This window comes from Ornithinibacillus salinisoli, assembly GCF_042684965.1.
Lineage (GTDB): Bacteria > Bacillota > Bacilli > Bacillales > Amphibacillaceae > Ornithinibacillus > Ornithinibacillus salinisoli.
Window position 1 is genome coordinate 115343 of the sequence record NZ_JBHUMI010000017.1, and the last position, 115343, is coordinate 230685.

Genomic DNA, 115343 nt, shown 5'->3' on the forward strand with positions numbered 1-115343 from the left:
AAAGCTGGTTGGGATGTAACTTTTCTACACTTAACAGCTGGTGAAAAGGGGAATCCCCCTCATATTTCAGTAGAAGATTATACGAAGCAGAAAATAGAAGAAGCAGAAAAAGTAGCTGAAATATTAGGTGGGAAAAGTATCACATTGGATTATAAAGATGCAGAACTTACATTTAGTGATGAGATAATAACACATATTGCTACATTAATGCGCAAATTAAAACCAACTGTAGTTATTACACATTGGGAAAACAGTATTCATCCAGATCATGCGTTATGCCCAAGACTTCTACAAGCAGCTCAACTAAAAGCAGGTCTTCCTGGATTTGATTTAGATGGTTTGGCACCACATTATTATCCGTTCTATCACAGTGAAAACTGGGAGGACATGGAAGGCTATGAGCCAGATATTTTTGTAGATGTATCGGATGAATTTGATACATATTTAGAAGCTTTATCAAACTACTGGTTTATTATGAACTCTTCCTCTTTCCGTTATTATGATTATTACAAAGCACTTGGAACAGTAAGGGGTTGTGTGAATCGTACAAAATACGCTCAAACTCTTAAGTTCCCTACTGGTGGAAACGTTCGCAAAGGCGGATTTATTCCAGGATTTGAAATATAAAGGATTACCGACTAGAAAGAAGGTATAACTTTGAAAAATAATAATCTAGCAAAAAAAGTTGGAAAGTTATTAGTGGTTGGATTTGATGGGCTAGAAGTTCCAAAGCACATTAGAGAACTGATCCATGACTATCATATTGGTGGCATTATATTATTCGGTCGTAACATTGGAACACCTAGAGAGATCCTTGCTTTAACAACAGATCTTCAGCAAGAGGCTAAAAATGCAGGTTACACTTATCCTTTATTGATTTGTGTGGATCAAGAAAATGGTGTTGTTCGACGTCTGGGTAAGGGGACTACTATTTTTCCGGGTGCAATGACATTAGGTGCAACAGAAGATCCGAATCAAGCATATGATATTGGATTTGCTTCTGGGAAAGAGTTAAGAGCACTAGGTATTAACTGGAATCTAGCACCAGTACTCGATGTAAATAATAATCCTGATAATCCAGTAATAGGTGTCCGATCTTTTGGTGAGTCACCTGACAAGGTAGCTCAGTTTGGACAAGCGGCAATGAAAGGGATGCAGGATGCTGGGGTTATTACGACATTAAAGCACTTTCCAGGTCATGGTGATACGGATGTTGATTCCCATTTGGATCTTCCAGTGATATCGCATGATAGAAACAGGTTAGATAAGGTTGAATTATATCCGTTTCAAAAAAGTATCGAAGCTGGAGCTGATACCGTGATGTCAGCACATGTGTATTTTCCTTCCATTGAAACGGATCCCGGTGTACCAGCTACTTTATCCGAAAAAGTAATTACGGGACTACTTAGAGAAGAACTTGGATTTAATGGTGTCGTTACAACGGACTGTATGGAAATGAATGCAATTTCACAGGGTGTTGGTACAGAAAAGGGTGGCGTTCTAGCTGTTAAAGCAGGTGTAGACTTTGTTATGGTATCTCATACTTTTGAAAGACAAGTCGGTACAATTAAAGAGATTATCGCTGCAGTAGAACGTGGAGAAATTAACGAGAACATGATTAATCAAGCAAATGAGCGAATTAATACACTTCAAGCAAAATACGTGAAGTGGGATGATATATCACTTGATAATAATTCTCCTATTCCTACACTTGTTGGAAGTAAGGAACACGAAGAACTTGCTTTTGAGGTGTATAAAAAGGGTGTAACGATTGTAAAAAACGAAAATATATTGCCTATTCATGTAAAGAATGATGATCGCATTCTTGTAATCTACCCTGATAATGGAACAACGATGCAAGTAGAGGATAAGCGGTATGCGAACCTAGCGTTAGGAGAAGCTGTAAAGGAATATCACCAAAATGTTGATGTCTATCAGATCTCACAGAAATTAAGCCAAGAGGAACTAGAATCGATTGGGAAGAAAGCGCAGGATTATGGTGTGATAATCCTAGGCACACTGACAATTACTGCTGGCAGTAAACAAATTCAACTTGCAGAAAAACTAGTTGAAAGCGGTAAAACATTTATTGTTATTGCCATGAGAAGTCCATATGATCTCGCTTATTTACCAAATGTTCATGCATACCTCAACACATATGAATTTTCTTATCCGGCTTTAAAGGTTGCTGCAGGTGCAATTTTTGGTAAGGAACAGGTAAGTGGAAAACTACCAGTTACGATTAGTTCTATCAAATAGTTACTAGATTCTAAACTAGAAAATTAATTAGTAATCTTTTATTCCGTATGTAACGGGCAATAAGTCAGCTCCGCTTCAGTCTAAAAAAAGTGGAGGCACAGCTAGCTGACTGTGAAAGTCCGATTCGTAGAGTGAGAAACCCTACTGATTGAAGAGGCACTTTAAAGAAAGGGGTTGAATCCCAAGTGGCAGAAAACACCATGTCTGGCAATCTTCCAAAGAAGAAGAAACGGCGTTATAACTGGAGAAAGATGAAAATAAATTGGCAGTTATATGTTTTACTCGCACCCGCCTTAATTTACTTCCTAGTTTTTAAATATTATCCCATGTATGGCCTGCAAATAGCATTTAAAAATTTTCGCGCTGTAGATGGCATATTTGGAAGCGAATGGATTGGGTTTGATCATTTTGTCAGATTTTTTGAATCCTATTACTTTTGGGATCTAATTAAAAATACCTTAGGAATTAATCTATACGCATTAGCTCTATTTCCCATTTCAATAATTGTTGCCTTAGCACTTAATGAGTTAAGAGATGGTAAATTCAAGAAAACAGCGCAAACGATAACGTATGCTCCACACTTTATCTCTATTGTAGTTTTTGTTGGGATGGTTATAGCATTTCTTAATCCTGTAACAGGGATAATTAATAATTTTATTCAATTTTTAGGATTTCAGCCCATTAGTTTTATGACAGAACCTGGATGGTTTAAGACCATATTTGTTTGGTCTAATGAATGGCAAAACCTTGGGTGGGGAGCCATTATCTACTTGGCTGCATTAGCTGGAGTAGATCCCCAGCTTCATGAATCAGCTAAAGTGGATGGGGCGTCTAGGCTGCAACGCATATGGCATATAAATTTGCCTAGCATTATGCCCACTATAATTATTTTACTAATTTTAAACATGGGCAACATGATGTCTATTGGTTTTGAAAAAATTCTATTAATGCAAAATGAATTAAACCTAGAATCCTCACAAGTTATACAAACTTATGTTTATGAAGCAGGTTTATTACATGGGCAATATAGTTATTCAACTGCTGTAGGATTATTTAACTCGGTAATTAATTTCCTAATTTTAATCTTCTTCAACCGCATGGCTAGAAGAACGGGTACAAGCTTATGGTAAAGGGGTATCCAAAATGAGTATAAAAGAATCTAAAAACGATAAGGTATTCGATATATGTAATAAATTTTTAGTTTGGTTTTTCATTGTTATTATATCGTATCCATTAGTATATATCATCAGTGCGTCTATTAGTGACCCACAATATGTGAATTCAGGTGAAATGTGGTTGTTTCCAAAGGGGATAACGTTTGAAGGTTTTGAACGTGTTTTTCAAAGTAGCGAAATATGGTTGGGATATCGAAATACCATTTTCTATACTTTGTTAGGTACATTTATCAATTTAGCTGTCACGTTACCATGTGCCTACGCATTGTCTAGACAAGAATTAATTGGAAGAAATGTGATTATGGCTTTACTAGTTTTCACCATGTTCTTTGAAGGAGGATTAATCCCAACATACTTACTTGTTCGTGACCTAGGCATGATCAATACCGTATGGGCTATGGTATTACCTAGTGCTGCTGCAATGTGGAATATCATTGTTACCATGACATTCTTTAAAGTGAGTATACCAAGAGGATTGGAAGAAGCAGCTGAAATTGATGGTGCTTCTCAAATAAGAACTTTCTTTCAAATAGTATTACCACTATCAGCACCTATTATCGCTGTAATGGCTTTATTTTACGGAGTGGGACATTGGAATCAGTATTTCGGTGCATTAATTTACTTGCAAGATAGGGAACTATTTCCATTACAGCTTTTCTTAAGGGAAATACTTGTTCAACAACAGATAACTGCTGAATTGATGCAACAAAGCGGGACAGCAGAAGCTTTAAGTGAACATGCAAGAATTGCAGACATAATTAAATATGCAGTAATGATTGTATCCGCAGCACCATTACTAATTGTTTATCCATTCTTACAACGCTTCTTCCTTAAGGGCGTTATGATTGGATCGATTAAAGGCTAATGTAAGCCAAGGAGGTGAGGTGAGCAACTAGTAATAGAAAGTTAGATTTATTATTGTTGTAAAATTATTGAGATAAAAGGGGAGAATTCGAAGTGAAATTAAAAAACAGGTTATTATTAGCAATGGTACTTTTGATTTCGGCAATAGTTTTTGTTGGATGTTCAAATGATGATGAGACTTCCTCAACGGAAGAAACACCAGATAACTTTAATGAATCTGGTTATCCGATTGTTGATGAATCTATCACGTTGGAATTGATGGGTAAAAGCTCACCAATTCAACCGGAATGGGGAGAGATGGGCTTCTACCAAGAGATGGAAGAAAAGACAAATATTCAATTTGATTTCAGAACAGCTGCTGCAGATGATTTTACACAAAATAAACAACTTGCTTTTGCTAGTCTAGACTTACCTGATTTATTTTATGGTGCGGAATTAACAGCAAGTGAAGAATCAGACTATGGTTCACAAGGTCTACTTATTCCATTAGAAGATCTAATTGATAAATATGCACCAAACTTCAAAAAAATAATGGAAGAAAATCCAAATCTTGAGGCTTCTATTACAACACCTGATGGACATATTTATGCACTACCAGGAATTGATAAATCCATTACTTCAAAAACACCTATTATGTGGATGAATGGACCATGGCTAGAAGAATTAGGTGTGGACAAGCCAGAAACGATGGATGAATTTTATGAGATATTGAAGAGATTTAAAGAGGAAGACCCTGGTAATGTAGGAGAGGTTATTCCATTAACAGCAAACTCTCCAGCTGACTTACGAGTTGGTTTATTACCAAACTTCGGTATTGTTCAAGATGATGGTATCTATGAAGAAGATGGAGTAGTAAAATATGCTTGGGTTCAAGACGAATACAAGGAATATTTGAAGTTTCTTAACCGCTTATATGAAGAGCAGTTATTAGATAACGAAATGTTTTCTCATACATGGGAGCAGTTTGTAGCAAAAGGTAACCGTACTGGAATATTCTCAACTTGGCCAATTGTTCAAGTAGGTTTTGAAGATCCAGCCGAAGCTTTAAACTACCCTGTATTACCTCCTATGACAAGTGTGACTAACGATGAAAAACTAGCTATTCTAATGAGCGAAATTAGAAGAGGTAGAGCAGCGATTACGAAAGAAAATGAACATCCTGAAGCTACGATGCGTTGGATTGACCACGCATACTCGGAAGAAGGTACGATCCTTTCTCGTTTAGGAATTGAAGGCGAGACTTATGAGTGGAATGAAGATGATCAATGGGTTTTACTTGCTGAAGAAGGACTTAGTACAACGGAAACAAATGCTAAACATGCACCAGGTGTTGGTACAAACGTGCCTATGAACTTAACAGAAGAATTCTTCGAAAAAGAAGGTGGAAACCCAACTATTCTTGAAATTTATAAATGGGTTTCAGAAGAATTAGTTCCATATGCAAAATCACCATATCCACAAGTTTACTTTACGGAAGAAGAGCAAAATGAAATCAATATAAATAAACCAGATATCGACAGTTACTTCGAACAAATGGAAGCTAAATTTATCACAGGTGCAGAAGATATTGACGCAAAATGGGATGAGTATGTTAGTACGTTAGAAAAACAAGGTATTGACAAATTAGTTGAAGTACATCAATCCGCGTATGATCGTTGGGCTGAATCACAATAATAATTTGAACATATACTTGAACAGCCTGGTTTATCCAGGCTGTCTTCCTAAAAGACTTAATCAACTAGAATGATAAAGAGGCGATAAAAATGGGATTTGAAGGAATTGTTTGGAAGCTATATGATCTATCAAATTGGATAATGAAAATGATTCTTTTAAATATATTATGGATTGTTTTTTCCATAATTGGATTAGTCATTTTCGGTTTTTTTCCAGCAACCGCTGCCATGTTCGCAGTTACACGTAAATGGGTACTAGGTGAAACAGATATTCCTGTATATAAAACATTTGTGAAGACTTATAAATCAAGTTTTACACAAATGAATTTGATTGGAGGTATATTGTCAATCCTTGGGCTTTTTCTGTATATCGATTTACGTTTCTTCCAAACAACAGAATATATTCTACTATCCTTTTTATCATTCTTTATCATTTTTGCTATGTTTATATACTTTGCTGTTGTGTTATACATTTTTCCAATGTATGTTCATTTTGAATGTAAGACGTTGGAATATCTGAAACGATCAATAATTATTGTGCTTGGAAAACCAATCCATACAATCATGATGATTGTTGGGAGTTATCTCGTATATGTAGTCATAAGTATGATCCCAGTTTTAGTGGTATTCATTAGTGGCAGTTTATTAAGCCTAGTTTTAATGTGGATAGCTATGAAATCTTTTCCAAGATATGAAATTAAAGTAGGTGAAATCGAATGAGACTAGGATTAGATGTATTCTTGCAAAAAGAATTTGCTTCATTTAAAGGTAAGCGAATTGGTTTAGTGACAAATATGACAGGAGTTAATGAAAAACTAATCCCTTCAATAGATTTATTTTACAAACACCCCGATATCCAATTAACAGCGTTATATGCTCCTGAGCATGGTATTCGAGGGGATGCAAAAGAAGGAGAAAAAGTTGAATCAACTATTGATCCCTATACTAGTTTACCTGTTTACAGTTTATATGGTGCTAGTAGAAAACCAAGCAGGGAAATGTTGGAACAAGTTGATGTTGTTGTCTTCGACCTACAAGATATAGGATCTCGGTATTATACCTTTATTTACACGATGGCATATGTAATGGAGGCTTGTGCAGAAAATCATAAACATTTTGTTGTGTTAGATCGGCCAAATCCTATATCAGGAGATAAAATGGAAGGTAATCTTGTAGAAGAAGATGTTCGGTCTTTTGTTGGTTTGTTGCCTATACCAAATAGGCATGCTATGACCGTGGCAGAGCTCGCCTTATTATTCAAACATGAATTTGGTTATCATTGTGAATTAACCGTAGTTCCGATGGAGGGATGGAATCGGAGTAATTATTTTGATGATACAGGTTTGTTTTGGGTACCACCATCTCCAAATACAACAAATATTGATATGAATATATTATATCCAGGAACTTGTTTAGTAGAAGGAACAAATTTATCCGAGGGAAGAGGTACTACTAGACCGTTTGAGTTAGTAGGTGCACCATTTATTGATGGTCAAGATCTCGCGAAATCCTTTAATCAGAAAAATATAACTGGTGTCTTAGCAAGACCAACATCGTTTATTCCTACTTATCAAAAACATAAAGACAAGATATGTGGAGGAATACAATTACATGTGGTAAATCGAGATGAATTAAATTCTTTGGAAGCAGGAATCATTTTATTGGAAACAATTGCTGAGTTATATCCAGAGGATTTTAGCTTTTTAAAAAATGAACATGAAAAATATTTCTTTGATCTTTTGGCTGGGACAAAAGCATTGAGAAATCATATATGGAAGGGTACCTCGCATACATTTTTAGAAAATTGTACGGAGCAGTTAGAATCCTTTCGGAAGAAAAAAGAACCATATCTCTTATACAAATAGGATGGATAATAGATGAATAAATTATCAACTTTGACAACTGAAATGAGAAATAAAAATTCTACTAACATAGATAACATGTCAACATTAGCTATATTAGAAACAATCAATAAAGAAGATATGACTGTTGCCAAAAGTGTACAGCAGGTATTACCAGAAATTGAAACAACGGTTAATACCGTATACAACTCGTTGAAAAATGGTGGTAAGTTGTTTTATGTAGGTGCAGGCACTAGTGGCCGTATTGGCATATTAGATGCTGTTGAATGCCCACCTACATTTAGCACGCCATCGAATTTAGTTCAAGCAGTAATGGCTGGTGGAACGAAGGCTATAGAAAACGCTGTAGAAGGTGCAGAAGATAGTGAAGAATTAGGTGCTAAAGACTTGCAAGTTAGAAACCTAACAGAACTAGATGTGGTTATTGGTATTGCAGCAAGTGGAAGAACACCATATGTTTCAGGTGCATTAAAGTATGCTAATAAAATTGGTGCAAGTACGGTTAGTCTATCAAGTAATAAAGATTCCGTAATTAGCCAACATGCGGATGTTAATATTGAAGTACTAACTGGTCCGGAGGTACTAACAGGTTCAACACGTATGAAAGCTGCTACTGCTCATAAAATGATCTTAAATATGATTACAACAACTTCGATGATTAAAATAGGTAAAGTATATGAAAATTTAATGGTAGACTTAAAGGTTAGTAATCATAAATTAAGAGAACGAGCTAAAAATATTGTATCAACCATCACCAAGGTTTCGTATGAACAAGCGGAACAAGTCCTAGAGATGACTAAATACGAAGTAAAACCTGCAATAGTGATTATCAAGACAGGTGTTACACTTCAGGAAGCAGAAAGATATATCGATCAAGCTAATGGATTCGTTCGACAAGCTATCGAAATAGCAACCAAGGGAAAGGGAGGAGATGAATCATGATGACATTTAGACATTATCAATCTGGAGATGAGATACAAATTGTTGACTTATGGAATAAATCGTTATGGAAAGACCCTATAACATCGAAACGTTTTCGGAATTTAGTGTTATTGGATGCAAACTTTGATCCAGAAGGCTTACGTGTGGCATTTGATGGCGAAAAATTAATCGGATGTGTATATGCAGTTCGAAGATTATTGCCAATGTTTCAAACCGATTTAGAACCGGATAATGGCTGGATACCATTCTTTTTTGTAGACGAGAATCATCGTGAATCAAATGTTGGAGCTCAACTTATGAAGGATGCAACGGAATTTCTTAAAGAAAATGGGAGAAAGCATGTGTTCTTTTCATCATATGCACCGAATTATATTATGCCTGGTATTGATGAAGAAGCATATCCAGAAGCGTATCGGTTTCTATTAAACCAAGGTTTTGCTAAACTATATTCACCTATAGCAATGGATCGAAATTTAGTTGATTTCAAACTTTCGGATGAAATAAAAGAACTGGTAGAGCAAAGAGAAGCGGAAGGATATACATTTTCATTAGCTGAAGATAAGGATCTATATGAGGTAATTCAGTTTGCTAACATTAAGTTTAACCCAGATTGGGGTAGAGCTATTAGAGAAGGAGTACTTCAAGGATTACCGATGGAACGTATTCTAGTTGCTAGACAGGAAAGCAAAGTGGTTGGTTTCTGTATCTTTGGTGGATATGAAGGTGTCCCAGATCGATTTGGGCCATTTGGAGTTGACCCAGAACAACAAGGTAAAAAGTTAGGGAAAATATTGTTAAACCTATGCTTACAACAAATGAAGGCGGAGAGTTTACACGGAGCTTGGTTCCTATGGACTGGTGAAAAAACTGCTGCTGGTTATTTATATAAAAAAACAGGGTTTGAGATCACCCGAACTTTCCATGTTATGAAAAAGGATATTTAATATAGAAATGAGCTGATAACATGTCAACAACTGGTGGAATTGTAATACTTACCGAAATGCTACCATTTCTTCCTCCTTCTGAGAAAAAAATTGCCTCCTATATTATTGAGAATCCACAGGAGTCAATCTCACTTACAGCTAATGAGTTAGGAAGAAGGAGCTCCACTAGTGGAGCCGCAGTAATTAGGCTGTGTAAATCTTTGAATTTAAAGGGGTTTCAAGATCTAAAGTTACGCATAGCCGGTGATCTCCAAAAATCAAATGATGCGGGGTTCCGGGATATTGAACCAAATGAACCTTTACTATCTGTTATTGATAAAATGACCAATAACAGTATCCAAACTATCCGTGAAACGGCTGAACTATTAAATGTAGATGAACTGGAGAAAGCTGTCGAAGTGGTGAAAAACGCAAGAAGCATTCATTTTATTGGTGTAGGAGCTTCCAGTATCATTGCACAGGATGCCCAGCAAAAATTTCTTCGGATTAATAAATCGGCATATGCATTTACGGATATGCACATGGCAGCAACACAAGTTGCTAATTCAGAAGCTGAAGATGTTGTTGTAGGAATATCTTTTTCTGGTGAAACGGTTGAAGTTGCTAAGGTACTAGAGTTAGCACGAAAGCATCAGGCGACTACGATAAGTTTAACAAAGTACGGAAATTCGGTCGTAACGGATCAAGCAGATATTAAATTATATACTTCTGCAACGAAAGAACCTACGTTTAGAAGTGGTGCAACCTCTTCTCGAATTGCTCAGCTTCAAGTAATTGATATTCTATTTATGTGTGTAGCTTCCTTACAATATGATGAAACGGTTATGCATCTGAATGCTACTAGAGAAGCTGTAGAGTTTTTATCTAACAGTGGAAAGAAAATATATAAGTGACGGAACAGCTAACTCTGAAATGAGTTGGCTTCTTTCATCTCTAAGGAGGTTTATGTGATGTATGTTCTAGGAATTGATGGCGGTGGAACAAAAACAAAGGGAGTAATTTCTAATTCAAAAGGAGAAATATTGGCTGAAGCTACAGTTGGTGCAACCAATCCGAATAGTGTTGCTAAACCAGATCTTGAGTTAGAGTTAGCAAAATTAATTGAAACATTATATTTACATAATAGAGAATTGTTTCCACAAATAAAGCGAGTATTTGCTGGTATGTCTGGAGTAGACCATATTACGGCTAGAAAAGGAATGGAACAAGTAATTAGCAAAGTACTCCCTAACTCCATTCCGGTTACGGTTCATAATGATGCTATTACGGCGTTATATTCAGGAACTTTTGGAAAACCTGGAATCGTTCAAATTGGTGGGACTGGCTCAATTACATTTGGTCTAAATAAGGATGGTAACCTGGAACGAGTAGGGGGATGGGGTTACTTATTAGGCGAAAAAGGAAGTGGCTATGCGCTTGGTAGTCAGGGGTTAGAAGCTGCTTTTTCAGCATACGATGGCCTTGGTTCTAGAACGGAGTTAACAAGATTATTTCAAGATCATTTTAATGTGGAAAAACTCCCGGATATAATCCATTCAATTTATCAAGCTAAAAATCAAAAGGAAAGGATTGCTTCACTAAGCAAGTTAGTTGTAGAAGCAGCAGATACAGGGGATTCCGTATCGCAGAAGATTATTGAGAACAATGCATCTTATATTGGGAAAGCAATTGTATGTTTGATAAATAGATTGTTTTCTAGTATGGAGGAAGTAGTACCTGTCGTTTTAACTGGCGGTTTGTTTAATCGATTGGATTTATTTCAGGGTGGTATGGAGCAGGAATTTCAACTACATGGTCGGAAGGTGAAGTTAATTAAACCTAAAATAGAACCTGTAGGTGGAGCAGTAGTTGCAGCCTTACTAGAAGAAAATATGGCTATAAATGAAGAATTTATGAGAAGTAAGTAATATTACTGTAAAGGAGACGCATAGTAATTAACTATCCGTCTCCTTGATTATTTGTAAGGCAATTTTTTATATCGACTCTTCACTCTTTACGGGTCTGGGACTGTTTTGCTGTCCCGAAAGAGTCTTTGTGAAATTCTTCTGTTAGTAATATGCTTGCAACCTTTACTGCGTTAATTGTTGCTTGGGAGCGAATATTTCAATTTAAGAACGAATCGCTGCTGGTAAAGAAAAGTGGATTCAGCTTCCGAGGAAGCTGAATCGTTGCCCGCGAAAAGCGACTACACATAGCGGAAATCACGTTGCTGTATTGTCACAGTATAAAAATTAATACTCCCATTAGTTAAGGGTTCACTTTATTTAATCACGTGTCTATATCGTACAAATGCAATTATTAATCCAGCACCTACCAACATGAGACCAATTAGTAATGTGTTATACATAGGGCTGGCAGTGTTAGGCAATTCTTTTCCAGATTCTTTTTCCTTATTTTTATCACTATTTTTGTTAGTATCAATAGTGTTATTATTTTCATCTTTGGAGTCATCATCGGAATTAGAGTTTTTACCATTTGAATTATCATCAGAATCATCATTTTCGGAATCATCATTATTACCATCATTTGGTGTTTTATCTTCATCCGTTCCTTCATCTGTATCAGGTTCATCCGGATCTTCATCAGATCGATCAATTGGATCTTTCAGAACAGTGTATAGAGAATCCAGTAGAGCGATACCATTATCTTGGCTAATTTCCCATATCATTGCTCCGCCAAGATCTTTTTCACGAATGTATGCAGCTTTAATTGCCATAGACTCTTCATCATCATAAGAGATGAAGATGGATTCTTCTTCATGGAATAAATATGGTACTTGTGTTCCTTCATCCCAATAACGAACATAACCGTTACTTAAGTAATCATCTCTAATAATTCTGTTAAAAGTGACAGAGCCACTTCCAGCGAATTCTTGGCGTAATCCGTTATTTTCATTGGATAACACATTGTATGTGTACCCATAGAAAGGGACACCCATAACAACTTTTTCTGCTGGCACACCAGCATTCAAATATGCATCAACAGCTTTATCTACACTCCAAGTTTTACCGTCATCATCATAAAGTGGAGCATTGAAATCAGCTAAGCTTTCCCATGTTCCGTGAATGTCATACGTCATAATTTGAACATAATCAAGATATTCTTGGGATAAACCTAATTGCGTATTTTCTACAAATCCAGTATTTGCAGCACCGGCAATGGAAAGGGTATAATGAACGCCGTCTTTTTCACCCTGTTCATCTAATTTCTCGCGTAACGTTTCTAATAGCAGTGGGTAATTGTCTCGGTCATCTGGATTTGGATATGTTCCTGGTCCGCCACCGGTAACAGGATATTCCCAATCTAAATCTACACCGTCAAATCCATGTTCGATTATAAATTCAACAACACTGTCAGCAAATATTTCTCTGGATTCCTCCGTGGCAGCTGCTTCCGAAAAGTTTGCCGAACCGCCCCATCCACCGATTGCGATTGTCGTTTTTAAGTGAGGGTATTTTTCTTTTAATTTTCCTAACTCTACAAAATTAATTGGATCATGAACAGGATCACTCATTTTTATCTTTAAGTCATCCCCGATTAGTCCAAATGCATAGTTTACATGTGTTAGACGTGATGCATCTAAATCACGCATAATATCAAATCCACTAAGTGTAGCCCAACCAGCCAAATAGGCAATGATATAATTCGATGGAGGTGTATCTGCTGGCTCCCAGGTTGGAGGGACATATCCTTCTATCTCATTGTCTACTAAAAACACACTCGTTACAGTTGTAGATTGCCCATTTTGATCGGAAGCGACGGCTTTGATAATAACGTTGCCCTCAGGAGCACTTGTCGTATTCCAAGAAATGGAGTACGTGTCACCGTCTTTTGTTGTACTTGGGAACTTCCAATAATCTAATTCTGGAGCCTCATAAGTTTTAACAAAAAAATCTACATTGTCTACTGAGTCATCTTCAACAGAAACGGATAAATCAATAGATCCTGAATACCCCTCACTTCCAGGTGTAACCCCATTCGGCTCGGGTGCTTGTATTTCACTAATGAATGGCAATGAATCGACACCACCACTCTCTCCATGGGTAAGTACCTTAATTGTGTTGTCATCTATGGACAGATTATTGTAGATATCCTTTGCCTTCACTCTAAATTCATAAGTATTATCAGAAGTAAGTCCATCAATTACATAGGAAGTATCTGTCGTTTCAGCTATTTTTTCCCCATCTTGATATAGTTCATAGTTAAATAGTTTTGAAGAGGTTGATGAATTCCATGCCAATTCGACACTATTACTCGTTCTCGTACTCACTATTAAATCCTTAGGTGAGTCTGGTGCATTTGACTCTGCGTAGTTATCAACATGTATATTTCTAGTAATCGTTTCTAGCTCCCCTGAAGAATACGTTATATCCATTTTCAACGTATACTCACCGTCTGGAACCCAAGGATCTCCAGTCGGCCAGCTCCATGAATAAGGTTCGCCTGTGATCGGTGTATAAGGATAGTATAATTCCTCTGCTTCATTTAATGCCTTTGCAGAAAATACAATATTATCTATTGCTTTTCCTGGAGTTGGTACAGCAGTAATTACAGGGCTACCAGTTACTGTATTACCACCTTCCTCTGTGGTTGTAACTTCAATGTATGATTCAGAATCATTTTCTTCCGCTTTCGTTTGAGCGGATTCAGACAAAAAGAAAATACTACTAAAAAATAATACAGCTACGATAATCTTGTGCAAATGTCTTTTCAAATTATTCTCTCCCTTTTCGAGTAATTAAAAGAATTGGACTTAATACGTTGGATTCTATGAGGAAAACTAATAACTGTTATGTACTAACAAGTAAGTAAGCGCATACATTTTATCTATTAAAACCACCACCCTTTGCTTCCACTTCTAAAATTACAAAAGTATAAGTAGATTTATAGTTTAGAAGTAGAAATATTCACAAAACTAGTCTATCATCAATGAATTTATATTTCAATATAATTATCATAATTTTAAATTATTATTTCGAAATTTTTTATCGATAATTGTGTAAATTATTGAAATTGTATTTTACAATGTAGTTGATTTACGATAAAGTAACTATAAATAGTAATTAAAGGAGTAAATCTATGAAATTTATAGAATGGAATTTTGATAGAATAGAAGACTTAGTAAACCTGTGGAATAAAGAGATAGGAAAAGATTTTCCCCTTCGTAAGGAATTGTTCAAGCAAAACAGTTTCAATGATGTAAATGTCTTCCACGATGGTTCACTAATTGCAATTGATCATGAAAATAATGTGAGCGGTTTCATTGTGACGAAGAAATGGCAGGATAACATAGAGGTTGGAATCAGTAAGGAAACGGGTTGGATTCAAGTATTACTTGTAGATCAAAAATATCGGAATCAAGGTATTGGAAAGAGGTTGTTACAGCATGCAGAGTCTAAATTAATGGAAAGTGGAATTGAACGTATATGGTTAGGGAAGGATACGTGGCATTACTTCCCCGGAATTCCCATACAGTATAAGGAAACTGCTACGTGGTTTGAAAAGCAAGGGTATAACATATGTGGGGAAGAATTTGATTTGGATTGTCATTATGAAATGGAAAAATCACTTTCAATCCCAACTAAAAATGATGTGATAGTCTCTTTATTAGATGAAGATGAAAAGGAGGAATTCTTAGACTTTATGCATCGTTGTTTTCCAGGTAGATGGGAATATGAAGCTATTCAGTACTTTCAATTGGGAGGGAATGGCCGTGAATTTGTCGTCCTGAAAAAGAATGAACGAATTATTGGTTTTTGTAGGATAAATGATTCGAATTCTCCTGTTATCGCACAAAATGTTTACTGGGATCCTTTATATGATGGTGAACTTGGGGGTATCGGTCCATTAGGTATAGATGCAAAGGAGCGTAAGTATGGATATGGTATTTTTATTGTCGAATCAGCAATTGCTTACCTAAGGAAACGAAATATTAATTCGATACTTATTGATTGGACAGGTTTAATAGCGTTTTATAACAAACTTGGATATGAAGTCTGTAAAAGCTATTACTCATATCAAAAAAATCTAGTTAAAGGGTGTAATACATGAGAGAAAAAGTACTTGATTTTTTGAAAAAAGAAATTGAATTAAAGCATATCCCTGGGGCTGTGTTGAGTGTTTCTCATAAAGGGGATGTTATATTACAAGAGGCACTTGGGAATCGGGTAGTTCTTCCCGAAAAGGCTCCGATGCAAATGGATACAGTCTTTGATCTTGCTTCTTTGACCAAGGTAGTTGCCACATTACCAGCGATGTTAAAGCTGATTGATGAAGGTGAAATTAGGCTGGATGATACAGTTGGTCATTTCTTACCCGACTTTGCGAAGGTTGGAAAAGAAGAAATTACCTTAAAACAGTTGCTAACACATACTTCTGGGCTACCCGCACACAAGCAATATTACGCGGATAACTTATCTACGACTGCAATTTTTAATAGAATATATGAGCAGCCCCTTGAATATGCTAGCGGAAGCAAAGTAGTTTACAGTGATCTTGGTTTGATTACTTTGTTTAATGTCATACAGCAAGTAACCCAACAACCATTTTCTGACTTTGTTCGGGATCAATTTTATAAACCGCTAGAAATGACCAATACAATGTTTAATCCTTCTTTTGAAAGAGATAGATATGCTGCAACAGAGTACAGTAAGAGTTTGAACGAATACAAGAGTGGGATTGTACATGATGACAATACGGAATCAATGGGAGGAATAAGTGGTCATGCTGGCTTATTTTCCACTATATACGATTTGCAAAAATTCGCATCAATGATAGAAAATAACGGTGTTTATAAGGGGAAACAGCTTTTGTCGGAAACATCGCTAAATTTATCTAGAAAAAATTTCACACCATTTTCTACTGAGCACAGAGGGCTAGGTTGGATTTTGCAAAGCCCAGAAAAGTCCTCTTGTGGAGATTTATTTTCGGAAAATTCATATGGCCATACAGGTTTTACTGGTACTAGTATTTGGTTCGATCCAACAGTGGAATTACATGTAATACTATTAACAAACCGTGTTCATTTTGGTCGACAACCACATATTTTACGGCTGAGACCCAGATTGCATAATATTATTCGATCTTATTTTTAGGTTCTTTTTGTATGGATTGTTGTTATTTTTATTTCAAAATGCGAAGTAACTTAGTGTGAAAAACGTGGTGAAACTTGATTTACTGCACCAAACCTCGCTCTAGAAATACACTTCGCTTTCACTTCCAGCACAAGTGCGACATCTGTTCAAGCTCCTTTAGGTCGCTTTTACAGTGTCTACTTTGCCGCGGGCGGCTGGTGAGCCTCCTCGAACTCCGTTCTGCGGGGTCTCACCGATGCCTTTCCTCCCGCCGGAGTCTACGTGTATTTCTTCCGCTAGAATAGTGCATGGAGACTTCATAATATGTATTCCCTTAAAAAATAACTTTCTGTACCATTGGGAAGAGATCCACTAAGTTTTGAAATCATTGGCTAACACCATTCCATAACTAGACAATCACCACTAGCGAAGTATTCTGCTGAAGCGGGGTTTGTAGCACTCTCGATTCAATAAGATTAAGGGAGAACAACGTTTCAAAGTTACTGCACATTTTACTTCAACTTCGAATAATAATCATTACTTGGAAAAAGCAATACTCTTTAAGAAAACAGCCTATTTTTAATATAGTTTTAAATGAGAAAGGATTTTGTACATGAGTCGACACGAAGAAAGTCATTATATAGTGGGGCTAATGTCGGGAACTTCATTGGATGGAATAGACGTTTCAGTGATTGAAATAAAAGAACAAGAACCATCTATAGATATTAAACCAATCCACTTTAAAACATACTCATATACCGAAAATGTAAAAGAAATGATTCTTGCCTTATGTGACCCGATACATGCTAGGATAGAAGAAATTTCGGCTATGAATATGTATTTAGGGGAGTTATTCGCAGAGGCTGCAAGGAGTGCTATACAGGAAGCAGGGTTGGAGGAAAGTGATATTCTACTAATAAGTTCTCATGGACAAACGATATTCCATCAACCAGAACCAATTACGATCGATGGAAATCAAGTAACTTCTACATTTCAGATAGGAGATATTGGAGTTATTGCTGAACGCACAGGAATCAAGACTGTCGGTGATTTTCGAACAAGGGATATGGCTGCTGGTGGTCAGGGTGCACCCTTAGTTCCATATGTCGATTACATGTTTTTTAGAAAGAAAGAGTATGGGAGTGCTTTATTAAACATTGGTGGCATTTCTAATATGACTATACTTCCTAGAAACTGTAGTGAGTCAGAAGCGATTGCTTATGATACGGGACCTGGAAATATGATCATCGATGCCTTTACTGGTTGGGCAACAGGAGGAAAGCAAAGCTTTGATAAAGACGGTGAATTGGCTGCTAAAGGAAAGGTTCATGAACGTTGGCTGTCAGAACTTCTTGATCATTCTTATTTCCACATGCCCGCTCCTAAAAGTACAGGGAGGGAATCGTTTGGTATAGAATTCGCAAAAAAGGCATGGCTTCAAGCGGAAGAATACCAGATTAATAATGTAGATCGCATTGCAACGGTAACTGCCTTGACTGCAAAAACGATTGCCTTGGAAATAAGCAAGTTTACTAGTTCAGCTCATTTACAGGAGGTTCTAGTTAGTGGAGGTGGTAGATTCAATAATACGTTGATGTATCTAATAGCTACCTATTTACCAAGCCAACTAATAATAAAGGGAACAGATGAGTATGGTATGCCTGCCGAAGCAAAAGAAGCTATCTCCTTTGCTATATTAGGTTATCAATGCTATAAACAACGAACGAACAATCTACCTTCCGCAACAGGTGCTCAAAAAAATGTCGTCATGGGAAAGATCGCCTGGTAGTGGAATGAGTCAGACTGGGACGGAGGGACTGACCCCCCCGTCCCTCTTTTTGTTTTTTTAAACATTAATTTGGGGGAGCTTACATATATTTGATTACGAGAGTACGGAAGTGTGGTTGTGAAAGCGTTATCAATATGATGGAGGGGGTTATTTAAAATGAGTGGTCGTTTTCTGAAGCTTGGTTTTGTACTGGCTTTGGTATTTATGTTGTTTTTAATTGGATGTTCTTCAGACAATGAATCCGAGGGAGAAAAGGAAGATCCAGAAACAACAGAACCAGAAACAAATGAAGAAGAACCTGATGAAACAGAGGATTCTGACGAGGCTGTATCAGATGAATCAGCGGAACTTACCGTATGGATTATGGAGACAGGATCTCCGGAAGAAGCAGAAGCTTACTTTGATGGGGTGACGGAACAGTTTAATGAGACGTATCCGAATGTCGAGGTAAATGTTCAGTTCATTCCATGGCTATCTGCCCACCAAAATTTGATTACTGCCATGGCTAGTGGTAATGCTCCGGACATCTCAGAATTAGGTACTACGTGGAATCCAGAATTTGCAGCAATGGGAGCATTGATGAATTTAGATGATGTTGTTGCCGAATGGGGCATGGGTGATGGTTGGGTACCAGCTTTAGAAGAGGTTGGTACATATGACAATAGCTTATATGGTGTCCCATGGTATGCAGGTTTAAGACAACTAGTTTATAATAAAGAAATTTTGGACGAAGCAGGAGTAGAGGTACCTACCACATATGACGAGTTGCTTACAGCTGGGGAAGCAATTATTAATAACACTGATGCATTCGCATACCCTGCGATTGGTATTAATCAGCATGCTGTATTACCAACGATTTGGCATTTTGGTGGAGAGCTTGCTGTCCAAGAAGAAAATGACGATGGTGACATGCAGTGGGTTTCTAAAGTGAATGAACCAGAAGCGGTTGAAGCGATCGAGCATTATACAAATATGTACAAAAATGGCTTCGTTCCAGAAGGTGCATTAAACTGGTCCGTGCTAGATACACGTCAAGCATTTGCCCAAGAGGATTTAGCAATGGCCATTGATGTTGCACCAGGTGTGAATGCAATGATTAATGAGAATCCAGATATCAAGGATAAGATTGGTATTGCTCCATTACCAATGAAAGATAATAATGCTAGTTTTGTTGGAGGCTCTAATTTAGCAATCTTTGAACAATCTCCAAATAAGGAATTGGCTGCTGAATATTTGAAACTAATGGTTTCAGAAGAAAATATTAGTGAATGGGCTCAATTTACTGGTTTCTTCCCAGGTACATTAGAAGGATTGGATAATCCAATATTTACGGAAGATCCACTACTAGCCGTCTTTGCAGAGGCAATGATAGATGGAAGATCTTATCCAGCAAGTCCATCCTGGGGTCGATTTGAAGGAGAAAATTTATTCGTATCACCAATCCAAGAAATTATGACTGGTGATAAAACTGTTCAAGAAGCTTTAGATGAGATAGCAGAAACGATGAATAAAATTTTTGCTACGGAATAAAGAATGTTCAATAGCTTATGGGGAGCCGATGTTAGCTAGCGCAGCATCGGCTTATTCATAGGTAGATTGGGGTTGAGAATATGAAATCAAAATGGCTTCCTTGGCTACTACTTTTGCCTGCTATCATTTTAATTATGGGATTAACGATATATCCTTTGCTCTATACTTTCTTTTTATCCTTCCAGCATTATGATATGTATTCCATTATTACCGGGGAAGCAGAGTGGGCAGGGTTTAGCAATTATCGTGAAACGTTATCAGATCCTTTCTTTTGGACAGTGACAAGAAATACAGTACTGTTTGGGCTGTCCTGTGTGGGAGGTACGTTACTAGTTGGGTTATCTGTTGCTTTACTTTTAAATACGAGATTTAAAGGTAGTAAAATCCTAGGTGTTGTGATCCTGATACCATGGGTGTTTCCGGCAGTAGCTGGGGGGATTGTTTGGAAATGGATGTTTAATGATCAGTATGGTGTTATCAACTACTTCCTAACATCAATCGGGCTGAATACATTCGATGGATATGCCTGGTTTAATACGAGCTTAACAGCGTTTTTTGTTATTTTTCTCATGATTGTGTGGCAGAGCTTTCCTTTTATTGCAGTATCCTTATTAGCAGGGTTCCAGACGATACCTCATACATTGTATGAAGCGGCTGAAATTGACGGGGCAAATGGTTGGCAGAAATTAACGAGAATTACGTTACCGATGTTGAAACCTTTGCTACTCATTCTATTTATTTTATCTACCATCTGGGACTTTAAAATATTTGACCAAATATATGTCATGACAGAGGGTGGACCTGCTAAGAGTACGTTTGTATTAGCGTTGTATTCCTGGAATGAAGCGATCAATGCATTGAATTTTGGAATGGCATCTGCAATAGCTATGTTGATGTTTATATTATTAATGATCTTTATTGTTATCTATGTTTACTTCTTACGTGAAGATAAGGCGGTGAAAGCATGAAAAATAAGACAACAACCCAAAAAGTATTCATCTATGTTTTAGCGGTCATCGTTTTTATCGGGTCGATCTTCCCATTTTGGTGGATGGTTATTAGTTCGTTGAAGCCTTCGGGGGAAATTTTTAGTAAAATACCTACCTTATGGCCACATGAATTTACTTTTGAGCATTATCGAGACATTTTTGTCAGAGCTAATTTTTGGAACTACTTTAAAAATAGTTTAATAGTAGCTGGCACAGTAACGATTGTTGGAACTACAATTGCATCACTTGCTGGATATGCTTTAGGTCGATTCCCTATTAAAGGGAAGGGCATTATTTTGTTAACAATTCTGTTCGTCCAAATGTTTCCATTAGTAGTGTTGATTATTCCTTTATTTATTGTCATGAGTAATCTAGAGTTAACCAATTCATTAATAGGGTTAATGATAACGTATCTAACATTCGCATTACCATTTTGTATATGGATGTTACGAAGTTATTTCAGTTCCATTCCAACAGAAATAGAGGAAGCCGCATTGATTGATGGATGTACACGCATGCAAGCTTTTCGAAAAGTGATCTTCCCGTTAGCATGGCCAGGGATTTCGGCAACGAGTATTTTTGCGTTTATTACAGCTTGGAATGAATTTGTATTTGCCGTTACTTTTATTCAAGATGACAGGTTACGAACGCTACCGCTTGCCTTACAACAATTTTTCAGCCGGTTTACTGCTGATTATGGTGGATTAATGGCCGCATCGACAGTAGCCACCATCCCGGTTTTGTTGTTCTTTATTTTCTTCCAGCGAAGAATGACAGAGGGATTAGTACAGGGTTCTGTGAAGAGCTGATTACTTAAAATTTTTCCACTCCCCAAAATGGTAGCAGAGATAATAGGGAAATCTTCTTAGCGGAGAGATGCTTTCGTCCTATGTTATTCGGAATATAAAATGCCACTTTTGTCACTTATATCCATTCCAAAATAAAAGTAGAATGATAGTAACTAGAATAGTAGTAATCCACATAATGCACTTTATATCCACATTCTTAGGCGATGTTTTTCTCGCTACCTCCTACTTTGATGCATCACAACTTTATCTGTGAAGCGAGTTAATCATATATTTTTTGAAAAAGGTAGGTGACAACGAAAGTAGTAGATTTACAAAACCTAGGGGAGGAATGGAAATGGTAAAAAAATTGCTTATGGTTGTTGCTATGTTCGCTTTGGTAATGACTTCTCTACATGTAGACAGCTACCAAGTTGCAGCGGAAGAAAATGGGGAGGACGGATTTATTCGAGCATTTTGGGTACAAGCCTTCGAACCGGGGGTGAAGACTCCAGAGGAAATTGATCAATTAGTACGTGATGTAAAGGCTGCTAATATGAATACGATTGTTGCACAGGTTAGTAGGCGTCATGATGCATATTACCACAGTGATGTATTACCTTTTACGCAGGATCCGGCCGTGCCAGAAGGTTTTGATCCACTCGGTTATTTAGTAGAAAAAGCTAAAGAAAATGGGATTGAAGTTCACGCTTGGGTAATCGTAGGACCAATGTGGCATAGCATTTATGGTGGGGAACCAGAGGATCCGAATCATATTTGGAATACTAATGGCCCAGATGCACCAGAAGAAGAAACTTGGGTTACACAGGATTATAATGGTACTGTCCCTTATTGGCAGCCATATCTTGATTTAGGACATCCAGATGCGAGAGATCATGTGGTCAATATGGTTACAGATATTGTGAAAAATTATGATGTCGATGGCGTGCATCTTGACTATATTCGTTATCCGGAAGATGGAAAAGGGTATAATCCAACTTCATTAGCCAGGTTTCAAGCAGAAACAGGTAGAGACGATCGACCACTTCCATCTGATGAAGAATGGATTGCCTGGAAAGTAAATCAAGTCGATACGTTAATTCAACGTATTTATGCCGCGTTAATGGCTGCAGATCCTGCTGCGGAACTATCTGCTGCTGTATTGTCTTGGGGATTTGATGACCCGAGAAACACAGATTGGTGGGATATGGATCCGGTGCAACGTGCCCATCAAAACTGGAAAAAGTGGGTGCAGGAAGGCTATCTAGACTATGCATATGTCATGAACTATGATAGTGATGCAGATCCAGCTCGTGAGGAACGATTTAATCAATGGATTGAATGGCAAAAGGACTTACCGAGAAATAGAGGAATTGTGATCGGCCCCGCGCTATACTTGAATAGTGTTGCGGATAGTATCAATCAAATAAAACGATCGTTAGCACCATCTCCGGCTGGAAATACAGTTGAAGGTATTAGTCCATATGTGTATAACGTATGGAGTAATGATGGACTACCTCAAGAAGAGCTTATTCGCTCATTATATGAACCAACGGAGCATAATAATGGGGAAGCTCCATTTACCGAGCCAGTACCTACTCCAGTAGCAGAATGGAGAACAAGTGCAACTGGACATGTACTTGGAACAGTTGCCGATCAGCAATCTAATCAGGAAGTTACCATTCGCAGAGGGAAAAATGGGCAAGTGATTGGTACGACCGTTACGGATGCAACCGGTCATTTTGTGTTTACGGACTTACAACCTGGAAATTACTTTGTTGAAGTAGATGGAAACGATGATGCACAAAAAGTTAAAGTGAATATTCAAGAAGTAACAAGAACAACCATTTCACATGACTAGATTAATAGAATGATTGCTTATAACATGTTAGTCTTGAAGAAAAGGGAAACGCCATATAGTTTCCCTTTTCATTTTGTAAAAAAGAAGGTAATTCTTATGTATAAACAAGCAAATGTCATTATTTGGATGCTCATCCTTATTATTACTAGCATCTGGGGGTATAGCTGGGTCATGATGAAAGCTTCCCTCTCCTTTATGGGTCCGTTTACTTTTAGTGCCTTTCGATTTGGAATTGGTGCAGTAACGCTTTTACTTATTGTATTAATCTGGAAAGTGAAGCTTCCGCCAAAGGAACAATGGAAACATCTCATCGTCGTAGGAGTCTTGCAAACGACGATCGTTTTTTTACTCGTCATGTACGGGTTGCGATTTGTCGATGCAGGAAAATCATCCATCATATTATACACGATGCCGATATGGAGTAGTATATTGGCTGCTAAATTTCTTGGCGAAACATTAACGAAGAAAAAATGGGTAGGACTGTTGATAGGAATGCTTGGTTTGTTCATGGTAATTGGTTGGGATTTCTTTAGCGAACAACGCATGAACGTCATCTTTGGTGAAATCTTGATCGTAATATCTGCTGTTTCCTGGGCTGCATCTAATGTATATTACAGAAAAAAACTAGAAGGTTTATCAAAATTACAAGTATCTGCCTTTCAAATGCTGTTTGGTACAGTAGGAATTACTGTAGCTGCTTCAATCATGGAGTGGGGCGAACCAATCCATTGGAATGGGGAATTGATTAGCTACATATTATTTACAGGTGTACTAGCATCCGCCCTATGCTTCACCGCCTGGTTTATTATCCTTAGTAGAATTGATATGGTAACTGCAACCTTATCAACCCTACTCGTACCAGTATTCGGACTATTCTTCAGCTTGCTACTACTAGACGAAATCATCACAACAAACATCATCTACGGCTCCATACTAATAATAGTAGGAATCATTATTTGTGTAGGGACAGGTCCCATGTCTAAGGGGTCAGTCCCCTCGTCCCATTAGGTAAAAAATGGGTTGACGGGAGTGGGATGAGGGGTCTGACCCCTCATCCCGGAAGCAAAACCACTATTTGTGGTTTTGTTTTTTTATTGTCAGCATTTAATAGTAAAAAAATTACTCTGTGGTGAAATTAAGTGTTGCATTACAGAGTAATTTTATTTACTATATAAAGTAAAGGGAGGTTTATTAATGAGTGAAAACATTCGTTTAAATGTTGCATTGTTAAAAAGACGTGTTCCAAACCTTACGATTGCTGCTAAGTCAGTGGGATTACGACCAGCAACTGTATCTAACTTAACTACAGGAAAGATCTCTATCGCAAAATCTGAGGTTAAAACGTTAGTTGCCTTAGCATCTATTGCTGATTGTACACTTGATGAATTAATCATTAGGGACAATGATACGGAAAAAATTGAAACCGGTATCAAAGTATTGGACTTGTTTGCACCATTAGTACGTGGAGGGACTGCGGGATTAGTTGCTAGACCAGGAATGGGGCAATTAGTACTTATGGCAGAGATCTTTTTACGATTGAAAAAACGCCATTTTTCTACCATATTTCTCATGCCTAGTGAAGAGACAGTGGGAGTAAATGATGTCATCGAGCAAGCTGATTTTAGCAGCTCTTACCCAGACGATATTTACAACCGAGTGCAAGAAAGTAACGAAGAATCAGACTTCGTTATTGGGGTAGATCGTTCGATGGTAGTTACAGGTGATCTTATTGATCTTCAGGAAAAACTACAAGAGGCTACGGTAAGACCGATAACGTTAGTGTTAGTTGATACGTTAGGAGAAGTAGTTGATGAAGATTTACCATATGGTCCTTTGGAAACGTTTTGGCGATTCGATATGGATCTAGCCACAAGAAAAATGTTCCCAGCGGTAGATCCAGTTATTTCAACTTCAACCATACTTGAAGGTACGTTTTTAGACTCATCCCAATTTACCGTCCAACAACGTGCAAGAAAGCTTTTACGTCGTTATAAGGAATTAACTTTTATCGTTAATCAATGGGGAACGGAAAAACTATCTGAATCTGATTTATTGGTTTATCGTAGGGGACAACGATTAGAAGCTTTTCTTACTCAACCTTTCTATGTCACAGAACCAGTGACAAAGAAAAAAGGGGAGTGGGTGAGCCTTCAAGATACGATTGAGCAGGTGCGGAAAGTATTAGATGGTATCGTTGATCATATAGATGTTGAAGAGCTCTTGTATGTAGGTGGTATGGATGTCTAACATGTACAATGTATACCCATCAAGAGAGACGCTACATGGATTTTTTAGTAGGGATCTTGATCCAATTTTGAAGATTCTATCAGGAGATACTGTTGTTTTTCAAACACTTGATGCGGCATGGGGGCTAGATAAACGATCCAGTACTGGTAGTCCGAGAAAGAAATTTTCGGATATTGCTCCAGATCGCAAAAGTAAAACCTTTGGCCATTCGTTAGTTGGTCCGATATTTATAGAAGGTGCAATGCCGTATCAGACGTTAGAAATTAAGATAAATGAAGTCATTCCAGGGTCATGGGGATGGGCTACTGCTGGAGGTTTTAAAAGCTATTGGAATGAAAAGATGGGCATGGTAGACGAAAAAGAGGTAAATTTAGATTTTGAACTTGATCATAATAAAATGATTGGTCGAAGTCAGTTTGGGAATTTTAATTATTCGGTCAAGCTGAGTCCATTTATGGGGATTATGGGAATGCCACCGGCGGAATTTGGGCAACACACGACGATTTCCCCAAGACGGTGGGGTGGAAATATAGATTGTAAAGAATTACAGGCGGGAAGTATTCTCTACCTACCCATTCCAGTTGAAGGTGGCCTGTTTTCGGTTGGAGATGGGCATGCAGCACAGGGAGATGGTGAGGTTAGTGGTCCCGCGTTAGAGTGTCCGATGGATAGAGTCAGTTTAACATTTAACGTACTAGATGATACGCCCATCAAAATGCCTCGAGCTAGAACCAAAGACGGTTGGATAACGATGGGATTTCATGAAAACCTTGAAGAAGCTATGTGGATAGCTTTAAGTGAAATGTTAGATTTGATGTCAACCAACTATCAAATCTCACGGACAGAAGCTTATGCATTTGCATCCCTTGTTGTCGATTTACGTATTACCCAAGTTGTTAATCATGTTAAAGGAGTTCATGCTTTTCTATCTTTTGATGCATTACGTTAATTCAAAATTGGAGGGGATTGTATAATGAGCAACATTGAAAAGGGTTTTGCAGCTGTAAATGGAGGTAACATATATTATGAAGTAGCAGGTGAAGGAGAAGCGATTTTATTTTTACATGGACTTTTTCTAGATTCTAGATTGTGGGAGGATCAATTTCAAGAATTCGCTAAAACCCATAAGGTTATTCGCCTTGACCTCCGTGGCTTTGGCCAAACAGAGATTACTGAGGAACCGTTTACTAACTATGAGGATTTAAAAGGTGTATTGGATTATCTAAATATAGATAATGTGCATGTAGTTGGACTTTCATTCGGTTCATTACTTGGTCTAGAATTGACTATCGTTTATCCCAACCTAGTTGAAAGTTTAACCCTGTGTTCGTTTAAATTTACTAGTGGAGAAGAATCGGTAGAATTACTACAAGCAAGAAAGGAATTTCTTGAGGCTTACCAATCTATGGATGTCGAAAAGTGTATACAGTTACAAGCGGATATGTCTTTATTTGGAGGAAGCTCAGAGATTGAAGTTTCCAAGCAAAATGAAAGATTATATCGATCCATGCTAAAAGAAAACTTTCAAAAGCCAGCAATAAACAGGAAGCCGATCTTTCTTGGAAATACTCAAGAGAGATTAGGGGAGGTTCAGGCAAAAACTTTAATATTATATGGAGAAAAAGATTTTCAGGATTATGCTACTGGGGCAGAATTTCTACATTCCAACATAAACCATAGTGAAACAGATTCCTTTAAGCACTCTGCCCATATGATCAATCTAAGTGAACCAGACTTATTTAATAATAGATTACGAAACTTCATTAAGGGGTCAGTCCCCTCGTTCCATTAAGTAAAAAAATGGGACGAGGGGACTGACCCTTCAACCCAGGGAGTGATGAAGTAATGACAAAACGATGGATTACGTTTGATTTAGATGGAACATTAATGCAGAATCCTTTTGTTGATTGGGTTTTTCCAGAGATAATCTCTATTATTCAGCAACAATTAAATCAAGATATTGACATTAAGAAAATAATAGTAGAAGAACACGAGAAAAGAATGAAAGAAAATAGAATCGTTGAAGCATATGATTGGGACGATATTGTAAAACAAGTAATAGAAGAATTAAATTTATCAACAAAAATTGAAGTTACACAGTTGGTGGAAAAACATACTGAGACACCCAAAGTTTACCTTTTAGAAAACAATATTTTAAACACCCTGAATGAACTAAAGATAAGGAATTATTCCTTAGCTGTCGTAACAAATGGATATTCCATCTATCAAGTACCGGTGATGAAAGAATTAGGTTTAGATAAATTATTTGATACGGTAATTACACCAGACCTATGTGGCTATGCAAAACCAAATGAAAGTATATTAAATAGTTTATTATATGTTGGGGAAATCGTGGCCCATATTGGTGATCGAATTGATCATGATATCATTCTTGCAAATATGTTGGGAATTACTTCCATATTGATAAATAAAAATCTACCAAACAATCTCATAGAAATGCCATTGGAAAAAAGGCATGAAGATGAAACGTTTTTAAAAATTTGTGAGGAAAAATGGAGAGCAGAAAATAAAATGAAATCTGTCCCGTTCTTAAACGAAGCCGTCCCCGATTACGTTATAACTTCAATAGAAGAACTGACAGATATTTTTTGAGAAGGAGAGAGACGAGGGGTCAGTCCCCTCGTCTCAATGAAACCAAAAATTAAGTGGGACGGTGGACCTGACCCTCCGTCCCACTCAACACCTAAAAGAATAATAGTCCAATCGAAATGGGGATGAAGCTCCAGAATAGGACCATAACACAGAATCCCATGATGTCTTTTACTTTTAATCCTGCGATTGCGAGTAGTGGTAGTGCCCAAAATGGTTGGATCATATTGGTCCACGCATCTCCCCAGGCTACTGCCATTGCTGTTTTTGCTGAATCTACGCCAAGGTCCAATGCTGCTGGGATCATGATAGGTCCTTGGATCGCCCATTGTCCACCACCGGATGGAACGAAGAAGTTCACGATACCTGCACTGATAAATGTAAATAGTGGTAGCGTGAACTCTGTAGAAATATCTACAAACCACATCGACATTTGCTTTGACAAGCCGGAAGTAACCATCATACCCATAATCCCTGCATAAAACGGAAATTGAATGATAATTCCACCGGCATTTTTTACTGCACCGGTAACACTATTTAAGAATCGGCGTGGTGTACGGTGGAAAAGGATTCCTAAGAATAGGAAGATAAAATTGACGATGTTTATGTTTAGGTCAAGTCCATTTTGAACGAAATGATAGATGATAAATACAAGACCTAACGCCCCAACGATAATAGAGATAATCTGGCTGTTTTCTAACCGTTCTGCTGGTGTCATATCTTCTTTCGGTGCATCCTCTTCTTCTGGTTCTTCGATAGAATTTGCTTGAAGATTTAGAAGTTCAGGATCAATTTTCCCTAAACTATGGGTCGATCTCATTAACATACGATTTAACAAAGGTAGTGTAATGAGTAATGACCCGACAATAAATAAGTTAAAGCTACTTAGTAGTGTTTCTGTAACTGGAACAACCCCAATCATGTCTGCTAAAAAGTGATCCTCTGTTGCAATTTTCAGTGGAACAGAACCAGATAATCCACCATGCCACAGCAAAAATGCACTATAGGCACTCGCCATAAGTAAACGATAATCGACAGACGGAACTCGCTTAGCCACATGAATCGCAAGTAGTGCACCTACCACTAAACCAAATCCATAATTGATCAAACAGGCGATTGCTGCAACAAAAGTTACAAGGAAGATAGCTTGTCCAGGTGTGTTTGCCAGTCTACTAATTTTATTTATTAACTTTTTAATAACCGGACTGTTCGCTAGGATATAGCCAGTCACAACAATTAAGGACATCTGCATAGCAAATTCTAACAGATCCCAAAAACCGCCACCCCAATATTCCACCATTTGTACAGGCGAACTGCCAGTGAAAAATATCCCGAGAAGAAATACAATAAATGTTAAAATGATAGCAAATAGAAATGCATCTGGTAAGTATCTCCGTACCATTCGGTCGAAGAAAGCAGTGATCGAACCAAACATAGAAAAAACCTCCTTATTAATTTATAAAATTACTACATCCTATTCTCGATGATCGAGATTATTCGAATAACTAAATGCGATTTTTACACACATGAGAATATTTTATCTTTAATCGAAGATTGGTTCAATGAGGAAGTGGTAATTTTATTGTTGGTGATTTATGGATGGGCGTTTAGGTAGTTAAGGGCATGCGGAATTGCGGTTGTGCGCGAATTTTTCATTTTAAGAGTGAATCGCTATCCTCGTCCGATATTCGAATATATCAGTTACATTTCGAATAGTAGTAGGATAAGTGACTTTTATGAAATGAAGGGTGTTTTAATAATGGCAAATGATAAAATCCAATTATTAGAAAGTCGTTTTAGAACTATGGTACAAAAGGATAGCAAGATACATAACGCTTACTTATTAGTCCATTCGGAAAAGGGGATTCATGTGAATTTGGCCGAAGGAATGACAGGTGAGATGAAGGCAAGCGCCAATCAACCTTATTATGTAGCGAGTGTGGGCAAGCTATTTACTTCGGTAGTAATTTCCATTTTAGTAGACCAAGGAAAATTATCCTATGAAGATCATATTATAAACTACTTAGACGCAACCCTTTTAGAAAAATTACATGTATATGAAGGAAAAGATTATACGGATCAAATTCAAGTGAGGCATCTATTAAACCATACATCTGGTGTGCACGACTATTTTGAAGATAAACCAAAACAGGGGAAAGCGATGCTTGATCTATTGCTGGAAGAACCAAATCGATTTTGGACACCGCAAGAAACAATAGCATGGTCGAAGGAACATTTAACATCACACTTTCCTCCAGGTGAAGACTTTCATTATTCCGATACCGGGTATCATATATTGGGGTTAATAATTGAACAGGTTACATCCAGACCATATCATGAAGTCTTGAAAAAACATATCTTTCAACCTCTACGAATGGACCATACATATTTACTCCAACATTCCAAACCGATTGAAGAAACGAAAGAACCAATTGCGGATATAAATATTCGTAACAACAATGTTACAAATTACCGTAGTTTAAGCATTGATTATGCTGGAGGTGGGATAGTAGCACCTGCAAGAGATTTGTTGAAATTTATGAAGGCAGTAGTAAACAATGAAATAATTACACAAGAATCACTTGAGCGCATGCATGATTGGGCAAAGTTTGCGCCAGGTATAGACTATGGATATGGAATTATGAAATTTAAACCGACTCCCATTGTTTTACCAAAAAAATATGGCATGTGGGGAAATGCGGGGATAACAGGTAGCTTTATGTTTTATCATCCGGAGCTTGAGACATATATTATTGGTAGTTTAAATCACTTTCTATACCATCGGAAAGGGGTTAAATTGGCTTTTAAAGTGATTGATTCTCTTTCAAAGTAATCTTTCAAAGTAATCTTTCGAAAGTATGTTATAGAGGAATCTGGCTTAACTAAGAGGTAAATATTGAACACTCCTGACACATAGCAAGATAGGGTTAAAAAACTAGTATCATATACTAGTAGGACTTCCTACATGGACGGTAATAATATGATTGAATATCGTGAAGATGACCTTACAGTGAATGGGCAAAAAATCGCAAATGAAACTCATTGAGACCTAGATAGGTATCAGCGAGTTTTTTTGTTTATAACAGCTTGTTTTGTGGTATCTACATATTGAAGGCTTTCGGAATCATTCATATTCTGACAAGGCCATTCATAAGCCTTATTAAGGACAGGTTTAAGGTCCTAAATAATAACTAGGAGGATATTGGTATGGAATATGCCTTAACAGGCTGGACATGGTTTTGGTTCTTCATCCCGATGCCACTACTCGTGGTATGGGCGACAATTACATTTTTCACGGAAAGGAGGAATGATGAAGAATGAATGCAACATTAGTAACCTTTGTTTTATATTTATTGATTATGATCACGATCGGAATTATAACCTACCGTATGACGAATACATTATCGGATTATGTGCTCGGTGGTAGAAAATTAAACAGCTGGGTGAGTGCGTTTTCGGCTTCAGCGAGTGATTTTAGTGGTTGGTTATTAATTGGATTACCTGGAGCGGCGTATGCGGCTGGTCTTGGTACATGGAGCTTGTGGATTGCTGTAGGTTTAGCAATTGGAGCAATGATTAACTGGCAATTTGTTGCCAAACGTCTACGTATTTACACAGAATACACGAATGATTCGATTACATTGCCACAGTTTTTTGAAAATCGTTTCCACGATAACTCCCACTTGCTTCGAGTAGTTTCTGCTGCTTTTATATTAGCGTTTTTCCTTTTCTATACGGCATCAGGTCTCGTTGCTGGCGCTAAATTATTCCAAGGTACGTTTGAGATTGACTATCATATGGCATTAGTTGTTGGTGCAATTATTATTGTGGCGTATACCTTTTTAGGTGGATTTTTAGCAGTAAGTTATACCGATTTTATTCAAGGGGCACTAATGTCTGCAGCTTTATTGTTTACTTCGATTTACGGATTGTTTAAAGTTGGCGGCTTTGGGGAACTGTTTAATAAGTTAGGTTCTATTGACGGCAGTTTAATTAATGCATTTGCGGACACTTCTTATGATCAAGCTGCAGGAGTTCTTTGGGAATCCGCTGGTGCAATTGGTGCTGTTGGAATTATTTCCGCACTAGCTTGGGGACTTGGCTATTTTGGACAGCCTCATATTTTAGCACGTTTCATGGCGATTCGTTCACATAAAGAAGTACGAAAAGCTCGTTTGATAAGTGTAACGCTTGGACTTGTTATTCCACTATATGGCGCATTGATTGTCGGAATGCTCGGGATTACGACGTTTGATCAAGCCTTAGCGGATCCGGAACAAGTATTTATTCAGTTGGTACAATTTATTTATGATCCTTGGGTGGCAGGGTTTTTATTAGCGGCAGTTTTGGCTGCGATAATGAGTACGGTCGACTCACAGTTGCTTGTCTCGTCAAGTGCATTAACAGAGGACTTTTATAGAAGATATCTGCGAAAAGAAGCGAGTCAGCGAGAATTAGTATGGTTTGGCCGTATATCTGTGCTGATAATAGCTATAATTGCCTTAATTCTAGCTTGGAACGAAAGTAGTTCTGTGTTAGATTTGGTGTCGTACGCATGGGCTGGTTTTGGTGCAACATTTGGACCGGCAATATTGTTCTCGTTATTTTGGCGTAGAACAAGTAGAAATGGTGCAGTAGCAGGGATACTTGTCGGTGGTCTAACAGTTTTCCTATGGCCATTAACAGGTTCTGCTCTATATGAAATGGTTCCTGGATTTATTTTATCCAGTCTAGCGATTGTAATTTTTAGTTTAATAGGAAGCAGTCCTTCGAAGGAAATCTTAGAAGGATATGATAAGGTTTCGAGTGTGAAGTAGACAAGAGGGACAGTGGATACTTCTGCTGTCCCTTCTTTATGATTAGGAAAGGAGACATAGATGTGAGTCAGGAAAAAATTTATGGTAACACACCTTGTTTTTTAGGTGGCAAGAAAGTTAGTTTGGCCGATGATAGTTTTCAAGATAGTGATGTGTTGATTTATGGGGTACCGTGGGAAGGCTCTGTTACTTGGGGAGATTATACAGGTTGTGAGTTAGGTCCAAAAGCGATACGGCTGAATTCTGCTCGTTATTCTGGGTATCTACCAGAATTGAATCATATCGATGTGCTTCGTCATTATGCTATTGGGGATTTAGGGGACGTAGATGTTGTCCCAGCAGATACGAAAGAGACGATGAATCGTATCGAAAATTTTGCTAGTGAGGTCTGGAAAACAGAGAAATTTCCTATTGCATTTGGAGGAGATCATGGGATTACATATCCGATTGTGAAAGCATTAAGTGAAGAGATTGACGGAAAAGTAGGTATTATTCACTTAGACGCTCACTATGATAACCACCCAGATTATGAAGGGGAACTGTATGCACGCAATACCCCATTTCATCGAATCTATGAAAGTGATAGTGTCCGAAATGAAAGTATTGTGCATATGGGAATTCATGGCCCGAGAAACATGCCAGAGACTGGGAAGTATGCGAAACAAGTTGGTGCAACAACGATTACTTCGAGGGATATTCGGTTAGCTGGTGATCTTGTTGATATGGCCAGACAAGCATATGAAATAGCTTCGGAAGGAACAGAAGCGGTTTATTTAAGCATTTGTAGTGATGTACTAGATTTTGCGTTTAATCCAGGTGGACCTGTTGATGGAAATGGATTGACTTCATTTGAATTGGTCGAATTGGTACATGAGTTTGCGAAGTTAGGTATTCGTGGAATGGATTATGTAGAGGTATACCCGCAGCAGGATGTGAATGATAATTCTTCGCATTTTGTGAGTACAGTGGTGTTGTATGCGTTGGCGGGGAAGATTTTTGGAGAATAAATATTTTAGTGAAAAGTGTGCTTCTAGCATGCTTTTTTTGATGAAAAATATTTTATAAATTTTTATCAAAAAGTGTTAAACATTATCTAATCGTGCCGATATAAGTAATACATCATCATGATGTAAAATGTTATGGCCGTAACATTAACTACTTTGGTAATAACTCTAAAAGAGTTGTTATAGATGCGAGACATAAGGATGTGACTCGCAAAAAAAAATACACTTACATGGAGGTAAGGAAATTATGATTATTAATCACAATATTTCAGCACTAAACACTCATCGTCAAATGGGCGCAAACAACAACGCAGTACAAGGATCTTTAGAAAAACTTTCTTCAGGTCTACAAATTAACAAAGCCGGAGATGACGCTGCAGGATTAGCAATTTCCGAAAAAATGCGTGGTCAAATCCGTGGATTAGAAATGGCATCTAAAAATGCTCAAGATGGAATTTCATTAATTCAAACTGCTGAGGGAGCTTTGAATGAAACTCATTCTATTTTACAACGTATGCGTGAATTGACTGTACAAGCAGGAAACACTGGTACACAAGAAAGTGAAGATTTACAAGCAATACAAGATGAACTTGATGCTTTAGTTGAAGAAATTGATGGAATTTCAGAACGTACACAATTCAATGGTAAAGATTTATTGACTGGTGATTTTTCTGGAGCTGGTAATGAATTAACATTCCAAATTGGAGCAAATGCAGGACAACAATTAGAACTTAACATTGGAGATATGTCAGCTTCTGCTTTAGGAAGTGGTGTAGACGACATTGATGTTACAGCTTCTGGTTTTGATTTTGATGCAGAAATTGCTAAAATTGATTCTGCTATCGGAGCGGTATCTTCACAACGTTCTGAACTTGGTGCAACGCAAAATCGTTTAGACCATACTATTAATAACTTAGGTGCATCTCAAGAAAACTTGACTGCTGCTGAGTCACGTATTCGCGATGTAGACATGGCTAAAGAAATGATGGAATTCACTAAAAATAATATTCTTACTCAAGCTTCACAATCAATGTTAGCTCAAGCTAACCAACAACCACAAGGAGTTTTACAACTTCTACGTTAATAGTTAAAAGAAAAGGCTCTCTTTGGAGAGTCTTTTCTATTTTTACTTAACCGTGAAAAGAATTAGTTATATCCCCCTCCTTCATATAAATCCCACGATAGTTCAATCATTATAACTTTATAATCTACGTTTTTAACCGATAATAATAATAGAAGATTATATTTTAACAGGAGGTCACTATGCAACTTATATATAATAATCAACAATATCATATAGATGAGAATAACAATTTTATAGCTAACATATTAAAAAAAATTAATGAAATAAGTAATGATAAAGATGTAGTATTTAGTCACCTGATAATTAATGATGTAGAAGTTTTTGAGAATTATGAAGTATTTTTAAAGGAAAATATAAATAGATTATTTAAAGTTGAGATTGTTACAAAGAAAATGAATGAAATGTTATGGGATACAATGATATCAATTAATGAATATTTACAAAGAGCTATTCCTGCGTTAAAAACGTTAGTCAATGAGAGCTATGAAAAATTTAATGATGAAACATGGATGGGAATTAATCAATTAGCTGAAGGTATGCAATGGATCCTGCAGTTCTCTACATTCACTAGAGAAGTCCCGCGGCTACCAATGAATTGGGACAAAGTACAAGACAGTGTACAAGCTTGTGAAGATAGTTTTGCTAAATTAATGGAAGGTGTTGAAGTGCAAGATACTGTATCAATATCAGATATTCTAACCTATGAAGTAACTCCAGCTTATGAGCAATTACAAGAAAACTTAGCTATCGCCTCGAAAGATGAGGAGTTTTTAAAAAATGTTAATTGATAATACTTTACTTCTAAAAGAACGATTTCCGAATGTTAGCAAATACTATTTAAATCATGAGAATGAGTTACAAACACATAAAATAGATGTATTAGATTCGAAATCCGGACATAAAACTATTCGCTTTATTAACGATAATAAGGGTCTCATGGTTCATAGTGGCTATAATCCTCTTCGTGAAGCTGAGCGTATTATATCTTCCCATCAAGATAAGGTAAAAGAACATACACATGTTTTCTTTTATGGGATTGGTATGGGGTATCATATTGAGAAATTCATCGAAATGTTTCCAAATAATAGCTTCTCCATTTATGAACCCATCCCAGAAATTTTTAGCTCTATGTCTCAGCATAGATTGTTATCTTCCATCATTACTAATCATACGAGGAATTTATATATTGATTCACCATTCAATAACACAACTGAGTATTTAGAGGAATTTAATATCAATAATAGTATTCATTTAATTATTCTACCGAGTTATGAGAATCTTATCAGTGATAAGATAAGTAAATTTCGCTACGATATAAAAAAGGTTATTCAGAACCGTCGTAGAAGTTTGGCAACCAGTGCAAAATTTCAAAAACGTTGGGTTCTAAATAGCTTGCATAACTTTTCCGAAGTTTTAGATACTCCAAATATATTAACAGATATAGAACGGAACAATTTTAAAGGGAAACCTGTTGTAATCGTATCTGCTGGACCCTCTCTAGAGATGGATTTGGAGCATATAAGGCATATTAAAGAGAAGAAATTAGCGTATATATTTTCAGTAGGATCGGCTATAAATAGTTTAATTGCTCACGATATTATACCAGATGCTATTTGTACCTATGATCCTAGTGAACTAAACTATGAAGTATTTAAGAAACTGATTGACAGTAATATCGACCATATACCTATGTTATTTGGATCAAGTGTAGGGTATGAAACGCTAACAACATATAAAGGTCCAAAGGTGCATTTTATAACATCACAAGATCGAACTTCTATTTATTTCCTAGAAGATCAATTAAATATAAATAAAGATCTGATCTTAGATTCACCATCCATTGCCATTATGACTTTTCAAATATTAAATAAACTTGGTGCGGACCCAATTATATTTGCAGGACAGAACTTAGGATATATGAATGGGCGCTTATATTCTAAAGGGATTGAATATGAACATGTTGATTCAACCCTTGATGAAGAAAAGTTAGGAAATGCTATTATAATTCAGGATGTATATGGTAATGCTATTAAAACTAGCAAATCATTCAGTAGAATGCGAATTATTTTAGAAAAGTATGCTGAATATTATAATGGGGAAAGTACATTCATTAATACGACAAAAGGTGGAGCAGCCATCAAGGGCATTCCATTTCAACCTATTGAAGAAGTTATTGAGAAATATTTGACAGCTCCATTATCAAAGGAATTGTGGTGGAAAAAGCAGAATGGATATAACAAAAGGGGTATTGAAAAACACTATCTTAATTTAAAAAGTAGTAGAGAAGAATACTACGATGTAATTAATAATATCACGAGAATTATGAAATCTATTTCTATAAATATCAAGGTAAAAAATAAGCAAAATCTAAACATTAATTTAAGTCAATTCGATTTACTCTATAATAGATTAATGAAAAATGTCTATTATAAAAATTTCTTATCGTTTTATATCCGAGTGCATGTAGAAATTGTCACTAATGAAATAAAACGATTAAATCATAAGAAAGATCAATTTATTATTGGAAAAGAATTATTAAATGTTTTCTCCGGCTTTTTAAAGAAATGCAAACATGGTGATTCGGAGTTAGAAAAAATATTAAATGAAATTAAACTTTTCAGTGATAATTAAGTAGCAAAAAAGTGCAAAATAGCTTATATTTTGCACTTTTTTAATAGAACATTTATAAATCATTATTATTTAATAAAATTTTAACTAATTCGAAGTCTATTTCTGAATCTACATCAATTGATTTATTTTTGTCCATAATATATGCAAAACTTTGAATCCCGTAAAATGTTTTCTTTTGCAGGAAAAGCTTTACCTTACTTAAGTAAATTGCACCATTCAACCTGTAATAAGGAGTGAGATCCTGACGTCTTCTATGGTTTGTTAAATGAATAAAATTATCCATCGATAACGTTTCATCTAAAGTATTCATTAGCAATGGAGAATGTTCAGCCTCACATACACTTACGATAGAATTGGCTTTTAGTTCAAATAATATTTTCACTGCATTCTGTATGTCATTGACATTTCTTAATGGGGAAGTAGGCTGTAACAACATAAAATAATCATAAGTATATCCCATTTTTTCCATTTCTATTAACGTGTATTCAATTACATCAATTGTAGTTGAAGTGTCAGAAGCTAGCTCTTTCGGTCTAAGAAAAGGAACTCTTGCGCCATGTTCTTCAGCTATAGATGCGTATTTCTCTGAGTCAGTTGAAACAACTACATCATCAAAAATATTTGATTTTAGAGCAGCTTCAATTGTATATGCAATCATAGGCTTTCCATTTAGACTTTTGATATTTTTATCTTTTATTCCTTTGGATCCACTACGTGCAGGAATAATTGCTATAAAGCTATTACCTTCATACATGTTGTTACCTACCTTTAATATCATAAAATTTCTTTTTAATATCAATTTGTTTACTTAAAGCTAACTTTATTTCATCTATTACTTTATTAGAAACATTCCCGTTTCCATAGGGGTTCTCTAATGTCCTAATACTTTTTCTAAATTCTTGTTTTAAAGCATTATTAATAGCTTTTACTATCTCTTCTTTCTCGGCAGGACAATTTAAGATTGATTTAGCTTGAATTCGGCCTCTTTGTCTGTCTCCAATATTTACTGTAGGAACATTAAAAGATGGTGCTTCTATTATCCCACTAGAAGAATTACCAATAACCACATCTACATATTTCATTGCACTTAAGTACCTCAATTGTCCCATTGAAGTAAAAGAGATGTATTTGTCCCTATTAATATTGACATATTCATCGATCATAGTATTTATGATTCTTCCATCCATATCCGAGTTTGCTTTTGTAAAAATTACTTTAAGACCTTCTATTTGATCTAAAGCATTTAGAAGGATTTTAAACTGATCCTCTGATGAATAATTGTTTTCTAATGTGACTGGATGGAATGTTACTAGTGCAGTATATTGACCAAATCTAAAGTTTATATCACGTTCCAGCACATCTTTAGGGAGAGGGTTTATATTTTTGATATTCTCTATTCCTATTGCTCCAACATTAAATACTCTAGAAGGATCCTCGCCTAGTTGGATAATTCTATTTTTATAAGTACTTGTACTAGTAAAGTGTAAATAACTCATTTTAGTTATAGAATGACGCATAGCCTCATCAATAGCCCCTTCAGTTGTTTCTCCACCATGTAAATGAGCTACCGGTATTCTAGCAACAGTGGCAGCGCTAACTGCGGAAAATATTTCATAGCGATCTCCTAACACTAGAATAATATCAGGTTGCAACCTTTGGTAACATTCAGAAAAGCTAATCATTGCTAATCCCATTGCTTTATTTATCCCGATGGAAGAATCCGAACTCATTAGGATTTCTATTTTTTCATCTATTATAAAATCATCGTGTTCTATTTCTTTGTAAGTTAATCCAAATTCAGGGGACAGGTGCATACCAGTAACTATAAGTTTTAATTCTAATTGATTATCATTTTTAATTTTGCTTATTAATGGTTTTAATAGACCATATTCAGCTCTTGTTCCCGTAATAACACATATCTTTTTCATAATTCTATCAACTCATCTTCATAAAAGTTTCTCTTTGCAGTTTTTCCTAGTACTTCGTCCCAACTAATTGGAGATATACCGTTTCCAGGTCGCTTTATATCTAGATTAGCTTCAGAGAATAATTGCCCTTTTTTAATTTCACACCCAGCTACTATGCTTTTTCTAACAATATCTTTATTTTTTATTTCAGATTCAGATGGTTTTTTCATACCATCGCCAAGCGCTTTTTCAATATTTCTTATTCCTGTAATCATTGCCTTTAATTCCTTGGGTTCTAGGCTTGCTCGATGATCGGGACCATCCATTTCTTTATCAAGGGTAAAATGTTTTTCGATTACAGTTGCCCCCAATGCCACGGCCGCTATTGGTACTTCTATACCAAGTGTATGATCTGAGTAACCTACATTCACCTTAAGCCCATGTTTAATTGTGTTCATGGCTGTTAAATTAACATCCTTCATCGGTGTAGGGTATTCGGTATTACAGTGAAGCACAGTTATGTCTGTAGTTCCATAATTCTTAAGGATATTAATAGCGTTTTCTATTTCTCCTAATGTTGCCATACCGGTTGAGATAATGACTTTTCTTTTGGTCTGTCCAACCTTTCGCAAATAAGGAACATTGTTAATTTCACCTGAAGGAATTTTGAAAATTTCGATCCCGAGGTTATAAAGTAGTTCAATGCTTTCTAAATCAAATGGGGATGATAAAAACATAATTCCTTTAGAATTACTGTGTTCTAACAACTCATTATGCTTTTCATAATCTAATTCCAGTTTTTTTATCATGTCATATTGACTCTCACTAGAACCAGTTGTTTCATTTTGATATTTAGCTTTTTGCGCACTTTTTGTAACTAGCTTTTCTGCCTTAAAACTTTGAAATTTTACTGCATCTGCACCAGCATTACTTGCTTCATCAATTAATCTTTTTGCTAAATCAATACTTCCGTTATGATTAACTCCTGCTTCTGCTATAACAAATACGTTGTTCATTGCTGCACCACCTTGCATGGATTTCCATAAGCTTTTTGATTATTTCCTATATCTTGTACAACAACACTACCGGCACCAATTATTGTTTCCCTACCAATATTAATATTTTGAATGACCGTTGTATTAGTCCCAATATGTGTGAAATCTCCTACGTGAACTGAACCACTAAGTGTCGTTCCAGGTGCGATATGACAAAATTCCCCTACACTACAATCATGTTCAATAATGGCACCAGTATTTATGATAGAGTTACTACTTATAATTACGTTAGTGTTTATAATAGCGGCTTTACCAATAAAAGTTCCGTTTGATATATTGACATTTTCTGAGATGATAGCCGTATGATCGATGATGATTGGAAATTTATATCCAATCTTAACTGCCAATTGATACAGTTTTTGTCTAAGTGCCATATCCCCTATACTCCCAACTGATAGGAAGGCGTATTCTATTCCTTGTTGAAAATAATAAGGTAAATCATCATCTACACCTATTATTTCGTAATTATTGACTGTTGACCCAACTTTATCAATCGTATCGATAATTCCTATAATTTTATAATTTTCTTGACTTGCAAGTGTATCAATAACACTACTACAATGCCCGCCACCGCCAAGTAATAAAATATCTTTCATTTAGTTAACACCAAGCTTCTCTAACATATTCTCCATCTCTTTAAACTGCCCCATATCGAGCCAATCATTTTCATTAATGGGATAAACGCCTATTTTTTCGTTTTTTTCAATATATTGATTAATTAACTCTGTTATATGGTAAAAGGTATTTTCAGGAATGTCATTTATGCATTCAGGCTCTAGAATATACATACCTGTATTTACTAAATAGGCATACTCTGGTTTTTCTATCATCTCTTTCACACTACTAGCTTCATTAAGTTTAATGACACCATAGGGAATTGTATAATGTTTTAAAGAAGTAATTAGTGTAATTTTATTTTTGTTATCATAATGATATTTCAACATATCAGAGTAGTTACCATCAATTAATATATCGCAATTACTGACAAAGAAGGTTTTTTGCAATTTATCTTTCATTAGGTATAGACTCCCAGCTGTACCTAGTGGTTTCTCTTCATCAATATAATCTATAGTATAATTTTTATCCAGATCATTAAAGTAGGCCTTAATCATATTCTTTTTATAATTTGTTGTCATATAGTAATTGGTACATCCATATTCTACAAAGCGGTTGATAATTCTCTCGACAATAGGAGTATCACCAATAGGTATTAAAGGCTTAGGAAGAATTTTCGTATATGGTTCTAATCTAGTACCTTTTCCACCAGCCATTATAACAACAGGATTATTTAGTATATGATAGTGGTTCAGCTTTGTTTTGATTCTGTCATTCCAAAATATTATATCTATTACATCATTATTAAAGTTAAGAACTGGAATTGCTTCAATCATCTCTCTTTGTAAAATGTCTCTAGCCTTAGCTTTTTCATGATCATATATATAGATAGGGGATTTATTCATGATTAAACGAACTGTCTTATTTAAATCTCCATTTTTAAGCAGCCACCTTCTTATATCACCATCTGTTATTATACCTATTAACTTAGATTCTTCCGTAACAAGTAGAATTTTTTTTGCTGTTATATCAAGTTTTTTTATTGCTTCACTTATTGTAAATTCTTCATCTATAAAAAGGTCCTGTAAGATCATAAGTAATCTCCTCTTTCATTTTGTTACTTCATTTTAGTTAAAAGGTCTATAACACTATTAACTTCTTCGAGCTCTAGGTTTGAACTACATGGTATATTTAATATTTCGCTGATTAACATAGGTGCGTTTTCTATTTTATATGTTTGGTTTTGTAAATAAGGTTTTTGTTCATGAATTAATCCCCAAATTGGCCTAGTTTGAATGCCATGTTCATTTAATTTACTTAATACTTGAACACGATCTAAGCCGAATAACTTTTTATTTATAGATAAGGAATAAAACCAGTAATTTGGCCTTGTCTCCTTGTTAAACTCAAGAAGAGTTAACCCCCGAATATCAGATAATTTCTCCAAATAATAATGGTAATTTGTTTTTTTTATTGTTATAAAATTTTCTAACTGCTCGAGTTGTGCTACACCGATAGCAGCCTGTAAATTTGTCATTCGATAATTATATCCAATTTCATTGTGAATATAGTAGAGTTGGTCATCTTTTGCTTGCGTTGACAGATATTTAGCCTTTTCTGCTAATGGATTATCCTTAGCTATAAGCATTCCTCCGCCACCAGATGTGATAATCTTATTTCCATTAAAAGAGTAAACACCAAAATCGCCAATTGTTCCAGCATATTTCCCTTTAAATTTTCCAGACTTACAATATGTCCCTAATGCTTCGGTTGCATCTTCAATTACTGTAAGATTAAACTTAGCTGCAATCTCCATTATTTTTTCCATGTTAGCCATATTCCCAAATACATGGACGATAACGAGGGCTTTAATGACCTTATCAGTTCTTTTATTAACTAATCCATGACTTGTTAGCTTACATTCCGTTTGACAAAATTCTTCCAACTTATTTACATCGAGATTTAATGTATGATCACAATCCATAAAAATTGGTTCTGCACCTACGTATTTAGTAGGGTTAACTGCAGCAATAAACGTTAAAGTAGGAACTATAACCTCGTTGCCATTTCCAACTCCGGCTAAATGTAGTGCTAAATGTAATCCCGCTGTTCCACTTTGACATGCAACTGCTTTGCTGACTTTAAGGTAATTTGCTATATCAGTTTCAAACTTATCGATAAAGCTTCCACCAGTTGAAATCCATTCAGCTTCAATAGCTTCCGTTACATATTTTAATTCATTTCCTTTTAAATTTGGTACAGATAGAGGAATCATATTAATTCTCCCTTATATATTAAAAATGTCAGTTTTATATTTATCTAAGTTATTTTTTAGCCAGTCTATTGTTTCTGCAAGTCCTGATTCTAACGTGTAATGAGGTTTCCAATTAGTTAGCATTTTTATTTTTTCATTAGAACCAAGAAGACGGTTTACTTCACTTTTCTCAGGTCTATTGCGTTGTTCTTCATTTATAATTATAGCGTTTGGGTTTATCTGCTTAATTAGTTCTTCTGCTAATTCCTTGATTGATATTTCTTTCTGTGTTGCAATGTTAATCTCTTCGCCTATTGTGTTTTCACATTTAGCTATTTCAATAAACCCTTGCACAGTATCTTTTACATAGTTAAAATCCCTTGTTGGTGATAAGGATCCCAATTTAATTTCGTTTTTACCGGCTAGAAGCTGTGAAATAATCGTTGGTATTACGGCTCTTGCAGATTGCCTAGGTCCATAAGTGTTAAATGGTCTTACTATTGTTAATGGACTATTGAAGCTACGATAAAATGATTCTGCGATCCGATCCGCCCCGATTTTTGAAGCGGAATAAGGTGATTGGCCTTGAAATGAATGGTTTTCGTCTATTGGTACATATTTTGCAGAGCCATATACTTCGGAGGTGGAAGTGACTAAAATTCTCTTAGTTTTTAAATCTCGGGCAGCCTGTAGGACATTTAAAGTCCCTTTTATATTAGTATCCACATATGAATCGGGTGAGTGGTAGCTAAAAGGGATTCCTATCAGTGCTGCTAAATGATGTACTTCATCAATACCTTTCATGGCTTCCTTAACACCATTAGGATCTCTAATGTCTCCATTGAATACTTCAATTTCTTTTAGAATATCTTTAGGAAGTGTTTCAAGCCATCCCCATGAATTAAATGAATTATAGTAAACAAACGCCTTCACCGAGTGCCCGTCTTTAATTAATTTTTCCGTTAGGTGCGATCCAATAAACCCTTCAGAACCAGTTACTAATATTTTTGACATGTATCATAATCCTTTCAAATATACAGTGATATTAATTAAGTATATATTAATAATTTTATCGGTACAAAATGCTTGTGTGTGAAGTTGGGAAATTATAGGATAATTCGATATAGAACTAGAAATCATCTAGTCCAAGTATAGGTCAATTTTACTATCAAAATTTCCCAACCTCTAAAAACAAAAATTTTCTTGCCATATTCGACAAATTCCGATACCATTACTAATAGTTATTAATTACTAGTATAGTTCTATACTTCCAATAGAAAAAGGCAAACTATCTGAAAAGATAGGACGCAAAGCCTAGGGTCTAAGGTCTTATGACTTATGACTATGATCGCCTGGTTGCCAAGATGGATTTAAGTTAAATAAATCTTATTTTTGGCTGTTCTTTTTTAGGAATAGCCTTTTTTATTGGTCAAAATCCTTTACTACTAATAAAAATAGGAGTCGATGGCTATGGGAAATATTTTAATGATTAAGGAAAAAGATTTAGTAAGAGACGTCATCATAGAAAAATTACAGGAAATGCTTCCTCAACACAAGCTAACCGCATACAATTCAGTGGAATTTAGCTCACTTCAGCATAATGAGCAAAAGGTAGATTTATTGATTCTTGATATGAATACTAGAATAGATATTTTAGAAGCGATTGAAACATATGGACAACATCATACTAAAATTGCGGTGTGGTCTTCAGAACTAGAAAGTGATCGTTTATCAGATCTTTTTAAGCTAGGTTTACATGGTTACTTCTACAATGGCATGGAAATCAGTGAATTGATTTTCGCAATTAAAACCATGTTAAATGGAACACAATACATCCATTCTCAGCTAGCATCTGCATTACTAAGTGATTATGTGAAAATCACAAACAAAAAACCAATTCGTCCTTCCGGTATTTTAACGGAGCAAGAATGGAATGTCCTAGAGCATATTGTAAAAGGACATAATAATGGAAGTATAGCGAGTAGCCTATTTATCTCTGCAAACACGGTCAACAACCATGTAAGCTCCATATTAAAGAAATTACATGTGTCCGATCGAACCAATGCAGTAATAGTAGCAGTGAAAAATAATTGGGTAACACTATAAGTAATGATGAGAGATATTAAAAGTTGAATGACCAAAAGCAGCTCAGGTTCATGTAGCTGCTTTTATTTACCAGTAATTAAATTTCTTAAAAGACTACATATTACAAGAAAACTGTACGATATACTAAGTATCCTATTTTATAGTAAAAAGATCCTATAAATGATTACATGAGATATGGTAACTAGCTATTTATTCCTGTTTTCGTTTATTGAAATAACAAGTTGGCATTGAATAAATAAATAGTAAAAAAGATCTATATTTCGCTACAAAATAGGTTGCTAGTATTTATAGGAAAATATAACGATATAGCATACGTGATATGTAAGATTCATAGTTGGTTGAAATGGATAGTTTTTAACTACTCTTTCACCTAATTGGAGGTATACAGAAAATGGATAAAACATCAATTATAGGAATTTTTCTTGGGGTTTTTGCAATAGGAGTAGGAATGGTTATGAAGGGAGTTCCTGTTAGTGCTTTAATAAATCCTGCAGCATTATTAATTATTTTTATAGGGACTGCCGCATCAATATGTATCGCTTTTCCAATGAGAACCCTTAAAAAATTGCCTGCTTGGTTCAAAATCATCTTTATGGAAGATAAGCAAACAGATATCAAAGAATTAATTCATATGTTTTCCGATATGGCAGATCAAACTCGTAAAGAGGGGATTTTGATGTTGGAAAAACAAATAGGTGAGATGAAGGATCCTTTCCTTGTTTCGGGTTTACAGTTAGCGGTTGATGGTCAAACACCTGATTTTATTCGGGATGTAATGATGGAGAAAGTTGATGCGATGGAGAAAAGACACCAAGAAGGATCTGCTGTATTTACACAAGCGGGTACATATGCACCGACACTAGGAGTGTTAGGGGCAGTTGTAGGATTAATTGCTGCGTTAGGAAATATGGAAGATATGGAAAAGTTAGGTCATGCAATCTCAGCAGCCTTTATTGCAACATTGTTTGGAATATTTTCAGGTTATGTTTTGTGGCATCCTTTTGCAAATAAATTAAAAAGAAAATCACAGCATGAGGTTCATATCAAAGAGATAATCATTGAGGGAATAGTATCTATTACTAATGGGGATTCACCACAGATCGTAAAAGATAAACTAGGGTCTTATCTATCCACTAAGGAAAAGATTGCTTTTGAAGAGGAGGAAGCTCATGCGTAAGAAGAGAAACAAGGACGATAACCATGTAGATGAGTCCTGGCTTCTTCCATATGCAGATATGTTAACACTGCTACTTGCTTTATTCATCGTTTTATTCTCAATGAGTGAGGTTGATACGCAAAAGTATAAAGAGCTTGCCCAAATATTTAATAGTGAATTTTCTGATGGAGGTAGCATCTTCGAAGACGAGGAGACCCCAATTGAAGAAAATGATCTTCCAGAAGAAGATGAAGCAGAAGACGAAGCTATGGACGAAGATAAGACAACTGAAATGCTATCCATGAGTGAACTACAGCAGGAAATAAATAACTATATTGAAGAAAATAATTTAACAGACGTATTGGAAACGAAGCTATCAGATGAGGGGTTATTGGTTTCCATTATGAATGATGTTTCTTTTGATTCCGGTAGTGCAGATGTAAGTGGGCAGGGTAGATCGATAGCAAGCGAAATCTCAAATTTTCTTGATACGGATCCACCTCGTCAAATTGTAATTAGTGGACACACAGATAATGTTCCAATGAACAACACTGAATTTGGTTCAAACTGGGAATTAAGTGTTATGCGAGCAGTTAATTTTATGACATATATTTTAGATAATGAAAATCTCGATCCGGCAAAGTTTAGTGCAAAAGGTTTTGGGGAGCATCAGCCTGTAGTACCGAATTCAAATGACGAAAATAGAAAAAGAAATAGAAGAGTAGAAGTTTTGATATTACCAAATTATACAATTAAAGAAAATGTAAAATAATGTGAGAAATTGTATTCATTTACTTCTAATAATTGTTAATACACATTAGAATTTAAAACTTTACATTAGGATATTCGTTGTAACGGATTGATAGACAAATATGCAAACAACATAGTAATAAAGAACTATTTAGTAATTAAAATAACTGTAAAAGGCAAACTATTCGAAAGGGTAGGACGCAAAGCAAAGGGTCTAAAGTACTGTTACTATGATCGCCTGGCTACCAAGTTTTCGTTACCACTTGGCTATTCTGTTTTATTCGGAATAGCCTATTTTACTATAACAGACAATATTATATCCATTGAGATTGATAAAAGGAGAGAATTATTATGACCACAGAAACAAGTGAAAAGAGTAAGTCGATAACTTCATTATTAAACGGGACAATTACTTCTATTCAAAATGTTGTTCCAATTCAACATGAGATTAAGGGGCCACAATTACTACAACAACCGTTGAAACTAGCATTTGGTGTTCTTATCGGTATTACTGGTGATTTAAAAGGAAAATTGGTATTAGCAGGAGATACTGCTGTATTTGGCTCTATTGGTGAAGCAATGTTTGGAATGCCATTAGAAGGAGAAATGTTGTCGTCCTTTAGTGGAGAGCTAGGGAATATGATTGCGGGAGGTCTTTCGACAAATATTATCGAAAGCGGAATACAAACAGATATTACTGCACCTACAATTATAGAAGGAAGTACAACATTAACTGGCTATGAAAGAGCCATTCATATCACCGCAGATTTTGGTTCAATTGGATCACTACGTATGTACCTGTTAGTAGATTAATAGAAGGGAAGTTTAGTATGGATACTAATCAATATTTAGAGGTCTTTTTAGATGAAAGTCGTGAACATTTACAAGCTGTTAATGATAATCTTTTAAAGCTGGAGAAGCAGCCTGACGAGCTGAGCATTGTGTCGGAAATCTTTCGTTCTGCTCATACGCTAAAAGGAATGGCTGCCACGATGGGATATGAAGACGTAGCTTCTTTAACCCATCAAATGGAAAATGTGCTAGATAAAATTCGTAACAATGAGTTAGCGGTTTCTACGGAAGTAATTGATATTACATTTACAGCAGTTGAAGCGCTTGAAGAAATGGTTGAGTCAATTAGTAATGGAAAAGATGGCAAAAAAGATGTTAGTGATCTTGTATCAAAATTAGAACAGATAGAAAAAGGCACCTCCATTGCAGAGCAACCAGATACTTCAGTCAGTGAATCTACTACAGGATTTGAAGTTGATGATTACCAAGCAACGGTTATTTCTCAAGCTAAAGAACAAGGCTTTAATGCAATTCATATTACGATTCAATTAAATGACGATTGTATTCTTAAAGCAGCTCGTGCATACATGGTATTTGAAAAATTGGAAGGCAGAGGAGAGATTATCCAGTCCAATCCTTCCGTAGAAGAAATTGAGGATGGAAATTTTGAACAAGAGTTTTCCTTGTTGTTATTAACGCAAGAAAGCCATGCTAATTTAGAAAAACTAATACATACAGTATCTGAGATTAATCGTGTTGTAGTAGCTGACTATAAAAAGAAACAAAAAAGTAAAGTAGAAGATAAAGTAGAAGATAAAGAAGAAAAAACAGAAAGTGTAGAAACGGAATCGAATACGCCAAAAGGGAAGCAAAAACAATCCAAAACAATACGTGTAAATTTAGAGCGAATTGACAACCTTATGAATTTATTTGAAGAGGTTGTTATTGATAGAAGTCGATTAGAGGATCTAGCACAAAAGCTAAAGGATCATGAGCTGATTGAAACAATAGAAAATATGACAAGAGTGACAGAAGATATGCAAGGTCTCATGTTATCCATGCGAATGGTACCAGTTGAACAGGTGTTTAATCGTTTTCCACGGATGGTTAGAGGAATTGCAAAGGAATTGGAAAAAGAGATTACTTTAGAAATTACTGGTGCTGAGACAGAGTTAGATCGAACAGTTATTGATGAAATTGGGGATCCTTTAGTGCATTTGATACGAAATTCATTGGATCATGGTATCGAATCTCCACAAAAACGAGTGGAGTCTGGTAAATCTGAAGAAGGAAAAGTATCACTAAGAGCTTTTCATAGTGGAAACCATGTCTTTATTGAGATTGAGGATGACGGTGGAGGGATTAACCGCGAGAAAGTTGAAGCAAAAGCAATCGAAAATGGATTGATTAGTCCGGAGCATTCAGAAGTGCTGTCTGACGAAGAAATCTATCAACTTATTTTTTCTTCAGGTTTTAGTACGGCAGATACTATTTCAGATATCTCTGGCCGCGGAGTTGGTCTCGATGTTGTTCGCAGTAAAATTGAATCCCTTGGTGGAAACATAATAGTCGAATCAGAGCCTGGAAAAGGGAGTAAATTTTCTATTCAACTTCCGTTAACATTATCTATTCTGACTACATTATTAGTAACTGTACAGCGGGAAACATATGCAGTGCCATTGTCGGCGATTGTAGAAACAATGATTCTAGAAGATCATCAAGTAATGTATGTTCAAGGGCAAAAGGTAATCGATTTTAGGGGAAAAGTGATTCCAATTGTGTCCTTAAAGGATATTTTTAATGTTCCTTCAGAAGAGACGGAACAAGAAGCAAGTGCAGTTGTCATTATTCATAAGGGAGATAAAATGACAGGATTATTAGTAGATTCTTTCATCGGGCAAAAGGAAGTCGTATTAAAATCTTTAGGAAATTATTTGCGAGATGTATTTGCCATATCTGGGGCAACAATATTAGGTGATGGACAAGTTTCCTTAATAATTGATCCTAATGCATTAGTGAAGTAAAAGGAGGAATAACAGAATGGAAAACTACATGAAAGTAATCGTTTTTACATTAAAGGAACAGCGGTTTGGTGTAAATGTCCAACAAGTACTTTCGATAGAAAAGCTACAGGAAATTACAAAAGTACCGAGAACATCCGATTTTATTAAAGGTGTGATCAATCTACGTGGGGAGACAATCCCAATTATTGATTTAAAAGAACGCCTGCACATTACTGAAACGGAAATGACTAATGAAAATCGCATATTGATTGTAAATGTGGAAGATGTTCAAGTTGGTCTAATCGTTGATTCAGCAACAGATGTTATTGATATTGCAACAGAGTTGGTTGAGCCTGCACCGAAGATGATAGGTGGAGTTCATGAGGTGTATTTAAAAGGTGTTGCTAAATTAGAAAATGAGTTATTAATATTACTAGATTTAGAACAAATAATAGACTTAGAAGAAACAACAGAAGTGAAAGAAGTCGTTGAAGAGTAGGAAACTGGAGGTAGTTTAGATGGCAAAAATATTAATTACAGATGATGCAGCATTCATGAGAATGCAATTAAAAGACATATTAACAAAATTAGGACATGAAGTCGTAGGCGAGGCAGAAAATGGGCAAGATGCTGTTGACAAATATCAGGAACTACAACCTGAGCTTGTGACAATGGATATTACAATGCCTGAAATGAACGGCGTAGACGCAGTAAAAGAAATTAAAAAGTTAAACCCAGAAGCGAAAGTAATCATGTGTTCTGCAATGGGGCAGCAAGGAATGGTAGTGGAAGCAATTCAAGCTGGGGCTAAGGATTTTATTGTAAAACCGTTTACTCCAGAGCGTATTAAAGAATCTGTTGGAAAAGTATTGTAGGTGTTTAGATTATGGTGAGGGTGAAAAAAATGAAAAAAAGATTACAATTTAAAAGTATTCGTACGAAGCTATTAGCCGGTTTTTCATTAATTATATTATTAGCAATTATTATGGGTGGATATAATTATTATGCAGTTAATCAAACAATGACAAATACAAAGGATATCGTAGAAAAAGAGATGGAATTATTAATTGCTGACGAGAAGTTATCTTTTGATATGGCGGAAAGAACAGCATTATTGCGAGGGTATCTATTATATGATGACCCAGAATTCAGAAATAAGTTTGAAGGTTTTACGGAAGAAAGTATTGCACTAGAAAATAAGGTATTAGAGTTAAGTGAATCGGATCAGATTAAAGAAATAATAGATAAGAAGATACAATGGGGAACATTTACTGACGAAGTATTTGCAGCCTATGATCGTGGTGATAAAGAACGAGCTTTGGAGATTATGAGGGATGATGTACAACCACTTTCTGAAGAATTAATGGATAGTTTACATGAAATGTCAACTATTAGAGAGGAAGCAATCAACGAAGAAGGCAAAGATATAATATCAACAGGTGAAATCACTTTAATAATTGGAATTATCTTATCCATAGCAATAATAATCATTGGTATATTCATAGCTATCTTTACTTCTCAATCTATATCTAAGCCGATAAAAACACTGATGGAGCGAATGAAATCAATTGCAGATGGTAATTTAAATAATGCTCCTCTTGAACCGAAATCAAGAGATGAAATCGGACAACTAGTAACTTCGACAAACGAAATGAATGAAAGCATGAGGCAATTATTGACACAAATCAATTCTGTATCAGAAGTGGTTTCTTCCCAAAGTGAAGAGCTCACACAATCCGCGAATGAGGTTAAAGCTGGTACGGAGCAAGTTGCGACAACGATGCAGGAACTGTCATCTGGCTCAGAAACACAAGCTAACAGTGCTAGTGACTTAGCGTCCATGATGAGTTCGTTTACAAACCTTGTTCAAGAAGCCAATGAAAAGGGTGGATTAATTGAAAAGGCATCCGAGGATGTATTAGGAATGACGGATGAAGGAAGTAAATTAATGACAAGTTCATCAAACCAAATGAATAAAATTGATGATATCGTGAAAGATGCTATTCAAAAAGTTCAAGGTTTAGATAATCAGTCACAAGAGATTTCCAATTTAGTAACAGTTATAAAAGATGTTGCAGAGCAAACGAACCTACTCGCATTAAATGCTGCAATTGAAGCGGCTAGAGCTGGCGAGCATGGAAAAGGCTTTGCTGTAGTAGCGGATGAAGTAAGAAAACTTGCAGAGCAAGTATCAAACTCGGTTAGCGATATTACTAGAATCGTATCTGGCATACAACATGAATCGAAAGTGGTATCAGATTCACTACAAGGAAGCTATACAGAAGTGGAGAATGGCAAGAAATCATTACAAACAACAAGTGAAACTTTTAGTGGTATTAGTATGTATGTGACAGAGATGGCCAATAGTATAAAAGCTGCATCTGAGAATTTAACTACTATTGCATCAAACAGTCAGCAAATGAGTACTTCCATTGAAGAAATTGCCGCAATATCTGAAGAATCAGCTGCAGGGATCGAACAGACTTCTGCTTCTTCACAACAAACTACAAGTACCATGGAAGAAGTTGCTGGAAGCTCTGAACACCTTGCCAAGTTAGCAGAGGAATTGAATGGCTTAGTGCGTCAGTTTAAATTATAATTTCTAAGCAAAGTAAATGATGGTTTGTTATATACAGATCATCATTTACTATAATTCTCAAATATAATGTTTTGAAATGGGTGCAAATAAATGAATTTGTCAGAGAATGTTACATTATGTAGCGATAAAAAATTTTATCACGCTGTTCAACCAATCATTAAAACATCTACAAATGATGTATTTGGATATGAGGCTCTACTGCGTTCTAAAGATTTACTTAGCCCAGAATCAATATTTCAGTATTACAAAGAAAAGAATCTTTTATTTAACCTTGACATGAGTTCCATTATTGAAGCATGTAGCAAGTTAAAAGATATACCCAAATGGGAAGACGCCTATTTATTTTTAAATATATATCCATCTACTTTAATTAATCCAGCATTTTATAACCAACTCCCGAAACTACATTCCAAAATTAAACCAAGTTCAATAGTGTTTGAGATTAATGAAGAGGACAAAGAAATGAATTTATCAGAAATAAAAAATGTTGTAAAAGAGCTTAAACAACGTGGGTATTTAATAGCTCTTGATGATATTGGTAAAGGAGAATCAAGTTTTAAATCCTTACTTGAGATAGAGCCTAATATTGCAAAGATTGATCGTGCTTATGCAAGTAATTTAGCCAAATCGAATAAAAAACAAAAGATGATTGAATTGATAATGCAACTTTTTGGCAGCGATATACCAGTAGTCCTTGAAGGGATAGAATCGGAAGAGGATTATTTAACTGCTAAAGATTTAGGTGTACCTCTGATGCAAGGCTATTACTTTGGAAGACCGGACCTAGTACAACATTATATATAGATAACATTTTAAAAAAGGAATGAGGAGAATGCCTAATGAAAATAAAAGGAAAAAGTAAAAAATTAAATTTAAACTTTTTTAATAAATCAATTAGAAATCAAATATTATTTCCATTTATATTATTGATAATCATTGCTGGGGTAGTAGTATCAGGTGTTAGTTATAACTATAGTGTAAAAACAACAACGGAAGAATTAACTACAAGTGTAGAAGGACAAATGGTTACGATGGATGATACGTTTGAATTGTTTTTTCAAAATATAGATAATACATTGGATCTTTTTATCCGTAAAGATTTGTTAAGCCAATATGATCCAGATAATCGTGAAGAAATCATTCAAAATTTAGGAGAAGCAGGAGAAAGTAATAAATCCATTTTAAATATTTATACAGGTATTGATGAAACAGGCGACATGATCGTATATCCTGTTGCGGAATTAGGTGATGATTTTAATGTTAAAGAAAGACCTTGGTATCAAGATGCTGTTTCTGCAAATGGAGAAACAGTTTGGACAGAGCCATATGAAGATACTGCCACTGGTGAAATGGTAGTAACTGCAGCCAAGGCTTATTACACTAACGATAGACTCATCGGTGTAATGGGTATCGATGTAACCATTACAACTTTGCTTGAAATGATAGAAGGCATAGAAATTGGTGACACAGGTTATGCCGTTCTAATGGATCATGCGGGTAGTTATATTGCACACCCGGATAGTGAGTACATTGGAAAGGACGAGTCACAAGAGGAATATTTTCAAAAAATAGCGGAGAGTGGCGAGCAGGGAATTGTTGAATACCAATTGGAAGGCGAAGATAAAGTTATGGGATTTGCTAAAAATCCTACAACTGAATGGATTATTGGTGGAACTGTTTATGTGGATGAATTTAAACAAAAAGCAAGATCTATTATATTACCGATAGCTATCAGTTTGGGAGTAGTACTAATACTAGCAATTACCGCTTCTATATTTATTACGAGAAGAATCACTACCCCAATTAAGAAATTGCAAGAAACGATGAAGGAAGTAGAAAATGGTAACTTAGTTGCTCGTGTAGATACGAATCGAAAGGATGAAATAGGTCAGTTATCTCAAAGTTTTAAAAATATGTTAGACCAAATGCGGGGTATGATGCAGAAAGTGTCAACTATTTCATTCAGTGTTTCAGAAGCATCGCAAACATTAGTGGCTAGTGCCGAAGAGAATACAGCATCTGCAAATGAAGTAGCTACAACGATGGAAGAAATAGCGTCTGGTGCAGCTGATCAATCGGAACTAATGGAACAGAGTACGAAGGCTGCAGATAGTTTATCAGAAATGATAAAACAGATTGAAGAACAAAATAGAAATATTCATGAAGAATCAAAATCAATGAAAGTGGCTTCAGAAGAAGGGGCTACCATTATTGCAGAACTACGAGATCAATCCATTAAAACTGGAAAAATGACAAAGGAAATGGTTCAAGCTATTCATTCACTTGACAACAGATCAACGGATATTAGTAAGATAGTTGAGAAGATTACAGATGTAGCAACTCAGACGAACTTATTAGCTTTAAATGCAGCAATTGAGGCAGCAAGAGCTGGAGAAAATGGTCGTGGATTTGCAGTTGTAGCTGATGAAGTCCGTAAATTAGCCGAACAAACAGAACATGCACTTGGAGATATTTCAGGACTAATTTCAGAAATGCAAGAAGAAATGAAATCAACTGTTACGTTAATTAACACTACGGATGAAGTGATTCAGACTCAAGAACAATCTGTAAATAAAACGGGAAGTTCGTTTAGCAGTATTTCGCAAACGATAAATACGAATAATGAGTTAATAGAAAAAGTAATGGGATTAATGGAAAAAATGATTGAACAAGAAAAGAAAATATCTTCTAATATCATGAATAATGCATCCATTAGTCAGGAAGCGGCTGCAGGTACGGAAGAAGTATCAGCTTCCATTGAAGAGCAAACGGCATCCATGGAGCATTTGAATAACTTAGCTAGTGAACTTGAGTCATACTCCATGCAAATGCAAGAGGAAATAGATAGGTTTAAAATAAATAACTAACACATTCTAAATCGCACAGTAATTCACATATGAATTCACTGTGCAATTTTATTGTATTATTACGGGCTATCTTCAATATGGAAGTTGACTCCTCACAATCATTCATTGATGCAGAAGTAATGATTGTAGGTTTAGTAAGTATAAGTGTTTTAATCTATTTGGAAAAATAGTAACCTTATAAATATACTTGATTCGAAATAGTTTAATATATGTACTTTCTAAGGAGGAAGTTGACAGAGTGATAAATTACTTAGGAACACCCAAAATTGAAACCGATCGATTAATCCTAAGAAAGTTGGAACTCAAGGATGCTCAAAACATTTTTGACAACTGGCTTTCAGATAAAAGAGTAGCTGACAATCGTATAAGTCCCGCACATAAGAAAGTTTCGGAAACAATGGAAAGGGTTGCTAAGATTGTAAGTGAATATGATTCTAAGGAATGTTGTTATTGGGGTATTGTGCAGAAGGGTAACAGGGAACTAATTGGAGAAATCGATTTGTATAACTTTGATATTGCCACTAATAACTGTGAAGTAAGCTATTCACTTGGTTATAACTGGTGGAATCATGGCTATGGAACGGAAGCTTTACGTGTGGTCGTGGAATTTGCTTTTAAGCATATGAATATTCACAAAATATCGGCAGCCCATAACGTTGATAATCCTGCATCTGGGAAAATTATGAGAAAAGTCGGGATGCAGCAAGAAGGAGTAATTCGACATATGATTCGGAATGCCAAGAATCAATACAAGGACTGTGTGGTTTGTGGTATTCTTCAAGAAGATTATATAAAAAACACAGCCAGTGAACAAACTTTTATCCTTAATATTGAATGAAGAAATATACAATAGTGGGGAATAATATATGAAGGAAAAAGTTATACAGTAAAGTATTTTACTTTTCGAAAAACAGGGATTCAGTTAAGCGTCTATCCAGGATATTTACCTATCCATAATTTACAATAATCTGAAAATAGAGAACAAACTGTTGAATTTTATGGGAAAACATGTATAATTATAGTATGCTTCTATACATGTGCTTTGTACATACTAATTACTTCATTCACCAGTGACATATGAAAGCGATGCCATTTGGAAGCACAAAAATATTGAAAAGGGGTATGTACATGAGAAAAAAGAAATTACTAGGCTTTGTTGGTATACTTTTTAGTATGGTGCTATTACTTACTGCTTGTGGCGGTGAGGCGAAAAATATTGCAATTGGACCAGCTGGAAGTGCTACCAATACTGTATCTAAGCTTATTTTTGAAGCTTACGGATTAGAAGATGGAGATTATAATGAATATGAAGAGGGATTTGGAGATGCTGCTGATGGAGTTCAAGATGGTAACATTGATATTTCTGTCGGAATCTTAGGATTACCTGCTGGAAGCATAGAAAACTTACAGGCGTCTGCTGGAGACGTGAAAATGCTAAGTCTTTCTAGTGATGCAATTGAATATATTGAGGAAAACAGTGCCTATAGAGAGATGGTTATCCCAGCTGATGCATATGATTTCCTTGAAGAAGACGTTACAACTATTACTGCATACGCTATTCTTATGGGGAATACTAATATGATTAGTGAAGAGTTAGGATATGAATTAGCGAAAGCAATGGTCGAAAATTCTGATGAAATCAGTCATGCACAAGGTGCTCAAATGACGTTAGAAAATGCATTGAATGGGTTAGAAGAGAACTTACCTATCCATCCAGGTGCTGCTAAGTATTATGAAGAACAAGGGTTAGAATTTGATAATCCAATAGCAGAAATTAATGTTTCTGACCAACCGTCCGAATTAGTTCTAGGAACAGGAAGCTCAGGTGGAACTTACTTCCCACTTGGAGGGGAGATGGCTACAGTTTGGAACAATAATATTGACGGGATCAATGTTACAAGTAGAGAAACTGGTGCTTCTTTAGAAAACTTAGCTAAAATGGGTAACGATGAAATGCACTTAGGTATGACTGTTCATGGTCCTGCAATTGATGCTGTGAATGGAAGTGGAGACTTTAATGAAGCCATTGAAAATGTAGCTTTCATTGGTCATATTTATCCAGAAGTTGTTCAAATCGTAACTCGTGAGGAATTTGGTATTGAAAGCTTCGATGATTTGAAATAGAAGATAATTTCATAGCATCGACTAACCTTATTGGAAAAGGATTGGGATCTTTGCTTCGTGGAGATCCCTTTCTTTCTACCTAGATTTAGAAGGGATGTGGTTAGATGAAAGAAAACAAACCAGTCGAGCAAGCAAATACACAGGAAATATTAGAGAAATATGACAAAGAAAGTAATTACCGTGTCAAGATTGGAAAATGGGCCTGGGTGATAACTTTTTTAGGTGTATCCTTAACAGTTTTCCATTTATATACAGCCGCCTCAAGTGTCTTACCTTCCCAACAACAGGGTGCGATTCATTTAGGTACAGCCCTAGGAATTATCTTTTTACTCTTCCCGGCAAAAAAAGGATTGCAGAAAAAACAAAAGTCAATTCCATGGTATGACGTTGCTTTAGCGTTTACTGCAATGTATGCCGGTTATCATAAGATTATTTTTTATGATAGACTTTCCCTTGCAACAATTAATGGATATACCACATTAGATATTATCGTGGCGATTATTGGTATATTGTTACTTCTTGAAGCGACAAGACGTACAGTTGGTGTTCCAATTATTATAGTTGCAAGTATCATGATTCTGTACACACTTTATGGAAAGTTTATTCCGACAACAGTATTATCACACGCAGGATTCTCATTTAGTGATATTACTACCAATCTTTGGTTTAGAACGAGTGGTGTATTTGGAATTCCTATCCAAATTTCCGCAAAGTTTATCTTCCTATTCCTTTTCTTCGGTGTTATTCTCGTACATACGAAAATTGGTCAATTTTTTAACGATCTAGCTTTTGCCCTAACTGGAAGATTCACTGGTGGTACTGCAAAGGCTGCAGTAGCAGCTAGTTCACTACAAGGAATGGTTTCCGGTAGTTCGGTAGGAAATACGGTTGCTTCTGGCTCGTTTACGATTCCTATGATGAAACGAGCAGGTTTTAAACCGGAATTTGCGGCAGCGACGGAAGCTTCTGCATCAACTGGTGGACAAATCATGCCACCACTAATGGGGGCAGCAGCATTCATTATGATGGAATATTTAGGCGTAGACTATGGAACAGTTATGTTGGCTGCTGTAGTTCCGGCCATCCTATATTTTTTTGGGATTTTTATCGGATCACATTTTGAGGCAAAAAGGCTGAAAATTCATGGGTTACCGAAGTCGGAACTTCCAAGCTTCCGTAAATTAATGATGAAAAATGGATTTATGTTACTTCCGTTATTTATTATTGTTGGAACAATCCTAGTTGGTTACACACCACAAAGGGCTGCGCTCATGGGTATTTTAGCAGCGTTTTTAATAAGCTTTATTCGCAAAGAAACTCGTATGAATTTCAAAAAAATTATAGATGTGTTTGAACAAGGGGCACGTGTTGCATTACCAGTTATCTCAGCCTGTGCTACGGCGGGTATTATCGCTGGTGTCGTTAGTATTACAGGTCTTGGTAATAAATTCGCTGCAGGAATTATCGCTTTGTCAGGCGGCATTTTACCATTCGCACTTATCTTCACGATGATTGCATGTATCATCTTAGGAATGGGCTTACCGACAACTGCAAACTATGTAGTCACTGCAACAATTGCAGCACCTGTACTTATTAATGAGTTCGGTGTTGCACCAATCGCAGCACATATGTTTGTGTTCTATTTTGGTATCGTAGCTGATATTACTCCACCTGTTTGTTTAGCGGCATATGCTGGAGCAGGTATAGCTGGTGCGAACCCATTTAAGTCGGGTGTTAATGCAGTAAAGCTTGCGATTGCTGCCTTTATCGTTCCATATATATTCATCTATAATCCAATTCTTGTATTAGTAGATGCTACACCACTGCTGTTTATTACTTCTGTAACGACAGCGTTACTTGGGATTATGGCAGTTAGTAGTGCTGTTATTGGTTTCTTTATCCGTCATTCAAGAAATTGGGAAAGAATCTTATTATTTGCTGGTGGTATCTTAATGATCTTACCTGAGATCCTTACTAGTGCAATTGGAATTTCAATTATGATAGCTGTATGGTTTTTGCAAAAACAGCGTAAAGACGATGGCGGAACTGTTTTGCAAGGTTCTGTGTAAAGTAAGTGAATAGGAATGGAGAGGCTGGGGCAAAAGTGCTTTAGTCAAAGAAAAATCCAAACTATAAAATTCAAAATTCTTCTATTAGAATTCGAATTAGTTTGGATTTTTTCTTTTGGGGTGTTTTCTTACTTTGTTGTTAATCATACATAGAATGCGACATAACTTAAAAAGATGGCGTGCTTCTGAATAAAGTGTCAAACGGTCGCTCATAGCAGTAATGAATGCCCGAATGAAGAGAGTAAAGTGCCAAACGGTCGCTCATAGCAGTGATGAAAACCCGAATGAAGAGAAAAAAATGCCAAACGGTCGCTCATAGGAGTAATGAAAGCCAGAATGAAGAGAGTAAAGTGCCAAACGGTCGCTCATAGCAGTGATGAAAACCCGAATGAGGAGAAAAAAATGCCAAACGGTCGCTCATAGGAGTAATGAAAGCCAGAATGAAGAGAATAAAGTGTCAAATGGTCGCTCATAGCAGTAATGAAAGCCCGAATGAAGAGAAAAAAATGCCAAACGGTCGCTCATAGCAGTAATGAAAACCCGAATGAAGAGAATAAAGTGTCAAATGGTCGCTCATAGCAGTGATGAAAACCCATATGAAGAGAAAATAATCAATGGTCACGTTGCAGTTATTGCACAGTTTCTATCAACTAAGAATTAAGGTCTTACCGTTGAAAAAATAACATTCTAAATTTACTACCGTATAATCGTTCGTCTTTAGAGTCGCAGGTTTTAGTGATGTCCTAGCCGCTTTTTTGTATAATCAAAAATTCGACAGCACTCGATTATTTCCGAGGAAATAATACAATATCTACTTTTTTCTTAATTTCCTTCATTATGCTATAGTTAACATAGGTGAATTGAAGGGAGAAGCATCATGGATACACTACAAGCTAGTGCAAGAGAAGATAAGGTTTATCGCATCTTCATTGTTATTGGTATTATTATTGTTGCGTTTAACTTAAGGCCAGCTATAACTTCGATCGGTCCCCTAATCGGTGTTATTCGTGATGACGTAGGTTTATCGAATTGGAGTGTTGGTCTGCTAACAAGTTTACCACTAATTGCATTCGCGGTTATGTCTCCAATTGCTCCAAGGTTAGGAAATCGATTGACTAATGAACGTGCATTACTTTTGGGACTAGTATTTTTATTTGTAGGTATTTGTATTCGATCTATTTCAGTTATGGTTTTATTATTTGTCGGAACTTTACTAGTTGGACTAGGAATTGCGATTTGTAACGTACTTCTTCCAGGTGTAGTAAAGGAAAATTTCCCGTTAAAAGTTGGTTTGATGACGAGCGTGTATTCTACTGCAATGGGGATTTTTGCTGCTGGAGCATCAGGATTAAGTGTTCCTTTAGCAAGTGGAATCAATCTCGGTTGGCAAAAGGCATTACTCGTATGGAGTATCCCAACTATTATTGGGATCATCCTGTGGAGTTATCTTGCAAACCGTAGAAAAGTAGATTTGAATAATGGCATGAAGTACATACATACGAGAAATAATAGGATGTGGCACTCACCACTTGCATGGCAGGTTGCTGCTTATATGGGGCTACAGTCTTTTTTATTTTATGTAACAATATCTTGGTTACCTGAAATTTTACATGACTATGGCGTGAGTATGGAAACCGCGGGCTGGATGCTTTCGTTTACGCAGTTTGTTGGTTTACCGGCAAGCTTTTTAGTTCCAATCATTGCTGGAAGACTTGCATCACAACGAGGAATTGTTCTTACTATGGGAGCATTCGCTATAAGTGGTTATGCTGGGTTATTACTTGGGTCTTCTTATACAATTATGATTATTAGTACGATATTAATTGGATTTGCACTAAGTGGAAGCTTTGCTTTAGCACTAGCATTTCTAGCGATGCGTGCTAGGGATGCCAAACAAGCTGCGGAATTATCAGGCATGGCTCAATCATTCGGGTATATATTAGCAGCTATAGGACCGATGTTAATAGGCTATTTATATGATCTTACTCACATGTGGATGGTTCCATTAGTATCATTAATTATTGTGTCGTTTATGGTAGTGTTGTTTGGGTTGAGAGCTGGTCGAAATCGGTATGTTTTGTGAGTAATGGAGGTGGGTCATCATGAAGATTACTGCAATGGGGGATTCTGCAATTAAAATAGAATTCGATGGTGAAGTTACCCCAACATTAAATAAAAAAATACAGCTATTTTGCTTGAAATTAGAAAAAGCTGCAATTCATGGTGTAATTGAATGGGTTCCAGCTTTTAATTCGATAGCTATTTATTATGATCCTACTAAAATATTATTTAAAGAATTAATGAAAGAATTGGAATGGATATCATTGAAGCCTCTAGAACAAAAAGTAGTTACCCAAAGATTGCTTCATGTACCAGTATTATATGGTGGAGAAGTTGGTTCGGATTTAGAGCGCGTTGCAAGGTACAATGAAATTTCATCTGAAATGGTAATTACGCTTCATCAAGAACCGGATTATTTGGTATATATGATGGGATTTTTACCAGGTTTTCCTTACCTTGGTGGATTACCTACTAAATTGGCAACTCCACGTTTGGAAGAGCCAAGAAGTAATACATTTGCAGGTGCAGTCGGAATCGCTCATGAGCAGACGGGAATTTATCCGCTGGCATCTCCAGGTGGTTGGAATATCATTGGCAGGACTCCAATTCGATTGTTTAATCCAAATTATGAGCAAGATGCTTTTCAATTTAAGGCGGGTGATCTCATTCGTTTCTATCAAATAACGGAGAAAGAATATGACAACATTGTGAAACAAATGGGAAATGGAACTTTCAAAGTGAAACAAGAGCAAAAGAAATGATATGATAATATATTGGAGGGGCTACTTCATGAAAAAATTCATTGATTTGAACTGTGATTTGGGAGAGAGTTTCGGAGCTTATAAAATAGGTTCAGATGAACAAATCATGCCAACTATCACATCCGCTAATATTGCTTGTGGTGCACATGCTGGTGATCCACATGTTATGGATCAAGCAGTCCGCCTAGCAAAAAAATATAACGTATCCATTGGAGCTCATCCAGGTTTTCCGGATTTGGCGGGTTTTGGTAGGAGAATGATGGATTTTTCACCAGAGGAAATATATCGATTCGTAGTCTTTCAAATTGGTAGCTTGCAGGCCTTTTGTAACATACATCATGTTACGCTAAGGCATGTAAAACCACATGGTGCCCTGTACAATCTTGCTTCTCGAAACCGTAAAGTAGCAGATGCAATTGCTCAAGCAGTATACGATCTCGACTCTAATTTAATATTGTTTGGACTAGCGGGTAGTGAATTAATTAACGCTGGTAGAGAAACTGGTTTAGCCGTAGCTTCCGAAGTATTTGCCGATCGTACATATCAGTTAGATGGAAGCTTAACACCTCGAAGTGCAACAGGAGCGCTTATCGAGGATGTGGATATAGCAATTAGCCAAGTTGACCGAATGGTTAGCGAAGGTACGGTGAAAACCATAGACGGTAATATCATAGATATTGAAGCTGATACAGTTTGTATTCATGGAGATGGTTCTGATCCAATAGATTTTGTGAATAAACTGAGAGATCGTTTAGGGACAAAAGGTGTTCAAATAGTTGCCTTTGGAAATGAAATCTAATTTGAAGGTACACACATGTTTATTATTCCCATGTCCACAAACTCATTGAAGAAGGTGTAACAATCGTGGTAAGTCAAGCGCTTTTTCGTGTCAACAAGCCAGGTTTATTGACGACATATCAAGATACAGGCCGAATAGGTTATCAGCGCTTTGGGGTACCTATGTCAGGAGCAATGGATCGATTTGCATTGCAAGTAGCCAATATATTAGTAGGTAATCCTCGAGATGAGGTCTGTATGGAAGTAGCATTAATTGGTCCTCAATTGGTAGTACTACATCCAGTAACTATTGCCATTACCGGTGCAGACCTTGAAGCGAAATTGAATGGAAAACTAATACCAACTTGGACTGCGTTCCGTGTAGAAAAAGGTGATCATATTACGTTTGGTCGCCAACATTCAGGAGTGTATACTTATATTGCAGTTGCAGGAGGATTGGAATGTCCATCCTTTTTCGGTAGTAAATCTACCGATGTGAAAAGTGGCTTTGGTTCATCTCTGGAGATGGATGATACAGTGTATGGTTTTCCAATCCGTACGAATGCTGGCATAGGATTAACTAAACCCGCCATTCCAACGTATAAGAAAAGTATTCAAGTCGCTGTGATGGAAGGACCACATACGGAATTGTTTACAACATCGGAACGAGAAGCGTTTTACAAGAACACCCATACTTTAGATGCTAATTCGAATCGAATGGGATATCGTCTTCGAACAGAGCATGAAATTTGGGAGAATAAGTCTAGTATATGGTCTGATGCGATTCCTTTTGGTAGTATTCAAGTTCCACCGAATGGACAACCAATCATACTTATGGCGGACCGGCAGACTACTGGAGGATACCCACGTATTGGTACCATAATCTCCAGCGATATACCTCATGTTGCTCAACTCGTACCACGAGGTAAGATCTCTTTTTATTCTATTACAATCGAAGAGGCGCAACAACGCGCAATAAATATGGAAAATTTTTTAAAGAATTTAGAACTATTTCGTAAGTTTTTACAATAATTAAGAAGGGTGCTTACAATGAGAAAATTACTATTAACAGGATTCGAACCATTTTTGGAGTTTCCTATTAACCCAACAACAGAAATAGCGCAATCATTACATGGAGAAACGATAAATGATTATGAAATAATTGGTGAGATATTATCAGTCGATTTTAATAAATCTGGTCAACAATTACTGGAATTAATTGAAAAACACAATCCTGATGCTGTTATTTCATTAGGATTGGCGGCAGGACGAAGCTGTATCACGCCAGAACGTATTGCAATAAATTGCAATGATGGTCCTGTAGATAATAATGGACATAAACCAAATGGCGAGAAAATATATGCGGATGGTTCAGATGGATTTTTTACTACCTTACCAATTACGGATATGGTAAGTGCATTACAAAATGCAAATCTTCCAGCAAAAATATCAAATTCGGCAGGTACTTATTTGTGTAATAATGTGATGTATCATGGACTGCACTACTTTAAAATGCAAAATGTTAACAGACCATCTGGTTTCATTCACATCCCAGCCTCTCATGAATTAGCGGTTGAAAAGAATATGCCAAGTTGGGCACAAAGCGATTTGGAGAAAGCTGTAAGAATATCAATCTCATGTTTATAAGTTAATTTTTTTTAATGCCACCTATTTATTTTATTATTCGATTATAGTATAAAGAAAGTATTATTCTTCATTTATACAATCGAAAAGTAATTTATATTGGTGGCATTTTATTTATATTTGAGGTGTCGTAATTGCAAAATAATCCAATCGTATATTGCTTACAATTAACATTCGAGTAGCAAGCATTATGGCTGTGTTTAACTGTGGTAATCATACATACAGCAATAGGAAGCTAATTTCAGTTCTAAAAATGATTACTGCACACTTATCGTTTTATAATAAAAATGAAAAAGGCATCTTCTTAAAACCTTCTCATTGCCTTACAAATTTATATATATTAGAATGAGTTGACGATATATAGATTGAGAGATGATAAGGATGCCAAAATATATTTGGTTGTTAGTTATTGCGATGGCAATCAATGTAACGGGGGCTTCTTTTTTATGGCCACTTAATACGATTTACATGCATAATGAGCTCGGTAAAAGTCTAGCTTTTGCAGGGGTCATTTTAATGTTTAACCAAGGTGCTGCGATTGTTGGTAATTTGATTGGTGGAATATTGTTCGATAAGTTTAGTGCCTATAAAACAATACTATTTGGTACGTTTCTTGCGTTATCTGCTGCTATAATACTTTCATTCAATCATAGTATTGTTCCATATTCGGTTTTACTTATTGTTATTGGTTTAGGTTCTGGGGTTACGGGGCCAGTTATGTTTGCGATGGCAGGATCTGTATGGCCACAAGGTGGAAGACGTGCTTTTAATGCCATTTATGTTGCGCAAAACTTAGGTGTAGCTTTAGGTGCGACAATTGGTGGGTATGTTGCCAGTATTTCATTCGATTATATTTTTATAGCAAATGCTTCTCTATTTGCAGTATTTTTTTGTATGGTCTTATTTACATTTAAAGGAATGGACCAGGAACGAAATCGACAAATGCATACATCTGTCATTGAGCAGAGTAAAAAGATACAAAACAAGTCTTCATTTATTGCATTAATCATTTTAAGTAGTGGTTTTTTTGTCACCTGGTTGGCTTATAGTCAGTGGCAGTCCACAATAGCCTCCCATACGCAGGATATTGGTATACCGTTGGAGCAGTATAGTACGCTATGGGCAATAAATGGTTTTCTTATCGTTCTAATGCAACCTTTGGTAAAATGGGTAACAGAGAAGGTAACGTCTATTAAAGCACATATATATATTGGTAACTTTATATTGATATTATCTTTCGTAATTGCGATGGTTGCAGAACAATTTACAATGTTTGCCGTTGCGATGGTGATTTTAACTATTGGAGAAATTCTTGTATGGCCAGCAATTCCAACATTAGCAAATGAACTGGCACCGGAAGGAAGAGCTGGATTCTATCAAGGATTTGTCAATAGTGTTGCTGCCGCTGGGCGGATGGTTGGACCAGTTGTAGGTGGATTAATCGTAGATGTATATCATATTCAATTATTATTTTTTGTACTGCTGTTCTTATTATTTATTCCATTTGCTACAACGAAGCTGTTCGATCGTGGGGTTCGACCAGAAAAAGAATTAGCACAAGCTAAGTAAGTAAAGGAGAAATCTACATGTCAGAAGTAAAATTAGTTGCACTTGATATGGACGGAACATTACTGAATATGGATGAGGAAGTGACTGATTATACGAAACAGGTAATTACACAGGCACTGGATAAAGGGATACATGTCGTATTAAGTACGGGACGTTGGCTACAATCTTGCTATCCGTATGCGGAGACTTTAAACCTATCATCTTATCTCGTTACATGTAATGGTGGAGAAATATGGACGATGAAGAAAGAATTGCTAGAACAGCATTTACTTGATGCATCTACTGTTGAAAAAATGTGGCAGCTAGGAGAAGAAATAGGGGTCAAGATGTGGATGATTTCAACAGAGAACGTATATCATGGGGAACGACCGGAGGATTTTTTCCAGCATCGATGGTTAAAATTTGGCTGTGATTCATTTGATAAAGATAAGTTAGATCGTATGGTTAAAGAACTCTCATATATGAACGGACTAGAATTAACAAATTCATTGCCGACAAATATTGAAGTGAATCCAAAAGGAGTTAGTAAGGCAAGTGCCTTGAAAAAAGTTTGCCGAGAACTTGGAATTACTATGGATCATGTAATGGCAGTAGGAGATAGCCTGAACGATATTAAAATGATTCAAGAAGCTGGTGTTGGAGTAGCTATGGGGAATGCGCAAGATGCCATCAAAAAAGTCGCAAACTATGTAACAGATACAAATAACAATAACGGTGTAGCCAAGGCAATCGAACGATTTGTATTATCCTGAATTGAAAAGTCTCTTTCTAGAGGCTTTTTATTTATTATTATTGGCTGTTTTCTAATAGATTGTTGAAAAAATGAAAAAAATTCGTAGTTGATAGAAACTGCGCAGTAACTTCAATGTGTTTTTCGCTACGGGCAGTCGCTTTCCACGGCTCCAATTACTTTAACCAAAATATCTAATGTAATTCATATGTAATAGACATTTATGTGAAGAAATAATGAAAGATTTCACATATTCTAGCGGAAGAAATACACGTAGACTCCTTGAAAAAGAAAACCACTTTTTCTGCGTGCGATGTGTCGCTGACGTAGCGTTCCTTGTCCTGCGGGAGGAAAGGCATCGGTGAGACCCCACAGTGCGTAGCACGAGGAGGCTCACCAGCCGCCCGCGGAAAGCGAAGTGTATTTCTGGAGCGAGGTTTGGTACAGTACATTTAATCTCAATTTTCACCACGTTTTTCATAATGAGTTGCTTCGTATTCTATATAAAAATAGTAGCAAACTATTCCAAATAAATTTTTAAAAAAGTCAAAAATTCGCTAAAAAGAACGACATTCTGTGATTTTCTCCTATTTACTGCTATTTACTATACAAACACCTACTTTATAAAGAATGGATTGTTCGTTATAATGTACATATCAAATTGCCTATTTATGTATGAAGGAGAAATGGACATGGTTGGGAAACGTATTAATAAGTTGAGACTTGATCGAGGGTATTCGTTAACGGTTCTTGCTGAAATGTCAGGTATATCAAAGTCGTATTTAAGCTACTTAGAGAGAGATCTTAGAACAAATCCATCATTGCAGGTACTTACAAAAGTTTCTAATGCATTAGGGTGTTCCTTGGAATACCTCTTAGGTGATGAAACATTTATTGAAAAGCAATGGAAGAATGAACTTAATGAAGAAATCGTTTTTCTCTTACAAAACGCTATTCAGAATGGTACGCTCCATGGAGATATGGAAGACTTTCAAAAGTATGTTGAATTTTTAAACTGGAAGGCAACAAACAAATAATCTTCCCCATTCCTTTCATTGTATCAGAAAAAAGAGTATAATAAAATTAGAACGATGAAAGGGGATGCTGTCATGTCTTTTTCACGTGGACCAAAAGAACCTGTGCAAGAAGTAGAGACTGCGATTTGGTCTTGCACAAGTGAAGACTGTAACGGCTGGATGCGCGAGTCGTGGAGTTTTAATGATGAGCCGAAATGTCCGTTATGTCAATCTTCAATGACTCAGGAAGTACGAGTGCTTCCAGAAATTAAATAAGAATAGTAAACGTACCAAATAAAGTTGAAATTTGTTATGTCATGATAAGTGCAATCTCGATGTTATTAGTGAATATCGGGATTGTTTTTATTTTGTATGAAAATGGAATATTTTAGTCTCTAACTGAATACTTTCTAATAGAGTCTACTCTTCTACTAGATTTTTCAACAAAGTTTTGTAAGGGATTACATTAGGAGGAGGAATGAATAAATGAAGTATGCAAACCCGAATACAGAAAATGCATTAGTAAACTTCAACGAACGATATGATAACTTTATCGGAGGTGAATACCAAGCTCCCGCAAATGGGAACTATTTTAAAAATGTTAGCCCTGTTAACGGACAAGTTTTCTGTGAGGTGGCAAGATCTACGAAGGAGGATGTCGAGGCAGCGCTTGATGCAGCTCATGCAGCAAAAGCAGCATGGGGTACTACATCGGTTACGGAACGTGCAAATATTTTAAATAAAATTGCTGATCGTATGGAAGAAAATTTAGAGATGCTTGCTGTTGCGGAAACATGGGATAATGGGAAAGCTGTACGAGAAACATTAGCAGCAGATTTACCGTTAGCTATTGATCATTTCCGTTATTTCGCTGCAGCCGTACGGGCGCAAGAAGGTGGAATTAGTCAGCTTGATAATGATACGGTAGCTTATCATTTCCATGAACCACTAGGTGTTGTTGGACAGATAATACCATGGAATTTTCCTATACTAATGGCAACATGGAAGTTAGCACCAGCACTAGCAGCAGGGAATTGTGTCGTATTAAAGCCAGCTGAGCAAACACCTGTTTCCATTCATGTTTTAATGGAATTAATTCATGATTTATTACCAGCAGGTGTTGTAAATATTGTGAATGGATTTGGAGTAGAAGCTGGTAAGCCTCTTGCTTCTAGTAGTCGTATTTCTAAAATTGCGTTCACAGGGGAAACAACAACCGGTCGTTTGATAATGCAATACGCATCTGAAAATATTATCCCAGTTACCTTAGAGTTGGGCGGAAAGTCACCAAACATATTCTTTGAGGATGTAATGGATCAAGATGACGGCTGTTTGGATAAGGCAATTGAAGGTATGGTCATGTTTGCTCTTAATCAAGGTGAAGTATGTACATGTCCATCCAGAGCTTTAGTTCATGAGTCGATCTATGATGCATTTATGGAACGGGCGATCGAGCGAGTAAAACAAATTAAGATTGGTCATCCTCTAGATACAGAAACGATGATGGGGGCACAAGCATCACTTGAGCAAATGGAAAAAATCACTTCCTACCTAGATATAGGAAAACAGGAGGGCGCAGAAGTTCTTATCGGTGGTAATGTAAATAAGCTAGAGGGTGAGCTTGCTGACGGTTTTTATGTGGAGCCGACGATTTTTAAAGGGAATAACAGTATGCGAATCTTCCAAGAAGAAATTTTCGGTCCAGTGTTATCTGTTACTACATTCAAAGATCATGAAGAAGCTTTAGAAATTGCCAATGATACTTTGTATGGACTTGGTGCAGGGGTATGGTCACGTAATATAAATACTGCATATCGCTTTGGAAGAGAAATTGAAGCAGGTCGAGTATGGACGAATTGTTATCATCAATATCCAGCACATGCTGCTTTTGGGGGATATAAAAAATCCGGAATTGGTCGTGAAAACCATCAAATGATGCTGGAGCACTATCAACAAACGAAGAACTTACTCGTTAGCTATAGTGAAGGTCCTGTTGGTTTTTTCTAAAAATATATTAAATAGGAGGAGCTATTGGGAAACGGTAGCTCCTTTTTTGCATATATTGGTAGAAATATAATAAAGGGGTTGGAGGAATTGGTTGATCGAGTGACGGCTACTGCAGAAACGTTACGTTTAATCGAGAAATTGAAAGAGGTACACGGTGATCTAATGTTTCACCAATCTGGTGGATGCTGTGATGGTAGCTCACCAATGTGCTATCCACGAGGAGAATTTCGAGTTGGTGAATCAGATATCCTTTTGGGAGTGATTGGGGGCACACCATTTTATATTTCCAAAGATCAATATGAATATTGGAAACATACCCAGCTTATTATAGATGTTGTTGATGGTAGGGGTGGCATGTTTTCGTTAGAAGGTCCAGAAGGCAAGCGATTTTTGACGAGATCAAGGGTATTTACCGAGGAAGAAAAACGCGTATTAAAAAGCTGATATGCATGGGACAAGTGGGACAAGGGGTCTGACCCCCTAAAATTTAACGAATAAATCACTTACCTTACACAATATACATAGATTAAATAAATAATAAAAGGAAGTGTCTCTTTGAACAATTCTACAACCTCCTATTATGTCAGTGGAAATACTGCGGAAGGGTTAGTAAACTTTTTAGCTTCGAATGTAGCGGATTTTAATCATGTTATCATTTTAAAACACCCATCTCATACATTAAAAACGGCATTAATCAAAAAAATAATGAAGAAGTATGAAGGTGATAATACGCTTGAAGTCCTGCTTAGCCCTTTAGGTAGTGAATTTTTAGACGGTGTCATTGTTCGAGACAAATCAATTGCTGTGGTCATTGATACAATAGCAACAAGTAATCTTAATGGTGCAATCGAAATTGATCTAAATCTCTTTTCATCTGAAGAAATACCTAAAAATGAAATGTATGAACTGGCAAAAGAGAAGGCTCATGAGTTAACAGAAGCTTCGTATGCAAATTTTAGAACTGGATTACAAATTCATGATGATTTAGAAGAAATTTATATTAATGAAATGAACTTTGACCGTGCCAATGAATTTGCAGATGAATTTATTGATAAATTATTGACTAATATACCAAAGAAAAATGGCAAAGGTAAAGTATTCGATCGATTGTTTGGTACGAATACGAAAGAGGGAGTCGTAAATGTCGTTCCAGATATTTTAAACAGGCAACCAAAAAATTATTTTATAAAAGGTCGAGCAGGTACTGGGAAATCAACATTTATGAAAAAGATTAGCAATGCTTGTAGGCACCATGGATTAAATGTTGAGTTATACCATTGTAGTTTTGATCCAAACAGTATTGATATGGTACTCGTTCGTGACCTGGATTTTTGTATTTTCGATAGTACAGATCCCCATGAATTTTTTCCAATGCAAGAAGATGATGAAATTGTCGACCTTTACCAAGCGCTTGTGACACCAGGCACTGACGAGAAATATGCGACAGAAATAGATAAGTACAATAATGAGTATAAGTCGTATATGAAAAAAGGTATTGTGAATCTACAAGAAGCTGGTGATTATGTAAAGCAAATGGAACAGCATTTTGTAATTAGCGAAAACGAAATGGATCGAATAGTAGCATTTATTCTTGAAAAAATAGTTCATTAAGTCATGTCCTGCAAAGATGCTAACTCCTTATCCATCAAATACCACTTGTAATTTAATAGATTATGAGTTAAAATTAATTAACTGAAAATTGGGAGTATAAAAAATAATGGGGGTGTGTTGGTTGATTTCTGTTAAGATGCTCAAGCCTTACTATATCAAGTCAAACGAAAACTATGTACGAATTATATTGGCATATCAATATTTCGCTGTTGTAATAAATAAAAAAGTGTATCAGTTTATACCTGTTGAAGCGAAAGAAATTCGAATAAATCGAAGTACCCGAAAAGTAGAAAATATTGGTGCAAGATTTGCATTTCAAAAAGGAAAAGATATCGTATATATGACAATGAGTGAGCTACTTTCTTTGCCGGATTTTTTGTACCAATTACACACCATTGCAAAGCCATATTATAACTGTGTTGATGTGGAATCTAATGAGCAAGAAAATGAAACCGCTATAATCATTGATGAATTAGAGCATTTAAATGTCAAACGATTAATTGATAATGCATTGGATGAACGTGATGAAGAAGCGTTCCGTACATTAGTAAAATTACTTTAACGATAAGAAGTATGTCCTATGTAAATAAGACATACTTCTTTTTTCCTATTTTTTAAAAATTATGTTTAATATCGTATGAATAGGGTATCTAAATAAATAAGAATTTTCGTATAGTTTATTGAAGACGGGAATTGGGAGGAATTTTCATGGTAATTGTTAAGATGTTAGAGCCCTATTCTATAAAAAAAGATGATGATCTTTTATATGTTGCATTGGAAAAGCAATGTTTTTCCATATTAATTGAAGATCAGATATATGATTTTATTCCGGTAAAAGCGAAAGAAATAAAAATTGATCGAGTAACAAAAAGAATTGAAGACCTAAATGCTGACTTTGCCTTTCAAAATGATAAGGAAATTGTTTACATTTCGATGAAAGAATTAATTAATATACCAGATTTCTTAATCAAACTATACTTTATTACGAAACCATACTTTGATGAAATCTTTGAGGCAGAAGATTTAAATGTAAACGATAATGTCGATATACTCATCGATGAGTTAGAGTTGCTAAACGTGAAACGGTTAATTGACAAAGCATTAGACGAGCGAGATGAAAAAACGTTCCATCAATTATTGCAGTTATTATAAAGAAAAGAAGTATATCACTTTTTAAATAGGTGATATACTTCTTTTACTCTTTATTTGATTTTTTCCAAAACATCTGTAACTTTTTCTACTGCTATACTACTACCACCTAGATCCTGTACTTGTTCGACCATCATCGCAATAAGAATATCCTGGTCATCGGATGGGTATCCAACAAACCATCCGTTTTGTGCGCCATCTTCTTCATCTAGTGTGAGCTTTAATTCAACCGTACCTGTTTTACCTGAAATAGGGAAGCTTGCATTTTTTGCATAACTTGCAGTACCATCAGTTACTACCTTACGTAATGACTCATTAATAATTTCTGCGTTTTCTGCTGAAATTAATTCTTCCTGCCAAACTTCACCAGTTTTTTCTGATTCAAGTAATGCTGGCTTTAACATATTTCCGTTATTTAGAAATGTTGTATAGGCCACAGCTAGATGCAAGGAGCTAATTTCTATCTCGCCTTGACCATAGCTAGCATTTGCTAATAGTACTTGATCATTCAGTGCTCCACTTGTTGATACGGTAGAAGCTGTTATAGGATATTCAAAAGGTATACTTTCGCCAAACCCAAATTTCTCTAGACCACTTACAAATGCCTTGCCACCCATATCTACCGCTTGCATTGCGAAGTAAATGTTATCGGAACGTACCATGGCATCAGTTAAATCTACCGGACCATTCGATTCGGATACACGAGTAACTTCATATTCTCCCCAACCTTCACCATTACTCCATGTAAGTCCATTAATTTCTAAACCTTCATCTGGATCAATTGTGCCGTTTTGCAATCCGATTGCAGCTGAAACGGGTTTAATAACTGACCCTGGAGCATAGGTTGCTGTGAATCGATTGAGTAATGGCGTTTTTGGATCGTTTTGTAGGCTATCCCATTTGCTTTGTGTTATCCCATATACCATTTCGTTAGGATCATAAGAAGGACTGCTTACAAGTGCTAACGTTTCACCAGATTTTGGATCGATGGCTGCAGCAGTTCCTGCCTCTCCATCATAAGAGTTATATATTTCCTCTTGAATATTTGCATCGATTGTTGTTACGATTTTCTCGCCATTCTGGACTTCTTTTTCCGCAAGTGTAACCTCTTCTTCTCCATCCTTGGTGACATAAATTCGAACACCTTTGTCCCCTTTTAATCGCTCTTCATATGCCCGCTCAAGACCTGTATTTCCAATCATATCATTCGGACCATATACAGCCGGATCCTTTTCTTCCAATTGTTCAGCTGTGATTTGACGGATATAACCGACAACATGGGCAGCAGCTTCTCCCAATGGATATACTCGTCCTAAAACTTCACGTCCATCGGTACCATCAATAGCCCAAAGTTCATTTAATAATTCTTCCTCTGATTTTGGTATAAGTTTATTTAATGGCACAAAATAATCAGGCTGAACCCAATCCGCATTTAAATAAGTGTCAATTTGCTCAACCGACATGTTTAGTAATGAAGCGATTTTTTCCTTGTTCTGTTCTTCGTTATCGCCAAGCCATGCAGGTACAATACCAACTTCCCAAACCATATCATTAATAGCTAAGGGCATTTGGTTACGATCTAAAATTTCTCCACGTATCGGATCGGTTGTTGTAATTCGAATTTCTCCTCCATCCTTGATTTCAGGAAAGATAAATCCAGGATCCCAATTTACATACCATTTCATTTCCTCTTCTTCTTCGCCCTGAAGTTCAAGAGTTGCTTCATATTCAAAAGAGATTGGACCGGCCATACTATTCATTTCAGCAGTAAATGGAAGTGTTGCGGTACCTTCTTCCAAAGCTATTTCCAATTCTTCTTCAGATAGTTTCGTGTAGGAGATATTAAGATCACTAATTTTCAAGTCTTCATATATTTTTGTATATCGATCAACCATTTCATCTACTGCGTATTCCTGCTGTGTTTCTGGAGTAAGCATTTCGTACATTTGTGAGAATACTTGATCGTTCCAGTGATCCACAAATGTATCAAATTGATTATGTGGAGTCACTTCATCATCCTTAGAACATCCTACTATAAAAAGAAAAAGGATGATGGAAAGTAGTAAGGTAACTCTTTTCATTTGAATCCCCCTTTAATTTATTGCTCAACTGTTATTATATCATTTTGAAACAGAAATTTAATAATGAAAAAAAGAAAAAGTCACCTTTTCAAAGTGACTTTCATTACTATTTTTCTTCCATATGCTCTTTAATCTCCGTTGTTACCCGATTGAACTCCGATTCGGGAACGATGTAATACCATGTACCACCAATAGTTTGCCCACTTCCATCTAATTCGATGGTTTTGACATTGTTTCTTGTGCCACGATAATTTCCAAATAAGTTTTGCATATTGCCCATATTTAAATCAGTTTTTACATTACCGCCTACAATATCAAGTATTTCACCGACCTTTGTAATACTTGAGAAGCTTGCTGCTTCATTCAATGCGGCAGTTATAACATTCCGTTGTCGTTCATTTCGTCCTAAATCTCCACGTGGATCATTCTTTCGCATGCGAATATAATCTAATGCTTCTTCTCCATTAAGTTGGATCTGACCTTCCGAAAAATTCGTACCACCTTGTGAAAATTCTTGTTCATTATTAATCGTTACACCGCCAATAGCATCAATACCTTGCTGGAATCCTTCCATATTCACCCTTGAGTAAAAATGAATTGGTAAATCAAAAGCTTCCTCAACCGTTTGTACAGAGAGTTCAACATCTCCGAAAGCATAAGCGTGATTGATTTTATCCATCCCACGACCAGGTATATTCACATACGTATCTCTCGGTATACTTAACATAATCATGGAGTCAGTGTTTGGATTTAAGGACATTAAGATCATTGTATCGGAACGACCTTTATCCCCAGCTCTCTGGTCAACACCAAGTAATAAAACATTCATTGATTTTTTATCTTTAAAAATAGAGTTTATTTCCTTTTGGCGATCTGGATCGTTATCTCGTTCTAAAGGATCATGCATCGATGATACGGTGTCGCCGATTTTATCATAAAAGTAATAAAAAATGCCTCCACCAATTAGTAATAATCCTAATATAATGCCACCAACCCAAAATGGCCATTTACGTTTCTTTTTTTCTTTACGTTTTTCAGTTCTAGACTCTACCACAATAAATTCTCCTCTGTTCAGAAAAACAAATGAATCGAGCTTGTTCTTCGAGTAGTGCGAAAAATAGTAAATCTTGGATAAATTATATCGAATATTGTAGTTTTAGTCTATTCTTTTTTAGGTGTATTTACTCATTATTTTTTTCAACTGGTAATGCTGTAATAATATATCGTTCCGGCGCATCACCTACAAAGTTAAATGGATAACAGGTTGTTACGGTTAATACTTCGTCAGGTGCAGTTGGTACGATAACCGTACGATCGTCTGCATCAACTATTTCCGTATCTACGATCTCATAGGAAAATTCTCCGTATGTCAATTCAACAATAAGGATATCTCCTAACTCCAATTCTCCCATGCGTCGAAATACGGTATCACGGTGTCCGGATAAAACTATTTGGTCATTCTCAAGTGGGAAAGCAGTCCCCTTATAGTGTCCGACCCCTTTAGCAAGTTCATCTTCATCAGTACCTTCGATGATCGGTAAGTCTGATTCCAGCTTTGGGATGTGTAAAATACCAATTTCTTCTCCTGTTTTAGGATGGTAGTCAGATGGAAAGGTTGGCTCTTCTGATGTGGGTGAATTTTTGTCTGAAATTGCATTGTCCTTACTATCTTCCAATAAGGATTTAGCCTCTGCTAAGCTTTTATTTTGATCGATATGTGATTTTATTAGCTGATATCCACCAAACCCTAAAAAGAAGACTCCAGCGATAATGAGTAATAATGATAATTTTTTCATAGGCGTACTCCTTAAAATAAAGTTATTTATAGTATAAGGAAATTTCTTATTATTTTAAAGCTTTATTTAAGTCCTTAAAAATATTTTAGTAAATCTTTACTCTTAATTATATTTTTAGGAGATAGGCGTAAGTACACTTGATTTGTTCGTTAATGAAAACGTGAAATTATTTACAAAAAATGAAAATGTACGTAAACAGGAGAATACAGAAGAAAAGAAAAGATAAATTGTTCTTTATTAAGAATAATGGTCATTTTTGGGGTTTTTTATAACGAACAAAATGTTTTATACTCAGACTGTAGTTCGTTAATAAGAACGAATGAAAGCTTCAGTGCATTTGTTCTATTACTATTTTACTACTTAAAAGGGGGAGTTACATGAAGAGGGTACATCGTTTACGTCTCGTCTGAATAATTCAACCTAGATTAACAGTGAGTTCTTTGTAAAGGACTCAAGAAATCGTTTTTGACTCTACATAGGGTTCAAAATAAAAAAATAGAATTACAAGGAGGAAACAAGAATGAGTGTTAAAAAGAAATTAGGTATGGGAATTGCAGCAGCAGCATTAGGAATTTCACTAGTAGGTGGAGCAACGTTTGCGTATTTTAGTGATGCGGAAGAAACGAACAACACGTTTGCAGCAGGTACATTAGATCTATCTGTTGATCCAACTACAATCGTTGATGTGGATAATTTAAAACCAGGTGATGTTATTTATCGTGAATTTGAACTAATTAACGATGGTTCCTTAGATATTTCTTCTATTGATTTAACTACAAGTTATACGGTAGATGATGCTAATGGTGACAATGTAGGTGATATGGGTGAACATATTAGAGTTCTTTTCCTAGAAAATGGAGACAAAACGGATTGGAATCCAATTGAGGGTTGGGATTATAACGATGTTGTAAGTGAAACAACTTTGGCTGACTTACAAGAAATGACTCCAGATGCAGTTGAAGACTTAGAAAGCTTCTGGACGTGGTTATTTGGAGGAACTGGTGAAGAAAGCGGTTTAGTAGCTGGTGACAGCGATCAGATGTATGTAGCATTTGAATTCGTTGACAATGGTGAAGATCAAAATGAATTCCAAGGAGATGCTCTACAACTTACATGGACTTTTAATGCTCACCAAACTGAAGGTGAACTTAGATAATTTAATAAATGGTGAGGGGAATACACTTTTCCCCTCATTTCTTCTTAGAACAAATATAGTTGGTTGGACACTTTAAAGTGGATTAGTTGTAACTGTACATTTCTGAACACCAAGGTGCCGACGATGTCTTTTAGAGCTAGTCAAGTAGATGGAGAACTTAAATAGATATATTAACTACATAGCTTCATACTTTGGCATTAAAAAAGTTATCATAGTGGGGATTTCCCCCACCTATAATACATATACATAAGTACCCTGCTTATTTTGTTTTATTAAGAATACCCTAAATCATTTTTAATAAAACAAAATAAGAAGTATTTATAAGGAGGGGAGTACGTTGCAAATGAGTCGCCTAGGTAAATTTAGAAAAAAGAGAAAGTTTATCTTAATAAGTAAAATATTGTTGATAAGTTATATTTTTCTTTTTGGTTTCTCTTATTTAGCCTCTAGTACTGGAGCGTATTATAGTTCTAATAGTGGTGATAGTTTCACTTTTCAAGCTGGAACCTGGTGGGATGGTAGTGATTTGGTGTTTACTGGGAAAGGAAATCAAAACATAAAATCTTGTCCACCAATAGAGATAACAGTTGGAATGAAAAATAAAGGGTTTAGTATGACTGATACAAGTGAATATGAGGTATTTTACGTAGAAACAGGTGAGCCAAAAATAAATGGCGAAAAAATAGCTACTGGTATAATACAACCTATTGAGGCAGATGCAGAAACACAGCTTACATATGAGGCTGAAGAAGAAGGTTTCTATATGTTTAAAGCCATCCAACGAGATGGTTATGAAGGAACTTCGAGTAAAGAAATTTGGAGTGAGAAGATAAAGGTTAATTGTAAGGACAAAGAAAAAAATAATACAGATGAAAAAACAGATGAAACGGAAACGCAAGATACTGAAGATGTTTCAGATGTAGAAGAAAACAAAGAAGGAACATCAGATGAGGAATCTATTGAGAAGAATATAGAGGATGCACAGAGTAATGAACCGAAAGATGAGAATAACCCGGAACCTTCTGAAGAGGATGAGCAGATTCCTCCTAATGGCCAGCCAGAAGGGGATGAAGAAAGCTCGAATAATTCTGAATCCAACGGTGATGTGGTAACAGGTGAGGGGGAAGAAACAGGTGATGAAACAGATGAAGAAGCTGAATAAGAAAAAAATATTAAACTTCCTTAATCATATAACTACTACATTGTTATTCATCGTATTAATCGGTATGTTGTTCATCGTTATATCGTCTAAGGCATCTGGTGGCGAACCAGAAGTATTTGGATACCAACTAAAAACGGTTTTATCAGGATCTATGGAACCTGACATCAAAACAGGCTCTATTATAGCAGTAGAGCCTGGAGGTGATATGACACGCTTTCAACCGAATGATGTCATTACATTTATGGAAGAAGACGGTAAATTAATAACTCACCGAGTAACTGAAGTGGTTGAAAGTGGCGAGGAGATTTTATATCGTACAAAAGGTGATAATAATAATGCGGAAGACTTAAATCCTGTACTATCTGAAAATGTAGTCGCAGAATATACTGGTTTTACGATTCCATATTTAGGATATTTAGTTAACTTTGCTCAATCACAAAATGGTGCTTTCCTATTATTAATACCAGGTATTCTTCTGATTGGTTATTCGGGATGGATAATTTGGAAAGCGTTACGAGAAATCGATTCTTCAAATAAACAGGATACAAAAGAAGAAAAAGGAAACAGTTTAATAAGTTAAATTCTCATTAAAAATAGCCTGTAAAGGGGGCGATCAAATGAAACGGATATTAATTCTATGTCTCATGTTTATTATTGGTTTTACGGTAATTAGCGATCCTGCAAAAAGCTTTGCAGATGAATCAAATGCAGATGATATGGCAGAAATCGATATTAGCCTATCTCCAAGTGATGTATTGTTTAACATCGATAATATGAAACCAGGTGACTGGGCAGAAAGAAACATAACGATTAAAAATGCTGGTGAATATGATTTTGAATATCAAATGAGTATTCGAAATGAAGGATCAGAAAAACTATTTAATGAGTTTTTATTAGAGATTCGTGATTCGAATGATGAATTATATACTGGTAAACTTGCAGATTTTGAGAAGTTGCCTGTAAGGGAAATAACATCAACTAACGAAGAGGAATTAGAGATAACTGTACGATTTCCAGAACATTTGGGGAATGAATTTCAAGGGCTTGATGCTCAATTCACCTTTATCTTCGTAGCTGAAGGAGCAGAAGATACAGATACGAATGATCGTGATGAAGAAAGTGTAGATGGTTCCGTTGGAAGCGATAAAGACAATAAAGACGGTGGATCTATCTTACCTGATACGGCAACAAATATGTTTAACCTCTTATTAATCGGAAGTATCTTATTAGTTACAGGTGTTGTCATTGCCGCATCGAGTGCTATAAAAAGGGTTAGAAAAAACAACAAACAACATGTCTGATGTGCAAAACGACATGAAATATTTTCTGAATCTTACAAAACTAGTTACCATTTGACAAAACAAGACACGCTCAATGTCTTGAATATACAGTATAATAGTCTTATAGCTAATTTCGAATATCCCAGTGAAGGGCAAACTTATTGAAAAATGAGGGCGCAAAGTCACAGGTCTAAAGCATCATGCTATGACGGCTGGATTACCTGGAAAGTAATGGGGGACAGGAGATTGGAAAAAATCATTGAAAATGTCAAATTGGATTGTGAATGGGTTGAATTAATGAAGGAAGCCAGATCAATAGGCATGACGGTGGAGGAGGTTCGGCTCTTTTTGTCCGAAGCACAACAAAATATATAATGTTTTTCGAAAAAAATGTGCTTTAAATAGAACCGCTCACCTAATTTGTGGTATAATTCGCATTGAAAGAGGTGAGAGAACTTGATCGGTGAAAAAATAAAGCAGTTACGACAAGAAAAAAAGATGTCTATTTCTGAGCTAGCCGAGAAAGCTAATGTCGCAAAATCTTACTTAAGTTCTATTGAACGGAACCTTCAGTCCAATCCATCGATCCAGTTTATCGAAAAGATTAGTTCGGTTCTAGGTGTATCTGTTAATGAGTTGATCAATGCGGATAGATCACAGCAATTAGAAGATTTAGACGATGAATGGTTAAAAATTGTTCAAGAGGCAATGGAATCAGGTATATCGAAAGAACAATTTAAAGAATATCTCGAATTTAATAAATGGCGTAAAAAACAAGAATAAGGTTTACATAAATTATACTCAAAACCGTTTAGCATAGCTGACGGTTTTTGTTTTGGGAATGAATTAATCGAGGCATTTCACCAAAATTCATGTTATTATAGTATCCGTAACATAGTAAATTTAAATTTGGTGAAATGATGCGTACTTATTTTTATTGGCTTTATCCAATTGGATGGATGTTGATTATTTTCTATTCTTCGTCACAGCCATATGAGGATCAAGATATGAAACCGATGCTATCGAATACGATTGATCTGTCTTTTTTAGAACGCTATCTGGATTGGATTGTTTTTACATATCATCGTTCAGAAGTCAGTGTTGCAAACCTTGGTGTTGAAGGGTTTATTGAGTTTTTCATTCGTAAAGGAGCACATGTAACTGTATTTTTTGTGTTATTTTACCTGTTATTTCTGGCGATTAGGAAGACAACTAATATATCTAAGTGGACAACTATTATTGTCTCACTTTTACTGACGATTGCATATGCTAGTATTGATGAATTCCATCAAGGATTAACCCCGAATAGAACTCCTTATATTGGAGATGTTTTGCTAGATTCATTTGGTGCATTATTAGCTAGTTTATTATTAGTGTACTTTCATTATCGAAGAAGAAACAATGCGAAATAGGCAACAAAATTGTTAATTATCAGTGACTGATTCGTACAATTACGAACCATAAGGGGTGGAATGTGCCTTTCGCTGATAAGGTTCACTTTACAAGTCAAATTCTTGAGGGCGATATGAATGAGAGAACGCGAATATCTAAAATATATGTTGAAAAAAGTTATCGAAGAAACAGAAAATAATGAAATAAAAACATCGGACGAATTAGTACAGACATTAATTAATCATCTATCTGATCACATACCCTTATCAAAGAAAGATACGATGGCGAACTAATAATTTTTTAAAACCTATTTACAGTACGTATATGTGGAAATCCTTATCTAGTAGACTTATATCCAAAACAATATAGTTGATCTAAGCTGGTGTGTATAAATGCACTAGCTTAGAAGCATGCTCTAATTATGGACAATGAATGGAGGAATCTGATAGGTGAAGCGACTATTAAATTGTACAGCGAGCGACTTTGAAAAGATGAATAAATTTGATTTAATACAATCGATTCAAGCATCAGAAGGCAGAACATTAATTTCCGAAATAGTTAGCTCAAGTGTACCCTTATATCCCGGTCTAACGAATGCGGAATATGCATCTTCTTTTGGAGCAGACATAATCCTGTTAAATATTTTTGATGTTAATCAACCACATATTGAAGGGTTAGTAAATGTCAAATCCAACGATGTGATTCGAGAATTAAAAAAATTAATTGGACGACCAGTAGGGATTAATTTAGAGCCTGTTGATCCTGAAGCTGATCAGATGGAAGATTTAGATGTCTTACCAGAGGGTAGAAGAGCTACCAAAAATACGATTGAAAAAGCAAAAGATCTTGGTGTTGATATCATTTGCCTTACTGGAAATCCGAAGACAGGTGTTTCTAATAAGGCTATTTTGAAGTCAATTTCGGTTGCAAACGAGGTAGCTGGTGATGATTTGGTCATTATTGCTGGTAAAATGCATGGTGCCGGTGTGAAGGCAGATACTTCTGAGGGCCTTGCAGATATTGATACGATTGAAAAATATGTAGAAGCTGGTGCAGATATTATATTAGTACCTGGAGTGGGAACCGTACCTGGTGCAACCTCTGAAAAAACAGAGAAACTGATTCAAGCTGCCCATCAAGTTGGAGCACTGGCGTTAACAACGATAGGTACTAGTCAGGAAGGTTCAGCTAAAGAAACGATTCAGCAGATGGCATTGTTTAACAAAATGGTTGGAGCAGATGTGCACCATATAGGTGATGCAGGTTTACATGGAATTGCTGTACCGGAAAATATTATGCATTATTCCATTGCTATACGTGGAAAAAGACATACATATACAAGAATGGCAGCATCGATCCGTCGATGACAATGAAATGACTTTTTTCTTCCTTATATGACAAGGAATTAATTATATGCTACTTTGTAAAGTAGGTTTTGGTTGAAAGGATGAGTGAATTGAAAGATGTATCATCATCTTTATATATACGTAATGTAAATATTTATGCAGAACATGAAGTAATTACAAATGGTAGTATTTTAGTCGAAAATGGAAAAATTAAAGGTATCTACCATGAGAATGAGCAGCCAGATCGTTACCCAAACCGATTTAAAATTATTGATGGCTCTCATTTTAATGTTATTCCAGGGTTTATTGATGGACACATACATGGTGCTAACGGTGCTGATGTAATGGATGCAACAGAAAAGGCTATTGATTTGATGGCAACTGCACTACCTAAAGAGGGCACAACTAGCTTTTTGGCGACTACGATTACACAATCTCCAGAAAGTATTGAAAAAGCATTAAAGAATATCGCTGTTTATGAAAATAAGCCAGGACAAGCTGAAGTGGTTGGAATTCATTTAGAAGGTCCATTTATTGAAAAAAGTAAAAAAGGTGCTCAGCCTTTAGAATACATAATGAAACCAGATATAGATCAATTTGACAGATGGCAAAAACTTTCGGGATATGCAATTAAAACAATCACAATGGCACCTGAACATGATGAGGATGGTGCATTTATCCGGCATTTATATGAGTCAGGTGTCAATGTATCAGCAGGTCATACAGCAACCGATTTTGCTGGGATGAAACAGGCCGTTTCACATGGGGTACGACAAGTGACACATTTGTGTAATGCGATGAATGGAATTCACCATCGGGATATTGGTGTGGTTGGTGCTGCCTTTACATTGGAAGAATTACGTGCAGAATTAATTGCTGATGGAATTCATGTAGTGCCAGAGATGCTACAGTTAATTTACAATAATATGGGCAGTGAACGATTAATTTTAATTACGGATGCTATGCGAGCGAAATGCTTACAGGCTGGTGATTATGAGCTTGGTGGACAACCTGTGACAGTAACAGAGGACCGCGCCATCTTAGAAGATGGTACGTTAGCTGGAAGTATTTTAAAATTACAACATGGAGCACAGCGAATGCTAGGGCTAAATAATGTCTCCATGGAACAAGTGATAGAAATGGCGTCCGTTAATCCAGCAAAACAACTTAATTTGTATGACGATAAAGGTAGTATATCTATAGGGAAGGATGCAGATTTACTGTTAGTGGATGATCAACTAAACCTTTCCTACACGATTTGTCGTGGTGTAATTGCATTTGAGGAGGAAGAACTTCTATGAAAATCATCAACGTAAAAGATTATGAAGAAATGAGTCAACAGGCATGCTCCATGTTATTAGATGTAATCCGTAATGAAATAAAGCCAGTATTAGGATTAGCTACAGGGTCTACACCCGAAGGATTATATCAACATTTAATTGAGAAATATAACGAGCAGAAAGTATCTTTTCAAGAAACAACTACATTTAATTTAGATGAATATGTTGGTTTAGACAGACATGATCCAAACAGCTATCGATTTTTCATGAATGAAAAGTTATTTAATCATGTTAACATACCAGAAGAAAATACCCATGTTCCAAGTGGTATTGCACCAGACCCGAATCAAGAATGTTATGATTATGAACAACTGATTCAAGAGGCTGACCGAATCGATGTACAAGTACTTGGACTGGGGCTGAATGGTCATATTGGATTCAATGAACCAGGAACTCCTTTCAATAGCCGGACCCATGTTGTTGCATTAGATGAGTCTACACGTCAAGCAAATGCAAGATTTTTTGACTCAATAAATGATGTACCAACACAGGCTATTACGATGGGAATTGAAACCATTATGGAGAGCAAATCGATTATCTTACTAGTATCAGGCGAGAAGAAAGCTGAACCCCTTGCTCGCTTGGTTTACGGAGAAATATCTGAGGATTTTCCAGCTTCTATTCTGCAAAAACATGAAAATGTTACGATTATAGCGGATGAAGCTGCATGTGCAAATTTAAGATAAATTGAGTAAAACAATACCATCATTTTGAACTGATGGTATTGTTTTTTATTTGGTATTTTCCGCATCGATTTCAATATATTTAACATCTCTTTTGGATATGTCAGCTTGATCATTTGTTGTATCAATTATCCATTCTCGAAATACTTCTTCCTCACCATGCTTCACATAAATTATAAATTCCACATTTTCTAAATAATGGATGGAATCAAGAATATATTCAGAGTTTCGAATGACGTTTTCAAGTTTACCTAATAGGGTATAATCAACTGTGATGGAAAAACCTTGCATGAGTTGTCGGTTAACAATACCTGTCGTTTGAATAGCTTGGGACGTTGTACTTCCATATGCACGAATGAGTCCTCCAGCACCAAGCTTGATACCGCCGAAATAACGTGTCACAACCACTGCAGTATCTTTCAAATGTCGCTTCTTTAATACTTCCAAAATGGGAACACCTGCAGTGCCACTTGGTTCACCATCATCATTTGCTTTTTGTATGTGATCATTTTCACCGATAATGTAAGCAGAACAGTTATGATTAGCATCATGGTGCTTTTTCTTTATTTCTTGTATGAAATGTTGCGCTTCTTCTTCTGTTTCAACACGTCGCACATACCCAATAAAACGTGACTTTTGTATGATTATTTCGTCTGAACCGTTGTGTTTTACTGTAAAATAACTAGATAACACGGAAATCCCCCTTTTTACTATATAAATAGTATATAATAGTAAATAAACATGGTAAAATAGATGCATTAATGATTAGAATAAAATGATTATTATAATTTGTTAAATAAAATGAGCGAATAGACCCTATAAAAATGAATCATAAGTACGTATAATTATAACATAGGTTGGTGGGTAGATTATGACTGTGAAAACCAAGGAGAAAACATTGGAAATAATAGTCAACGAAATGGTGACGGTAGTTGAGAACAGTAAGGATGAAATTTTTCATATCTCTGAGGAAGCTCGGTCTGAGTATGAACAACTTTCACAAGAACTGAGTGAAACGAAAGAAAAAGTTATTCATTACATAGAAGATGGGGACAACCTAGAGCAGAGAGTTAATTATTCGAGACGCCGTTTATCTGAAGTGAGTAAGTATTTTGATCGTTATGGTGAAGATGAAATTCGTGAAATTTATGAGGGTACTCATGCACTTCAAACACAATTAGCAATACTACGTCAAGAAGAAACTATCCTTCGCCAAAAACGGGATGAACTAGAAAGAAGACTGCTGACCTTAGATCAAACGATGAAACGTGCAGAAGGACTAGCTAGTAAAATTACTGTTATTTTAACGTATTTAACAGATGACTTTAAGCAAGTTAATGAAATGATTGAAGAAGCAAAAGAAAAGCAAGAATTTGGATTGAAAATTATTGAGGCACAAGAGGAAGAACGTAAGCGAATATCTAGGGAGATTCATGATGGTCCTGCACAGATGTTAGCAAATATTCTTTTACGATCGGAGTTGGTAGATCGAACATTTAGAGAAGGAAGTACGGACGAAGCGTTGGATGAAATTAAAAATGTACGTAAAATGGTTAGAACTTCTCTTTATGAGGTTAGAAGAATAATTTATGATTTACGTCCAATGGCTTTAGATGATCTAGGGTTAATCCCAACAATTAAAAAATACATTGCTACGACAGCAGAATATAATAATGTTAAGATAGATTTTACACCAATAGGTAGTGATGAACGACTGAATCAAAAGTATGAGATTGCTTTTTTTAGACTTGCACAAGAAGCGATACAGAATTCAATTAAGCATGCAGAGTCTTCATTAATTCAAGTGAAGTTAGAGATTAATAGACGCCATTTAACCATGATTGTTAAAGACGATGGTAAAGGGTTTGATCCAAATCTAAAGAGAGATAAATCGTTTGGATTGATTGGTATGCGTGAGCGTGTTGAAATGTTTGATGGAGTAATGAAACTTGATTCTTCACCAGGAAAAGGAACAAAGATTATCATTCAAGTACCATATGATGAATATTAATTACTTTTGAGAATTCTACCGATATTAAAAATAGAGAAGGAATTATAAATCTATCATTAAATCTTGTAATAGGGAAAATTTGAAGAAACGTAGGAGGAACAAAAGGATGCACACAGACAAACAAATAAATATAGTTTTAATTGATGATCATAAATTGTTTCGAGAAGGAGTAAAACGAATTCTTGATTTCGAACCTTCATTCAACGTAGTGGCTGAAGGTGATGACGGAATTATGGCTACCAAACTAGTAAAAGAAAATAATCCTGATGTTGTTTTAATGGATATCAATATGCCGACTATGAATGGTGTCCAGGCTACTGCGGATCTAGTAAGACTTTTCCCTAAGACTAATGTAATTATTCTCTCCATCCACGATGATGAAAGTTATGTTACACATGCATTAAAAACAGGTGCACAAGGGTATTTATTAAAAGAAATGGATTCCAATGCTTTGATTGACGCGATAAAGGTTGTAAGTGAGGGTGGATCATATCTTCACCCGAAAGTAACTCATAATTTAGTTCAGGAATATCGTCGACTTTCTAAGGAGAATATTACTCGAACGGCTGATAATACAATAGAGTATCATCGACCATTACACATTCTTACCAAACGAGAGTGTGAAGTGTTGCAATTACTGGCTGATGGTAAAAGTAACCGCGCTGTTGCTGAATCATTATATATTAGTGAAAAAACGGTTAAAAACCATGTAAGTAATATTTTACAAAAAATGAATGTGAATGATCGTACGCAGGCTGTCGTATCTGCAATACGAAAAGGCTGGGTAGAAGTTATATAATTTAATAGATTGAAAGATTCAAACTCTGGTACATTGTGCCAGAGTTTTTTTATGGAGGTTGAATTAAAAGATCATGGTCGATCCCAAGTAATATTAGCTTACATACGTCTGATAGAGTGCCAGTTACGGTCACTTCTATCCGATTTTTGGTGTACTCCGTAGTCTCTAGTAAAGACCTCACTACATGCGTCTTCGAAGTGTATTTCCACTGCGATAGGATACAAACAATATAAAAACTGCCTTTAATAGGTTGTTCAAAAAGTCCGGTGAAAATGACACATCGATTTTCTTCGTTGGCTTGCTTTTCCGTTACTCACGTATTAACTGTATACGTTCCGCTGTAGAAGAAAAAATGTAAGCGTTCTCTTTCGTTCCTAATGCATTTTTTAGCCTATTCATGTAAAATGTAATAAACAATGCTAAAAAATAGAAAGAAATAAAGAAATGGAGAGGAAGGAAGAAGATGAAAGTTGCTGTAATGACTGACAGCACTGCTTATATCCCCAAGGAAATAAGGGACAAACATGACATACATATGGTACCACTTAGTGTTGTTTTTGGTAATGAAACCTATCAGGAAGAGATTGATATAACGACAGAAGAATTTTATCAAAAAATAAAAGATGAGAAAGATCTTCCAACAACGTCTCAGCCATCTATTGGGTATGTTACCGAAAAGCTAGAGGAATTAGCAAAAGAATATGATGCAGTTGTGTCTATTCATTTATCCAGTGGTATAAGTGGAACATATCAAGCAGTTGTTAGTGCCGGAGAAATGGTTGATGGTATTGAGATGTTTGCATATGATTCGGAAATCAGCTGTATGGTTCAAGGGTTTTACGTATTGGAAGCGGCTGAAATGGCTAAAAACAATAAAACACCACAAGAGATAATTGAACGCCTTGATGAGATGAAACAAAGTGTGAAAGCCTACTTTATGGTAGATGATCTAACGAATTTACACCGTGGCGGTCGTTTAAACGGAGCCCAGGCTCTAGTTGGAAGCTTACTTCAAGTAAAGCCAGTGTTACATTTTGAAGAAAAGGTTATCGTCCCATTTGAGAAGATCCGTACCCGTAAAAAGGCATTAAATCGTATTTTAGGAATACTTGAAGAAAAGGCACAGGAAAATGACCTTCGAGTTGTTTTCATACATGCAAATGATGAACAAAGTGCAATAGAACTACAAAATAATTTCAATGAAAAATTCCCTTCTTCGGAAGCAACGACTAGCTATTTTGGTCCAGTTATTGGAACCCATTTAGGTGAAGGTGCTATCGGAGTTGGCTGGTATAAAAAGTAGCAATTATACTTATATATTTTTTTAATTTATAATGACTACCGGACATGTGCCGGTAGTCTATCCCTCAAAGAAACTGAAAGTGAGTGATTGAATGACCAAAATCACCCCCAAAGCTAAAACCTCCGTCGAACAACCTTCTATGCAAGACATCGCATTACGCTATTCCGGAAAATTACTCCTTCGTAATGAAATAGATTTAAATGAATCTTTATTCCAACAAGCCTCATTTCATCCAACACCTTCTATTGTACGTAAAAAATTTCATTATGAATGTCAACGATGTGGAAATAAGAAAGCCTCTTTGTTTGCCAAGATCCCTTGTCTGTCATGTCATCATAACCATCTGTACTGCCGTAAATGTATAGAAATGGGTAGAATTATGGAGTGTGAACCTTTATACACATGGAGTGGAGAAAAGGTGCAATGGTCACATCATAGAGAACCGTGTACATGGAATGGGGAATTAACGAATGCACAGCAAATAGCTGCTGACCGAATTGTACAAGCTGTCACGACGAACGAATCAGAATTATTAGTTTGGGCCGTATGTGGCGCCGGAAAAACTGAGATGTTATTTCAAGGTATCTCAGAAGCATTAAGGCAAGGAAAACGGATCTGTATTACAACTCCTAGAGCAGATGTAGTACGCGAATTACTACCTAGAATTCAACAAGCTTTTGCGAATGTTTCGGTTCAAGGGTTGTATGGTGGTAGTGAGAATAAAGAAGGAACTGCACAAATTATGATTACTACTTCACACCAACTCCTTCGTTTTAAACAAGCCTTTGATATGGTAATCATTGATGAAGTTGATGCTTTTCCTTTCCACAAAGACCCTTCACTACCATTTGCTACCCAAAGGGCGAAAAAAGAAATCCACACGACAATTTATTTAACAGCAACTCCACGCCCACATCATCGATTGCAAATAGCTATAAAGAAACTAGCACATGTTTTTGTTCCAGTCCGATATCATGGTAATCCATTACCAGTACCTATATTTAAAATGTGTTTCTCTTTACAAAAAGATCTAACTCATGTGAAATTACCACGAAATGTTTGGAAATGGATAACGAATAGAAAGAATCCTTCCCGTCAGCTATTAATTTTTGTTCCTACAATAAAAATGGCAGAAAAAATGAAGGAAAACTTAACAGAAATATTTATAATGAGAGGTTTACTGAAGAAACAGGATGAAATGGATTTCGTTCACTCAGAAGATAGTGAACGGGAAGAAAAAGTTACGTTATTCCGGCAGAGGAAGATGAAAGTACTAATCACAACTACAATCTTGGAACGTGGGGTTACATTCCCATCTGTTGATGTTGTAGTGCTGGATGCAGGAAATAAGGTGTTTGATGAAGCAGCTTTAGTTCAAATAGCCGGTAGAGCAGGAAGAAGTGCAGATGACCCAACTGGGGAAGTGGTATTTTTTCATGATGGAAAGACAGATGCTATGGTACAAGCAGTTCAAGCAATTAAAAAAATGAATCGGCTGGGAGGATTTTAACAGATGAATTGTTTATGGTGTGATGAAGAAATCCGGTCAGAAGTTTGTTGGGTAAGCTTAGTACTTCCGTTAAGGTCAAAATCGCTTTGTCAATCATGTGAAAGGGAACTTAAAGTAATAAGAGGAAATAGATGCTCTAGATGTAGTCGAGCTTCTAGCAGTACAATTTGTGAGGATTGTATTTGGTGGGAGCAATATATGGGTGGAGAGGATGTTCTAAGTGAAAACTACTCGGTTTTTACTTATAATGAACGTATGCAGGATATGATTACCAAGTGGAAATATCGTGGAGATTATCAGTTAGGTTATGCCTTTAAAGAAATATTTGTTGCCACTTTTCAACAAAAATTCAAGACATCTAATAATATGGTGGCATTATCTGTACCGCTTAGCGAGGAGAGAATTCTAGAAAGAAGTTTCAATCAAGCTGAGATGTTGGTTGAATTTTTACCAATTATTTCTGCTAAAGGAATAACTCGCGAGCATGGTGAAAAACAGTCAAAGAAAACACGCCAAGAGCGGATTCGTTCAGAGAATCCATTTAAACTCCAAAAACCTATTAACAAACCAGTCATTCTTGTCGATGATATATATACAACAGGTACAACTTTACGCCATGCAGCTCGTTTATTGAAACAGCATGGTTGTCCCAAAATTTATGCCTATACTTTAATAAGAGGATAATGATAACATTATAATATCGAGGAGAATTAAGATGGCTGAGTTAGCAAATTGTTCACGCTGTGATGCGGTTTTTGTGAAAAGTATACGTGATATATGTCAGAAGTGTTATAAGGAAGAAGAAAAAGATTTTCAAACGGTGTATCAATTTTTACGTAAACAGAAAAATAGAGAAGCTACATTAATAGAAGTAGTGGAAGCGACTGGTGTGGATGAGAATTTAATTATAAAATTTATTAAAGAGAAACGTCTGCATACTTCCAAATTTCCAAAATTAGCATTTCCTTGTGAGAAATGTGGTAAATCGATTGTGTCAGGTAAATTATGTTCCGCTTGTTCAGAGGAGTTTTTACATGATCTAGAGCAATACGAACAGATCGAACAGCGATCAACGAAGATAAAAGAAGAGAAAAAAACACAAAATATATACTACACAATTGATAAACATAATAATTAAACCTTTAATATTTCTAAATTATACCGATAATAATGGTAGAGCATTTATTCGTCGGCTAAGATAGAGTCAAATGGAAACGAGGTGATTTTGATGAAAATTCAAGGTCCAAATCATACCAACTTTAACCCATATAAAAATCAAATCCAAAAGCAACAGGATTACAATAAAAATGCCAGTCAAAAAGATCAGTTGGAAATATCGAACCAGGCAAAACAATTGCAGGAAAGTGAAAAAGTTCATCCAAAACGTGAAGCATATGTTCAAGAAATAAAAAATGCTGTTGAATCAGGTGAATATAAAATTAATCATGAGAAAACAGCACAAAAAATGATTGAATTCTGGTCGAATCAATAGGAGGAGGACATCACGATGTCCGTTAAGGCAATAAACCAATCGCTAGAAAACCTAAATAACATACATGAAGATTTGTTAAAGAACTCTGAGCAAAAAACAGAGGTTATTAAGGAAGGGTCTGTTGAAAAGTTACAGTCAGTTCTTATTAAAGAGCGGAAACTTATTCAATTACTAGATAAAGCTGAAGAACAACGTAAGAAGGAAGTAGATCGATGGTTTTCGGATAGGGAGTTGCCAAGTGTAGAGGCAACAATTACAAATATGCTAGAGCTTTTAAGTGATGAACAGGACCGGAAAAATCTAGAAGAACAAACCGTTGCATTAACAGAAGTGATGTTGAAATTAAAGCAACAAGAGCAACTTAATATGGCTTTGATTCAACAATCGATGCAATTTGTGCAACTGTCATTAGATTTAATGAGTCCTTCCTTGAAAAATTTGAACTACGGTAATGAAAAAGAAAAGGCAACAATTAACCGTTCCATGTTTGATTCAAAGGCATAGAAGAATAGGGATATCCTTTAATAACTAGGGAGAAGGAGCAGAGAAATGAGTACTTTTCATGGATTAGAAATGGCAAAACGCGCCCTGTTTACCCAACAGTCTGCGCTTTATACTACAGGACATAATATTTCCAACGCAAATACAGAAGGTTATTCACGTCAACGAGTGAATTTTGAGACGACTACTCCTTTCCCAAGTGCGTCACGTAATCGTCCGCAAATTCCTGGGCAAATGGGAACAGGTGTTGAAGCCGGATCTGTTGAGCGAGTTCGAGATCGATTTTTAGACCTTCAATTCCGATCTGAGAACAGTAAAGCTGGATATTGGGAAGCAATGTCGAATTCGATAAGTCGTATGGAAAATGTCATGAATGAACCATCTGAGAATGGGTTAGCAAATACAATGGACAAGTTTTGGCAATCCTTACAAGATCTCTCAGTCAATCCAGATAATGCTAGTGATGGTGCCCGATCTGTTGTGGTACAACGAGGTATCGCAGTGTCAGAGACTTTCAATTATTTATCTGATTCGTTAACGTCCATTCAGTCCGATTTGAGAAATGAAGTAGACGTAACGATTGAGGACGCCAATTCATTGTTGCGGCAAATCGATGGAATTAATAATCAAATTCAAGAACTTGAACCACATGGTTATTTAGCAAATGATTTATATGATGAACGGGATCGACTAATCGACGAACTGTCTAGTATTGTTAATATTAAAGTCGAATATGACAAAAGCGGAGATAGTGCTCCAGATATAGCGGATGGTTTGGTTAGCATTCAATTGGTTGATGACAAAGGTCAACCGTTCGAAGATCCAATTGTTTTACTAAATGGTAAACCAGGCGAATCTGAAGTTAACCAGTTTAGTTTAGATGAGAATGACACTATTAATAATATAAAGATTGGTGACAGAGACTTTGAGTTATCTTCTGCAAACGGAAAGTTAAGTGCATTAATCAATTCTCATGGATATACTGAAAATGGTGAAGTGAAACCATCCAGTGGAACTAACTTTACAAGTATGCTAGAAGATTTAAATGAAATGGCTAAAGTTTTTGCAGATGAATTCAACCGAGTTCATAATGAAGGTAAAGGATTAGTTGATCCTGAAGGTGATAGTAATGATTTCTTTACCTATGATGAAAATAATGTTCTAGGAACCATTGCAGTCACAGATGCTATTATTGAAAATCCAGATTTAATAGCGGCAAGTGCAACAGGTTCTGAGGGAAATGGTGAAAATGCAACGAAATTAGCGGAAGTGTTCACAAAAATATTGGACACTGCAGGCGAAAATTCTTTTGATAAGAACACATCTGTAAAAAATTTCTATGAATCTCTTGTTGGAAGTTTAGGAGTAACAGCCCAGGAAGCAAACCGAATGTCTAAGAATACAGATGTTCTTCGTTCACAAGTTCAAGATCAACGAGCAGCAGTAAGTTCTGTATCGTTAGATGAAGAAATGTCCAACATGATTAAGTTTCAGCATGCATATAATGCTGCTGCTAGAAGCATGACAACAATGGATGAAATGCTAGATCGTATTATTAATAATATGGGATTAGTTGGAAGGTAGGTATGAAATATGCGAGTAACGCAAAGTATGCTTTCTAATAATATGTTAAAAAATCTTTCCAATAGTTATTCCAACTTAGGAAAATATATGGATCAATTAAGCACAGGAAAAAAGATCAACAAGCCTTCTGATGATCCAGTGATTGCTATGAAGGGGATGAATTATCGGAGTCAGTTAATCGAAGTGGAACAATTTCTTCGTAATACAAATGAAGTCCATAATTGGATGGATAATTCCGATGCTGCACTAGATAAAGCAACTCAAGCTGTGCAAAAGTTGCGTGAATTAGCTGTACAAGCTAGTAGTGATACGTATGGTCCCGAAGAACGAAAAAACATCATGGAAGAAGCGGAACAACTGAAAGAACATTTAATAGAAATTGCCAACACGAAAGTAAATGGAAAATATATTTTCAATGGTTCTGCCACGAACCAGGCACCAATAAACGGCGATGCTAATGACGTAGAATTTAATACAGAGATCGTTAATATTGAAGTTGCTAACGGTACAAAGCTACAAGCAAATATAAACCCAGAAAAAGTATTTGGTAATACAGATGATAATATCTTCCAGGATATTGATGGCTTTATAAATGCATTAGAAAATAACGATCAGGAAGCTATTGAACAAAGTATTGAAACATTAGATAGTAACATTAATAACATTATCAATGCGCGTGCTGATTTAGGGGCACGTATGAATCGATTAGAATTAGTCGAAAATCGTTTAGCTGAACAAGAAGTTATCGCGACTAAGATGATGTCAGAGAATGAAGATGTAGACTATGAAGAAGCAATCACAAACCTCATCACACAAGAAAGTGTGCATCGTGCTGCTTTATCAGCTGGATCAAGAATTATTCAACCAACATTATTAGATTTTCTAAGATAATTATAGACCCTGGCCCAACTTAAGGGTTAGGGTTTATTAATATGGTTCTTTTCGCATGGTTTGTTGCAAAATTGATGTGAACTGTGCAGAAACATATCAAAAATTGCTCTGATTACAAATTGTGAATTAATATAACGCTCGCAACACCGCTTCGGAAATACACTTCGCTTTCCGCGGGCGGCTGGTGAGCCTCCTCGTGCTACGCACTGTGGGGTCTCACCGATGCCTTTCCTCCCGCAGGACAAAAGTTTTCGGTGGGGCGAGTAATCGTAGTCCCAAGGAACGCTACGTTAGCGACACATCGCACGCATAAAAAGTGGTTTTCTTTTTCAAGGAGTCTCCGTGTATTTCCTTTGCTAGGATCGGTCCTGTATTCATTGATTGGAGCGTAGGGCAGTCGACTCCTGCGGGAACAGCACGTGTCTGAAGACCCCGCAGCGGTGGTTTTCCGCGAGGAGGCTGAAGCCGTGCCCGCGGAAAGCGACTGCCCGAAGCGGAAATCACGTTGCTGTGCTGTTAATGCATAGTTTATGTAAACTACTCATCAAGATGCATACTTAGAAAAGCATAAATCGTTTAGAAAACAGCTGTTATTATTCACAATCATGACGAAAGGAAGGAAGCAGTATGCGGTTACCACAGATCCGTATGGAGTCACAAATGGCGAAGATACAAATTCATCAACAACCAGGTAAACAAGAAATTTCGCAGCCTAAAGCTGACTTATCGATACAACAACCACATGCCGAGATAACGATGAAGAAAACCCCTTCCAAGCTGACTATAGATCAAACACAAGCATGGGAAGATATGGATTTGATGCATATTTTCAGACGAAATGAAAAGTTTGCACAAGATGGTTATAGTGGACATATAGAGGGTATGGGTCGTCGAGCTGAGCAAGGTAGAGAGTTGATGGAAATTGAGAATGGAGGAAATCCAATTGTAAGTCAAGCGGTTGCAAACGGACACAAAGCAATGAAATCGCTAGGTATTAAATTTGTGCCTTCAACTTTTGCTGTGAAAGTAAATTATGAACCTTCTGATGTAGAAATTAATGTAGAGACGAATAAGCCGATTATTGAAGCGAAAGCTAATACACCTGAACTTCAGTATGAGCCTGGAACTGTTTCCACAAGTATGGAACAATATCAAAACCTAGAAATAGATTTTATTAACCTTTTTCCAGAAAAGAATTAAAGCTAGTATGTAGGAGTGATTGTTGATGAAAATAGAAACGAAGTATTTAGGTGAAATGGATATTATAGAGAGTAATGTAATTGAGTTTCCGTCAGGGCTACCTGGTTTTATTGACGAAAATCAATTTGTCTTACTGGACTTACCTGGTAATCCAATTTTTCAGGTATTACAATCTGTGACATCAAAAAATGTGGCATTTATTGTAACTAATCCATATCACTTTTATCAAGATTATACATTTGAATTGGACTCGAATCTCTTGGAAAGCCTTGACATACAGGAAGAAAAAGATGTTGTTGTTCTTACGATAGTTACATTAAAAGAACCCTTCCAATCAAGCACAATTAACTTAAAAGCACCAGTTATTATTAATCTTACAAAGAACTATGGTAAACAGTACATACTAAACTTGGAAGATTATCCATCCAAAGCTTCCATTGCCCCATCCAACCCTTCCACCCGGAAAGGAGAATAATGATGCTTGTCCTAACGCGTAAAAAAAATGAATCTATCCAACTAGGTGAAGATATAGAAATTAAGGTTTTGGCTATTGAAGGAGATCAAATAAAATTAGGAATTGATGCTCCAAAGGCTATTGATATCTACCGAAAGGAAATTTATGTGGATATTAAAGATCAGAACAATGAAGCGATGAATATTTCTACTGATTTACTACACCTACTTAGTCAGGATAAAGAATAAGGATAATAATGCATTTCTCTAAACATTGGTTAAGTTTCATCCGATATAAAAAGAAAATACTAAGGAGTTGCTTGGGCAATGCGATTAGATTCCGGATCTATGATATCACAACCCTTGCCAAACAGTGATTACAACAAGAACTCAACTGTGAATCAAATGCCTGTAGTGCAAGATGGAAATAAGAAAGATTTTGTATTACAACAAGAAAAAGTTGTTAACACCAAAGAGGTTGATACCGTAGTAAAACAAATGAATGAATTTTTGGACCCTCTTCGTACAAATTTGAAATTTGAATTTCATGAGGAATTAAATGAATACTATGTAACCGTAGTAAATCCACTAACTGATGAGGTTATTAAAGAGATACCTCCAAAGAAAATGTTGGATATGTATGCGAAAATGGCAGAATTTATGGGATTATTAATAGACGAAAAGATTTAGAAGGAGTGTATTTACATGGTTATGCGTGTTGGTGGTCTTGCCTCGGGAATGGACATCGAACAAATGGTTAATCAACTAATGTCAGCAGAGCGAATTCCACTACAAAAAATGGAACAGGACCGTACGCTGTTAGAATGGAAGCGTGATGGCTTCCGTGAAGTCTATCAAAAGCTTTTTGATTTTGATGAAATGATGCTAGGTATGAAGTTAAGTGAAACATATAATTCGAAACAAGTTAGTTCTTCGAATGAAGACGCAGTAACTGCGGTAGCAGATCCCGGAACATCAAATGGGTCATATAATATTGAGGTAACACAGTTAGCTAGTTCTGCTATTAACTCTAGTCAAAGTGGTATTATAGATCCTGAATATGCTACTGAATTTGACCCTAATAAATCATTGGAAGATCAAAAGCACATGTTTAAAAACGGAGTGGATTTTGGTTCTTTTGAATTTGTTACATTTGATGAAAATGGAAAAGAAGTAACTCATTCGTTTGATGTTAAAGCAGAAGATTCCCTTAATGATGTGTTAAAACGGATAACAAATGACGACAATAATGTTCGAGCATTTTTTGACAATACTTCGCAAAAGGTTATTATGGAGACCACGAGAACAGGTAACTATAATAATACCGACAAATATTTAGGTGCAGAGATCGGTTTTAATGGTCAAACAAATTCAGCATTCTTGACAAACACTTTGCAAATCAAAAATGGTGAACAAGTTGATGGTGCGTGGAAGCGACTTGAAAAAGGTGGACAGGATGCGAAATTCACTTATAACGGTGCTATGGAACTAGAATCTAAGAACAACTCTTATAAATTAAATGGTGTAACATTTAATTTTAAAAGTGAAGGTACTGCTAACCTTACCGTTAATAATGATGTAGATACTTCTTTCGATTCGATTATGAAATTCGTCGATCAATATAATGAAATTGTTGAAATGATTAATGGATCACAGCAAGAAGAAAAATATCGTGATTATAAACCTCTAACTCAAGAGCAAAAGGATGATATGTCCGATAAAGAAATTGAGTTATGGGAAGAACGTGCCAAAAGTGGTATTCTCCGTGGAGAATCTAGTCTGTCAAGTGGACTCTTTTCCATGCGCCAAAGCTGGTATTCCAAAGTCGACACAGGTGGAGAGTTCACTTCGTTAACACAGGTTGGTATTAAAACATCGTCCAATTATATGGATGGGGGAAAATTGATCGTTAATGAAAAAGAGTTGAAAGATGCGTTACGAGATGATCCTGCAGCGGTTCAAAAACTATTCTCTAATAGTGCTGAAGGTGATAGCAGAGGGCTGGTCAACCGTCTGGAGGATGCAGTTGAAACAACAATGCGCCAGCTTGAGGACAAGGCAGGAAGACCTACAAGCACACTCGATAACTACACACTTGGAAAACGAATGAAAGATTTAAATACACGTATCTCTGACTTTGAGCAACGCATGGTTCGAGTAGAAAATAGATATTGGAGTCAGTTTACAGCTATGGAAAAAGCAATATCACAAATGAACAATCAATCAGCACAATTAATGTCACAGTTTGGTGGAATGTAATTCACCGAAAACAATGACAAAGGAGTATTAAAATGGCACTAAATAAAGGGTATCAAGCATATCAAAATAATTCAGTGAATACGGCTTCTAGTGGCGAGTTGACACTAATGCTATACAATGGCTGTATAAAATTTATTAAACAAGCAATGAAAGATTTGCATGAGAATAATTTTGAAGCGAAAAATACGAATATCCAAAAAGCGCAAAATATAATTCAAGAATTAATGTTAACATTGGACCAAGATGTAGAAATTTCAAAACAGTTACTTCCTTTGTACGAGTACATGCACTATCAACTAAAAGAAGCGAATGTAAAAAATGATGCTTCTATATTAGAAGAGGTATTAGGTTTTGTTACCGAGTTTAGAGATACTTGGAAGCAAGTCATCATAAAAACCCGTCAACAAAAATTTGCCCAAGGTGCACATGTGTAATGAATCGACTAGAATCTGTTCATCATATTACATTACAACTTGAGGACATACTTGACCAGGATGTATCTGCTAAGAATCGGCAATCCATTATAGAAAAAATAACTTCTTTATTGGAAAAGCGAGGGAGTTATATGGATGAAGTTTCACCACCTTTTACATCGGAAGAAAAAGTTCTGGGTGAAAAGCTTGTCCAATTAAATAAAAGTATTGAGGCCAAAATGCAAAAGCTGTTTAGTGAGTTAAAGGTTGAAATGAAGCAAGCCAAAAAACAAAAGAAATCAAACCGAACTTATGTTAATCCATATGACAAAGTGCAAACAATGGACGGAATGTTTATGGATCATAAGAAATAATGAAAAGTTTCTGTTACGGTAACGGGTTTGGTTTTTGGAGTTAAAAATTTAATAACCATCATAAAAAGGAGTGCAGTTCAATTAGCACTCCTTTTCGCATTTAAAAATAACCGGCAGTAATTATTTTTAAAATCTTAAATAAGGATGTATCTTTGTTCAATTAGCGGTACAGTGAGTTTAAACCACTTGACATAATTGTGTAAGAATTAATTTTATATAAAAAATAATTTTTGGGGAAAAATGGTACAGTGATTATTTTTTATGGAGGGATTAAGTTGAATAGTGATCAAAACAGATTGACATCTTCAGAGATTACAAATTTTTTGGCACAGTATAATCAGTCAACAATGTCTATTTGTGTCAATAAATATGTATTAGCAACGGTTAAGGACAGTAGCAATTACATATTATGGTACTGCACTAATAACGAGTTTAAGAGCTGATTTAATTGGACAATGTGAGACAGCTATCATGAGGGCATTGAAAGGTTCATCAAAATGGAGGGCAATTGTAATTGAAAATGGATGGCTTGAAAAAATACCATACGCAAACGAGTGAAAGGAATACTTATAAAATAAATTGTTTTACTCTTTTACAGATAAACTGAAAATGTGGTTTATATAATTTGTAAAGTTTTGCACTTGAGGTAACAATAATAAATGGGGATACAGTTTCAATTGAATTGTATCTCCATTTATTATTTTGTTACGCAAAACGGAGCCTGTTATGTTAATGGATTATTTTTACGTTCTACTAAGATTTGAACCTTTTGTGAAGCTATTAGCTGTAAACCCTTTTAAATAAGGTGTTTCAAGGAAACTACTATATTAATCCAAAAAAAGATTCGTAGTTTAGGCAGGATTTTTAATGGGTAACATAGAATTATATATATATAAAGATATAAAGGAGGACACTTTTATGAAATTCAACATTCGTGGTGAAAATATTGAGGTGACTGGAGCTATACGTGATTATGTAGAAAAAAAGATTAGTAAGCTCGAAAGATATTTTGATACTGCACCAACATCTGATGTACATGTAAATTTAAGTGTCTATAATGATGAACAACGGATAGAAGTTACGATCCCGATGACAGAATTATTATTACGTGGAGAAGTACAGCACAAAGATCTTTATGCCGCAATTGACTTAGTAGTAGATAAACTTGAAAGACAAATTCGAAAATATAAAACAAAAGTAAATCGGAAATTCCGTCAAAATGGAGCACCAAAGCATGTTTTTGCAGATCTTGAGAAAGAAATTGCAAACAATGAGATGGAATCTGATGAATTGGAAATAGTTCGTACAAAACGATTTAATTTAAAACCGATGGATTCTGAAGAAGCGATATTACAAATGGATATGCTAGGACATACATTCTATGTTTATAAAGATGCCGTTTCAGGAGATACTAATGTTGTTTACCGTAGAAAAGATGGAAGATACGGATTGATTGAGCCACACGGTTAATAAGAGAATAGGACGATCCCACATAACGGGATCGTCTTTTTTCTAGGTTGTTTATAGAAGATTGTTACTTATTCCAAGTAATTTAAAATGGTGGGTCGCTTCAGAAAAAGTGCCATTCGGTCGCTCATAGCATGGATAAAAGCCTGAATGGAGAAAAGGTTAATAAATGGTTCACGCTACAGTTACTACGCATTTTATTTCAACTTAGCAACAAACGAATCGAAAAGAGCATTTATCATAACAGATACCTAATAGCATCATGCTGCAATTGTTGTCATATACGATTAAGTAGTGTTATTATAAATTATGAATAAAGTAGGAATTTAAACAGTTATAATAGAATATTTGATAAGTTTTTCTATTAATGAGGAGCGTTCATGAATGGCAGGATTATTGAAAAAAATCTTTGGGGATTTAAATCAAAAAGACTTAAAACGTATTCAAAAAGTAGTGGATCAAATAGAAGCATTAGAGCCTGAAATTGAAAAACTAACGGATGATCAACTAAAGCAGAAAACGGAAGAATTTAAGGATCGCTATAACAATGGGGAAAGCCTAGACGACATGCTGGTAGAAGCATATGCTGTTGTACGTGAGGCTTCCAAACGTGTGTTACAAATGCGACCATTTTCAGTCCAATTAGTTGGAGCTGTTGCATTACACGAAGGAAATATTGCTGAAATGAAAACAGGGGAAGGTAAAACATTAGCTTCTACCATGCCGGCATACCTAAATGCGATTTCTGGACAGGGTGTCCATATAATTACAGTAAATGAATACTTAGCTGACCGCGATGCAAAAGAAATGGGAGAACTATATCAGTTCCTTGGTTTAACGGTTGGACTAAACGGTAATGGCTTAACGAAAGAAGAAAAAAGAGAAGCGTATTATTGCGATATTACGTATGGAACAAATAATGAATTTGGTTTCGATTATTTACGAGACAATATGGTGCTTTACAAAGAGCAAATGGTACAGCGCCCATTAAACTTTGCCATAATTGATGAGGTAGACTCCATCTTAATTGATGAAGCGAGAACACCATTAATTATTTCCGGCTCAGCACAAAAATCAGCATCTTTATATCAACAAGCTAATTCATTTGTGATTACTTTAAAGCATGAAGAAGATTACACCTATGATGAAAAAACAAAGGGTGTTCAACTTACTGAAGAAGGAATCAATAAAGCAGAACGTTATTTTAACATTGAAAATTTATTTGATTTAACGCATGTTTCCTTAACGCACCATATAAATCAAGCATTAAAAGCACATGTGTCTATGCACCGTGATACCGATTATGTTGTGCAAGAGGATGAAGTAGTAATTGTTGATCAGTTTACGGGACGCTTGATGAAAGGTCGTCGTTATAGTGATGGTCTTCACCAAGCTATCGAGGCAAAAGAAGGGTTGAAAATTCAAAATGAAAGTATGACATTAGCGTCCATTACTTTCCAGAACTTTTTCCGTATGTACAATAAGTTATCTGGGATGACAGGTACAGCAAAAACGGAGGAAGAAGAATTTAGAAATATCTATAATATGGACGTTATTGCCATTCCAACGAATCAGCCAATTGTTCGTGATGATAAAGCGGATATGATTTATAAGTCAATGGAGGGTAAGTTTCGAGCGGCTGTAAATTATATTAAGGAACGTCATGATGCAGGACAACCAGTATTAGTTGGTACAGTTGCCGTTGAAACGTCTGAAATTATTTCGCAGCTCTTGAAAAAAGCTGGCGTAAAGCATAATGTACTAAATGCTAAAAACCATTATCGTGAAGCCGAAATTATAGAAAATGCTGGCCAAAAAGGTGCAGTAACGATTGCAACAAATATGGCTGGACGTGGGACTGACATTAAGCTTGGCGAAGGTGTTAAAGAGCTAGGTGGTTTAGCTGTCATAGGTACAGAGCGTCATGAGTCAAGACGTATCGATAACCAGTTACGTGGTCGTTCGGGACGTCAGGGAGATCCTGGATTGTCGCAATTCTATTTATCGATGGAAGATGAGTTAATGCGTCGATTTGGCTCTGATAATTTACGTAATATGATGGAACGGCTTGGCATGGATGATTCACAGCCAATAGAAAGCAAGATGGTTTCGCGTGCTGTTGAATCAGCTCAAAAACGGGTGGAGGGTAACAACTTTGATGCACGTAAAACAGTACTTTCTTATGATGATGTGTTGCGTGAACAACGTGAAATTATTTATAAACAGCGTTTTGAAGTAATTGATTCGGATGGAAATGAATTACGAGAAATTATTGAGAATATGATTGATTCATCCTTACAACGTGTAATTGATACACATACACAGAATGAAGATGAGGAAAAATGGGATATTCAAGCAATTTTGGAATATATTTACGGTAACTTATTAAATCAAGATGATATCTCAGAAGCAGATCTAAAAGGAAAAGAACCAGAAGAGATAATCGAACTAGTTATGGAAAAGGTACGCGCACGTTATGATGAAAAAGAGAGTGAACTTTCTGAAGAACAGATGCGTGAGTTCGAAAAAGTTATCTTACTACGTACTGTTGATACAAAATGGATGGATCATATTGACCAAATGGATCAATTACGTCAAGGAATCCACCTTCGTGCATATGGACAGAATGACCCATTACGTGAGTATCAAATTGAAGGTTTCTCGATGTTTGAAGAAATGGTTTCAAACATTGAGGATGAAGTTGCAAAATACGTGATGAAAGCTCAGATACGCGATAATTTACAACGTCAGTCTGTGGTGAAAAATACACAAGCTGTTTCTGGTGATCAAGAAGATAAGAAAAAGTCGAAGAAGCCTTTTGTGAAGAAACAAGATGTCGGCCGTAATGATCCTTGTCCTTGTGGTAGCGGAAAGAAATTTAAAAACTGTCACGGAAAATAAGACTATATTACTAATTAAACCTATTTTAATGCGAGGACACTCCCAATTATTTGGGGGTGTTTTCATTGGCAGATAGGAAAATATAAACTTATTCATTATAAAATTATTGAGGTGAATGTCATGGAACTTGTAGAAATTAGAAATGAATTGGATAAAATGAATACGCGTGTAGCGGAATTTAGGGGGTCTCTTTGACTTAGATACTAAAAATGCACGAATACAGGAATTAGAATTAGAAATGACCGATCCAGGATTTTGGGATGATCAAAGCAACGCTCAAAAAGTAATTGATGAAGCGAACGTTTTGAAAAGCTATGTGAACAAATTCGAGGAAATTGCAGCCCGTTTAGATGATTTAGAAGTTTCCTATGAATTAGTAAAAGAGGAAAATGACGAGGAGTTATTTGTAGAACTCAATGAAGAATCAATAGCTCTACGTAAGGACATAAATGATTTTGAATTACAGTTATTATTAAGTGAACCGTATGATGCGAATAATGCCATTTTGGAATTACATCCAGGTGCTGGTGGAACGGAATCTCAAGATTGGGCAAGTATGCTCCTTCGCATGTATCAACGTTGGGCTGAAAACAAAGGCTTCTCCGTAGAGACGTTAGATTATTTACCAGGTGAAGAAGCTGGAGTGAAAAGTGTTACGTTGCTCATAAAGGGACATAATGCCTATGGTTATTTAAAAGCCGAAAAGGGTGTACACCGTTTAGTGCGAATATCTCCTTTCGATTCTTCTGGACGGAGACATACATCATTTGCATCCTGTGAGATAATGCCAGAGTTATCAGATGATGTGGATATTGACGTGAAAACGGAAGACATAAAAGTAGATACGTATCGTGCCAGTGGTGCTGGTGGTCAACATGTTAATACAACAGATTCTGCAGTTCGTATTACCCATCTACCTACGAATTCGGTTGTTACCTGTCAAAATGAGCGATCACAGATTAAAAACAGAGAAGCAGCAATGAAGATGTTAAAAGCGAAATTATATCAATTAGAAATTGAAAAGCAGCAACAAGAATTAGCTGATATTCGTGGGGAACAAAAAGAAATTGGTTGGGGTAGTCAAATTCGTTCTTATGTATTTCACCCATACTCTATGGTTAAGGATCACCGAACAAATGTTGAGGTAGGGAATACACAAGGAGTTATGGATGGAGATTTAGATCCATTTATTGATGCATATTTACGATCAAAAATGTAATATTTCTATCAAGTTAAAGCAGACGTTAACCATTAGTATAACAACGTTTACACAGTATTCATAGTAGAAAATCAAAGTCATGAAATTGCCACAAATTGCTAAAGCATTGGTACAACAATACTTATAGCCATTTTGGGTTTTTATCCAGCATTGGATATGGTTTTATTATATTTTATATTGGTTATAATAAATATGTAGAATATAATTCCAATCTTTGTTAGGGGGATTTAAACATGAAAAAATGGTTATTTGCAATGCTTATCGTAACTGCACTCGTTCTCGGTGCATGTGGCGGTGGGGATGATGATGCAACAGATAATGGAGACAATGGTGAAACAACAGAAACAGCTGCTGGACAAGAGATTTATGAAAATAATTGTGCTGCATGTCATGGTGCAGACCTCTCCGGTGGAGTTGGGAAAGATTTAAGAGAGATTGGCTCCAAATATTCATCTGATGAGATTGTTGATATTATCCATAACGGAATTGGAACCATGCAACCTCAAAATGTTAATAATGAAGATGCAGAAGTTCTAGCAAACTGGTTAGCAGAAAAGAAATAAATTTTATCCTAAAAAAGTTTGATCTTATGGTCAAACTTTTTTTATTTGTTCAATTTCACTTTAAGTGAACTGTAAAAATGAACATTTCTTCCCAAATTATTACGGAATTTTACAAAAATAGACCAAAATTCCCCTTTGAAATATAAATGTAATAATTTTGGGTCTAAAAAAATTGTTGAAAGATGATATAATATAATAGAAATACAATTATATTGGCCTATTTACATATAATATGCCAACTGCATAGTAAAAACAGACTAAATTAAAAAGGTGAGTTTACATGATATTAATGAAGGATGTATATAAAACGTATCCTAACGGGGTAACTGCGTTAAACGGTATATCTGTAGATATAGATCAAGGTGAATTTGTATATATAGTAGGTCCAAGTGGTGCAGGAAAATCGACATTTATTAAATTAATGTATCGCGAAGTAAAGCCTTCACGTGGACAACTTGTTATAAACAGTAGTGATTTAAGTGATTTAAAAGAAAAAAGCATACCACATTTCCGTCGAAATATCGGCGTGATTTTCCAGGACTTTAAACTTCTTTCAAAACTATCAGTATATGAGAACGTAGCTTTTGCTTTAGAAGTAATCGAAGAATCTCCACGAAACATCCGTAAACGAGTCATGGATGTACTTGAACTAGTTGGCCTAAAAAACAAAGCCCGATTTTTACCAGATGAGTTGTCTGGTGGTGAACAACAACGTGTTTCGATTGCTCGTGCTATCGTAAATCATCCGAAGATTGTCATAGCGGACGAGCCTACTGGTAACCTAGACCCAGATACGTCGTGGGAAATAATGCGTGTATTTGAGGAAATCAATGCCAGGGGTACAACAATTTTAATGGCTACCCATTCAAAAGAAATTGTTAACACAATAAAAAAACGCGTTATTGCAATTGAAGATGGATTAATTGTAAGAGACCAACATCGGGGTGATTACGGCTATGAAAGCTAGAACAGTAAAAAGACATCTTCGTGAAAGCATAAAAAATCTTTTCCGGAATGGTTGGATGACAGTCGCTTCTGCTGGTGCAGTAACTGTAACGTTAGTTTTAGTAGGCGCATTTTTAGCGTTAATGCTAAATCTAAACCAAATGGCATCAAAAATTGAAGATGACGTTGTGATCAAAGCATTAATTGATACAACTGCTGATGATGATCAAATTAAAGAATTACGTGATGAAATTAGTGCTATTTCAGAAGTAGAAACGGTCTTATTCTCATCAAAAGATGAAGAATTACAAAATTTAATTGAGGGCATGGGAGAAGCTAGTGATACTTGGCAACTATTTGATCAAGAAAATCCATTAAATCATGCTTACATCATTAAAGCAAAAGACCCACAAAACACAGAAGCTATAGCAGAAAAAATAAAAAACTTGAATTATGTTGAGCAGGTAAACTTTGGTCAAGAGGTTGTTCAAAATCTCTTTAAATTTAATAATTATGCTAGAACAATAGGGTTAGCCTTAATCATTGGTTTGGTCTTAACAGCTATATTCCTTATTTCCAACACGATTAAACTTACAATTATGGCACGTAGTAAAGAAATTGGCATCATGAAGCTAGTTGGAGCTACCAATGGATTTATTAGATGGCCGTTTTTTATCGAAGGTATGTTACTAGGTATATTAGGATCTATTATCCCTATTGTTGGTATTTTAGTAGGATATAAATTCTTAGAATCTAGTATTAGCGAAATTAGTGCCATAGGTTTTGTTGATTTATTACCATATAACCCATTTGCTTGGCAGCTTTCCTTTATTATCTTAGGGATAGGAGCCCTAATTGGTATTTGGGGAAGTGTGATGAGTGTCCGGAAGTTCTTAAAAGTTTAATGTTTTTTGGAAGACTTGTTTTTCTTGAAAGGGGAATTGAGGGATGAAGAGATTTGTACCATTAACATTTATTTTGGTTTTGGTGTTAACTGCACCTAATATTAGTTGGAATGTAGTCTCTGCACAATCAGTCGATGAATTGGAAGAAGAAATTAAAGAGTTGGAAAAAGAAGAGTTAGAATTGAAAGAAAAACAAAGTGATTTGGATAGTGAGAAAAGTGAAACGGAACATAAGATTGAAGAGAATCTAGAAAAACAGGATACGGTGAAAAGTGATATTGCATCCATTGACAAGCAACTGGATGCAACACAGGCATCTATTCAAGCAAAAGAAAATGAGATTCAAAGTACAAACCAAGAGATCGATGAATTAACGAATAAAATTGAAGAATTAAAAGTTCAAATGGAAGAGTTAAAAGAGGAAATAAAAAAATTACAAGAAAAAATTGAAAAGCGTGAGGAACTCCTTAGGGATCGTTTACGCTCCATCCAACAAAGTGGTGGAACAATGAGATACCTTGAAGTATTATTAGGTTCTAGTAGTTTTGCAGATTTTATTAGTAGAACGGCTGCAGTAAATATTATGATGGACCAAGATAAAGCTATTATGGAATCATTGAAAGAAGATCGAATAATGGTTGAAAACAAGAAAACGGAAGTTGAAGATAGTAAAGCGGAAGTTGAGGATAAGAAGGGTGAAGTAGAAGGTAAGAAACTTGCTCTCGAATCTCAAAAGCAAGATTTAGTTGCACTGCAAAGTCAATTGGATCAGCAAATAGCTGAAAAAGAGACATTGATGGCCCAATTGGAAGAGGAGCATGAGCATTTAGAGGAATATAAATTTACTCTTGCAGATGAGCAGGCAATGCTACAAGCACAAAATCAAGCTGTACAAAAAGCTAGGGAAATAGCTGAAAAAGAAAAAAGTGAATTGTCACAGCTATCACAAAGCAATCCAGGTAGTGGTGACTTCATTTGGCCAGCTGCAGGTAGCCGTTCCTCGAATTTTGGGAATAGAGTAGATCCGATCACATATGAAAGAAGCTTTCATCTAGGAATTGATATTTCTGGTCCATCTGGAACACCAATTTATGCTGCAGCATCAGGAGTTGCTATGCCTGGAGATAAAAGCGGTACATATGGTAACCATGTACTTATCGCAAGTCATATCAATGGTGTGGATTATACGACACTTTATGCACATATGAGTAGTTATACTATAACTGCTGGACAAGTTGTTCAACAGGGTGATCTTATTGGGTATATGGGAAGTACTGGTAGATCAACTGGGCCACATTTGCACTTCGAAATTCATAAAGGCGGTTGGATTGGTTTTTATCCACCAAATTCAAATGTAGTGAACCCACTTGATTATTTACCATAAGTAAGCTTGTAAGAAAAAAGACGTCACACATGTGATGTCTTTTTCACATTATGATTGAAAAAATTTTGAGATTCAAAACAATTTATACGATGATTTTGCAATAAAAATTACAGTAATATAGGTTAAATCCATAGTCATCTCGTTTATATAGTGGTATGCTTTTGTATAATACATAGAATGTAACTAAACATAATTTTTGGGGTGAAGATATGAAATTGAAACTACCGCATATTATACTTATTTTGGTTGCTGCATTGGTTTTAGGTTTTGCTGGAGCATATATCGGAGTGCAAGTTGCCAGTTCAGACGACCCAGAATCTGTTCAAGATGATACTGATGTAGAGGAAAAGGAAAGTGAATTAAATCCTCCTGAGCAAATGTCAAAAGTAGTTCAAGCATTTAATATTATAAAACAGAATTACTTAGAAGATATCGAGGATCAGCAACTTATTGAAGGTGCGATTCAGGGAATGTTAACAACATTAGAAGATCCTTATAGTACATATATGGATATTGAAATGATGAAACAATTTGATGAGCAGATTGAGTCTTCCTTTGAAGGTATAGGGGCAGAAGTAAGCATGGTTAATGGGACTGTCACAATTGTTGCTCCAATTAAAGATTCTCCTGCAGAACGATCTGGATTAAGGCCAAATGATCAAGTATTAGAAGTAGATGGTGAATCACTAGGAGGCTTTGATCTTAATGAAGCAGTTTCCAAAATTCGTGGTAAAAAAGGGACAGAAGTAGTATTAACAATAGCTCGTTCAGGAGCTTCTGAACCGTTTGACGTAACAATTGTTCGCGATACTATTCCAGTAGAAACTGTTTATTCGGAAATGAAAACTGTTTCTGGTAAGAAAACAGGAATTATTGAAATCACGAATTTCTCCGAGAAAACTTCTACTGAATTTGGAGAGCAATTGCAGGCTCTAGAAGAGGAAGGAATGGAAGGGCTTATCATTGACGTTCGAGGTAACCCAGGTGGTTTGTTAAATTCTGTTGAAGAAATACTAAGTAACTTCATTCCAAAAGAGACTCCATACGTACAGATAGAAGATGGTGAGGGGAATAGAACGCCATACCATTCAAAACTAGAAAGTAAAAAGGAATACCCGATAAGTGTTCTAGTGAATGAAGGAAGTGCGTCAGCATCGGAAATTCTTGCAGTAGCCATGAAAGAGATAGGGTATGATGTTGTTGGTACAAATTCTTTTGGTAAAGGTACGGTACAGCAGGCAGTTCCATTAGGGGATGGTAGCACAATTAAGTTAACATTTTTTAAATGGCTATCACCCGAAGGAACATGGATACATGAAAACGGTGTAGAACCTACAATAAAAGTTGAACAACCTAAATATTTCTATTCTAACCCGGTTCAAATAGAAGAACCTTTAGTGTATGACCAGTCAGATCCAAAAATCGAAAGTGTTCAATTGATGTTAGATGGTTTAGGTTATGAACCTGGTCGTACGGATGGATACTATAGTAGTGAAACAGAAAATGCTGTAACTAATTTTCAGGAGAGTAATGACTTACCTGTTACTGGTGAGGTAGATCAAGAAACAGCAAGTCTGCTTGAGTTACAAATTGTTGAACGAATCCGAAATGGCGAGGACGACGTTCAATTAGATAAAGCATTAGAAGCTTTATATTAATGGTGAAAAATCCGTGAGAGTGCTCGCGGATTTTTCTAGTCTAATAAAGTTTTAACGTTTTTAGGCAGGAAAAGATTCGATAAACAGCGAATATATAAAGATATAGAAACAGCTGAGATATAAATGCAGCGCTGTGGAAGGTGATCTAGTTGTTAGAAGCATGGTTAATGGAATTGTTAAAAGCATTGGGCAGATTATTTTTGAACCCTTTATTATATTGGTCTATATTCCTAGTTTTGCTTGTAGGCTATAGACGAGTGAAACGAGACAGGATAAAATTCGGATCGAAGGTTTTTGATGTGTTCTCCGAATGGAAAGGTACTTGGGGCTTATCCATCTTGATAGGCATATTTATCTCCCTTGTTACAATAGGTATTGGATTTGTATTTGCATACGAAACTATAATCTTACTAAGTGTGGTTGCTATCTTACTCAGTCTATCCTTACGATTTAGTTTGTTATCGGCTAGTTACACATTCGGTATCGGTTATATTTTACTATTACTCTTGCCGATATTTTTGGAGAACCAATCGTATTTTTCGCAAGACTTATTCTCAAATACAAATTTTACAGCTTTAACGATTCTACTTGGATTTTTTCTGTTGGTTGAGGCACAATTGTTGCGTAAAACAGAGCGAAATGAGACATTTCCAAATTTAGTTTTAGGGCAAAGAGGAGGATGGATCGGTCAACATTTTATTAAGAAATTAGCAATTATACCATTCTTTACGCTAATACCAGCCGGTACTATTACATCATTTGCTCCTTATTGGCCATATTTTTCTATCGGAGAAGAAACCTATAGCTTAATATTGGTTCCTTTTATTATTGGATTTGAACAAAGTGTAAAGGGATCACTACCGCATCGAGCTGCGGTGAAAATAGCTAAATCGGTCTTTTTATTAGCAATTATCGTGATAGCAATGGCAATTGGTAGTATTTTCGTTTCTTGGTTATCAATAGCAACTGTTATCGTAGCTATTTTAGGAAGAGAATTTATTAATTATCGACATCGAGTACAAGATAACGAAAAGCGCCCTTATTTCCATCAATCCGATAGTGGATTACAAGTGTTATCCGTTATCCCTGGGTCTCCAGCAGCTCGCTTGGAGATTCTGGTTGGAGAAACTATTACGAAAGTTAATGGTCAAAAAATAAAAACAGAGCAGCAGTTTTATGAGGCTTTACAAGAAACTGGCGCATTTTTTAAATTAGAACTACTTGATGATATAGGAGAAATTAGATTTGTTCAAAGTGCGATATATGAAGGTGATCACCACGAATTAGGGCTTATCTTTACATCAAGACCACATCGTGAAGGTAAGTAGAAAAAAGTATGCATCATGACTAAAAACCGCTGGCGAAGCTCAGCGGTTTTTTTTCATCGGCCACAAGAGCGCGAACATCGGCCACAAGAGCGCGAACATCGGCCACAAGAGCGCGAACATCGGCCACAAGAGCGCGAACATCGGCCACAAGAGCGCGAACATCGGCCACAAGAGCGCGAACATCGGCCACAAGAGCGCGAACATCGGCCACAAGAGCAAGAACAAAAAAATCTCCAACTCAAATTCATGAATTGCAGATTTTTTTTGTTCTAATTTGTAAATAATTTACTCACTTATAATACAAACTAACCTTGTATTATAGTTTGAAAGGAAACATGAAAATGAAAAGTTATCTACTAGGTGTCTGGAATACGATAGATCCCATTTATTACACTTGTACACGTCTTCGCTATATTCCTGAAGATGAGCATCATAATACGATTTTTCGGGTACGACTTACACGATATAAAGGTTCTTCCGTTGTTCTACAGGATGGTACGGTCATTCATAAAAATGATGTTCTGATTAAAATTCATTTACACAACGTAAAGATAATAAATGATATTCAGTCCATTAAAAGTGAAATGAAGCGAGCTGTATTTATTTACCATATGGTGAAACGTTCGCTACCAAGATTAGCCCATTATGTTAAAAATCACCCTAAAAATGAAGACATTAAAGGGATAATAGGAATAACAACTTTACACAAAGGGGTTAATCACTTAGGTTTTGAAGTATTCTCCATTCGAAATAGTTATTATCGTTCCTATAAAAAGCTGACATTCTTACCTATTAATTTATTGGCAAGTACATCGCAACAAGGTGAACCAGTATATTTGTTTATGTCCAAAACTGATTTGGTAACAAGATACGCAGCCCCAAATTAAGCACTTTTGGATTGGATTGCGACATCATGAAATGTGATTTCTGGACGGCTGCCGACTCGTATATTAATACCGGTTTGTCCAAGTCCCTCACTAATATAAAAAGGTGAGTTATTATGCATATGCAATCCTTTAACAATATTTTTTCGAGCAAGTTTCCCCATTTTCACAAGGTGGTAAGCCTTTGGATAGCATATTTGTCCACCATGAAAATGACCTGCAAGTAAATAATCAAAATGATATTCATTCATTTCTAGAACAACATTAGGGTCATGTGTTAATACGATATTCATGCCTGATTCCACATGTTGATAAGATAATGGCAGATTACTACGATTCGTACTGTAATCATCTATTCCAATTATGTTGATGTTTTGACCATCAAACTCAATAGTTTCACTCGCATTTTGTAATACATGGCAATCATACTCGGTTAGTAGCGTTGTAAGTCTATTTAGATCATCATGTTTTAACACATAATCATGATTACCGAGAACAGCGTAAATCCCATAAGGTGGTTTTAATTGTTGAAGTACTTCCAAATAGGGAACTAATTTTGGGATTGTTCGCTTACGATCTAGGAAGTCTCCGGTTAACGCGATCAGATCAGGTTTTTCATTTTTTATTTTTCGGGCTAATTCGGCTGGTGTGATTGAGATGTTTTCTAAATGCAAGTCAGATAGTTGTAGAATGGAAAAAGATGGGCTAGATGAAGCTGGTTGTGATGCTATTTTAATTTTATTTATTCGTATATCTTTTGTATTTCGGTTTGCTTTATATATGAGATAACTTAATAGGATAAAAAGTAATGTGTATAGTAAATATGCTGTCATATTTAACTCCTCCCCAACAAGGATTATAACATGCTAACTATTTGTTATCATTGGAAATTCTAGGGAGGAAATTCGCATAGCAATATGGAGTTGAACATCATGGGACAACAGACAAAGAGTGAAGCATTATTTTTACCATTTATGCAAATACCAACTGGTCATCATCATGTTGCTGATGCGCTTATGGAAGATTTGAATAATTATACACAATCGATTCGATGTAACAAAGTAGATATCCTATCCTATAGCTATGGGAGAATAGAATCACTTGTATCCGGCACCTATTTACGGTGGATTCAAACCCTTCCTAGTGCGTATCATTGGCTGTATGATCAGATGGCATATAAAAAAGCGGATAAACGAAATCGTCAGCTTATCTATGAAATTTTATTTATGTACTTCTTTAAGCGATTAGTGAAGGAAAATGAGCCTAGGATTCTTTTTTGCACCCATGCTCTTCCTTCCAATATTGCTAGTGTATTAAAACAAAAAGAAAAGCTAAATGGCATTGTAGTAAATGTTTATACGG

Annotated in this window: 109 protein-coding genes and 3 riboswitches (2 of these 112 running past the window's edge); of the genes, 95 read left to right on the forward strand and 14 right to left on the reverse strand. The window is 36.0% G+C overall.

The window, feature by feature from the left end; genetic code table 11:
• The 11 genes from ACFSTA_RS14555 to ACFSTA_RS14605 form a co-directional block, all read left to right on the forward strand.
• Positions 1-627, forward strand: partial view of a PIG-L deacetylase family protein gene (locus ACFSTA_RS14555; protein ID WP_377557500.1) — the 3' portion only. Its footprint begins 87 nt before the window's first position; 627 of the gene's 714 nt are visible here — the last part of the coding sequence; the start codon falls outside the window, past its left edge; the stop codon is at positions 625-627.
• Between the two features lie 30 nt (positions 628-657).
• The gene (gene nagZ / locus ACFSTA_RS14560; protein WP_377557501.1) at positions 658-2259 is read left to right on the forward strand and encodes a beta-N-acetylhexosaminidase; all 1602 of its coding nucleotides are present in this window, start codon (positions 658-660) and stop codon (positions 2257-2259) included.
• 200 nt (positions 2260-2459) lie between these two features.
• Positions 2460-3389 (forward strand): ABC transporter permease, encoded by a 930-nt coding sequence (locus tag ACFSTA_RS14565; RefSeq protein ID WP_377557807.1) that lies wholly within the window; start codon positions 2460-2462, stop codon positions 3387-3389.
• A gap of 13 nt (positions 3390-3402) precedes the next feature.
• A complete protein-coding gene (locus tag ACFSTA_RS14570; protein WP_377557502.1) occupies positions 3403-4299 on the forward strand; it encodes a carbohydrate ABC transporter permease in 897 nt (298 codons plus the stop codon).
• 92 nt (positions 4300-4391) lie between these two features.
• Positions 4392-5972 carry an extracellular solute-binding protein gene (locus tag ACFSTA_RS14575; RefSeq protein ID WP_377557504.1) on the forward strand — a complete coding sequence of 527 codons (1581 nt, stop codon included), beginning with the start codon at positions 4392-4394 and terminating at the stop codon, positions 5970-5972.
• 89 nt (positions 5973-6061) lie between these two features.
• Positions 6062-6691, forward strand: a complete 630-nt coding sequence (locus tag ACFSTA_RS14580; RefSeq protein ID WP_377557505.1) for a YesL family protein — start codon at positions 6062-6064, stop codon at positions 6689-6691.
• Positions 6688-7836 (forward strand): exo-beta-N-acetylmuramidase NamZ family protein, encoded by a 1149-nt coding sequence (locus tag ACFSTA_RS14585; protein ID WP_377557506.1) that lies wholly within the window; start codon positions 6688-6690, stop codon positions 7834-7836. The genes ACFSTA_RS14580 and ACFSTA_RS14585 overlap by 4 nt, the downstream gene beginning before the upstream one ends.
• A gap of 12 nt (positions 7837-7848) precedes the next feature.
• Positions 7849-8775, forward strand: coding sequence for an N-acetylmuramic acid 6-phosphate etherase (gene murQ / locus ACFSTA_RS14590; protein WP_377557507.1), 927 nt, complete (start codon positions 7849-7851; stop codon positions 8773-8775).
• A complete protein-coding gene (locus ACFSTA_RS14595) occupies positions 8772-9719 on the forward strand; it encodes a GNAT family N-acetyltransferase (protein ID WP_377557508.1) in 948 nt (315 codons plus the stop codon). Before murQ ends, ACFSTA_RS14595 begins: the two co-directional genes overlap by 4 nt.
• A 20-nt stretch (positions 9720-9739) precedes the next feature.
• Positions 9740-10612 carry a MurR/RpiR family transcriptional regulator gene (locus tag ACFSTA_RS14600; protein WP_377557510.1) on the forward strand — a complete coding sequence of 291 codons (873 nt, stop codon included), beginning with the start codon at positions 9740-9742 and terminating at the stop codon, positions 10610-10612.
• Between the two features lie 57 nt (positions 10613-10669).
• On the forward strand, positions 10670-11626 hold the full coding sequence (locus tag ACFSTA_RS14605) for an N-acetylglucosamine kinase (RefSeq protein ID WP_377557511.1): 957 nt from the start codon (positions 10670-10672) through the stop codon (positions 11624-11626).
• Between the two features lie 353 nt (positions 11627-11979).
• Here the strand turns inward: ACFSTA_RS14605 and ACFSTA_RS14610 are convergent, their stop codons facing one another.
• Positions 11980-14433, reverse strand: a complete 2454-nt coding sequence (locus tag ACFSTA_RS14610; protein ID WP_377557512.1) for a glycosyl hydrolase family 18 protein — start codon at positions 14431-14433, stop codon at positions 11980-11982.
• A gap of 365 nt (positions 14434-14798) precedes the next feature.
• Between ACFSTA_RS14610 and ACFSTA_RS14615 the strand changes: the two genes are divergently transcribed.
• From ACFSTA_RS14615 to ACFSTA_RS14670, 12 genes are all read left to right on the forward strand, one after another.
• Positions 14799-15770: a GNAT family N-acetyltransferase gene (locus tag ACFSTA_RS14615; protein ID WP_377557513.1), complete on the forward strand. Its 972-nt coding sequence runs from the start codon at positions 14799-14801 to the stop codon at positions 15768-15770.
• The gene (locus tag ACFSTA_RS14620; RefSeq protein ID WP_377557514.1) at positions 15767-16813 is read left to right on the forward strand and encodes a serine hydrolase domain-containing protein; all 1047 of its coding nucleotides are present in this window, start codon (positions 15767-15769) and stop codon (positions 16811-16813) included. The genes ACFSTA_RS14615 and ACFSTA_RS14620 overlap by 4 nt, the downstream gene beginning before the upstream one ends.
• A gap of 592 nt (positions 16814-17405) precedes the next feature.
• The gene (locus ACFSTA_RS14625; protein ID WP_377557515.1) at positions 17406-18581 is read left to right on the forward strand and encodes an anhydro-N-acetylmuramic acid kinase; all 1176 of its coding nucleotides are present in this window, start codon (positions 17406-17408) and stop codon (positions 18579-18581) included.
• Positions 18582-18737: 156 nt separating this feature from the next.
• Positions 18738-20111 (forward strand): sugar ABC transporter substrate-binding protein, encoded by a 1374-nt coding sequence (locus ACFSTA_RS14630; protein WP_377557516.1) that lies wholly within the window; start codon positions 18738-18740, stop codon positions 20109-20111.
• 80 nt (positions 20112-20191) lie between these two features.
• Positions 20192-21079 carry a carbohydrate ABC transporter permease gene (locus ACFSTA_RS14635; RefSeq protein WP_377557517.1) on the forward strand — a complete coding sequence of 296 codons (888 nt, stop codon included), beginning with the start codon at positions 20192-20194 and terminating at the stop codon, positions 21077-21079.
• Positions 21076-21909: a carbohydrate ABC transporter permease gene (locus ACFSTA_RS14640; protein ID WP_377557518.1), complete on the forward strand. Its 834-nt coding sequence runs from the start codon at positions 21076-21078 to the stop codon at positions 21907-21909. Before ACFSTA_RS14635 ends, ACFSTA_RS14640 begins: the two co-directional genes overlap by 4 nt.
• Positions 21910-22243: 334 nt before the next feature.
• The gene (locus ACFSTA_RS14645) at positions 22244-23746 is read left to right on the forward strand and encodes a glycoside hydrolase family 10 protein (protein ID WP_377557519.1); all 1503 of its coding nucleotides are present in this window, start codon (positions 22244-22246) and stop codon (positions 23744-23746) included.
• A 96-nt stretch (positions 23747-23842) separates the two neighbouring features.
• Positions 23843-24754: a DMT family transporter gene (locus ACFSTA_RS14650; protein ID WP_377557520.1), complete on the forward strand. Its 912-nt coding sequence runs from the start codon at positions 23843-23845 to the stop codon at positions 24752-24754.
• Between the two features lie 186 nt (positions 24755-24940).
• Entirely contained in the window at positions 24941-25993 is a 1053-nt protein-coding gene (locus tag ACFSTA_RS14655) for an ATP synthase beta subunit C-terminal domain-containing protein (RefSeq protein ID WP_377557521.1), read from the forward strand.
• A complete protein-coding gene (locus ACFSTA_RS14660) occupies positions 25986-26942 on the forward strand; it encodes an acetamidase/formamidase family protein (protein WP_377557522.1) in 957 nt (318 codons plus the stop codon). Before ACFSTA_RS14655 ends, ACFSTA_RS14660 begins: the two co-directional genes overlap by 8 nt.
• A 24-nt stretch (positions 26943-26966) precedes the next feature.
• A complete protein-coding gene (locus ACFSTA_RS14665; protein ID WP_377557523.1) occupies positions 26967-27785 on the forward strand; it encodes an alpha/beta fold hydrolase in 819 nt (272 codons plus the stop codon).
• A gap of 53 nt (positions 27786-27838) precedes the next feature.
• Complete coding sequence (locus ACFSTA_RS14670) at positions 27839-28606, forward strand: HAD family hydrolase (protein ID WP_377557524.1); 768 nt, start codon at positions 27839-27841, stop codon at positions 28604-28606.
• 91 nt (positions 28607-28697) lie between these two features.
• Here ACFSTA_RS14670 and ACFSTA_RS14675 read toward each other — a convergent pair whose 3' ends face one another.
• Positions 28698-30038 (reverse strand): short-chain fatty acid transporter, encoded by a 1341-nt coding sequence (locus ACFSTA_RS14675; RefSeq protein ID WP_377557525.1) that lies wholly within the window; start codon positions 30036-30038, stop codon positions 28698-28700.
• Between the two features lie 324 nt (positions 30039-30362).
• Here ACFSTA_RS14675 and ACFSTA_RS14680 point away from each other — a divergent pair, with 324 nt between their 5' ends.
• From ACFSTA_RS14680 to ACFSTA_RS14705, 6 genes are all read left to right on the forward strand, one after another.
• The gene (locus ACFSTA_RS14680) at positions 30363-31436 is read left to right on the forward strand and encodes a serine hydrolase domain-containing protein (protein ID WP_377557526.1); all 1074 of its coding nucleotides are present in this window, start codon (positions 30363-30365) and stop codon (positions 31434-31436) included.
• A gap of 484 nt (positions 31437-31920) precedes the next feature.
• Complete coding sequence (gene putP, locus ACFSTA_RS14685; protein WP_377557527.1) at positions 31921-33420, forward strand: sodium/proline symporter PutP; 1500 nt, start codon at positions 31921-31923, stop codon at positions 33418-33420.
• Between the two features lie 62 nt (positions 33421-33482).
• Positions 33483-34427, forward strand: coding sequence for an agmatinase family protein (locus ACFSTA_RS14690; RefSeq protein ID WP_377557529.1), 945 nt, complete (start codon positions 33483-33485; stop codon positions 34425-34427).
• 244 nt (positions 34428-34671) lie between these two features.
• Positions 34672-35508 carry a flagellin Hag gene (gene hag, locus ACFSTA_RS14695; protein ID WP_377557530.1) on the forward strand — a complete coding sequence of 279 codons (837 nt, stop codon included), beginning with the start codon at positions 34672-34674 and terminating at the stop codon, positions 35506-35508.
• A gap of 179 nt (positions 35509-35687) precedes the next feature.
• Positions 35688-36296, forward strand: coding sequence for a hypothetical protein (locus ACFSTA_RS14700; RefSeq protein WP_377557531.1), 609 nt, complete (start codon positions 35688-35690; stop codon positions 36294-36296).
• Positions 36286-38139, forward strand: a complete 1854-nt coding sequence (locus tag ACFSTA_RS14705; protein ID WP_377557532.1) for a motility associated factor glycosyltransferase family protein — start codon at positions 36286-36288, stop codon at positions 38137-38139. Before ACFSTA_RS14700 ends, ACFSTA_RS14705 begins: the two co-directional genes overlap by 11 nt.
• 52 nt (positions 38140-38191) lie before the next feature.
• Here ACFSTA_RS14705 and ACFSTA_RS14710 read toward each other — a convergent pair whose 3' ends face one another.
• The 7 genes from ACFSTA_RS14710 to ACFSTA_RS14740 are packed head-to-tail and all read right to left on the reverse strand — an operon-like array spanning position 38192 to position 44924.
• Positions 38192-38893, reverse strand: coding sequence for an acylneuraminate cytidylyltransferase family protein (locus ACFSTA_RS14710; RefSeq protein ID WP_377557533.1), 702 nt, complete (start codon positions 38891-38893; stop codon positions 38192-38194).
• 4 nt (positions 38894-38897) lie between these two features.
• The gene (gene neuC / locus ACFSTA_RS14715; protein WP_377557534.1) at positions 38898-40067 is read right to left on the reverse strand and encodes a UDP-N-acetylglucosamine 2-epimerase; all 1170 of its coding nucleotides are present in this window, start codon (positions 40065-40067) and stop codon (positions 38898-38900) included.
• A complete protein-coding gene (gene neuB, locus ACFSTA_RS14720; RefSeq protein ID WP_377557535.1) occupies positions 40064-41062 on the reverse strand; it encodes an N-acetylneuraminate synthase in 999 nt (332 codons plus the stop codon). The genes neuC and neuB overlap by 4 nt, the downstream gene beginning before the upstream one ends.
• Positions 41059-41697: an acetyltransferase gene (locus tag ACFSTA_RS14725; protein ID WP_377557536.1), complete on the reverse strand. Its 639-nt coding sequence runs from the start codon at positions 41695-41697 to the stop codon at positions 41059-41061. Before ACFSTA_RS14725 ends, neuB begins: the two co-directional genes overlap by 4 nt.
• The gene (locus ACFSTA_RS14730) at positions 41698-42750 is read right to left on the reverse strand and encodes a nucleotidyltransferase family protein (RefSeq protein ID WP_377557537.1); all 1053 of its coding nucleotides are present in this window, start codon (positions 42748-42750) and stop codon (positions 41698-41700) included.
• Positions 42751-42773: 23 nt separating this feature from the next.
• Positions 42774-43931 (reverse strand): LegC family aminotransferase, encoded by a 1158-nt coding sequence (locus ACFSTA_RS14735; protein ID WP_377557538.1) that lies wholly within the window; start codon positions 43929-43931, stop codon positions 42774-42776.
• 12 nt (positions 43932-43943) lie between these two features.
• Positions 43944-44924, reverse strand: a complete 981-nt coding sequence (locus tag ACFSTA_RS14740) for an NAD-dependent 4,6-dehydratase LegB (RefSeq protein ID WP_377557540.1) — start codon at positions 44922-44924, stop codon at positions 43944-43946.
• Between the two features lie 258 nt (positions 44925-45182).
• Positions 45183-45274: riboswitch (cyclic di-GMP riboswitch) on the forward strand.
• Between the two features lie 106 nt (positions 45275-45380).
• Here ACFSTA_RS14740 and ACFSTA_RS14745 point away from each other — a divergent pair.
• From ACFSTA_RS14745 to ACFSTA_RS14875, 27 genes are all read left to right on the forward strand, one after another.
• A complete protein-coding gene (locus tag ACFSTA_RS14745; protein WP_377557541.1) occupies positions 45381-46016 on the forward strand; it encodes a response regulator transcription factor in 636 nt (211 codons plus the stop codon).
• Positions 46017-46407: 391 nt separating this feature from the next.
• A complete protein-coding gene (gene motA, locus ACFSTA_RS14750; RefSeq protein WP_377557542.1) occupies positions 46408-47193 on the forward strand; it encodes a flagellar motor stator protein MotA in 786 nt (261 codons plus the stop codon).
• Positions 47186-47944: a flagellar motor protein MotB gene (motB, locus tag ACFSTA_RS14755; RefSeq protein ID WP_377557543.1), complete on the forward strand. Its 759-nt coding sequence runs from the start codon at positions 47186-47188 to the stop codon at positions 47942-47944. Before motA ends, motB begins: the two co-directional genes overlap by 8 nt.
• Positions 47945-48087: 143 nt before the next feature.
• A riboswitch (cyclic di-GMP riboswitch) is annotated at positions 48088-48172 on the forward strand.
• Between the two features lie 101 nt (positions 48173-48273).
• Positions 48274-48735 (forward strand): chemotaxis protein CheX, encoded by a 462-nt coding sequence (locus ACFSTA_RS14760; RefSeq protein WP_377557544.1) that lies wholly within the window; start codon positions 48274-48276, stop codon positions 48733-48735.
• Between the two features lie 17 nt (positions 48736-48752).
• On the forward strand, positions 48753-50738 hold the full coding sequence (locus tag ACFSTA_RS14765) for a chemotaxis protein CheA (protein WP_377557545.1): 1986 nt from the start codon (positions 48753-48755) through the stop codon (positions 50736-50738).
• 16 nt (positions 50739-50754) lie between these two features.
• Positions 50755-51216: a chemotaxis protein CheW gene (locus ACFSTA_RS14770; RefSeq protein ID WP_377557546.1), complete on the forward strand. Its 462-nt coding sequence runs from the start codon at positions 50755-50757 to the stop codon at positions 51214-51216.
• A gap of 19 nt (positions 51217-51235) precedes the next feature.
• Positions 51236-51592: a response regulator gene (locus tag ACFSTA_RS14775; protein WP_377557547.1), complete on the forward strand. Its 357-nt coding sequence runs from the start codon at positions 51236-51238 to the stop codon at positions 51590-51592.
• 29 nt (positions 51593-51621) lie between these two features.
• The gene (locus tag ACFSTA_RS14780; RefSeq protein ID WP_377557548.1) at positions 51622-53316 is read left to right on the forward strand and encodes a methyl-accepting chemotaxis protein; all 1695 of its coding nucleotides are present in this window, start codon (positions 51622-51624) and stop codon (positions 53314-53316) included.
• A 90-nt stretch (positions 53317-53406) separates the two neighbouring features.
• Complete coding sequence (locus ACFSTA_RS14785; protein ID WP_377557549.1) at positions 53407-54120, forward strand: EAL domain-containing protein; 714 nt, start codon at positions 53407-53409, stop codon at positions 54118-54120.
• A gap of 35 nt (positions 54121-54155) precedes the next feature.
• A complete protein-coding gene (locus ACFSTA_RS14790; protein ID WP_377557550.1) occupies positions 54156-56183 on the forward strand; it encodes a HAMP domain-containing methyl-accepting chemotaxis protein in 2028 nt (675 codons plus the stop codon).
• Between the two features lie 238 nt (positions 56184-56421).
• The gene (locus tag ACFSTA_RS14795) at positions 56422-57021 is read left to right on the forward strand and encodes a GNAT family N-acetyltransferase (RefSeq protein ID WP_377557551.1); all 600 of its coding nucleotides are present in this window, start codon (positions 56422-56424) and stop codon (positions 57019-57021) included.
• Positions 57022-57311: 290 nt separating this feature from the next.
• Positions 57312-58307, forward strand: a complete 996-nt coding sequence (locus ACFSTA_RS14800) for a TAXI family TRAP transporter solute-binding subunit (RefSeq protein ID WP_377557552.1) — start codon at positions 57312-57314, stop codon at positions 58305-58307.
• Positions 58308-58411: 104 nt separating this feature from the next.
• Positions 58412-60376 carry a TRAP transporter permease gene (locus tag ACFSTA_RS14805; RefSeq protein ID WP_377557553.1) on the forward strand — a complete coding sequence of 655 codons (1965 nt, stop codon included), beginning with the start codon at positions 58412-58414 and terminating at the stop codon, positions 60374-60376.
• A gap of 877 nt (positions 60377-61253) precedes the next feature.
• Positions 61254-62459 (forward strand): CynX/NimT family MFS transporter, encoded by a 1206-nt coding sequence (locus ACFSTA_RS14810; protein ID WP_377557554.1) that lies wholly within the window; start codon positions 61254-61256, stop codon positions 62457-62459.
• Positions 62460-62478: 19 nt separating this feature from the next.
• Positions 62479-63198 (forward strand): 5-oxoprolinase subunit PxpB, encoded by a 720-nt coding sequence (gene pxpB / locus ACFSTA_RS14815; protein ID WP_377557556.1) that lies wholly within the window; start codon positions 62479-62481, stop codon positions 63196-63198.
• A gap of 28 nt (positions 63199-63226) precedes the next feature.
• Complete coding sequence (locus tag ACFSTA_RS14820; protein ID WP_377557557.1) at positions 63227-63997, forward strand: LamB/YcsF family protein; 771 nt, start codon at positions 63227-63229, stop codon at positions 63995-63997.
• Between the two features lie 65 nt (positions 63998-64062).
• On the forward strand, positions 64063-65007 hold the full coding sequence (locus ACFSTA_RS14825) for a 5-oxoprolinase subunit C family protein (protein WP_377557558.1): 945 nt from the start codon (positions 64063-64065) through the stop codon (positions 65005-65007).
• 18 nt (positions 65008-65025) lie between these two features.
• Positions 65026-65622: a pyroglutamyl-peptidase I gene (locus tag ACFSTA_RS14830; RefSeq protein WP_377557559.1), complete on the forward strand. Its 597-nt coding sequence runs from the start codon at positions 65026-65028 to the stop codon at positions 65620-65622.
• 378 nt (positions 65623-66000) lie between these two features.
• Complete coding sequence (locus ACFSTA_RS14835) at positions 66001-67188, forward strand: MDR family MFS transporter (RefSeq protein ID WP_377557560.1); 1188 nt, start codon at positions 66001-66003, stop codon at positions 67186-67188.
• 17 nt (positions 67189-67205) lie between these two features.
• On the forward strand, positions 67206-67940 hold the full coding sequence (locus ACFSTA_RS14840) for a Cof-type HAD-IIB family hydrolase (RefSeq protein ID WP_377557561.1): 735 nt from the start codon (positions 67206-67208) through the stop codon (positions 67938-67940).
• Between the two features lie 670 nt (positions 67941-68610).
• On the forward strand, positions 68611-68955 hold the full coding sequence (locus tag ACFSTA_RS14845) for a helix-turn-helix domain-containing protein (protein WP_377557563.1): 345 nt from the start codon (positions 68611-68613) through the stop codon (positions 68953-68955).
• Positions 68956-69027: 72 nt separating this feature from the next.
• Entirely contained in the window at positions 69028-69210 is a 183-nt protein-coding gene (locus tag ACFSTA_RS14850) for a cold-shock protein (RefSeq protein WP_377557565.1), read from the forward strand.
• Between the two features lie 210 nt (positions 69211-69420).
• Complete coding sequence (gene adh, locus ACFSTA_RS14855; protein ID WP_377557566.1) at positions 69421-70941, forward strand: aldehyde dehydrogenase; 1521 nt, start codon at positions 69421-69423, stop codon at positions 70939-70941.
• Between the two features lie 87 nt (positions 70942-71028).
• Positions 71029-71385 carry a DUF779 domain-containing protein gene (locus ACFSTA_RS14860; RefSeq protein ID WP_377557808.1) on the forward strand — a complete coding sequence of 119 codons (357 nt, stop codon included), beginning with the start codon at positions 71029-71031 and terminating at the stop codon, positions 71383-71385.
• A 111-nt stretch (positions 71386-71496) separates the two neighbouring features.
• A complete protein-coding gene (locus ACFSTA_RS14865; RefSeq protein WP_377557567.1) occupies positions 71497-72552 on the forward strand; it encodes a hypothetical protein in 1056 nt (351 codons plus the stop codon).
• 112 nt (positions 72553-72664) lie between these two features.
• Positions 72665-73114: an IDEAL domain-containing protein gene (locus ACFSTA_RS14870; RefSeq protein ID WP_377557809.1), complete on the forward strand. Its 450-nt coding sequence runs from the start codon at positions 72665-72667 to the stop codon at positions 73112-73114.
• A 146-nt stretch (positions 73115-73260) separates the two neighbouring features.
• On the forward strand, positions 73261-73704 hold the full coding sequence (locus ACFSTA_RS14875) for an IDEAL domain-containing protein (protein ID WP_377557569.1): 444 nt from the start codon (positions 73261-73263) through the stop codon (positions 73702-73704).
• Between the two features lie 50 nt (positions 73705-73754).
• Here the strand turns inward: ACFSTA_RS14875 and ACFSTA_RS14880 are convergent, their stop codons facing one another.
• The 3 genes from ACFSTA_RS14880 to ACFSTA_RS14890 all read right to left on the reverse strand — a co-directional run bounded on the left by ACFSTA_RS14880 (position 73755) and on the right by ACFSTA_RS14890 (position 77578).
• On the reverse strand, positions 73755-75782 hold the full coding sequence (locus ACFSTA_RS14880; protein ID WP_377557570.1) for a penicillin-binding transpeptidase domain-containing protein: 2028 nt from the start codon (positions 75780-75782) through the stop codon (positions 73755-73757).
• A gap of 106 nt (positions 75783-75888) precedes the next feature.
• Positions 75889-76836, reverse strand: a complete 948-nt coding sequence (locus ACFSTA_RS14885; protein WP_377557571.1) for an LCP family glycopolymer transferase — start codon at positions 76834-76836, stop codon at positions 75889-75891.
• A gap of 127 nt (positions 76837-76963) precedes the next feature.
• On the reverse strand, positions 76964-77578 hold the full coding sequence (locus tag ACFSTA_RS14890) for a class D sortase (RefSeq protein WP_377557572.1): 615 nt from the start codon (positions 77576-77578) through the stop codon (positions 76964-76966).
• Between the two features lie 520 nt (positions 77579-78098).
• On the opposite strand from ACFSTA_RS14890, the gene ACFSTA_RS14895 reads away from it, so the two are divergent.
• From ACFSTA_RS14895 to nagB, 11 genes are all read left to right on the forward strand, one after another.
• Positions 78099-78734 carry a TasA family protein gene (locus tag ACFSTA_RS14895; protein WP_377557573.1) on the forward strand — a complete coding sequence of 212 codons (636 nt, stop codon included), beginning with the start codon at positions 78099-78101 and terminating at the stop codon, positions 78732-78734.
• 343 nt (positions 78735-79077) lie between these two features.
• On the forward strand, positions 79078-79896 hold the full coding sequence (gene tapA, locus ACFSTA_RS14900; protein WP_377557810.1) for an amyloid fiber anchoring/assembly protein TapA: 819 nt from the start codon (positions 79078-79080) through the stop codon (positions 79894-79896).
• Positions 79871-80476, forward strand: coding sequence for a signal peptidase I SipW (gene sipW, locus ACFSTA_RS14905; protein WP_377557811.1), 606 nt, complete (start codon positions 79871-79873; stop codon positions 80474-80476). Before tapA ends, sipW begins: the two co-directional genes overlap by 26 nt.
• A 37-nt stretch (positions 80477-80513) precedes the next feature.
• Positions 80514-81197, forward strand: coding sequence for a TasA family protein (locus ACFSTA_RS14910; protein WP_377557575.1), 684 nt, complete (start codon positions 80514-80516; stop codon positions 81195-81197).
• Between the two features lie 120 nt (positions 81198-81317).
• Positions 81318-81401: riboswitch (cyclic di-GMP riboswitch) on the forward strand.
• Between the two features lie 21 nt (positions 81402-81422).
• Entirely contained in the window at positions 81423-81551 is a 129-nt protein-coding gene (locus tag ACFSTA_RS14915; RefSeq protein ID WP_377557576.1) for an anti-repressor SinI family protein, read from the forward strand.
• An 81-nt stretch (positions 81552-81632) separates the two neighbouring features.
• Positions 81633-81959: a helix-turn-helix domain-containing protein gene (locus tag ACFSTA_RS14920; protein WP_377557577.1), complete on the forward strand. Its 327-nt coding sequence runs from the start codon at positions 81633-81635 to the stop codon at positions 81957-81959.
• A 134-nt stretch (positions 81960-82093) separates the two neighbouring features.
• Positions 82094-82588, forward strand: coding sequence for a VanZ family protein (locus ACFSTA_RS14925; protein ID WP_377557578.1), 495 nt, complete (start codon positions 82094-82096; stop codon positions 82586-82588).
• Between the two features lie 117 nt (positions 82589-82705).
• Positions 82706-82861, forward strand: a complete 156-nt coding sequence (locus tag ACFSTA_RS14930; RefSeq protein WP_377557579.1) for a hypothetical protein — start codon at positions 82706-82708, stop codon at positions 82859-82861.
• Between the two features lie 156 nt (positions 82862-83017).
• On the forward strand, positions 83018-83935 hold the full coding sequence (locus ACFSTA_RS14935) for a DUF7916 family protein (protein WP_377557581.1): 918 nt from the start codon (positions 83018-83020) through the stop codon (positions 83933-83935).
• 89 nt (positions 83936-84024) lie between these two features.
• On the forward strand, positions 84025-85215 hold the full coding sequence (nagA, locus tag ACFSTA_RS14940) for an N-acetylglucosamine-6-phosphate deacetylase (RefSeq protein WP_377557582.1): 1191 nt from the start codon (positions 84025-84027) through the stop codon (positions 85213-85215).
• Positions 85212-85940 carry a glucosamine-6-phosphate deaminase gene (gene nagB, locus ACFSTA_RS14945; protein ID WP_377557584.1) on the forward strand — a complete coding sequence of 243 codons (729 nt, stop codon included), beginning with the start codon at positions 85212-85214 and terminating at the stop codon, positions 85938-85940. The genes nagA and nagB overlap by 4 nt, the downstream gene beginning before the upstream one ends.
• A gap of 45 nt (positions 85941-85985) precedes the next feature.
• Here nagB and ACFSTA_RS14950 read toward each other — a convergent pair whose 3' ends face one another.
• A complete protein-coding gene (locus ACFSTA_RS14950; protein ID WP_377557585.1) occupies positions 85986-86630 on the reverse strand; it encodes a YigZ family protein in 645 nt (214 codons plus the stop codon).
• Between the two features lie 178 nt (positions 86631-86808).
• Between ACFSTA_RS14950 and ACFSTA_RS14955 the strand changes: the two genes are divergently transcribed.
• The 27 genes from ACFSTA_RS14955 to ACFSTA_RS15085 all read left to right on the forward strand — a co-directional run bounded on the left by ACFSTA_RS14955 (position 86809) and on the right by ACFSTA_RS15085 (position 113984).
• Positions 86809-87948: a sensor histidine kinase gene (locus ACFSTA_RS14955; RefSeq protein WP_377557586.1), complete on the forward strand. Its 1140-nt coding sequence runs from the start codon at positions 86809-86811 to the stop codon at positions 87946-87948.
• 106 nt (positions 87949-88054) lie between these two features.
• The gene (locus ACFSTA_RS14960) at positions 88055-88747 is read left to right on the forward strand and encodes a response regulator (protein WP_377557587.1); all 693 of its coding nucleotides are present in this window, start codon (positions 88055-88057) and stop codon (positions 88745-88747) included.
• A 463-nt stretch (positions 88748-89210) separates the two neighbouring features.
• Positions 89211-90050 (forward strand): DegV family protein, encoded by an 840-nt coding sequence (locus tag ACFSTA_RS14965; RefSeq protein WP_377557588.1) that lies wholly within the window; start codon positions 89211-89213, stop codon positions 90048-90050.
• Positions 90051-90468: 418 nt separating this feature from the next.
• Positions 90469-91560: a DEAD/DEAH box helicase gene (locus ACFSTA_RS14970; protein ID WP_377557589.1), complete on the forward strand. Its 1092-nt coding sequence runs from the start codon at positions 90469-90471 to the stop codon at positions 91558-91560.
• 3 nt (positions 91561-91563) lie between these two features.
• Positions 91564-92244: a ComF family protein gene (locus tag ACFSTA_RS14975; protein ID WP_377557590.1), complete on the forward strand. Its 681-nt coding sequence runs from the start codon at positions 91564-91566 to the stop codon at positions 92242-92244.
• Between the two features lie 31 nt (positions 92245-92275).
• On the forward strand, positions 92276-92698 hold the full coding sequence (locus ACFSTA_RS14980; RefSeq protein ID WP_377557591.1) for a TIGR03826 family flagellar region protein: 423 nt from the start codon (positions 92276-92278) through the stop codon (positions 92696-92698).
• Positions 92699-92788: 90 nt separating this feature from the next.
• Positions 92789-93052 carry a flagellar biosynthesis anti-sigma factor FlgM gene (gene flgM / locus ACFSTA_RS14985; protein WP_377557593.1) on the forward strand — a complete coding sequence of 88 codons (264 nt, stop codon included), beginning with the start codon at positions 92789-92791 and terminating at the stop codon, positions 93050-93052.
• Positions 93053-93067: 15 nt separating this feature from the next.
• Positions 93068-93556 (forward strand): flagellar protein FlgN, encoded by a 489-nt coding sequence (locus ACFSTA_RS14990; protein WP_377557594.1) that lies wholly within the window; start codon positions 93068-93070, stop codon positions 93554-93556.
• 45 nt (positions 93557-93601) lie between these two features.
• Entirely contained in the window at positions 93602-95137 is a 1536-nt protein-coding gene (gene flgK, locus ACFSTA_RS14995; RefSeq protein ID WP_377557595.1) for a flagellar hook-associated protein FlgK, read from the forward strand.
• A gap of 9 nt (positions 95138-95146) precedes the next feature.
• Positions 95147-96028 (forward strand): flagellar hook-associated protein FlgL, encoded by an 882-nt coding sequence (gene flgL / locus ACFSTA_RS15000; protein WP_377557596.1) that lies wholly within the window; start codon positions 95147-95149, stop codon positions 96026-96028.
• A gap of 627 nt (positions 96029-96655) precedes the next feature.
• On the forward strand, positions 96656-97228 hold the full coding sequence (locus tag ACFSTA_RS15005) for a DUF6470 family protein (RefSeq protein WP_377557597.1): 573 nt from the start codon (positions 96656-96658) through the stop codon (positions 97226-97228).
• Between the two features lie 25 nt (positions 97229-97253).
• A complete protein-coding gene (fliW, locus tag ACFSTA_RS15010) occupies positions 97254-97703 on the forward strand; it encodes a flagellar assembly protein FliW (RefSeq protein WP_377557598.1) in 450 nt (149 codons plus the stop codon).
• A gap of 2 nt (positions 97704-97705) precedes the next feature.
• Positions 97706-97930 (forward strand): carbon storage regulator CsrA, encoded by a 225-nt coding sequence (gene csrA / locus ACFSTA_RS15015; RefSeq protein WP_377557599.1) that lies wholly within the window; start codon positions 97706-97708, stop codon positions 97928-97930.
• A 78-nt stretch (positions 97931-98008) separates the two neighbouring features.
• Positions 98009-98371, forward strand: a complete 363-nt coding sequence (gene flaG, locus ACFSTA_RS15020) for a flagellar protein FlaG (RefSeq protein ID WP_377557600.1) — start codon at positions 98009-98011, stop codon at positions 98369-98371.
• A 15-nt stretch (positions 98372-98386) separates the two neighbouring features.
• A complete protein-coding gene (locus ACFSTA_RS15025; protein WP_377557602.1) occupies positions 98387-99940 on the forward strand; it encodes a flagellar hook-associated protein 2 in 1554 nt (517 codons plus the stop codon).
• Between the two features lie 32 nt (positions 99941-99972).
• Positions 99973-100374: a flagellar export chaperone FliS gene (gene fliS, locus ACFSTA_RS15030; protein WP_377557603.1), complete on the forward strand. Its 402-nt coding sequence runs from the start codon at positions 99973-99975 to the stop codon at positions 100372-100374.
• Positions 100374-100727, forward strand: a complete 354-nt coding sequence (locus tag ACFSTA_RS15035; RefSeq protein WP_377557604.1) for a flagellar protein FliT — start codon at positions 100374-100376, stop codon at positions 100725-100727. Before fliS ends, ACFSTA_RS15035 begins: the two co-directional genes overlap by 1 nt.
• Before the next feature lie 918 nt (positions 100728-101645).
• Complete coding sequence (gene hpf, locus ACFSTA_RS15040) at positions 101646-102197, forward strand: ribosome hibernation-promoting factor, HPF/YfiA family (RefSeq protein WP_377557605.1); 552 nt, start codon at positions 101646-101648, stop codon at positions 102195-102197.
• A gap of 381 nt (positions 102198-102578) precedes the next feature.
• Positions 102579-105095 carry a preprotein translocase subunit SecA gene (gene secA, locus ACFSTA_RS15045; protein ID WP_377557606.1) on the forward strand — a complete coding sequence of 839 codons (2517 nt, stop codon included), beginning with the start codon at positions 102579-102581 and terminating at the stop codon, positions 105093-105095.
• A 120-nt stretch (positions 105096-105215) separates the two neighbouring features.
• A protein-coding gene (gene prfB / locus ACFSTA_RS15050; RefSeq protein WP_377557607.1) for a peptide chain release factor 2 occupies positions 105216-106314 on the forward strand; the annotation gives its coding sequence in 2 pieces (ribosomal slippage) (positions 105216-105287 and positions 105289-106314; 1098 coding nt in all).
• Between the two features lie 233 nt (positions 106315-106547).
• Positions 106548-106877: a cytochrome c551 gene (cccB, locus tag ACFSTA_RS15055; RefSeq protein ID WP_377557608.1), complete on the forward strand. Its 330-nt coding sequence runs from the start codon at positions 106548-106550 to the stop codon at positions 106875-106877.
• Positions 106878-107157: 280 nt separating this feature from the next.
• Positions 107158-107844: a cell division ATP-binding protein FtsE gene (gene ftsE, locus ACFSTA_RS15060; protein ID WP_377557610.1), complete on the forward strand. Its 687-nt coding sequence runs from the start codon at positions 107158-107160 to the stop codon at positions 107842-107844.
• Positions 107834-108727 (forward strand): permease-like cell division protein FtsX, encoded by an 894-nt coding sequence (ftsX, locus tag ACFSTA_RS15065; protein WP_377557611.1) that lies wholly within the window; start codon positions 107834-107836, stop codon positions 108725-108727. The genes ftsE and ftsX overlap by 11 nt, the downstream gene beginning before the upstream one ends.
• Before the next feature lie 43 nt (positions 108728-108770).
• Positions 108771-110111, forward strand: a complete 1341-nt coding sequence (locus ACFSTA_RS15070) for a murein hydrolase activator EnvC family protein (RefSeq protein ID WP_377557613.1) — start codon at positions 108771-108773, stop codon at positions 110109-110111.
• 209 nt (positions 110112-110320) lie between these two features.
• Entirely contained in the window at positions 110321-111769 is a 1449-nt protein-coding gene (locus ACFSTA_RS15075) for a S41 family peptidase (protein WP_377557614.1), read from the forward strand.
• Positions 111770-111918: 149 nt separating this feature from the next.
• Positions 111919-113097, forward strand: a complete 1179-nt coding sequence (locus ACFSTA_RS15080; protein ID WP_377557616.1) for a PDZ domain-containing protein — start codon at positions 111919-111921, stop codon at positions 113095-113097.
• 341 nt (positions 113098-113438) lie between these two features.
• On the forward strand, positions 113439-113984 hold the full coding sequence (locus ACFSTA_RS15085; protein ID WP_377557617.1) for a YkoP family protein: 546 nt from the start codon (positions 113439-113441) through the stop codon (positions 113982-113984).
• Here the strand turns inward: ACFSTA_RS15085 and ACFSTA_RS15090 are convergent.
• A complete protein-coding gene (locus ACFSTA_RS15090; protein ID WP_377557618.1) occupies positions 113981-114814 on the reverse strand; it encodes a metallophosphoesterase in 834 nt (277 codons plus the stop codon). The two genes, ACFSTA_RS15085 and ACFSTA_RS15090, sit on opposite strands and share 4 nt — an antisense overlap.
• 99 nt (positions 114815-114913) lie before the next feature.
• On the opposite strand from ACFSTA_RS15090, the gene ACFSTA_RS15095 reads away from it, so the two are divergent.
• Positions 114914-115343, forward strand: partial view of an MGDG synthase family glycosyltransferase gene (locus ACFSTA_RS15095; protein WP_377557619.1) — the 5' portion only. It continues 686 nt past the right edge of the window; only the first 430 of its 1116 coding nucleotides appear in the window; the start codon lies at positions 114914-114916; the stop codon falls past the right edge of the window.

What these genes read in the sequence shown, in the direction of transcription:
- ACFSTA_RS14565 (WP_377557807.1), top strand. Translation starts at nt 2,460, where the DNA reads ATGTCTGGCAATCTTCCAAAGAAGAAGAAACGGCGTTATAACTGGAGA.
- ACFSTA_RS14570 (WP_377557502.1), top strand. Translation starts at nt 3,403, where the DNA reads ATGAGTATAAAAGAATCTAAAAACGATAAGGTATTCGATATATGTAAT.
- ACFSTA_RS14580 (WP_377557505.1), top strand. Translation starts at nt 6,062, where the DNA reads ATGGGATTTGAAGGAATTGTTTGGAAGCTATATGATCTATCAAATTGG.
- ACFSTA_RS14585 (WP_377557506.1), top strand. Translation starts at nt 6,688, where the DNA reads ATGAGACTAGGATTAGATGTATTCTTGCAAAAAGAATTTGCTTCATTT.
- murQ (WP_377557507.1), top strand. Translation starts at nt 7,849, where the DNA reads ATGAATAAATTATCAACTTTGACAACTGAAATGAGAAATAAAAATTCT.
- ACFSTA_RS14595 (WP_377557508.1), top strand. Translation starts at nt 8,772, where the DNA reads ATGATGACATTTAGACATTATCAATCTGGAGATGAGATACAAATTGTT.
- ACFSTA_RS14600 (WP_377557510.1), top strand. Translation starts at nt 9,740, where the DNA reads ATGTCAACAACTGGTGGAATTGTAATACTTACCGAAATGCTACCATTT.
- ACFSTA_RS14605 (WP_377557511.1), top strand. Translation starts at nt 10,670, where the DNA reads ATGTATGTTCTAGGAATTGATGGCGGTGGAACAAAAACAAAGGGAGTA.
- ACFSTA_RS14615 (WP_377557513.1), top strand. Translation starts at nt 14,799, where the DNA reads ATGAAATTTATAGAATGGAATTTTGATAGAATAGAAGACTTAGTAAAC.
- ACFSTA_RS14620 (WP_377557514.1), top strand. Translation starts at nt 15,767, where the DNA reads ATGAGAGAAAAAGTACTTGATTTTTTGAAAAAAGAAATTGAATTAAAG.
- ACFSTA_RS14625 (WP_377557515.1), top strand. Translation starts at nt 17,406, where the DNA reads ATGAGTCGACACGAAGAAAGTCATTATATAGTGGGGCTAATGTCGGGA.
- ACFSTA_RS14630 (WP_377557516.1), top strand. Translation starts at nt 18,738, where the DNA reads ATGAGTGGTCGTTTTCTGAAGCTTGGTTTTGTACTGGCTTTGGTATTT.
- ACFSTA_RS14635 (WP_377557517.1), top strand. Translation starts at nt 20,192, where the DNA reads ATGAAATCAAAATGGCTTCCTTGGCTACTACTTTTGCCTGCTATCATT.
- ACFSTA_RS14640 (WP_377557518.1), top strand. Translation starts at nt 21,076, where the DNA reads ATGAAAAATAAGACAACAACCCAAAAAGTATTCATCTATGTTTTAGCG.
- ACFSTA_RS14645 (WP_377557519.1), top strand. Translation starts at nt 22,244, where the DNA reads ATGGTAAAAAAATTGCTTATGGTTGTTGCTATGTTCGCTTTGGTAATG.
- ACFSTA_RS14650 (WP_377557520.1), top strand. Translation starts at nt 23,843, where the DNA reads ATGTATAAACAAGCAAATGTCATTATTTGGATGCTCATCCTTATTATT.
- ACFSTA_RS14655 (WP_377557521.1), top strand. Translation starts at nt 24,941, where the DNA reads ATGAGTGAAAACATTCGTTTAAATGTTGCATTGTTAAAAAGACGTGTT.
- ACFSTA_RS14660 (WP_377557522.1), top strand. Translation starts at nt 25,986, where the DNA reads ATGTCTAACATGTACAATGTATACCCATCAAGAGAGACGCTACATGGA.
- ACFSTA_RS14665 (WP_377557523.1), top strand. Translation starts at nt 26,967, where the DNA reads ATGAGCAACATTGAAAAGGGTTTTGCAGCTGTAAATGGAGGTAACATA.
- ACFSTA_RS14670 (WP_377557524.1), top strand. Translation starts at nt 27,839, where the DNA reads ATGACAAAACGATGGATTACGTTTGATTTAGATGGAACATTAATGCAG.
- ACFSTA_RS14675 (WP_377557525.1), bottom strand. Translation starts at nt 30,038, where the DNA reads ATGTTTGGTTCGATCACTGCTTTCTTCGACCGAATGGTACGGAGATAC.
- ACFSTA_RS14680 (WP_377557526.1), top strand. Translation starts at nt 30,363, where the DNA reads ATGGCAAATGATAAAATCCAATTATTAGAAAGTCGTTTTAGAACTATG.
- putP (WP_377557527.1), top strand. Translation starts at nt 31,921, where the DNA reads ATGAATGCAACATTAGTAACCTTTGTTTTATATTTATTGATTATGATC.
- hag (WP_377557530.1), top strand. Translation starts at nt 34,672, where the DNA reads ATGATTATTAATCACAATATTTCAGCACTAAACACTCATCGTCAAATG.
- ACFSTA_RS14700 (WP_377557531.1), top strand. Translation starts at nt 35,688, where the DNA reads ATGCAACTTATATATAATAATCAACAATATCATATAGATGAGAATAAC.
- ACFSTA_RS14705 (WP_377557532.1), top strand. Translation starts at nt 36,286, where the DNA reads ATGTTAATTGATAATACTTTACTTCTAAAAGAACGATTTCCGAATGTT.
- ACFSTA_RS14710 (WP_377557533.1), bottom strand. Translation starts at nt 38,893, where the DNA reads ATGTATGAAGGTAATAGCTTTATAGCAATTATTCCTGCACGTAGTGGA.
- neuC (WP_377557534.1), bottom strand. Translation starts at nt 40,067, where the DNA reads ATGAAAAAGATATGTGTTATTACGGGAACAAGAGCTGAATATGGTCTA.
- neuB (WP_377557535.1), bottom strand. Translation starts at nt 41,062, where the DNA reads ATGAACAACGTATTTGTTATAGCAGAAGCAGGAGTTAATCATAACGGA.
- ACFSTA_RS14725 (WP_377557536.1), bottom strand. Translation starts at nt 41,697, where the DNA reads ATGAAAGATATTTTATTACTTGGCGGTGGCGGGCATTGTAGTAGTGTT.
- ACFSTA_RS14730 (WP_377557537.1), bottom strand. Translation starts at nt 42,750, where the DNA reads ATGATCTTACAGGACCTTTTTATAGATGAAGAATTTACAATAAGTGAA.
- ACFSTA_RS14735 (WP_377557538.1), bottom strand. Translation starts at nt 43,931, where the DNA reads ATGATTCCTCTATCTGTACCAAATTTAAAAGGAAATGAATTAAAATAT.
- ACFSTA_RS14740 (WP_377557540.1), bottom strand. Translation starts at nt 44,924, where the DNA reads ATGTCAAAAATATTAGTAACTGGTTCTGAAGGGTTTATTGGATCGCAC.
- ACFSTA_RS14745 (WP_377557541.1), top strand. Translation starts at nt 45,381, where the DNA reads ATGGGAAATATTTTAATGATTAAGGAAAAAGATTTAGTAAGAGACGTC.
- motA (WP_377557542.1), top strand. Translation starts at nt 46,408, where the DNA reads ATGGATAAAACATCAATTATAGGAATTTTTCTTGGGGTTTTTGCAATA.
- motB (WP_377557543.1), top strand. Translation starts at nt 47,186, where the DNA reads ATGCGTAAGAAGAGAAACAAGGACGATAACCATGTAGATGAGTCCTGG.
- ACFSTA_RS14760 (WP_377557544.1), top strand. Translation starts at nt 48,274, where the DNA reads ATGACCACAGAAACAAGTGAAAAGAGTAAGTCGATAACTTCATTATTA.
- ACFSTA_RS14765 (WP_377557545.1), top strand. Translation starts at nt 48,753, where the DNA reads ATGGATACTAATCAATATTTAGAGGTCTTTTTAGATGAAAGTCGTGAA.
- ACFSTA_RS14770 (WP_377557546.1), top strand. Translation starts at nt 50,755, where the DNA reads ATGGAAAACTACATGAAAGTAATCGTTTTTACATTAAAGGAACAGCGG.
- ACFSTA_RS14775 (WP_377557547.1), top strand. Translation starts at nt 51,236, where the DNA reads ATGGCAAAAATATTAATTACAGATGATGCAGCATTCATGAGAATGCAA.
- ACFSTA_RS14780 (WP_377557548.1), top strand. Translation starts at nt 51,622, where the DNA reads ATGAAAAAAAGATTACAATTTAAAAGTATTCGTACGAAGCTATTAGCC.
- ACFSTA_RS14785 (WP_377557549.1), top strand. Translation starts at nt 53,407, where the DNA reads ATGAATTTGTCAGAGAATGTTACATTATGTAGCGATAAAAAATTTTAT.
- ACFSTA_RS14790 (WP_377557550.1), top strand. Translation starts at nt 54,156, where the DNA reads ATGAAAATAAAAGGAAAAAGTAAAAAATTAAATTTAAACTTTTTTAAT.
- ACFSTA_RS14800 (WP_377557552.1), top strand. Translation starts at nt 57,312, where the DNA reads ATGAGAAAAAAGAAATTACTAGGCTTTGTTGGTATACTTTTTAGTATG.
- ACFSTA_RS14805 (WP_377557553.1), top strand. Translation starts at nt 58,412, where the DNA reads ATGAAAGAAAACAAACCAGTCGAGCAAGCAAATACACAGGAAATATTA.
- ACFSTA_RS14810 (WP_377557554.1), top strand. Translation starts at nt 61,254, where the DNA reads ATGGATACACTACAAGCTAGTGCAAGAGAAGATAAGGTTTATCGCATC.
- pxpB (WP_377557556.1), top strand. Translation starts at nt 62,479, where the DNA reads ATGAAGATTACTGCAATGGGGGATTCTGCAATTAAAATAGAATTCGAT.
- ACFSTA_RS14820 (WP_377557557.1), top strand. Translation starts at nt 63,227, where the DNA reads ATGAAAAAATTCATTGATTTGAACTGTGATTTGGGAGAGAGTTTCGGA.
- ACFSTA_RS14830 (WP_377557559.1), top strand. Translation starts at nt 65,026, where the DNA reads ATGAGAAAATTACTATTAACAGGATTCGAACCATTTTTGGAGTTTCCT.
- ACFSTA_RS14835 (WP_377557560.1), top strand. Translation starts at nt 66,001, where the DNA reads ATGCCAAAATATATTTGGTTGTTAGTTATTGCGATGGCAATCAATGTA.
- ACFSTA_RS14840 (WP_377557561.1), top strand. Translation starts at nt 67,206, where the DNA reads ATGTCAGAAGTAAAATTAGTTGCACTTGATATGGACGGAACATTACTG.
- ACFSTA_RS14845 (WP_377557563.1), top strand. Translation starts at nt 68,611, where the DNA reads ATGGTTGGGAAACGTATTAATAAGTTGAGACTTGATCGAGGGTATTCG.
- ACFSTA_RS14850 (WP_377557565.1), top strand. Translation starts at nt 69,028, where the DNA reads ATGTCTTTTTCACGTGGACCAAAAGAACCTGTGCAAGAAGTAGAGACT.
- adh (WP_377557566.1), top strand. Translation starts at nt 69,421, where the DNA reads ATGAAGTATGCAAACCCGAATACAGAAAATGCATTAGTAAACTTCAAC.
- ACFSTA_RS14875 (WP_377557569.1), top strand. Translation starts at nt 73,261, where the DNA reads ATGGTAATTGTTAAGATGTTAGAGCCCTATTCTATAAAAAAAGATGAT.
- ACFSTA_RS14880 (WP_377557570.1), bottom strand. Translation starts at nt 75,782, where the DNA reads ATGAAAAGAGTTACCTTACTACTTTCCATCATCCTTTTTCTTTTTATA.
- ACFSTA_RS14890 (WP_377557572.1), bottom strand. Translation starts at nt 77,578, where the DNA reads ATGAAAAAATTATCATTATTACTCATTATCGCTGGAGTCTTCTTTTTA.
- ACFSTA_RS14895 (WP_377557573.1), top strand. Translation starts at nt 78,099, where the DNA reads ATGAGTGTTAAAAAGAAATTAGGTATGGGAATTGCAGCAGCAGCATTA.
- tapA (WP_377557810.1), top strand. Translation starts at nt 79,078, where the DNA reads ATGAGTCGCCTAGGTAAATTTAGAAAAAAGAGAAAGTTTATCTTAATA.
- sipW (WP_377557811.1), top strand. Translation starts at nt 79,871, where the DNA reads ATGAAACAGATGAAGAAGCTGAATAAGAAAAAAATATTAAACTTCCTT.
- ACFSTA_RS14910 (WP_377557575.1), top strand. Translation starts at nt 80,514, where the DNA reads ATGAAACGGATATTAATTCTATGTCTCATGTTTATTATTGGTTTTACG.
- ACFSTA_RS14925 (WP_377557578.1), top strand. Translation starts at nt 82,094, where the DNA reads ATGATGCGTACTTATTTTTATTGGCTTTATCCAATTGGATGGATGTTG.
- ACFSTA_RS14930 (WP_377557579.1), top strand. Translation starts at nt 82,706, where the DNA reads ATGAGAGAACGCGAATATCTAAAATATATGTTGAAAAAAGTTATCGAA.
- nagB (WP_377557584.1), top strand. Translation starts at nt 85,212, where the DNA reads ATGAAAATCATCAACGTAAAAGATTATGAAGAAATGAGTCAACAGGCA.
- ACFSTA_RS14955 (WP_377557586.1), top strand. Translation starts at nt 86,809, where the DNA reads ATGACTGTGAAAACCAAGGAGAAAACATTGGAAATAATAGTCAACGAA.
- ACFSTA_RS14960 (WP_377557587.1), top strand. Translation starts at nt 88,055, where the DNA reads ATGCACACAGACAAACAAATAAATATAGTTTTAATTGATGATCATAAA.
- ACFSTA_RS14965 (WP_377557588.1), top strand. Translation starts at nt 89,211, where the DNA reads ATGAAAGTTGCTGTAATGACTGACAGCACTGCTTATATCCCCAAGGAA.
- ACFSTA_RS14975 (WP_377557590.1), top strand. Translation starts at nt 91,564, where the DNA reads ATGAATTGTTTATGGTGTGATGAAGAAATCCGGTCAGAAGTTTGTTGG.
- ACFSTA_RS14980 (WP_377557591.1), top strand. Translation starts at nt 92,276, where the DNA reads ATGGCTGAGTTAGCAAATTGTTCACGCTGTGATGCGGTTTTTGTGAAA.
- flgM (WP_377557593.1), top strand. Translation starts at nt 92,789, where the DNA reads ATGAAAATTCAAGGTCCAAATCATACCAACTTTAACCCATATAAAAAT.
- ACFSTA_RS14990 (WP_377557594.1), top strand. Translation starts at nt 93,068, where the DNA reads ATGTCCGTTAAGGCAATAAACCAATCGCTAGAAAACCTAAATAACATA.
- flgK (WP_377557595.1), top strand. Translation starts at nt 93,602, where the DNA reads ATGAGTACTTTTCATGGATTAGAAATGGCAAAACGCGCCCTGTTTACC.
- flgL (WP_377557596.1), top strand. Translation starts at nt 95,147, where the DNA reads ATGCGAGTAACGCAAAGTATGCTTTCTAATAATATGTTAAAAAATCTT.
- ACFSTA_RS15005 (WP_377557597.1), top strand. Translation starts at nt 96,656, where the DNA reads ATGCGGTTACCACAGATCCGTATGGAGTCACAAATGGCGAAGATACAA.
- fliW (WP_377557598.1), top strand. Translation starts at nt 97,254, where the DNA reads ATGAAAATAGAAACGAAGTATTTAGGTGAAATGGATATTATAGAGAGT.
- csrA (WP_377557599.1), top strand. Translation starts at nt 97,706, where the DNA reads ATGCTTGTCCTAACGCGTAAAAAAAATGAATCTATCCAACTAGGTGAA.
- flaG (WP_377557600.1), top strand. Translation starts at nt 98,009, where the DNA reads ATGCGATTAGATTCCGGATCTATGATATCACAACCCTTGCCAAACAGT.
- ACFSTA_RS15025 (WP_377557602.1), top strand. Translation starts at nt 98,387, where the DNA reads ATGGTTATGCGTGTTGGTGGTCTTGCCTCGGGAATGGACATCGAACAA.
- fliS (WP_377557603.1), top strand. Translation starts at nt 99,973, where the DNA reads ATGGCACTAAATAAAGGGTATCAAGCATATCAAAATAATTCAGTGAAT.
- ACFSTA_RS15035 (WP_377557604.1), top strand. Translation starts at nt 100,374, where the DNA reads ATGAATCGACTAGAATCTGTTCATCATATTACATTACAACTTGAGGAC.
- hpf (WP_377557605.1), top strand. Translation starts at nt 101,646, where the DNA reads ATGAAATTCAACATTCGTGGTGAAAATATTGAGGTGACTGGAGCTATA.
- secA (WP_377557606.1), top strand. Translation starts at nt 102,579, where the DNA reads ATGGCAGGATTATTGAAAAAAATCTTTGGGGATTTAAATCAAAAAGAC.
- cccB (WP_377557608.1), top strand. Translation starts at nt 106,548, where the DNA reads ATGAAAAAATGGTTATTTGCAATGCTTATCGTAACTGCACTCGTTCTC.
- ftsE (WP_377557610.1), top strand. Translation starts at nt 107,158, where the DNA reads ATGATATTAATGAAGGATGTATATAAAACGTATCCTAACGGGGTAACT.
- ftsX (WP_377557611.1), top strand. Translation starts at nt 107,834, where the DNA reads ATGAAAGCTAGAACAGTAAAAAGACATCTTCGTGAAAGCATAAAAAAT.
- ACFSTA_RS15070 (WP_377557613.1), top strand. Translation starts at nt 108,771, where the DNA reads ATGAAGAGATTTGTACCATTAACATTTATTTTGGTTTTGGTGTTAACT.
- ACFSTA_RS15075 (WP_377557614.1), top strand. Translation starts at nt 110,321, where the DNA reads ATGAAATTGAAACTACCGCATATTATACTTATTTTGGTTGCTGCATTG.
- ACFSTA_RS15085 (WP_377557617.1), top strand. Translation starts at nt 113,439, where the DNA reads ATGAAAAGTTATCTACTAGGTGTCTGGAATACGATAGATCCCATTTAT.
- ACFSTA_RS15090 (WP_377557618.1), bottom strand. Translation starts at nt 114,814, where the DNA reads ATGACAGCATATTTACTATACACATTACTTTTTATCCTATTAAGTTAT.